This is a genomic window from Klebsiella sp. SYXHC3 (assembly GCF_057196925.1).
The window spans coordinates 57,472-158,952 of record NZ_JBXUNG010000009.1; the positions used below are offsets into that span (position 1 = coordinate 57,472).

The window sequence follows — 101,481 nt, forward strand, 5'->3', positions numbered from 1 at the left end:
AATGCCTGGTTTTTGCCCTTATACCGTGATTGAGGCGTATCGCATGGATAAAAAGCGGAAATGAGTCGTAGCGCGCCGCATAAGGCGTTCAAAATATTCTTCACCATACTGGTGGTTGTGCTGCCGGTGGTGTTGGCGTTGTGGTTCGCGCAAATTAGAGCCCGGGAAGAAATCTCCGATAGATTGCAGTCGTTTTCGCAGCTGGCGTTGCAAAAAACGGAAATGGTCATTCATGAATCCGAGCAGGCGCGCGAAAAGGCCATGCAGTTTACAGGGGAATTGTGTTCCCCGCAGCATCAGCATTACATGTTGAATATTGTCCGCGGATTGCTGTATGTCGATGACTTGATTTACGCGAACGGTAACAAATTCATCTGTTCTACTGCAGTTCATCCCGAAGAGGGGTGGAGAATAGCCGCGGCGAATTACACCCGCCAGCCCGACGTCTCTATTTACTACTACCGCGATACGCCGTTTTATCCGGGCTATGATATGAATTATATGCAGCGCGGCCATTATGCCGTGGTGGTTAATCCTCTCTCTTATAGCTCGGTTATTTCCAGTGATAGAGACTTAGCCTACGGCGTCTTCGATACCAAAACGAACATGTTTTTCTCGGTGAGTAAAAACGTTGATGCCAGGGAACTACACCGCCTTATCCGCCACGAAGACGCTTTTTTTAATCAGGATGGCCGGGTTTATACCGTCGCTCATTCCTCGATTCGGCCGATTGCGGTCATCATGTCCACCTCGCGCGCCAGCTATTATGCCAGCCTGTACGATCAGGTCACCTTGACCCTGCCGTTAGGGATCATCTGCAGCATATTGATTCTGATGGTATGGTCGCGCAGCCGTCAGCAGTATCATTCACCGCGTAATAAGCTCTTGCGGGCGTTAAGCCACCGCCAGCTATGTCTGCATTATCAACCCATTATCGACATTAAGAATAATCGCTGCGTCGGCGCCGAGGCGCTGCTACGCTGGCCGGGATTTGATGGTCCGGTCATGAGTCCGGCGGAGTTTATTCCATTGGCGGAAAACTCAGGCATGATTGCTCAGGTCACAGATTACGTAGTTGACGAGTTGTTCAACGATCTTGGCGAATATTTGTCCCGACACCCGCAGCTCTATATCGCGATTAATCTTTCGGCCTCGGATTTCCACTCCGCGAGGTTGATTGCACAGATCACTGAGAAAGCGCGCAGCTATGCAGTTTGCGTGAAGCAAATCAAAATTGAAGTCACCGAAAGGGGGTTTATCGATGTGCCGAAAACCACGCCGGTGATCCAGGCTTTCCGCGAAGCGGGCTATGAGATAGCTATTGATGATTTCGGTACCGGTTATTCCAACCTGCACAATCTCTATTCGCTCAACGTCGATATTCTGAAGATTGATAAATCTTTTATCGATACGCTGACGACTAATAGCACCAGCCACCTGATTGCCGAGCATATCATCGACATGGCGCGTAGCCTGCGTTTAAAAACCATCGCTGAAGGGGTAGAAACGCTGGATCAGGTGGATTGGTTGCTTAAGCGCGGCGTGCAGTTTTGTCAGGGTTGGCATTTTGCCAGGGCAATGCCGCCACAGGAGTTTATCCAGTGGCTGGCGAAATCCCCGATCTTACTGCGTCCGCCGCACGACGGTCGTCAGGCGGAAATCTGATGACGGTAGTCGCTGGGAGTGCGATCGAACTCCCGGCGGAACACCCGTGAGAACGTCTGTTGCGAGACGTATCCCAAATCCATCGCAATATCAAAAATAGGGCGTTGCGTGGTCCTTAGCGCCTCAGCGGCGAGCAGTAGCCGGCGCTGGCGAATGTAATCACCCAGCGTTTGGTGGGTGACGGTACGGAACATCCGCTGTAGATACCATTTCGAGTATCCCGATTTTTTAGCGACTACATCAATGTTAAGTGGTTGATCGATATGTTCATCAATCCATTCAATAAGCGTTTGGATAATATCCTGATGGGACATAAAGCGGCCTCTCTCAATTCTCGATTCGTCGTTTTGTCTGCTGGCGAGTATAATTCCTCAAGTTAACTTGAGGTAAAGCGCTTTTATGGAAAAGAAACCAACCCGTATCAAAATGCTGCTCTCCCCTGGGGAAGTGGCGAAACGAACCGGCGTCGCCGTCTCGGCGCTGCACTTTTATGAAAGCAAAGGGCTTATCCGCAGCCAGCGCAACGCGGGCAATCAGCGGCGATATCGCCGCGATGTGCTGCGTGCGGTCGCTATCATCAAGATTGCGCAACGTATTGGTATTCCGCTGGCGACCATCGGCGAGGCATTCGGCGTCCTGCCGGAAGGGCATAATCTGAGCGCCAAAGAGTGGAAACAGCTGTCGTCGCAATGGCGGGAGGAGCTGGACCGGCGTATTCACACCCTGACCGCGTTGCGCGACCAGCTCGACGGCTGCATCGGTTGCGGCTGTTTATCGCGCCGCGATTGTCCGTTACGCAACCCTGGAGATAAGTTGGGTGAAGAGGGGACCGGCGCACGCCTGCTGGAAGAGGATTAATGGTGATACCTGCAAAAAACTAAAGCGCCACAACAGGGCGCTTTAGTTGTTTTCCGGTCTTTGTCTTTCGCATTATCCCGCTGGCTCACGGGAGGGTTTCCCCCGACGTCGACTCCCCTCAGGTATTGCGCAATGTGTTGAAGGAGGTTCCGGATTGCGTCGACAATGTAATTGTGGCACAGCCTGCTGATTTTGCCTGTTGACGTTGCCGAAATTTTTCCGTCATTGGCCGCCTGTTTCTATAGTTAATTTGAACGAACAACAGGAGAGCGCCATGTTGACGGTCCATCACCTCAACCAATCCCGCTCGCAGCGCGTGCTGTGGGCGTTGGAAGAACTGCAATTGTCCTATCAGGTAGTCTGCTACCAGCGTGAAAAAAACATGCAGGCGCCAGCGGAACTGAAAAAAATTCACCCGTTGGGTAAATCGCCGGTGCTTGAGGATCAGGGCGTGGTGCTGGCGGAGTCCGGCGCGATTCTGGAATATCTGCAGGAGACCTACGATAGCGCTCAGCAGCTCAGACCGCTGGGGCGGGAAGAGAAACTGCAATATCGCTTCTGGCTCCATTATGCCGAGGGATCGTTAATGCCTTTGTTGTTGATGAAGCTTATCTTCGCCAGCCTCGGCAAGCCGCCGGTGCCGCTTGGCATGCGCACGTTGGGCGGGGCGTTGGGCAAAGGGGTGCAAAAAGCGTGGCTGGACAGACAGCTGGCGACCCACGCGGCGTATATAGAACAGCATCTGGCCCGTCAGCCGTGGTTTGCCGGCAGTGCGTTGAGTATGGCGGATATCCAGATGAGCTTCCCGGTGATGGCGTTACTGGCGCGCGGCGGTGTTGGAGACTTGCCGCATACCCGGCGCTGGCAGCAGCAGGTTGAGTCACGTCCGGCATGGATTAGCGCTATTGAGCGCGGCGGGCCGTTTACCCTACCTGGCGGTTAATGCGCCTGAAAGCGGATTAAAACATATAAAAATGTTAATGCTTTGCGCATTGACGATAACGTTTGCGCATCGTTTGACTATTTCCTGAGCTTTGGCGGCGAAATTTGGCAAAATACGACAAACTTCAGTTGAAAAGGGCCAGCTAAAGACAGGATAATCGTTTGCCTTTTTACTTTGCTCGTTTTTTCCCCTGCCGACAGGGGGAGCAAAGACATTCCATATACCGCATTGTATGCGCGGAGTTAAACGTTTGCTTTTTCTCAGCCTCCCTCCTGGCGCCGGGAAACAGCACAAGGAGATGGCGTTTAACTGGCAGTGGACGGTCCATCACGCATGCAAGCGAACGATCAAAATTTTCAGGGGAAGTTTTCTATGTCTACGCCTTCAGCGCGTACCGGCGGTTCTTTAGACGCCTGGTTTAAAATTTCAGCTCGCGGCAGTTCCGTACGTCAGGAAATTGTTGCCGGGTTAACGACCTTCCTGGCGATGGTGTACTCGGTCATTGTGGTGCCGGGAATGCTGGGGAAAGCGGGTTTTCCGCCGGCAGCGGTGTTCGTATCGACCTGCCTGGTAGCGGGCGTCGGTTCATTAGTCATGGGTCTGTGGGCCAACCTGCCGCTGGCTATTGGTTGCGCGATTTCGCTGACCGCGTTTACCGCTTTTAGCCTGGTGCTGGGGCAGCACATCAGCATTCCAGTAGCATTAGGCGCCGTTTTCCTGATGGGGGTATTGTTCACCATTATCTCCGCTACCGGTATTCGTAGCTGGATCCTGCGCAACCTGCCGCAGGGTGTGGCGCACGGCACCGGCATTGGTATCGGCCTGTTCCTGCTGCTGATCGCCGCCAACGGCGTCGGTCTGGTAATTAAAAACCCGCTGGACGGCCTGCCGGTTGCGCTGGGCAATTTCGATAGCTTCCCGGTGATGATGTCGCTGATTGGCCTGGCGGTCATTATCGGTCTGGAAAAACTGAAAGTGCCGGGCGGCATTCTGCTGACCATCATCGGTATTTCCATTATCGGCCTGATTTTCGATCCGAACGTCCATTTCTCCGGGATTTTCGCCATGCCGTCGCTGAGCGATGACAAAGGCAATTCGCTTATTGGCAGCCTTGATATCATCGGCGCGCTGAACCCGGTGGTGTTACCAAGCGTGCTGGCGCTGGTCATGACTGCAGTATTCGATGCCACCGGCACCATTCGCGCGGTTGCCGGCCAGGCTAATCTGCTGGATAAAGACGGGCAGATCATCAACGGCGGTAAAGCGCTGACTACCGACTCCCTGAGCAGCGTGTTCTCCGGCGTGGTGGGCGCGGCTCCTGCGGCGGTGTATATCGAATCGGCAGCTGGTACGGCGGCGGGCGGTAAAACCGGCCTGACGGCCGTCACCGTTGGCGTGCTGTTCCTGCTGATCCTGTTCCTTTCTCCGCTCTCCTATCTGGTACCGGCCTACGCGACCGCGCCAGCGCTAATGTACGTTGGCTTGCTGATGTTGAGCAACGTAGCGAAAATCGACTTCAATGATTTCGTTGATGCGATGGCGGGGCTGATTACCGCGGTGTTCATCGTGCTGACCTGCAACATCGTGACCGGCATCATGATCGGTTTCGCATCGTTGGTGATTGGCCGCGTGGTATCCGGCGAGTGGCGTAAACTCAATGCGGGCACCGTGATCATCGCGGCGGCGCTGGTTATCTTCTATGCCGGCGGCTGGGCGATTTAACTTTTCCTGCTAACGACGGGCGGCTTTGGCCGCCCGTTTAATTTTTAAGCCACATCCTGTTTCCTTTTGCGTTAATCTGAGTAGCGTATCATTTCGAGACATGACGCCTCAGATGTAAAAAAAGAAAACGCAGCAAACAGGGAACACATGGAAATATTCTTCACCATACTCATTATGACCCTTGTGGTCTCACTCTCCGGGGTGGTTACACGCGTACTGCCCTTTCAGGTTCCACTACCGTTAATGCAAATCGCCATCGGCGCGCTGTTAGCCTGGCCGACCTTTGGTTTGCACGTCGAGTTCGACCCTGAACTCTTCCTCGTTCTGTTTATTCCGCCGCTGCTATTTGCCGATGGCTGGAAAACGCCGACCCGCGAATTTATCGAGCACGGGCGGGAAATCTTCGGCCTGGCGCTGGCGCTGGTGGTGGTTACCGTGGTTGGTATCGGCTTCCTGATTTACTGGATTGTGCCGGGGATCCCGCTGGTTCCGGCGTTCGCCCTGGCGGCGGTGCTGTCGCCGACCGATGCCGTGGCGCTGTCCGGTATTGTTGGCGAAGGGCGGATACCGAAGAAAATCATGGGCATCCTGCAGGGCGAAGCGCTGATGAACGACGCCTCTGGCCTGGTGTCGTTAAAATTTGCCGTTGCCGTGGCGATGGGGACGATGGTGTTCACCATTGGCGGCGCAACCGTTGAGTTCCTGAAGGTGGCGATTGGCGGCATCCTGGCCGGTTTTGTGGTCAGCTGGTTGTATGGCCGCTCAATGCGTTTCCTCAGCCGCTGGGGCGGCGATGAACCGGCAACGCAAATTGTGCTGCTGTTCCTGCTGCCGTTCGCTTCCTACCTGATTGCCGAACATATCGGTTTCTCCGGAATCCTGGCGGCGGTGGCCGCGGGTATGACCATCACCCGTTCCGGGGTGATGCGTACCGCGCCGCTGGCTATGCGCCTGCGCGCCAACAGTACCTGGGCCATGCTGGAGTTCGTGTTTAACGGCATGGTGTTCCTGCTGTTGGGCCTGCAGCTGCCGGATATCCTGTCGAGCTCGCTGGTGGCGGCGGAAGCCGATCCGAACGTTGAAACCTGGATGCTGTTCACCGATATCGTGCTGATTTACGCCGCGCTGATGCTGGTGCGTTTCGGCTGGCTGTGGACGATGCGTAAGCTTAGCCAGCGCTTCCTGAAGAAGAAACCGATGGAGTTTGGCTCCTGGACCACCCGCGAGCTGCTGATCTCCTCCGTCGCCGGGGTGCGCGGGGCGATTACCCTCGCCGGTGTGCTATCGATTCCGCTACTGTTGCCGGACGGCAACGTCTTCCCGGCGCGTTACGAGCTTATTTTCCTTGCCGCCGGGGTGATTCTTTTCTCCCTGTTTGTCGGGGTGATCGCGTTGCCGATTCTGCTGCGGCGTATTGAGTCCACCGACCACGTACAGCAGCGCAAAGAAGAGCGTCTGGCGCGCGCCGCGACGGCGGATGTGGCGATTGTCGCGATTCAGAAAATGGAAGAACGCCTGGCGGCGGATACCAAAGAGAATATCGACAATCAGCTGCTGACCGAGGTGAGTTCGCGTGTCATCGGTAATTTGCGTCGCCGCGTAGATGGGCGTAACGATGTCGAAACCTCGATGCTGGAAGAGAGCCTTGAGCGCCGTTTCCGTCTGGCGGCGCTGCGTTCGGAACGTGGCGAGCTGTACCACCTGCGCGCGACGCGGCAAATCAGCAACGAGACGTTGCAGAAACTGCTGCACGATCTCGACCTGTTAGAAGCGCTGTTAATCGAAGATCAGTAACCTTAGCCCGGATAGCGTTACGCTTATCCGGGCTACTCGCGGTGCCGTTTTTGTCGGGTGGCGGCTAACGCCTTACCCGACCTTCGGTCCTACGGTCCGTGCGGCCTGCCTTTAATTTATTCACTATGCTGGCTGAAACTGCCGGTACCAATGGCCTCAAAATCCCCCGGTGGCGCTGCCGCTTACCGGGGCTACAGCACGATGCGATTTGGTAGCCCGGAGAAGGCGCGACGCGCCGCCTCCGGGAAAACTCCTTAAAAAGTTGCCAACCGATAACAGTATCGACAGTCTATATATAGCCCCGGTAAGCGTTAGCGCAACCGGGGAATTACTCCAGCCAGAACGTTTTACTGCACTCCAGCCACGCCTGGGCGCTGCGCGACATATACACCCCTTCCCGCCAGATCATCCCTAATTCCCAACGTAATTCGCTCTCCAGCGGGATCCAGTAAAAATCCTCGGCATCCAGCCGCTGGCAAATCGGCTCCGGCAAAATCGCCACGCCAATGCCTGCCTGCACCATCGCCGCCAGAAAATCCCACTGGCCGCTGCGCACGGCGATACGCGGCTTCACGTCATGCTCGGCAAACAGTCGCATCAGTTGCTGGCTGAGGGCGAAATCTTCGTTGTAGATAACCAACGGATGCTGCGCCAGCTTTTGCGGCGAGATCGAGGTGATACCCTGCCACGGCGCCGTCTTCGGAACGAGAACGCAGAGCGGATGGCTAAAGAGCGACAGCGTGGTCAGACCGCTGGCCTCATCGACCGGTAGCGCGGTCATCGCCAGATCGAGTTCGCCGTTGCTAACCGCCTGCTGCACCGTCAACCCGCCGAACTCGGAAATTTTCAGCTCCACGCCGGGATAACGCAGGCGAAAGCGGCTGATGGGCTCGGCCATCAACATGCCGACCATCGGCGGGATCCCCAGGCGCAGCACGCCTTTATTCAGATGGTTGATGTCGCTGAGCTCGGCTTTTAACTGGCTGAATTCGCCGAGGATAGCCTGGCCGCGTTCGAACACTACCCGGCCGGTATCGGTTAATAACAGCTTACGGCCATCACGGATAAGCAGGGTGCAATTGAGCTCATCTTCCAGATTTTTGAGCATCTTGCTGATGGTGGGCTGCGTGACGAAGAGCTTCTCCGCCGCGCGGGTAAAGCTTTGCTGGCGGACGACTTCGACAAAATACCGCAACGTACGTATATCCATGATTATTCCCTGAGACTATACCTGTGATGATTTTAATTCATTTCTGTCCGCAAGGGCGGCTCTCTATACTGCACCCCTGACTTATTTTTAGGGAATTCCGCTCATGGCCTTCGCGCCAGTACGTGTTGCGCCTTTCGTGATGCAACGTCTTCAGGTACCGGTTCAGGTACTGCTCTATGCCGGGTTGTTTGTCTGCGCTGAATATCTGGTTAATTGGCTACATCTCCCGCTTCCAGCCAATCTTGTCGGCATGTTGATGCTGCTGATGCTTATCGTCTGCCGGGTGATACCGCTAAACTGGGTGCGTGCAGGCGCGCGCTGGCTACTGGCGGAGATGCTGCTGTTTTTCGTCCCGGCGGTGGTTGCCGTCGTTAACTATGCGCAACTGCTGATGATAGACGGCTGGCGCATCTTCCTCGTCATCGGGCTAAGTACCACCATGGTACTGGGCGCCACGGCCTGGGTAGTGGATAAGGTCTATCGCTACGAAGTGAGCAGGTTGAAAGATGAGTGATTTTACCCTGAGCGTGTTGTGCCTGGCGGTCACCCTCGGGCTCTATTTCGCCAATAAACGCCTCTATCGCCGCTTCCACAAACTGCCGTTGATGCCGCTGGTGCTCACACCGGTACTGTTGGTGCTGATCCTCGTCTTTGGTCATATTTCCTACCAGAGCTATATGGGCGAGTCGCACTGGCTATTGTGGTTATTGGGGCCGGCCACCATCGCCTTCGCCGTACCGGTCTATGACAACATGGCGATTATTAAGCGTCACTGGATGTCGTTGACCGCCGGTGTCGTGACGGCTTCGGTGGTGGCGGTGACCACTTCCGTCTGGCTGGCGCGTCTGTTCACCCTGTCTGATGAAATTCAGCGTAGCCTGGCGGTACGCTCGGTGACCACGCCGTTTGCGCTGGCGGCAGCAAAACCGCTCGGCGGCCAGCCGGATCTGGTGGCGTTGTTTGTGGTGGTTACCGGAGTCTTTGGCATGGCGATTGGCGACGTGCTGTTCTTACGCCTGTCGATCAGCGCCGGAATGGCGAAAGGGGCAGGGTTCGGCGCGGCGTCGCACGGCGCCGGGACTGCCCGCTCCTACGAACTCGGCCAGCAGGAGGGTGTGGTCGCCAGCCTGGTAATGATGCTCTCCGGCGTGGTAATGGTTCTGGCGGCGCCGCTAGTACGCTGGGCAATATTTTAATATTCAGCAGTTTTACCTCAAAGTGCAGCAGGTAAGGCTGCTGATATTAGAATGATTTAAGAAACTACGTATATATAATACGTTTGGCTTAATTGATATTTAAAGTGTTTAGGCTTTATTCCGAATCCATCAAAATACATTAACTTTCTTTATGGCTGAAGGTGTATCTAATTGGTTGATGTTTATGGTTTTATATTGTGTGATGACAGATGATGAATCTCAGCTAATAAGTGATGTTAGCTCTTCTTATTGAAAAATATTTTCTGCACGATATTCTTTTTACGTGGGCTATTATTATTGAATGGATTCAATGAGTGACCACGTGATCAAATAAATTGCTCTTATCATTATTGGCATAGCAAATTTGTAATGCGAATATTGAATTCCATTCTCTAATAAACCTGCATGAAGCAATTGACGGATTGATTGTCATTTACAATGGATATGGGAATTCATATGAAAATTAGTAAGAAATATGCGTTAAGCGCGCTGGTAATTTCTGCCTCCTGCATGCTGTCGACTTTTACACAAGCTGCATCGAATACTATCACTTTCAACGGTACCGTTTCTGATACCACCTGTACCGCAACAATTGATGGTGGAGTGACATCTATCGAAATGGGTACCACTTCAGTGGCGGACTTGAAAGCGAATACCTTTGGTGCGGCGAAGAATTTTTCATTTTCACTCGCTAACTGTCCTGCTACTGAAGAAGGGGGCAACGCTGTCGCCCGCATCACCTTCGGTGGCGAGGCAGATGCTGCGAACAGTGATTACTTCAAAAACCAGGCCACGAGTTCTGCTGCTTCCGGCGTTGCGGTCGCCATTTTTGATAACGCGGGTAATCTGCTGAAAAATAACGAAGAAGGTGCCGATGTCGATATTTCATCCGGGGCAGCAACTATTCCCTTTACTGTGAAAATGGTCAAGTCAGGCGCTTCTGATCCTACGAAAGGTACGGTAAATACGACAGTGACCTATAACGTGACTTACTATTAATTTATTTTATACGGAGAAAGGGGAGCTGGGTGTAGATTCCCCTTTATTAGGGGTATATGAGAAATTGTTTATTCTTTATTAGCTTATTGCTAACTTTTTCGAATGCACAAGCGAGCGTGGTGGTGGGTGCGACTCGTGTGATATTTGATGGCGCCAAAGAGAGTACGGTGGTTGGTGTTGATAATAAAGATAATACTACTAATATTGTTCAGTCCTGGCTTTCTGTCGTTGATACGTCATCGCCAGTAAAAGACGCTTTTATTATTACACCACCGCTATTTCGATTAAATTCGGGAGAGAAAGGATTTGTCCGGATCGTGCGCTCAGGGAAACCATTGCCAACAGATCGCGAGTCTATGCTCTGGTTAAATGTTAAAGGCATACCCGCGATGGACAATGTGCCAGATAAAAATACGGTGCAGTTTGCCATTAACTCTAAAATTAAACTTATTTATCGTCCAAAAGAACTACAGGGCCAAATACCAGAAAACTATGCGGATAAATTACAATGGCGCCGCGATAGCAATTTTTATAGTGTTATAAATTATTCACCATTGTATATGAACTTCTCACAAATAAAGATTAGCGGTCAGAATATATCTGGAATATGGTTCGTTGCACCATTTTCTACGTTAAAGATACCGGCAAAAGCTGTTTTATCCTCTGCGGGAAGTAAAGAAATCACATGGAGCGTGATTAATGATTATGGCATGGCAGGGAAAAAATATTCCGCAATCATACAGTAGCATTGCTCTGTTTCAGACTCCAGGGTATATCGGAGTAGCATTTCTGCTATACGTTACTACCCTAAGTTCTGGCGCGCAAGCCGGAGAATACTTCAACCCTCATTTACTGGAAGTGACTGAAAGTAGTGCTACCGCTGTGGATTTATCCTGGTTATCTCAGGATGCGATTCCTCCCGGTAGTTATAATATGGATATTTATATTAATGATAAATATATATCTTCCGAGGTTGTTGAATTTAAAAAAAACACGGATAACCAGCAGATAAAGGTTCAACCCTGCATTGGCGTTGAGCTGTTAAGATCATGGTTGATTAATACCGAGCGTTATCCGCAGTTAGCGGATATGGCAACGCATTGTGCCCGTCTGTCTGTTATTCCTGGTCTTGAATACTCCGTATCGTTATCGCAGCAGCGCCTCGCACTTTCCGTGCCGCAGGCGGCTTTGCTTAATCGCCCTGGAGACTATGTTCCGGAAGAACAGTGGCAGCAAGGAATAAACGCGGGTTTGCTTAACTACAGTTTGTCGGGGCAATGGAATACACCGCGGCACGGCGGTAGCGCCACCGAAAGTCAGTTTGCGAGTTTGCAGCCTGGCATAAATCTGGGGCCGTGGCGTCTTCGCAACTATAGCACGTTTGATCATGGCGATGGCGGCAGCCACTGGCAATCGGTGTATAGCTATCTTGCTCGCGATATTCATACCTTGAGAAGCCAATTCGTTCTGGGTAATACGTATACCTCATCAGGTATATATGACAGTATGAATTTTACTGGTCTGCAACTAAGCTCTGATAAGGAAATGCTGCCGGACAGTCTGCATGGTTTCGCGCCAACGATTAAAGGTATCGCGCGTACTACCGCTGAGGTCACCGTTTATCAGAATGGTTACAGTATCTATAAAACAACGGTTGCCCCCGGGGCCTTCGAGATTAAGGATCTTTATTCAACGGGGAGCGCAGGCGATCTCAACGTTAATATTAAAGAGTCCGATGGTAGTGAGCAAAATTTTATCGTGCCTTATGCGTCGCTTGCCATTTTGCAGCGAGAGGGGCAGTTGGACTATGTCTTTAGTAGCGGAAAAACGCGCGCGACCAGTTCTGGCGATAAAGAATATAATTTTATCCAGTCGACAGCGGCATACGGCGTTTCAAGCAATATTACGTTATATGCTGGATTGCAACAGGCTGAAGATAAATATACTAATATATTAATGGGTTCTGGTTTTAACTTAGGCAGTATTGGCGCGTTGTCGTTTGACGCTTCTCAGTCATTGGCAGATATTAAACAAAACGAAACCCGTTCTACGTTATCGCAAAAAAAAGGACAATCCTTACGTCTGCGCTTTAGTAAGAGCTTTATACGGACGGGAACTAATTTTTCGGTTGCGGGTTATCGCTATTCTACTGCGGGATATTACTCCTTTCAGGATTTTATCGATAATGCCTCAAATGACCGCGATTGTTGTACCTTAAATGGTCGGAAAAAAGGGCGCTTTGATGCCTCAATATCGCAATCACTATTTGGACACGGTTCTCTGTCGCTGTCTTTAGTCAATGAAACCTACTGGGATAGTTCGCGAATGGAGTCTCTGGGTATTGGCTATAGCGGGTCTGTGGGAAAAGTCTCGTATTTTATTAATTACTCATATAACCGAAACGTGCAAAGTAGCGAAAATAGTACCGAGACTAAACCTGACAGCGATACCCTTGTGTCTTTAACGCTGTCTCTGCCGCTCGGCGAGAGTCTCTCATCTAACTACAGCATGAGCTCTGGCCGTACCAGCGACACTACCCACAGCGTAGGACTGAACGGTATGATGCTGGCGGATCGATCGCTTAACTGGAATATTCAGCAAGGTTATAACGCCAGTAATAAAAGCACTTCCGGAAATATTGGCGTGGATTATCAGAGTTCCAGAGGGGATATTTCCGGCGGTTACGGCTATGACCATTATAGCAACCATTATAACTATTCATTACGCGGGGGCATGATCGCCCACGCCGGTGGACTCACGCTTTCCCGATTCCTCGGCGAGAGTTCCGCCCTGATTGCCACGCCCGGTGTGGGTGATGTGGCGGTACGCGGACAAACCAATGTCACTACCGATTCCACAGGTTACGCAATCGTGCCATATATTCGGCCGTACCATATTAATAACCTGTCATTGGATGAACAGCAGATTGCAGGTGCGGAGATCGATAATGTGGTGAAAAACGTGGTACCGACGCGCAACGCGATAGTGAGAGTGCAATACGATACTTATATTGGAGCGAAAGCGATAGTCACTTTAAAGACGCGGACCGGCGTCGCGCCGTTCGGCGCCATTGTGACTTTAGAAAAACAGCCGCAACGGCGCCAGGATATTCGCAGCAATATTGTTGGTGATGACGGGCAGGTTTATATGACAGGGCTTCAGCAAAAAGGAACCATGCTGGTGAAATGGGGTGAGGGAGACAATGAACAATGCCGCGCAAACTATGATTTGACGGGTAGAGAAAAAAGCCAGGAGATTATTTTTTATCAAACACTGTGTCATTAATTTATGCAATTGCTCAAAGCAATGGGGTTTTATAATGGGTGATGTTAAAAATATTGGCGGTATCTTGATCTGTTTATTAGGTTATTTAATTTGTGGGTTGTTTGTTATTTCGCCACCAGTTTTCGCCTATGAGGATTCAAGTACGCTCAATTTTAATGTTTCCGGAAACATTGAGGAGCCATCCTGTAACGTTGAAATAAAACCCTCTACCACCATTGATCTAGGCACGGTGTCGTATCAAACGCTTACCGGTAAAGCGGGTTCTAGTGGGGAAAGCACGCCGGTTAAGCTTGAGTTTAGTAACTGCTCCGCGGGAATCTCTACGGTCACCTTATCCTTCAGTGGCTCCTATTTTGATGATGCCCATGCTTCAATTTATAAAAACTATCAAACCGGTAGTGATGGGGCCAGCGGTGTCGGAATGCAACTGCTAAGCCAGGCGGATAACCAGCCATTAGGGCCGAACGATCGGTATGTTTATACGTTTGATGATAGTGCTGGCGCTCATACATTTAACATGATCGCCAGAATGTATTCACCCTACGGAAAAATTAGTGCTGGCATTGTGGGATTTACCGCGACCTTTGATGTCACCTATAAATAACTATTACATGCAGGAGGATGCATGAAAAAATTTATCTGGCTAGCTCTGTTCCTGTTTACTGAGTTTAGCTGGGGGTGTGGCGGGGAAAATTACGGTGATATATCCATGACTAATTTACCTGAGAAGATTTTAGTTAGTGCCGGGAATTACTCAGCCGGAACAGTATTATATGACTCAGGAAAAATAACTCATTCGTCAACCGCTCTAACTAATTGTAAAGGAGATATCTACGCTCTCTTTCAGTGGGCCTCAAATAATGCAGGTAGTTTACTCGGTGATAATATCTATACCACCTCGTTACAAGGCGTTGGATTGAGAGTCAAAGTCTGGCTAAACATTACCGGGGAATATGACGGCGATAGTGGTGATTTCAGTAGTGACTATCAGACGCATTTTATTGGTGATGCTAATTACTATCTTGGTAAACCTTCCGGGGTACTGGATTATTATGCTTCAACCAGTTATTCACCCGCTTATCAGCTGCAGTTAGTGGCGACAGGCGGTCCAATAGCGACAAATAGTAAACTGTCTTTGACCGATCCGATCGCTACGGTTTCTGCGAAAGATAGCACAGGCACTATCGTGATTTCGCAACTGCATATTAGCGGCACCACCACGATTCAACTGACCCCGATGGGCTGTGTAACCAATAGCTCGGGGCTGAACTTCGAGATGGGTACGGTCAGCGCCTCGGCGTTTAATACCGCGACGAAAGTGGGCTCAGCTCGGCAGTCGGTCACGCTCTCCTGCGAACCCGGGACTAACGTATCGATGCGGGTGACGGCGGCACAAGCGGGCGGTGATAATCCGGATAACACGGTGATGGCGCTGACGGCAGATAGCAATGTCGCCACCGGCGTTGGCGTCCAGCTCAATCTGAATGACGAGGCGCTACCGTTGAATACGGATATCAGTTTGTATTCTTCAAGCCGCACGACGGTGACCAATAGCGACGCGGATGCCGGTTATACCGTCTTTACTCATCCTGATAGCCCCGGCGGTGCTACCGCTATGCAGACATTATCGTTTTCCGCCAACTATTATAAGACGGGGGCTGAGGTGACGGCGGGGCCGGCAAATGCGAGCGGGGTGATAACCTTTACCTATAACTAAAACACAGCCCCTTCCTCAAGGCGAGGAAGAGGCTGATATGCTTAGTGCGCCTGTCCGCGTTCGATACCGATACCGGTTTGCGAACGGATGAACTGAGCGCGGAACTGCTCGCGCTCGCGCATCCCTTCGGCGGAGTTATCGGTAATCGAGAACAGCCAGATGCCGATGAACGCGATGGCGATGGAGAACAGCGCCGGGTATTCATACGGGAAGACCGCTTTCTCGTGTCCGAGGATCTGCACCCAAATGGTTGGGCCGAGGATCATTAAAATCACCGCGGTCAGCAGGCCGAGCCAGCCACCGATCATCGCGCCGCGGGTGGTCAGCTTCGACCAGTACATCGACAGCAGGATAATCGGGAAGTTACAGCTGGCGGCGATAGAGAACGCCAGGCCGACCATGAAGGCGATATTCTGGTTTTCGAACAAAATACCCAGCAGAATCGCCACCACGCCCAGGATCAGCACGGTAATTTTCGACACTTTCAGTTCTTCACGTTCGGTTGCCCCTTTCTTAAAGACGTTGGCATACAGGTCATGAGAGACCGCCGATGCTCCCGCCAGCGTCAGCCCGGCGACCACTGCCAGTATCGTGGCGAAAGCCACCGCCGAGATAAAACCAAGGAACAGATTACCGCCGACGGCATCCGCCAGATGCACCGCCGCCATATTATTGCCGCCGATAAGCTGTCCAGCGGCGTCTTTAAACGCCGGATTCGCTCCCACCAGCATGATGGCGCCAAAGCCGATGATAAAGGTAAGAATATAAAAGTAGCCCATGAAACCGGTGGCGTAGAACACGCTCTTACGCGCTTCTTTGGCGTCGCTCACGGTGAAGAAACGCATCAGAATATGCGGCAGACCCGCGGTACCGAACATCAAGCCAAGACCCAGCGACAGCGCCGATATCGGGTCTTTCACCAGCCCGCCGGGGCTCATGATTGCCGCCCCTTTCGGGTGCACCGCCATCGCTTCGGCGAACAGATTATTGAAGCTGAAGCCGACGTGCTTCATCACCATAAAGGCCATAAAGCTGGCGCCGAACAGCAGCAGGACCGCTTTGATAATCTGTACCCAGGTGGTGGCGAGCATGCCGCCGAACAGCACGTACAACACCATCAGCACGCCGACCAGCACCACCGCCACGTGATAGTTGAGGCCGAACAGCAACTGGATGAGCTTACCGGCGCCAACCATCTGCGCAATCAGATACAGCGCCACCACCACCAGCGAACCGCAGGCGGAGAGGGTGCGGATCGGCCCCTGCTTCAGGCGGTAAGACGCTACGTCGGCAAAGGTGTAACGGCCGAGGTTACGCAGGCGTTCGGCGATCAGAAACAGAATAATCGGCCAGCCGACAAGGAAGCCGAGCGAATAGATCAGTCCATCGTAGCCGGAGGTGTAGACCAGCGCCGAAATGCCGAGGAACGAGGCCGCGGACATAAAGTCGCCGGAAATCGCCAGCCCGTTCTGGAAGCCGGTAATATTGCCGCCAGCGGTGTAGTAATCGCTGCGCGAACGGACGCGTTTTGACGCCCAGTAAGTGATGTACAGCGTCAGGGCGACGAAAATCACGAACATGATAATCGCCTGCCAGTTGGTCGGCTGACGCTGCACCGCGCCGGTAATGGCATCGGCGGCGTTAGCGGCGAAAGGGAGCGTGGCGGCAAGCGCCGTCAGGACTTTTTTCATGATGCTTGCACCTCGCTGATCACGCTTTTGGTCAACTTGTCGTATTCGCCGTTTGCCCGCCAGACGTAAATCCCGGTCAGGACGAAGGACACAATAATGACGCCGATACCAATAGGGATGCCGCGGGTCACGCTGGTGCCTTCATGCAGAGGCGTCCCCAGCCAGCCGGGCGCGAAGGCGATAAGCAAAATAAAGCCTACGTAAATGACCAACATAATAACTGACAGAATGGCGGCAAACCGTTGCCGTGATGCAACTAACTCCCTGAAATGCGCACTATTTTCTATCCGCTGACAAATTTGTTCATTCATCTTCGCGTCTCCAGAGGTAACCCTTATGTCATCCATCGGCTATCCGTCGGCAACAGTGACTCGCCCGACGCTATTGCGTCGAGTCGTCGCTGATTTACCGCTTTCCTGCTGAATAGAATCCTTGGGGGGAGTTTATGTTTTTAACCTCTCCCTCCTAAGAGGGAGAGGGGGTAGGGAATAGGTTAAGGTTATGACGGCATCGCAATGGCCTGCTTCTCTTCGAGCAGTTTGTCCACTACGCCCGGATCGGCCAGCGTCGAGGTATCCCCGAGATTACTGGTATCGCCAGCGGCAATCTTACGCAGAATACGGCGCATGATTTTGCCGGAGCGGGTTTTCGGCAACGAGTCAGTCCAGTGCAGTACATCCGGCGTCGCCAGCGGGCCAATCTCTTTGCGTACCCAGTTACGTACTTCGGCATACAGCTCCGGCGTCGGCTCTTCGCCGTGATTCAGCGTCACGTAAGCGTAGATGGCCTGGCCTTTGATGTTATGCGGAATACCGACCACCGCCGCTTCGGCGATTTTCGGATGCGAGACCAGCGCGGATTCAATTTCCGCGGTGCCCAGACGGTGGCCGGAGACGTTCAGTACGTCATCGACGCGACCGGTGATCCAGTAGTAACCATCTTCGTCGCGACGTGCGCCGTCGCCGCTAAAGTACATATTTTTAAAGGTTGAGAAGTAAGTCTGCTCGAAGCGTTCATGATCGCCAAACAGGGTACGCGCCTGGCCAGGCCAGGAGTCGGCGATCGCCAGGTTGCCCTCGGTCGCGCCTTCCAGCGGCGTCCCTTCGTTGTCCACCAGTACCGGCTGGACGCCGAAGAATGGACGCGTGGCGGAACCGGCCTTCAGTTCGGTGGCGCCCGGCAGCGGGGTGATCATGAAGCCGCCGGTTTCAGTCTGCCACCAGGTGTCCATCACCGGGCATTTTTCGTTGCCGATCTTCTTCCAGTACCACTCCCAGGCTTCCGGGTTAATCGGCTCGCCGACCGAGCCGAGGATGCGCAGTGAGGAACGATCGGTACCTTCGATAGCTTTGTCGCCCTCCGCCATCAGCGCGCGGATCGCCGTCGGCGCGGTGTACAGAATATTGACCTGATGTTTATCCACTACCTGGCACATGCGCGCCGGGGTCGGCCAGTTTGGCACGCCTTCAAACATCAGCGTGGTGGCGCCGCAGGCCAGCGGGCCGTACAGCAGGTAGCTGTGACCGGTGACCCAGCCCACATCGGCGGTGCACCAGTAGATATCGCCCGGATGATAATCAAAGACGTATTTGAAGGTAGTCGCCGCATACACCAGGTAGCCGCCGGTAGTGTGCAGCACGCCTTTCGGCTTGCCGGTCGAGCCGGAGGTATAGAGGATGAACAGCGGGTCTTCGGCGTTCATTTCCACCGCTTCATGTTGGTCATCCGCTTTTTCAATCAGATCGCTCCACCACAGGTCGCGACCTTCCTGCCAGTCGATTTTGCCGCCGGTGCGTTTGAGGACCACCACATGCTCGATGCTGGTGACGTGCGGATTTTTCAGCGCATCGTCGACGTTTTTCTTCAGCGGGATGGCGCGACCGGCGCGTAACCCCTCGTCAGAGGTGATCACCAGGCGAGCGCTGGAGTCGATAATGCGTCCGGCAACCGCTTCCGGCGAAAAGCCGCCGAAGATAACCGAATGGATAGCGCCGATGCGCGCGCAGGCCAGCATGGCCACGGCGGCTTCCGGCACCATCGGCATATAGATTGCAACGACATCGCCTTTTTTAATGCCCAGATCGAGCAATACGTTGGCAAAACGGCAAACATCGCGATGAAGCTGGCGATAAGTGATATTTTTGCTCTGGCTGGCGTCGTCGCCTTCCCAGATGATAGCGGTCTGGTCGCCGCGCTCGTGCAGATGACGGTCGAGACAGTTGGCCGCGAGGTTCAGGGTGCCATCTTCATACCATTTGATGGAGATGTTTCCCGGCGCGAAAGAGGTATTTTTCACCTGTGTGTAAGGTTTGATCCAATCGAGGATTTTACCCTGCTCGCCCCAGAAGGCATCGGGGTTGGTGATGGATTGTTGGTAGTTCACCTGGTACTGTTGCGGATTCATCAGGCAATGTTCCGCAATCTCTGCGGGAATAGGGTGTTTATGTATTTGGCTCATGGCTTTTTTTCTCCTTTAACTTGTTAAATATATGTCAAATAACCGTTAAGAATAGGGGCTTTATGAGCTTTGTTTACTATTTGGGGGGCAGATCACGCATTGATTAAACTGAATGAAATTCAACCAAATGAAACTTTGAAGTGAAATAATTCATTTGCTGTATTTATAGAAACTGAATGTGTTAAATATTTTTTATAACAAATACTTATGCAATGTAATGCGCTGAAATGAGCGGATTTATGCAGAAAACCAGAGGAAAGCGCTGTTCTTAAAGGCTTGCGCAGCATGCCGTGCAAATGATACTGATATTGCGCGTTAAATAACCCCATAAAGCAACGCAACACAATTCATACCCCTTTCAGTGGGTGCCATTACCTCCCGGAATGGCGCCTTTCATTGAGGAAGTCAGTAGTGATGAAAAAAACAAAAGTCAGCCTGGCCTGGCAGATTTTGCTAGCCCTGGTGCTTGGCATACTTCTGGGCAGCTACCTGCATTACCACGCCGAAAGCCGTGATTGGTTAATCTCTAACCTCCTGACCCCGGCAGGCGATATCTTTATCCACCTGATCAAAATGATTGTCGTCCCGATTGTCATCTCGACGCTGGTGGTGGGCATTGCGGGTGTAGGCGACGCCAAGCAACTGGGCCGCATCGGCGCTAAGACCATCATCTATTTTGAAGTGATCACCACGGTGGCGATTGTGCTGGGGATCACCCTGGCGAACGTCTTCCAACCGGGCAGCGGCATTGATATGTCGCAGCTGGCGGCGGTCGATATCTCGAAATATCAGAACACCACCGCAGAGGTGCAGAGCCACGCTCATGGCCTGATGGGGACTATCCTGTCGCTGGTGCCGACCAATATCGTCGCCTCGATGGCGAAAGGCGATATGCTGCCGATTATCTTCTTCTCGGTGCTGTTCGGTCTGGGCCTCTCTTCATTGCCGGCGACCCATCGCGAACCGCTGGTCACCGTTTTCCGTTCTATCTCTGAAACCATGTTCAAAGTGACGCACATGGTAATGCGCTATGCGCCGGTCGGGGTCTTTGCCCTGATCTCGGTGACCGTCGCCACCTTCGGCTTCGCTTCGCTGTGGCCGCTGGCTAAGCTGGTTATCCTGGTTTACTTCGCGATTCTGTTCTTCGCGCTGGTGGTGCTGGGTATCGTGGCGCGGGTATGTGGGCTGAGCATCTGGATCCTGATTCGTATCCTTAAAGATGAGCTGATTCTGGCTTATTCCACGGCGAGCTCCGAGAGCGTGCTGCCGCGTATCATTGAGAAAATGGAAGCCTACGGCGCGCCGGCCTCAATCACCAGCTTCGTGGTGCCGACCGGCTACTCCTTTAACCTCGATGGTTCGACGCTATATCAGAGCATCGCGGCGATCTTCATCGCCCAACTGTACGGTATCGACCTCTCCCTGTGGCAGGAAATCACTCTCGTGCTGACGCTGATGGTGACCTCGAAAGGCATCGCGGGTGTACCGGGCGTCTCCTTCGTGGTGCTGCTGGCGACCCTGGGTAGCGTGGGGATCCCGCTGGAAGGGCTGGCGTTTATTGCCGGCGTCGACCGTATCCTCGATATGGCGCGTACCGCGCTGAACGTGGTCGGCAACGCGCTGGCGGTGCTGGTTATCGCCAAGTGGGAACATAAGTTTGATCGCAAGAAAGCGCTGGCGTATGAACGCGAAGTGCTGGGCAAGTTTGATAAAACCGCCCAATAAGATGTCAGAGCCCGGCCATTCGCGCCGGGCTTTTTTTAGCCTTTGGTTATCCTGTCGAACTCTTCACATCCGGTATCAAACCCCTCCTGACAGCTGACGTTAAGCCAGTGCAGCGCTTTTTGCGGGTTTGGTTCGATAAAACCTTTCTCTCCCTGCTGGAACATCATCCCTGCCCAGTATTCGGCATAGCCGGTGCGTGAAAGCGCCGAGCTGCCTTTGAAGTATTGCGCGGCCTTGAGGTCATCTTCCGGCGGCAGCACGCCGCTGGCGTAGATAAGCCCCAGCAGCATCTGCGCATCGACGGCTGAGTCGCTCTCTTCATCTTTGGCCGCATCCTGCAGCAGCCTGATGGCGTGCGCATAATCGGTTGGGCCAGCCTGCTGATTGACCAGCACGCGGGCGAGGATAATCTCGCCAGCCTTGCTGCCGGCCTGCACGGATTTTTCCGCTAGCTGTCGGGCCTGTTGATAGTCGGCCTGCTGCGGGTTACGGATTTTAAGCTGAGCCAGCAGCGCCATCGCGTCGCCATCGCCCTGCGCCGCCGCTTTCTGCGCCCAGTATTCAGCCTGTTGATAGTTGCCGGAGCTAACCCAGGTGTCCGCCAGATAAAACTGCGCGCGTGGGTCGCCAGCTTCGGCCTGCTGTTGGTATTGGCTGCCCGGATCCGCAGCGTCTGCGGCGAAGCTTGCCAGCGCCAGCAGTAAATAGAGGTATTTCATTTTTTTATTATCAGTAAGGGAGACCCCCGCAGTATAAAGGGCGGCGGAAAAGAAGAAAATGGCGGGAATTAGCGGGGTGAATACCCGGATAGCGGCGCATAGCGCCTTATCCGGGCTACGGTTCGGTATTCGGTTGGTAGCCTCGGTAAGCGTAAGCGCCACCGGGGAAGGGTTCCCGGATAGCGGCGCATAGCGCCTTATCCGGGCTACGGTTCGGTATTCGGTTGGTAGCCCCGGTAAGCGTAAGCGCCACCGGGGAGGTTCCCGGATAGCGGAGCATAGCTCCTTATCCGGGCTACGGTTCGGTAGTCGGTTGGTAGCCCCGGTAAGCGTAAGCGCCACCGGGGAGGGTTCCCGGATGGCGGCGCATGGCGCCTTATCCGGGCTACGGTTCGGTAGTCGGTTGGTAGCCCCGGTAAGCGTAAGCGCCACCGGGGGAGGATTCCCGGATAGCGGCGCATAGCGCCTTATCCGGGCTACGATTCGGTATTCGGTTGGTAGCCCCGGTAAGCGTAAGCGCCACCGGGGAAGGATCCCGGATATCGGATAAGGCCGCCGAACCTTAACCCATCGCGCTTTCGCGCAGGCGGGCTTTCAGCTTGTTGTACTCCTCGATCACGTACTGTTCCGCCGCGCGCTGATCGGCAATCCGCTCAACGTTAACTGCGCAGTACTTGTACTCCGGCGTTTTGGTTATCGGGCTCAGGTTCTCCGACACCAGCTCGTTACAGGCGCCGATCCACCACTGGTAGGTCATGTACACCGCGCCTTTATTCGGTCGATCGCTGACCTGCGCGCGGGTGATGATGCGGCCCTTACGCGAATTGACCCACACCAGCGCTTCATCTTCGATGCCTAACCGTTCGGCGTCGGCGGTGTTGATTTGCGCATAGCCTGGTTCATCCGCCAGCGCTGCCAGCGCTGCGCAGTTGCCGGTCATCGAACGGCAGGAGTAGTGGCCGACCTCGCGCACCGTTGAGAGCACCATCGGATACTCGTCGGTGAGCTTATCGATCGGCGCGACCCAGTCGCAGGTGAAGAACTGCGCCAGCCCGTTCGGAGTATCGAACTTCTCTTTAAACAGATACGACGTCCCCTGGTCGGCGTCGGACTCATCGCGGCATGGCCACATGACATAGCCGAACTCGCCCATTTTCTCATAGGTGGCGCCGTAGAAGTCCGGGCACAGATGCCGCAACTCATCCCAGATCTCCTGGGTGTTGTTGTAGTGCATCGGATAGCCCATCCGGGTGGCGATTTCGCTGATAATCTGCCAGTCGGTTTTCAGGTCCCACTTCGGCTCCACCGCTTTAAAGAAACGCTGGAAGCCGCGGTCCGCTGCGGTATACACGCCTTCGTGCTCGCCCCACGAGGTGGACGGCAGGATGACGTCGGCCGCGGCGGCGGTTTTGGTCATGAAAATATCCTGGACGATAACCAGTTCCAGCTGTTCAAACGCCTTGCGCACCGCGGAAAGCTCGGCATCGGTCTGCAGCGGATCCTCGCCCATAATGTAGGCGGCGCGGACTTCACCGTGTTCGGTGCGGTGCGGCAGCTCGCTGATGCGATAACCGGTATGTTCCGGCAGGCTGTCGACGCCCCAGGCTCTGGCAAACTTCTCGCGGTTTTCCGGGAACTTAACGTACTGGTAGCCCGGATAGGTATCCGGCAGTGCGCCCATGTCGCAGGCGCCCTGGACGTTGTTCTGCCCGCGCACCGGGTTGACGCCGACGCTCGGCTTGCCGAGGTTGCCGGTAAGGATCGCGAGGCTGGTCAGCGAGCGCACGGTCTCCACGCCCTGGTAGAACTGGGTGACGCCCATGCCCCACAGGATGGCGGCGGATTTGGCGCTGGCGTACATCCGGGCGCAGGCGCGGATCTCCTGAGCGCTGACGCCGGTTATCTCTTCCACCGACTCCGGCGTATAACCTTCGACGATTTTGCGATACTCCTCGAAGCCTTCGGAACGGCTGGCGACGAAGGATTTATCGTACAGATCCTCTTCAATAATGACGTGGCCAATGGCGTTGAGCAGCGCGATATTCGAGCCGTTCTTCAGTGCAATGTGCATGTCGGCGATGCGCGCGGTCTCAATTTTGCGCGGGTCGCAGACGATGATTTTCGCCCCGTTGCGTTTGGCGTTAATGACGTGATTCGCCACGATAGGGTGGGAATCCGCCGGGTTGTAACCGAAGATAAACACCAGGTCGGTGTTATCAATCTCCGTGATGGCGTTACTCATGGCGCCGTTACCGACCGACTGGTGCAGACCTGCAACCGAAGGGCCGTGTCAGACGCGAGCGCAGCAGTCGACGTTATTGGTGCCAATAACGGCGCGCGCGAATTTTTGCATCACGTAGTTGGTTTCATTACCGGTCCCGCGGGAGGAGCCGGTGGTCTGGATCGCGTCCGGGCCATATTTTTCTTTAATGGCGCCAAGGCGGGTGGCGACGTAATCGAGCGCCTCATCCCAGGAGACGGCTTCCAGTTTGCCGCCACGCTGGCGACGGATCATGGGGGTTTTGAGACGCGGGGTCAGGATCTGGGTATCGTTAATGAAGTCCCAGCCATAATAGCCTTTCAGACACAGGGTTCCCTGATTGGTTTTCCCCTGCGCCGCCTCAGCCCGGACGATTTTGCCGTTATCGACCACCAGGTTGATTTTGCAACCTGATGCGCAATACGGGCAAACCGTGACGACTTTTTTCATCGGTTTTGCTCCAGTTAATCAATTAGCGCTGACGCGCAATCGACCGTCACTATGCATCTTCTATGCCATGTTTTCATTGTGGGTATTAACGGATAGTACGCGGCTTTTTTGGGCGAAATGCTGACGAAAAACAGGTCATCGTCAGTTTTGACGTGACGAAAAGCCCGGAGATGTGACGCCGATTATAAAAACGGCAGCGAAAAATGGATTTGTCGTCGCCCGCTTGCACAATCGACCAGACTGACACTATTCCCGCCAGGCAGAGGTAAACCATGAAACCGGTCATTTTAGTGATTGATGATGACGTCGCGATCTGCGAGCTGCTGAGCGACGTGCTCGGCGCCCACGCGTTTGAGGTGGTGGCCTGCCAGAACGGCGGCGAAGCGCTGGCGACGGTCGCCCGGCGCGCAGATATCGCGCTGGTGCTGCTGGATATGATCTTGCCGGATACCAATGGATTGCTGGTGTTACAACAGCTGCAGCGCACGCGGCCTGAGCTACCGGTGATAATGCTTTCCGGGCTGGGAAGCGAATCGGATGTGGTGGTCGGGCTGGAAATGGGCGCCGACGATTACATCGCCAAACCGTTTAATGCCCGGGTAGTGGTGGCGCGCGTAAAGGCGGTGCTGCGGCGCAGCGGGGCGATCGGCGCGGAAAGCCTCGTGCCGGGCGGGGAGCATGGGCTGTTGTTTAACGGCTGGCGGCTGGATACCCGCCGCTGTGAGCTGTTTAATCCCCAACAGCAGAGCGTGGCGTTAACCCAGGGGGAGTATGGATTGTTGCTGGCGCTGGCGCAAAACGCCCGCCGGGTTCTGAACCGTGAACAGCTGCTGGCGCTGACCCATAATGAGAGCATGGAGGTATTCGACCGCACGATCGATGTGCTGATCATGCGCCTGCGGCGTAAAGTTGAGGTCAATCCGCATCAGCCCACCTTGATTAAAACCCTGCGCGGGCTGGGCTACGTTTTCGCCGCTGACGTTATCCATAACGACAAAGCGGCGTAGGGCGAAAAGAGACCCGGCGCCGCTTTGCCGCGTTATTTCACCGTCCAGCCCTTGTAGCTGCTGACGTTATTTTTATCGATCATTTTCACCGGGATCAGCACCGGCGCGGCTGGCGCGGGCTTGCCCTGCAGAATGTCATAACCAATTTCTACCGCCTTCGCCGCCATGACCTGCGGGTCCTGCGCTGGCGTGGCGACGAACAGGGAATTCTTACGCTTCAGCGCCTCTTCGCCGTCCGGGCTGCCATCGACGCCCACGATAAAGAACTCATTACGTTGCGCCTGTTTCGCCGCCAGATCGGCGCCAATCGCCGTCGGATCGTTAATCGCGAACACGCCGTCAATCTTCGGATTCGCCGCCAGCAGCGACGTCATCACCTCCAGCCCGCCTTCGCGGCTGCCTTTCGCGTTCTGGTTGGCAGAGAGGATTTTGATATCCGGATGTTTTTTGAATTCGGTTTCGCAGCCTTCGACGCGGTTCTGCACCGCGGAAACCGGCGGCCCGTTGATAATCACCACGTTGCCTTTGTTGTTCAGGCGATCGCTAATGTATTTACAGGCCATCGCGCCGGCCTGGGTATTATCGGAGGTGATGGTGGCATCGGCGCCTTCGGCGGCGACGTCAACCGCCACAACCACGATCCCGGCCTCTTTCGCCCGCTTCACCGCCGGGCCGATACCTTTTGAATCAGCGGCGTTGAGGATGATCATATCGACTTTGGCGGCGATAAAGTTATCGATCTGCGCCACCTGCTGCCCCAGGTCGTAGCCGCTCGACACCAGCGTGACCTTCACTTTATCCCCCGCCAGCTTGCGCGCTTCCAGCTCGGCCCCCTTGGTGATTTGCACGAAGAACGGGTTGGCGAGGTCGCCCACCGTCACGCCTATCGCTTGTAGATCTTTGGCCGACGCAAAAGGGGAGGCGGCCAGCAGCGCGCCGGCACACAGCGCGGTCACTATCGGTTTTAAACGCATTCGCTTTTCCTCGCAGGTAAGATGTTGTTGTTATGCACTTTGATGGTGTCGGGTACGGTATTTGTCGATCAGCACCGCTATGATGATCACCGCCCCTTTGATCACCAATTGCCAGAAGTAGGAGACGCCCATCAGCGTCATGCCGTTGTTGAGGGTGGCGATAATCAGCGCCCCCACCAGCGTACCGGTGATGGTGCCTATACCGCCGACGAAACTGGTGCCGCCGAGGATCACCGCGGCAATGGCGTCCAGCTCATAGCCGACGCCGAGGTTGCCGTTGGCGCTGTACAGCCGCGAGGCGCTCATCACCCCGCCGAGCCCGGAAAGCAGCCCGCTCATGCCGTAGACGAACAGCAGCACCAGCCAGACTTTAATCCCCGTCAGCCGCGCCGCCTGCATGTTGCCGCCAACGGCGTAAATATGAATACCGAGGGTGGTGCGGCGCAGGATAAACCAGCACACCGCCACGACCGCCAGCGCTATCACCACCAGCCACGGCACCGGGCCGAGATAGTTATTGCCGATCCATTCAAAACTAATATCGGAGTTAATCACCGTGGTGCCGTCGGCCAGCAGATAGGCGGCGCCGCGCAGCGCGGTGTAGGTGCCAAGGGTGACAATAAACGGCGGTAGTCCGGCGAAGGCCACCAGCGCGCCGTTGAACAGCCCGAGCAGCAGGCCGAGCATCAGCGCCGCCGGAATCGACAGCATCGCGAATGGCGGGATGAGCGATACCACCATCGCCGCAACCGCGGTGGTGCCGAGTATTGACCCCACCGACAGATCGATACCGCCGGTAAGAATAATAAAGGTCATCCCCGCCGCCAGCACGATGTTGATGGAGGACTGGCGGGTAATATTCAGCAGGTTGCTTTCGGTAAAGAAGTTCGGCGCGACGAAGCCGAACACCGCGACGATCAGGATTAAAATCGGCAGGATGCCGACGGTTTGCATCAGGTCGCCCATCAGCATTTTTTTTGCCGAGGCGGATTTCGCCGCCGGCGCGGAGGTCTCTTTCGGTATGCTCATGCTTGTCCTGCCTTTAGGTGAGAATCGTTCACGCCGGTCGCCAGCGTCATAATGCTTTCCTGACTGATCTCGCCAACCTGCAACTCGCCGGCGATAGCGCCTTCGCGCATCACGTATACCCGGTCGCTCATGCCTACGATTTCCGGCAATTCGCTGGAGATCATTAAAATGGCGACGCCCTGGCGGGCCATCTGATTCATGATGCGGTAAATCTCGCTTTTGGCGCCGACGTCAACGCCGCGGGTCGGTTCATCCAGGATGAGAATGCGCGGGCCGATCGCCACCCAGCGTGAAATCAGCAGCTTTTGCTGATTGCCGCCGGAAAGCCCGCCGGCGCGTACCTGAGCATGCGGGACGCGGATGTTCAGCAGCTGGATGGCGTCATCGGAGATGGCTTGCGCCTTCTTCCGGTCGAGCATTCCCCAGTTGGCGTCGCGCTCAAGCGTCGCCATGGTGATGTTCTCCTGCGCCGCCAGTTCGAGAAACAGCCCCTGTTCTTTACGGTTTTCGGTCAGAAAGCCGATCCCGAGGTCAATCGCTTCGCGCGGCGAGTGAATAACCACCGGTTCGCCGTCGATTTCAATGACGCCGCCCGTCGCTTTGCGGACGCCGAAAATCAGTTGCGCCAGCTCGGAACGCCCGGCGCCGACCAGCCCGGCGAGGCCAACGATTTCCCCGGCGTGCACCACCAGGCTGCTGGGATGCACTTTGCCGCCGTCGCTGAGATCCTGCACCCACAGGCGCGGCTGGCCGCGCGGGATATCGCGCTCTTTATTGAACAGATCGCTAAGCGGACGGCCAACCATCATGCGCACTAATTCGGGGGCGCTAAGGTGGTCGCGGGTGAGGCTGCCGACATACTGGCCATCGCGCAGCACGCTGACCCGGTCGGAGAGTTCATACACTTCGGCCATGCGGTGGCTGATATAGATGATTGCCATCCCTTCATCGCGCAGGCGTAAAATCAGCTCAAACAGGCGCTGCGTTTCTCGCGAGGAGAGGGCGGCGGTAGGTTCATCCATCACCAGAATGCGGCTGTTGCGATGCAGCGCGCGGGCGATTTCCACCTGCTGCTGTTCGGCGATAGTCAGCTTCATCACTCGGTCGCTGGCTTTGAACTGCGCGCCGAGCCGGTCGATAACCGCCTGCGCCTGGGACTCCATCTCTTTACGCTGTACCAGACCGCCGCGGGAAAGCTCGCTGCCGAGGAAAATGTTTTCCGCGACGGTGAGATTCGGCGCCAGCTGCATCTCCTGATAGATAAGCGTAATCCCTGCCGCCAGCGCATCCTTCGGGCCTCTGATCGTCTGTGGTTGTCCGTCGATCAGGATCTCGCCGCTGGAGGCGGTATAGGCGCCGGCGAGGATCTTCATCAACGTACTTTTTCCCGCGCCGTTTTCGCCCATCAGCGCGTGGATCTCGCCGGGCCAGACCGTCAGATCCACCCCTTTCAGCGCATAAAATTTGCCGAAAACTTTGGCGATGTTGCGCATGGATAGCACCGGTGTTCCCTGCATGCCTGCTCTCCTGGCTGCGTTGTCGATGTCGGCACTTCATCACCGCAACGTAAATGAGTGATGTCATCGGCCATTCATAATTGTCATATTTTTGAATAGTTAATGCAGATCACAATTACGCCAAGAAATTTTCTTCACCTTCGGCGACAGTCCGGGAATGATGGGAGAAAACGCCTGACCGGAGTCGCCATGCCTTCTCGCCATCCGTACTTTTTCGTTAGCGCCCGCGGTCGCCTGCTGTCATTTAACTTGTTGATGGTGGCGGTGACATTAATGGTCGCCGGAGTGGCGATTTTCGGTTTTCGCCATGCCAGTCAGTTGCAGGAGCAGGTGCAGCTGCAAACGCTTAGCGACATGAACGGCAGTATGAATCTGGCGCGTGATACCGCTAACGTCGCCACCGCGGCGGTGCGGTTGTCGCAGGTGGTTGGCGCGCTGGAGTATAAAAGCGAAGCGCAACGGCTGCTGGAAACCCAACAGGCGCTGAAGCATTCGTTGGGCCAGTTGGCCTCGGCGCCGTTAGCCCGGCAGGAACTGGCGCTGGTAGCGAGCATTATTCGCCGTAGCAACGAGCTGCAGCAGAGCGTCGCCGGCATGCTGGAACGCGGGCAACGCCGCCATCTGCAGCGCAATGAACTGCTGAGCGCGCTGTATCAAAACCAGAGCTATTTGCGCCATTTGCAGGATCTCAACGATCGCGATGGTAAACCGGCGATCGATCCTCAGCGTTTAAACGAGATGGACCGGTTGATCGTCGCCGCGATACACACTGCGACGCCGCGCTCGATCGTCCTGCAGCTCGATGACATCAGACGCTTTTTACCGCGCAACGATAGCGATTCTGCGCTGGCGTTTATCCTGCCGGATTTCAACGCCGAACTGGCGCGGCTGGCGCCGCTATCGGCGCAGCTTGAAGAGAGCGATCTGGCGATCGGTTGGTATATGTTTCATATCAAAGCGCTGGTTGCGCTGCTTAATGGCGATATTAATCAATATGTTGCCAGAGTCGCTCAAGCTTCGGAGGCGCGAGCGGCGCAAAGCCACCAGCAGTTGCGCTCCATCAGCACGTTTATCCTGCTGGCCGCGCTGCTGGCGCTGGCGATCACCGGGTGCGCTGGCTGGTATATCTATCGTAATCTTGGCCTCAATCTGAACGCGATATCCGGCGCGATGTCGCGGCTGGCGCACGGCGAGCAGAACGTGACGGTTCCGGCCCTGCAACGGCGTGATGAGCTTGGCGAACTGGCGCGCGCCTTTAACGTTTTCGCCCGTAATACCGCTTCCCTTGAACACACCACCCGCCTGCTGCGGGAGAAAACCACCCAGATGGAGATCGACCGCCTTGAGCGACAGGGGCTGGAGGAGGCGCTGCTGCATAGCCAAAAAATGAAAGCCGTCGGCCAGCTTACCGGCGGCCTGGCCCACGATTTTAACAACCTGCTGGCGGTGATTATCGGCAGCCTCGAACTGGTACAGCCGGATGAGCGCGATGCGCCGCGGATATCGCGGGCGCTGAAGGCTGCCGAACGCGGCGCCTTGCTTACTCAGCGGTTGCTGGCCTTTTCGCGTAAACAGGCGCTGAACCCGCAGGCGGTGGCGCTGCAGCCGTTGCTGGAGAATGTCTGCGAACTGATGCGTCATTCGCTCCCCGCATCGTTGCGTCTCGAAATAGAAGCGCAGTCGCCTGCCTGGCCGGCGTGGATCGATGTCGGGCAACTGGAAAACGCGATTATCAACCTGGTGATGAACGCCCGCGACGCTATGGAGGGGCTGTCAGGCGTTATCGCGCTACGAACCTGGAACCAGCGGGTCACCCGTAGCGATGGACGGCGTCAGGATATGGTGGCGCTGGAGGTGATTGACCACGGCTGCGGCATGTCGCAGGAGATAAAAGCGCAGGTTTTCGAGCCCTTCTTTACCACCAAACAGACCGGTAGCGGCAGCGGTCTTGGGCTGTCGATGGTGTACGGTTTTGTGCGCCAGTCGGGCGGGCGTGTGGCAATTGAAAGCGCGCCGGGGCAGGGCACCACCGTTCGTTTGCAGCTACCGCGAGCCACGGCAGCGGCGGAGGATGAACGAACGCCGTTGGTTAGTGAACCGATGGTGAGCGGCGAGCAGCTGGCGCTGGTGCTGGAGGATGAAGCCGATGTGCGCCAGACGCTATGCGAGCAGCTGCATCAGCTGGGTTGGCTGACGTTGGAGGCGCAAAGCGGCGAGCAGGCGCTGCAGATGCTGGCGGCCTCCGGGGATATCGCGTTGTTGATTAGCGATTTAATGCTCCCTGGGGGGCTGAGCGGCGCCGAGGTCATTCACGAAGCGCAACGCCGCTTCCTGGCGGTGGCACTGCTATTGATTAGCGGCCAGGATTTGCGCCCGGCGCATAATCCGGCGTTGCCTGAGGTTGAACGACTGCGCAAGCCTTTCACCCGCACGCAGCTGGCGCAGGCGTTGCGTGCGGCGATGGCGCGGATTTGAGATTCCTCCGCTACACGTGGCAAATAGGGTTGATTAAGGTACCACCAGTACCCTGATGAGACTGGCCACGATGAAACGTTACGCAACCGCTCTGTTTTTTTGCACGCTGGCGCTGAGCAGCCAACTGGCCCATGCCGATATTATTGACGACGCTATTGGTAATATTCAGCAAGCCATCAACGATGCCTACAATCCGGGCAGCAGCCGTTCCGACGACGACGACGGGCGCTATGACGACGGACGCTACGATGACGGCAGCTATCAGGGCAGCCGCCAGCAGCGTAGGGATAACCAGCAGCAATATAACGATCGCCAGCGCCAGCTTGACGACCGCCGTCGCCAGCTGGATGAACGCCAGCGCCAGCTTGATAGCGATCGTCGCCAGCTGGAGAGCGACCAGCGCCGTCTCGACGACGATTACTGATTTTCCATTGCCATGACGCCGGTTATTCCAGCACGATCTCCATGCCGTCGTATCCCGCCTCGAAACCTTTTGGCAGCGGGTTATCCATCATCCAGCGGTCGAACTGATGGCTGATATGGGTGAGGATCACCCGCGGGCAGCCAAGTACCTGGTTCAGCGCGCGCACGGTATTCAAGTCGCTGTGGTTGCGCGGCGTCTCTGTTCTGGGCTCGTGGCTGCAATCGATGACAATCACCTGCGGCTGATTATTAAGTAAAAACTTCAGCGTCTTCTCCGGTAGCCCGGCGGTATCCGCAAGCCAGGCCACCCGGCTGTGCGCCGACTCCAGCAGATAGCCGTAGGTCAGCTTCGAGTGGATTAACGGCAGCGGCGTGACCTGTAGACCCTGTAATTCAAATATCGTGAAGGGGATAACGGTGTGGCTAAAATCGAGGATGCCGGGGTGTTTAAACAGATCGTCGCAGCCGATGTCATCCGGCGGGCCGTACACCGCAATCGGATCGCCCACCCCCCAGCGCAGGGGGAACAGCCCCTGCACGTGATCCATATGGTAATGCGTCAATAAAATCTGCTGGAAGCTGCCAGCGGGCTGGCGTTCCGCCAGATCCGCCAGCCCGGCGTCGAGCAGCGTGACCGCATGGTTAAAGCGCACCACCGCGCTGCAGGGGCGGCGGCGATAGCGTGCATCGACGCGGGCGCGCTGGCAGGCGGCGCAGTCGCAGCCGAAGACCGGCACCTGCTGGGCGCCGCCGGTGCCGGTCAGGCGGATCGTCAGGCTCATCGTATTACCTTACCCTCAGGCATGCTGATTCTCTTCACGTCCGGCGTGCTGGCGCAACAGCTGGAAGAAACGCTCTACCGATTGCCCAAGGCTGCCGTCGTTATTCAACGTCAGGCAATCGGCCGGTTTATAGCGCGCGGCGCGTTGCAGGCGTTGGGTGATTTCCACGGCATTTTCCCGGCCGCGCTGTTCAAGCCGCTGGCGCAACACCGATGGCGAGACTTCGAGACAAATCGGTACCAGCACGTCATCGTAACGTTCCCGCGCCTGCGCCAGATGCGCGCGCGAGCCGTTGGCGACCACATCAAAACCGGCATGCAGCCAGAGGTCGATCTCTATGCCGACGCCATAGTAATTATTGTTGGCATGCCAGCTTAGCGCGAAAAGATTACGCTCGGCGCGGGTGAAAAACTCATGCTCGCTCAGCGCAATATGGTTCTCGCAGCCCGCCTGGTGCGGGCGGGTGATGTAGCGATGCGCGACCAGCAGTTGCGGATGCTCACGCTGGCGCAGCGCGGCCAGCAGACTATCTTTTCCCGACCCGGAAGGGCCGACCAGCCAAATCAGTTTTCCAGGCATTAAAAGACCCTCTTTCCCTGACGCCAGACGTGATCGATATGGACGTGCTCGCCGCGGCGGTGCGCCAGTACCAGATCGGCGCGTTTGCCTTCGGCGATGACGCCGCGGTCATGCAGACCCAGCGCCTGCGCCGGATGTTTGCTGACCAGACGGATAGCCTGCGCCAGCGTGAAAGCGTTGTCGTCGCTATCGGCGATACGGAAAGCGGCATCAAGCAGGCTGGCGGGGTAGTAGTCGGAAGAGAGAATATCTAACAGGCCGCTGGCGGCTAGTTGATGCGCGGCGACATTGCCGGAATGCGAGCCGCCGCGCACGATATTCGGCGCCCCCATCAACACATTCATTCCATGCTGGCGCGAAGCCTGCGCGGCGGCCAACGTGGTAGGAAATTCGGCGATCACGCTGCCAAGCTGGTGGGATTCGGCGACATGTTCATGAGTGGCGTCGTCGTGGCTGGCGAGAGCGATTTGGCGTTCCCGGCACATCGCGGCGATAGCCTGGCGATTAGGCTGCGACCAGGCCGCCGCCAGCGCCATTTGCTCCTCTTCGAAGCGTTGCATCTGCTCGCCGCTGAGCTGATATTTGCCCTGATAATATTCGCGATATTTTTCGCGGTTGGCGAACTGGCGTTGACCCGGCGAATGGTCCATCAGCGACACCAGAGTGACCGGCTCGCGGTCGACCAGCTTTTCAAACAGCGGCAGAGTGGTGTGGTGCGGCAGTTCACAGCGCAGATGCAGGCGGTGCTCGGCGCGGTTAAGCCCGCGTTTTTGCGTTTCTTCCACCGCGTTGATCATCTTTTCCAGATTCTCAAGGCGGTCGCCGCCGTCGCGCACGTCGCCAATCGCCACGGCGTCGAGTACGGTGGTGATGCCGCTGGCGACCATTAAAGCATCGTGGCTGCTCATCGCCGAGTGTGCTGGCCAATCAACCTTTGGCCGCGGGGTGAAGAATTTATCCAGGTTATCGGTATGGAGTTCGATAAGCCCCGGCAGCAGCCAGCCGCCTTCGCCATCGAGGGCGCCGGGCTGCCGGCTCTGGCTTTCGGCAAAGGCGTAAATCCGCCCCTCCTGCACTTCCAGCGAACCGTCGATGGTTTCGTCTTCCAGTACCAGCTTTACGTTATTGATTATCATACTGTGATACCCATTGGGTGCAGGCGGTCGGCGACCTGACCGCGTACCGTTTCATCATGGAAAATACCGACGATGGCCGCGCCGCGGGCTTTAGCCTGCTGGATCAGCGCCACCACCGCGGCGCTGTTGTTGGCATCCAGCGAGGCGGTGGGTTCATCAAGGAGTAAAATCGGATAGTCGACCGCAAAACCGCGGGCGATGTTGACCCGCTGCTGTTCGCCGCCGGAAAAGGTGGATGGCGCCAGATGCCACAAACGCTCCGGCACGTTGAGATGGCTCAGCAGACGGGCGGCTTTAGCGGCGCTCTCTTCGCGCGGCGTCCCGAGCTCAAGCAGCGGCTGCATGACGACTTCCAGCGCGGATATCCGCGGGATCACCCGCAGAAACTGGCTGACCCAACCGATGGTGGTTTTACGCACTTCCAGCACCTTGCGCGGCGTGGCGGTCACCAGATCCACCCATTCGTCGCCGTGGCGGATATGAATATGACCGCTGTCCGGCAGATAGTTAGCGTACAGCGAACGCAGCAGCGTCGATTTGCCGCTGCCGGAATGGCCGTGCAGCACCACGCACTCCCCGGCGTTAACGGAGAGCGAAGCGTCGGCGAGCACCGGCAGACGCACGCCGTGCTGTTGGTGCAGAACAAAGGTTTTATGGATGTTTTCAACGCGGATCATTTTAGCCCTCTCGGGGTTGGAGTGCCGGGTGGCGCTTCGCTTACCCGGCCTACGAATAACGCACCTGTAGGCCGGATTAAGGCGCAGCCGCCATCCGGCAAGACAGCATCAATTCTGCAACACCGACGACACCAGCAGTTGGGTGTAAGGATGGTGCGGATCGTCGAGCACCCGGTCGGTTAAGCCACTTTCCACCACCTGTCCTTGTTTCATCACCAGCAGACGGTTCGCCAGCAGGCGAGCGACGCCGAGATCGTGGGTGACGATCACCACCGCCAGACCCAGCTCCACCACCAGCCCGCGCAGGAGATCGAGCAGGCGCGCCTGTACCGAGACGTCCAGCCCGCCGGTGGGTTCATCCATAAACACCAGTTTCGGCTGCGTCACGAGATTGCGGGCGATTTGCAAGCGCTGCTGCATACCGCCGGAAAAGGTGGTCGGCAGGTCGTCGATGCGGGAAGGCGGGATCTCCACCTCCTGCAGCCAGCGTTCGGCGGTGGCGCGAATGTCGCCGTAGTGGCGGGCGCCGGTCGCCATCAGCCGTTCGCCGATGTTGCCGCCCGCCGAGACCTGGCGACGCAGGCCGTCCATCGGGTGCTGATGCACAACGCCCCATTCGGTGCGTAGCAGGCGGCGGCGTTCGGCTTCGCTCATGGCGTACAGCGAGCGCTGTTGATACCGCACTTCACCCTGTTGCGGCACCAGACGAGCGGAAATCGCTTTCAGCAGCGTGGTTTTACCGGAGCCGGATTCGCCGACGATACCGAGCACTTCGCCCGGCCACAGCTCGAAAGAGACATCGCTAAAACCTTTGCCCGGCGCATAGAGATGGGTCAGGTGATTGACTGCAAGTAACGGCTGGCTCATTTTTTCTGCGCCTCGCTCTGTTGGCGGCAATAATCGGTATCGGAGCAGACAAATATCCGCTGGCCGCTGTCATCCAGCACCACTTCGTCAAGATAGCTGTGATGCGAACCGCAAATGGCGCAGGGTTCATCCCACTCCTGCACGCTAAACGGATGATCGTCGAAATCGAGGCTTTCGACTGCGGTATAGGGCGGCACCGCGTAGATACGCTTTTCGCGCCCGGCGCCGAACAGCTGCAGCGCCGGCATCATGTGCATTTTGGGGTTATCGAATTTCGGGATCGGCGAAGGGTCCATCACGTAGCGGCCGTTCACCTTCACCGGATAGGCGTAGGTGGTGGCGATGTGGCCGAAGCGGGCGATATCCTCATACAGCTTCACCTGCATTACGCCGTACTCTTCCAGCGCGTGCATGGTGCGGGTTTCGGTTTCACGCGGTTCGATAAAACGCAGCGGCTCCGGGATCGGCACCTGATAGATCAGGATCTGATCTTCCACCAGCGGCGTTTCCGGGATCCGATGGCGGGTCTGGATCAGGGTGGCGTCTTCGGTGCGTTCGGTGGTGGCGACACCGGTTACGCGTTTAAAGAACTGGCGGATCGACACCGCGTTGGTGGTGTCATCGGCGCCCTGATCGATGACCTTCAGTACGTCGTTCTCGCCGATAACGCTGGCGGTCAGTTGGATCCCGCCGGTACCCCAACCGTAGGGCATCGGCATTTCGCGGCCGCCGAAGGGCACCTGATAGCCGGGAATGGCCACCGCTTTCAGTATCGCCCGGCGGATCATGCGCTTGGTTTGCTCATCAAGATAAGCAAAGTTATAGCCAGTCAGTGGGTTAGCCACGTTCGTTCTCCCGTTGCAGGCGTTTCAACAGCGCCAGTTCGGCCTGGAAATCGACATAGTGCGGCAGTTTCAGATGCGAGACGAAACCGGCGGCTTCAACGTTATCGGCGTGCGCCAGCACGAACTCTTCGTCCTGGGCCGGTCCGCTTATCTCTTCGCCGTATTCCGGCGCCTGAAGGGCACGGTCGACCAGCGCCATGGCCATCGCTTTACGCTCGCTCATGCCAAACGTCAGGCCGTAGCCGCGGGTGAAGTGCGGCGGCTCATCCTCTGGATCGACAAAGCCGTTGACCATTTCGCATTCGGTCAGCAGCAGCTCGCCAATATTGACGCTAAAACCCAACTCTTCCGGCACGATTTCCACCTGCACGTAGCCGCTGCGGATCTCGCCGGCAAACGGGTGATTGCGGCCATAGCCGCGCTGGGTCGAGTAGGCCAGCGCCAGCAGATAGCCTTCATCGCCGCGTACCAGCTGCTGCAGCCGCGAGGAGCGCGAGCAGGGATAGACCGGCGGGGTGCGGGTGATATCGTCAGGCGGCGCGCCGCAGTCCGCTTCCGCTTTGGCCAGCCCCTGCTGCGCCAGCAGGTTGAAGACGTGCGGCGTCGGCGGCGTTTCGCTACCGGCTTTCTGCACCGACGGCGGTTCGCCGTTGGCCAGCAGGGTAAAATCGAGCAGGCGGTGGGTATAGTCGTAAGTGGGGCCCAGCAGCTGGCCGCCTGGGATATCTTTGTACACCGCGGAGATGCGGCGCTCGAGGCGCATTCCAGCGGTATCAACCGGTTCGCTGACCGCCAGCCGCGGCAGGGTGGTGCGGTAGGCGCGCAGCAGGAAAATGGCTTCGACGTTATCGCCGCTGGCCTGCTTCAGCGCCAGCGCCGCCAGTTCGCGGTCGGCAATACCGCCTTCGGTCATCACCCGGTCCACCGCCAGGCTGAGCTGTTCGCTTATCTGGTCAACGCTCAGTTCGGGAAGCCGTCCATCGCCCCGTCGTTTCTGCTCTTGCAAGGCGTGAGCGGCGCTAATCGCCTTCTCGCCGCCTTTGACGGCAACATACATTTAGCACACCTCCACGTGGGTGGTACGCGGGATAGCCAGCAGGCGCTCGCCGCAGGTCAGGATCAGGTCAATGCCCAGCGGGAACGGGTGCGGGCGTTCGGTTAATTCGTCGATGATGCAGTCCGGCAGCTGTGGGGCGATCATTCGCTCCTCGGCAATGCCCGCGCCGGTCAGGCGCAGCATGCGTCCGCCGCTCAGGCTGGCTAGTTGAACAATCAGCGTGACGCCGGTTTCCGGCGCCGCCACGGTACCGGCGGAAAGTACATTAAGCTGTTCGGCGCTGATGGTGTCGCAGGCGACGGCAAATACCGCCTGCTGCGGCTGTTCCACCAGCGTCGCGCCGGTATGGAAGCGCAGATTTTGGCTGACCAGATCGTTATGCAGCGCGGCGGCCATCCATACCGGGGTGTCGTGATCGGCCAGGGTCAGCAGCAAGCTGGTGGAGGCGATATTCAATGGCTGCCAGCCGTGCTGAAGCTGCTGCAGAGAGACAATCACTCCCGGCTCGCTCATTGCTTTCAGCAGGCGGCGGAAACTGTGTTGGGCATCCTGCACCGGTAGGGTAAAGGCGGTTTGTAATGTCATGCGTTATCTCCGCGAACCAGAGTAAAGAAGTCGACCCGGCTGGCGTTGACTTCGGCACGGCGGGCGTCGAGGCGCGTGCTGCGTTGTGCTTCCAGCGGGGTAATGAGGGTTTCCATTAAGGTGTGAAAATAGTGAGGCGATTGCAGCAGGCCATCGATCGCCGCGCAGCGTTCGGCGTGGGGGCGGTCGCGGCCCAGAATCCAGCTGTAGCCGAGGGTGCCATCGGCCAGGCGTACGGCGGCGCGGGTCAGAGTGGCGTCACCGGCAAAGAAACGATCGCCGATGCCGCCCATACGCGCCTGGAGCTGTACCAGCCCGGTTTCCGGGGCACGAATTAATTCATACTCCGGCGCCAGCCGCAGCGATTGCATGCGCGCCAGAAGGTCCTGCGGTTCACTGTGGGCCAGCACGGACATCCAACGCTGGCGGGTGGCGGTATCGAAGTGCATTCAGTGCTCCATGGTGAATTCAATCATGTCGGCGCGGGTCAGGCTGACGGAGTACTCCGTCGTGACTGTCTCGCCCTCGCGGCTATTGAGCGTGCGTACGCACAGCAGTGGCGCCATATTGGGGATTTCCAGCAGCTTGCTCTCTTTCGCCTGCGCGCGGCGGGCGCTGATTTTGGTGCGTACACGGGTCAGTTCGATGGCGAGTTGGTCGTGCAGCAGGTCGTGTAGCGAGCCATGGGTGAAGGTTTGCAGCACCGGCCAGAAGCGCAGGTCGGCGAAGTAGTGGTCAATCAAACACAGCGCCACGCCGTTAACCCGGCGCAGGGTGCGCAGATGAATGACGGTTTCGCCTTCGGCGATGCCAAAGGCTTCGGCAACGTGGCTGCTGGCCGGGCGCAGCACCGACAGCAGTTTCTCGCTGGTCGGGTGGCTGCCTTGTTCCAGCAGATTCTGGCTAAAACGCGCCTGGGCGTTGAGCGGGTAGTCGATGGGGCGCATCAATACCAGTACGCCGACGCCCTGGCGGCGCTGGACCCATCCGCGTTCCACCAGCTGATCGATGGCGCGGCGTAGGGTGTGGCGGTTAACTTCAAAGCGCGCCGCCAGCTGTTGTTCCGCAGGCAAATAGTCGCCGCAGCGATAGTGATGGCGCAGCTCCTGTTCAAGCCTGGCGGCAATTTCCTGATACCGGGTGGGGTAACTGGTCGGATGTCTGGATAAGTACATGGTTATCGAGCCTCACTAAGTACCTTGGGGTTCCCCGTTGAGCGTGGGCCGATACTGACGCGTTTTTGTTACATTCCTGTTAAGTCACGATGACCGCAGGATGAAGAGTTAATGCCGGTGAGATGACAGGGCGGAGAAGCCGCCCTGGAGAGAAGATTAGGGTTGTTTGACGACGTTAACCATCCACGGCACGCCGAAACGATCGACCACTTTGCCGAAACCGTGGGCCCAGAAGGTCTCCTGCCATGCCATTTCGATGCGCCCGCCATCGGCCAGCGCCTCAAACCAGTGTTTGCCTTCAGCAATATCTTTCGGCTCCAGCACGAGGACGAATCCCGCGTAATGTTCCATGTCGCTACTGGGGCTATCGCTCAACATCAAAATACTGTCGGCGACCTGCAGGCTGGCGTGGGCGATGCAGTCGGCGGCAAGATGTTGCCCGGAGGCGCAACCATCTTCGGCATCTTGGGCGCTCTGCGGCATTTCGCCGTAGGTGATTTGGTGGATAAGCTGCGCCGCCAGCGCCTGCTGATAGAAGGCGATGGCGGCAGCGCAGTTGCCGCTAAAAGCAATGTAAGGACTCAGGGACATAACCATGACCTCAGATAACCAATGACCCCTAAAGCGTAGTTGGTGACGGGCAAAAGAAGCCAGGCGGCAAAACGGGGTGAATTTTTCTGAAAATGCGTCGCCGCGTGGCGGGAAGGCAGAGACGAAATGAGAATTGATCGCGCGGTTCGGCCTGGAGATTTCGGGAATAATTTTCGCGAAATTAGCAAAATAATTTCGCCGCGATCCGCCGCTGATATTCGGACGTGCCGGCGAGGTTGCCGCCAGCGCCGGAAAAATAATGACGCTGGCGCAAAAAAAATTAATTAGTTCTTTTTGACGAATTCAGATTTCAGCTTCATCGGGCCAAAACCGTCAATTTTGCAGTCGATGTTGTGATCGCCTTCGACCAGACGGATATTCTTCACTTTGGTGCCGATTTTCAGCATGGAAGAGCTGCCTTTTACCTTCAGATCTTTCACCACGGTCACGCTGTCGCCATCGGCAAGTAAGTTGCCGTTAGCGTCTTTTACGATCAGCGCGTCGGCGTCATCGGCCGGCTCGGCATTGTTCCACTCGTGGGCGCATTCCGGGCAGATGTACATGCCGTTATCTTCATATGTGTATTCAGAATGGCATTTTGGGCAGTGTGGAAGTTGCATGGCGTTCCTCGTGATTACTGGGAAAAACAGGACGTTGGTCCGTTAAATAGCGGCTGTGAGCCGAAAGTGCGGCTGATTATAGCGCAATCCCGCACTTTTGTCGGGTATTTTTTCCAGGAAATAACGCAGGGTAATTATTTTGGCTTTACGGAGAATATGCTGAAAAACAGGCGTTAATAAAGTCCATAAATAAACATCGGCGGCGAAACAGAGATTGAACTTATTCATTTTATTTGGCTCTGTAATTAAGCTGGGCGAATTTTTCGTGAAGTTGATCCCAAATTTAAACGCTGGTAGGGTAAAAAGGGATGTAAGTAAATTCGTCACTGCTTATTTGGTAAGTGAATTATTAATTTAAGGCCAGAGCAGGCGTCAACAGGTTCGGTTGTACACTCTGTCAGAAAGACAGTGCAGGCAAACCTGCTACGCTTGAAATGTGGAGCACAGCACTTCGCCGCTCCCAACGTACGTCGCGAATGACCTCGTCATTTGGCGAGGAGTCGTGCGCTCAAGGCGATAGCACAGAGGAAAAGTATGCTTAAAAGGAAAAAAATAAAGCCGATTACGCTTAGGGATGTCACCATCATCGATGATGGTAAGTTGCGAAAAGCCATCACCGCGGCCTCGCTCGGTAATGCGATGGAGTGGTTCGATTTCGGTGTGTATGGTTTTGTGGCTTATGCCCTTGGTAAAGTCTTCTTCCCCGATGCCGATCCCAGCGTGCAGATGATTGCCGCGCTCGGTACTTTCTCGGTTCCTTTCTTGATTCGTCCGCTCGGCGGCCTGTTCTTCGGGATGCTCGGCGATAAATACGGTCGACAAAAAATCTTAGCGATCACCATCGTTATCATGTCGATAAGTACATTCTGTATCGGTCTTATTCCGTCGTATGCCACCATTGGTATCTGGGCGCCGATTCTGCTGCTGCTGTGTAAAATGGCGCAGGGCTTCTCGGTGGGCGGCGAATATACCGGGGCGTCGATCTTCGTAGCCGAATACTCGCCTGACCGTAAACGCGGGTTTATGGGCAGCTGGCTGGACTTCGGTTCGATTGCCGGCTTCGTAATGGGCGCAGGTGTGGTGGTACTGATTTCCAGCGTCGTGGGTGAAGAGAACTTCCTCGACTGGGGCTGGCGTATCCCGTTCTTCCTGGCGCTGCCGCTAGGGATTATCGGCTTGTACCTGCGTCACGCGCTGGAAGAGACGCCGGCGTTCCAGCAGCACGTGGATACCCTTGAACAGGGCGACCGCGAAGGTCTGCAGGAAGGTCCGAAGGTCTCCTTTAAAGAGATTGCCACCAAGCACTGGCGCAGCCTGCTGACCTGTATTGGTCTGGTGATTTCCACCAACGTGACCTATTACATGCTGTTGACCTACATGCCGAGCTACCTGTCGCATAACCTGCACTACTCGGAAGATCACGGCGTACTGATTATTATCGCCATCATGGTCGGCATGCTGTTTGTCCAGCCGGTTATCGGCATGCTGAGCGACCGTTTTGGCCGCCGTCCGTTTATCCTGGTGGGTAGCGTCGCGCTGTTCACGCTGTCTATCCCGGCCTTTATCATGATTAACAGTAACGTGATTGGCCTGATCTTCGCCGGTCTGCTGCTGCTGGCGGTGGTGCTGAACTGCTTTATCGGCGTGATGGCCTCATCGCTGCCGGCGATGTTCCCGACCCACATCCGCTTCAGCGCCCTGGCCAGCGCCTTTAACATCTCGGTGCTGATCGCCGGTCTGACGCCGACGCTGGCGGCATGGCTGGTGGAAACCACCCAGAACCTGATGATGCCGGCTTACTATCTGATGGTGATTGCGGTGATTGGCCTGATTACCGGCCTGTCGATGAAAGAGACCGCTAACCGTCCGCTGAAAGGGGCGACACCGGCGGCGTCCGATATCCAGGAAGCGAAAGAAATTCTGGGCGAGCACTACGATAACATCGAACATAAAATCGAAGATATCGATCAGGAAATCGCCGACCTGCAGGAAAAACGCGCCCGTCTGGTACAGCAGCATCCACGTATCAACGACTAACCGTTTTAAGCTGTGAAAAATGCCGCCGTGGGAGACCCCGGCGGCATTTTTTATGGCTGCGGCGACGCGAGGCTGTGGCGGCGCTGCTGGCTCAATTTACGGTACTGCTGCGGCGGCATGCCGACATAGCGGGTAAAGGTACTGTAGAAGCGGCTGCTGGAGCGGAACCCGGCGGTGAGGGCGATATCAAGAATGGTCTTATCGGTATCGCTCAGCAGCGCGCGCACGTGATTGATGCGCATGGCGGTAATGTACTGCTTCATGGTCTGCTGCATCACCCGCTGAAAAACGCCCATCGCGTAGTTCGGGTTGAGTTTAACGTGCTCGGCGACGGCATCGACGGTCAGCGCCTGGTCATAATGGGCGGCGATAAATTCCAGCATCTGGCTAACGTAAAATTGTGCGTGGCGCGAGACGCTGTTCTTGTGCGTGCGCGAGGTCTTATTGACCAGAATCGGCTGCCAGCCGGCGAGGCTCAGCCGCTTGAGCATCAGGGCGATTTCATCGATCGCCAACTGGCGAATCTGTTCATTCTCGTGATTCAACTCCTGCTGCCAACGGCGCACTTCAAAAGCGCTTAACTGCTGGGCGGCGAGAGATTTAATCACCATCCCGTGGGTGACGTGGTTTATCAGTTCGCGATCCAGCGGCCACGACAGAAACAGATGCATCGGCAGGTTGAATATCGCCATCTGCTGGCAGTCGCCGGGGCGGGTCAACTGATGCGGCGTACAGGCCCAAAACAGGGTGATATAGCCTTTCTCAATGCGCACCACTTCATTGTTAATCAAATACTCCACGTCGCCGTCGAACGGCACGTTGACCTCTACCTGGCCGTGCCAGTGGCTGGTGGCCATGGCGTGCGGGGGGCGCAGTTCGATATCCATGCGCTGATACTCGGAATAGAGCGCCAGCGGGCTGCGGCTCTGCTTTTCATCGCTGCTGCACATGTGCGGGTCGGGGGGCAGGGAAGTGAAGCGGTGTTCCATCATGGGCGGATTCCTGGATCGTCAGAGTGGCTGCGTTTTTAGCCTGAACTGATTACAGCTTAGCGGAATCATCGGCCCGTTTTCTCTCCTTTTAAGCCGATCTATTCCCAAAAACTCAGATTTTGTGGCGTTCAATGGCCGATCTGAGTTTCCGGGAATGCTCCGGTGGGAACGGGGCAGCGCAGCGACGAGCGGCATGCCACTCTGAAAGTGTTCAATGACCTGATGGAGAGAGCGCGATGTCCGCCCCAAAAATTACCTTTATCGGCGCCGGTTCGACGGTGTTTGTTAAAAATATTCTCGGTGATGTTTTCCAGCGCCCGGCGTTGAAATCGGCGCATATCGCGCTGATGGATATCGACGAAACCCGGCTGGAAGAGTCGCATACCGTGGTGCGAAAGCTGATGGATTCCGTCGGTGCGAATGGCGAAATTAGCTGCCATCGCGATCGTAAAACCGCCTTGCGCGACGCCGATTTTGTCGTCGTCGCCTTCCAGATTGGCGGCTATGAACCCTGTACTGTCACCGATTTCGAAGTCTGTAAACGCCACGGCCTTGAGCAGACCATTGCCGATACGCTGGGACCGGGAGGCATTATGCGCGCGCTGCGCACTATCCCGCACCTGTGGGCTATCTGCGACGACATGACCGAGGTTTGCCCAAACGCCACCATGCTTAACTACGTTAATCCGATGGCGATGAACACCTGGGCGATGTACGCCCGCTATCCGCATATCAAGCAGGTGGGTCTGTGCCACTCGGTGCAAGGCACAGCAGAAGAGCTGGCGCGCGATCTTAACCTCGACCCGGCGGATTTACGCTACCGCTGCGCGGGGATTAACCATATGGCGTTCTATCTGTCGCTGGAGAAAAAGCTCGCGGACGGCAGCTACGTCAGTATCTATCCCGACCTGCTGCAGGCCTACGCCGAAGGGCGGGCGCCGAAACCGAACCTGCATGGCAATCCGCGCTGCGAAAACATCGTCCGCTATGAGATGTTCAAAAAGCTGGGCTACTTTGTCACCGAATCGTCGGAGCATTTCGCCGAATACACGCCATGGTTTATCAAGCCGGGACGCGACGATCTTATCGCCCGCTATAAAGTACCGCTGGATGAGTACCCTAAACGCTGCGTCGAGCAGCTGGCCAACTGGCATAAAGAGCTGGAGAGCTATAAAAGCGGCGAGCGGATCGAGGTTAAACCTTCGCGCGAGTATGCCAGCACCATCATGAACGCTATCTGGACCGGCGAGCCAAGCGTGGTGTACGGCAACGTGCGCAACGATAATCTTATCGACAACCTGCCTCAAGGCTGCTGCGTGGAAGTTGCCTGCCTGGTGGATGCCAACGGCATCCAGCCGACGAAAGTGGGCGCGCTGCCGGCGCATCTGGCGGCGCTGATGCAGACCAACATCAACGTGCAGACGCTGCTGACGCAGGCGATCCTCAACGAAGACCGGGATTACGTTTATTACGCCACGATGATGGATCCGCACACCGCTGCGGTGCTGGGGATCGAAGAGATCTACGCGCTGGTGGATGATCTGATCGCCAGCCACGGCGACTGGCTGCCGGCCTGGCTGCACCGCTAATCTTCTCATGCCGCCGGGGGATCTGGCCCGGCGGCGCCTGCCATGCTCTATCAAACGCTAAAGGAGGCGCTGGCGACAGCGACCTGTACCCTATGAGTATTTCAATGACAACAAAGCTCAGCTACGGATTTGGTGCTTTTGGTAAAGATTTCGCTATCGGTATCGTTTACATGTATCTGATGTATTACTACACCGATATTGTTGGCCTATCGGTTGGGGTGGTTGGCACCTTGTTTCTGGTGGCGAGGATCCTTGATGCGATAGCCGATCCGATCATGGGATGGATCGTCAACTGCACGCGATCGCGATGGGGGAAATTCAAGCCGTGGATCCTGATCGGAACTATCACCAACTCGGTGGTGTTGTATATGCTGTTCAGCGCCCATCACTTCAGCGGCGGAGCGCTACTGGCGTGGGTGTGGCTGACCTATCTGCTGTGGGGCTTCACCTATACCATCATGGATGTGCCGTTCTGGTCGCTGGTGCCGACCATTACCCTTGATAAACGCGAACGTGAACAGCTGGTGCCTTACCCGCGCTTTTTCGCCAGCCTTGCCGGGTTTGTGACGGCCGGGGTCACACTGCCGTTTGTCAGCGCCGTCGGCGGCGCCGATCGCGGCTTCGGTTTCCAGATGTTTACCCTGGTGCTGATTGCCTTTTTCGTAATTTCCACCCTCGTTACCTTGCGCAACGTCCATGAGGTTTACTCGTCGGATAGCGGCATGAGCGAGGATTCCAGCCATCTTTCACTGCGTCAGATGGTGGCGCTCATCTATAAAAACGATCAGCTGGCCTGCCTGTTGGGCATGGCGCTGGCCTATAACACGGCGGCGAATATCATTGCCGGCTTCGCGATTTATTACTTTACCTACGTCATTGGCAGCGCGGAGATGTTCCCGTATTACATGTCCTACGCGGGGGCGGCGAATTTACTGACGCTGATCTTGTTCCCTCGACTGGTAAAAGGGCTGTCGCGGCGCATTCTGTGGGCGGGGGCATCGATCATGCCGGTGCTAGGCTGTGGCGTGCTGTTGATGATGGCGCTGAGCGGCGTTTACAACATCGCACTGATTTCGCTGGCCGGGGTGCTGTTGAATATCGGCACTGCGCTGTTCTGGGTGCTGCAGGTCATTATGGTGGCCGATACCGTCGACTACGGCGAATATACGATGAATATCCGCTGCGAAAGCATCGCCTACTCGGTGCAGACGCTGGTGGTCAAAGCTGGTTCGGCGTTTGCGGCCTGGTTTATCGCCATCGTGCTGGGTATCATTGGCTACGTGCCGAATGTTGTGCAGTCGTCCCACACGCTGCTGGGGATGCAGGCGATTATGATTGCGCTGCCGACGCTCTTTTTTGCCCTGACGCTGTTTCTCTATTTCCGTTATTACAAGCTGAATGGCGATATGTTGCGACGTATTCAGATTCACCTGCTGGATAAATATCGTCGGGTACCGGAAAATGTCGTCGAGCCGGAACGGCCGATTGTGGTACCCAATCAGGTGTAAAAAGCGTGCGCAAACCGCTGGCGAAAGAGGGGAGGGATGCTCTCTTTTTGCACAAAAATAGCGTTTAAAATAGACAGAAATGAAAATTTTTAGTTCTCTGTTTTGTCTCTATAAATTCTCTATTTGAACTCAATGGGTTAATCGAAATCTCCATTGTTTCTCAAATAAAACTCGGAATTGTCTCTTTTTCGTGCTCTTGCGCTGCTTTTTAACTCTTGCTACTCTTTTTGGGTCTTACATTTTCTCTTCTTTGTCTCAGTGATGGAGCAATGCGATGCGCATTTTTATCGATGATGGTTCAACCAATATCAAAATGCTGTGGGAGCAAGATGGCGAAACTTTCACCCATATCAGCCCCAATAGTTTTAAACGAGGCTGGTCTGCCACTTTCGGCGCCGGGAAGCCATTTAACTACACCGTGGATGATGAAAAGTACTCTTTCGACCTGATCACCCCCGATGCGTTACCCACCAACAATATTGATTGGCAATACAGCCCATTGAACTCCATCGCTGTCCACCATGCGCTGCTGACCAGCGGTCTGGAACCGCAGGATGTCGAGATTGTGGTCACCCTGCCGCTGACCGAATTTTATGATGAAGATGCGCAATATCGTCTTGATAACATTGAGCGTAAGAAAAAGAGCCTGCTTCGCGAAGTTAAACTGAATAAAGGCGTGGTGTTCAATATCACCAAAGTCACCGTGCGTCCGGAATCCATTCCGGCGGGTATCAGCCTGTGTGATGAGCTGAAACCGTCGCATTCGGTGCTGATTGTCGACCTCGGCGGCACCACGCTGGATATTTCGATGGTGGCCGGGCAAATGACCTCGGTTTCGCGCATTTACGGCGACCCGAAGCTGGGCGTGTCGCTGGTGACCGACGCCGTTAAGCTGGCGCTGGCGCGGGCGAATACCGATACCTCCAGTTATAACGTTGATCAGATAATCATCAACCGCCACGACGAAGAGTATTTGACCGATAACATCAACGATCCGGATGCGGTATCTGAGGTGAAAAAGGTTATCTCCAATAGCATCGAACGGCTGACGACTCGCGTTCTGACGGCGATTGATAGTTTTAAAGGCTATTCGCACGCCATCGTGATTGGCGGCGGCGCGCCGCTGGTTGCCGATGCGATTCGCGAACGTATGGGTCTGCGCGAAGATCGCTTTGTGGTGGCCGACGAGCCGCAGTTCGCCCTCGTGCGTGGTCTGAAAATTATTGGTTAAGGAGCGTCTATGACTCTGGATCGCAGAAAGGTTCTGATATACCTGCGCCCGGATATCAGCGCCAGCGAGCGCTTTGCGGACGCGAAAATTGAGGCCCATCATCGCGGCGATCGCGGGGATATGTCGCGTACGGCGCTGTTGGCGGGGTTAGCGTTGGGTGAAGTTGATAGCCGGCTGCCGTCAATGCTGGCGGCGCTGCTGGCGGAAGATACGCCACCGGAGACGCTGCGCAGAATGCTGGCCTCGTTTCTTGAGATTCAGCCAGCCTCTTCCGCTCCGGCATCCGCGCCAGCGGCCGCGCCGGTTAAGGCACCCGAGCCGCCTGCACCGGTGAGCGAGAGCGTCTCCGCGCGTAATCTCGCCGGCTCGCTGCCGGATTAAGCGCTTATCCCGGCTTTCGCTACGCTCAGCCGGGCTACGGTTTGCGCTGTGAGCGACCTGTAGGCCGGGTAAGGCGGAACGCCGCGACCCGGGAATTCCGCTTAGCTATGGGTCAAAAAGCGGGCCAGACGCTGCTGCAGTAGTCGATTTTCGCGGGTGAGTCGCGCATTTTCATCCAGCAGCGTCAACGCCACCGCAATCCCCGGCCAGTCCAGCTCCAGCTCGTTACGCAGGCGCACAGCGCGATGCACAATCGTCACCGCGCTGTCGTCAAACAGCCAGGTTTCAGCCTGCGGCTGGTGCGGCTCAATCATCCCTAAGCCGACGATTTCCGTCAGCTCCTCTTCCGACACCCCGGTGCGCAGGCACAACTCGGTGATGGTAAACGTCACTGTTACTTTAGCCATCAGGCTTTCCCCCATGTCTTACGCGGATCGAAGCTGGCTTCGCTTTCGGCGAGCTGCTGCCAGAGCTCACGCGCTTTTTCATCTGGTTTTGGCGGCATAACGATTTTGATGACGGCGAACAAATCGCCGGTGTGGGTTTTGCTCACCAACCCTTTGCCCTTGATACGCAGCCGTTGTCCCGCCTGACTACCCGCTGGAATTGTCAGCAGAATGCTCTCTTTTAACGTCGGTACGGTGACTTTCGCCCCCAGCGCGGCTTCCCACGGCGCCAGCGGCAGTACGATCTCCAGGTTATGACCGTTGATGTCGAACAGCGGATGCGGCGCGATATGAATCACCAGCCACAGATCGCCATTCGGGCCGCCGTTTTCGCCCGGTGTCCCCTGGCCTTTCAGGCGAATACGCTGGCCATCGCTGACCCCCGCCGGAATTTTCACATTCAGGGTTTTCGGTGTTTCACTCTCAACCATGCCGAAGACGTTATAGACCGGCAGCTTGTAGCTGATGGTACGAGTCTGTTCGGTGAGGGTTTCTTCGAGGAACACCGCCACTTCGATTTCGACATCGTGGCCGCGCTCGGCGCGCTGGCGGCGGGCGTGATGCGCCTGCTGGCCGAACATCGAGGAGAAGATATCGTCGAAGTCCTGCTGGCTGTAGCTTTGTTCGTGGGCGTGCTGCTGGCGGTTGAACTGCGGATCGTTGCGGTGCTGCCAAAGTTGATCATATTCGGCGCGACGCTGATCGTCTTTGAGAACTTCCCATGCTTCGGCGAGATCTTTGAATTTTGCTTCGGCATCGGGTTCTTTGCTGACGTCGGGGTGATATTTACGAGCCAAACGGCGATAGGCGGTCTTGATGGTTTTCAGATCGTCCGTTGGCTTAACCCCCAGAATGGTATAATAATCCTTTAATTCCATGGTGTTATCTCATTTATGCTCAAAAATCTGGTCACAGAATCCCTGGATCAGGCGGCTCTATTAAGCGTAGGGCAAATGAGAAAGGGTGGCGGAGAAAAGTGGCGAAAACTTGACGCCGTCGGGGGTGACGGCGTTCAGTGATTATTCTGGGGTACCGGAGCGGTAGTTGCGCCGCCATCCTTCCAGCAGCACCAACGCCGCGCCAATGGCCCCGGCAACAAAATGTAGATAATTCGGGGAATGGGGGAACAACTGAACAAAGGTCGGGTCGGTTACCATCATTGAACCGGCAATCCAGCCAATCAGCGCGCCGCCCAGTAATACGACCGAGGGAAAGCGAGTCAGGATTGCCAACACCAGCTTACTACCGGCGACAATAATCGGAATGCTGATTAATACCCCTAGCGCCACCAGTAACAGATGGCCTTTACCGGCGGCGGCCACGGCCAGTACGTTATCCAGCGACATGATGACATCGGCGACGGTGATGGTGACGGCGGTGCGCCATAGGCTGCTTGAGCTGCTGATATCGTTCTCTTCTTCCTCGTTGGCGACCAGCTTAATGCCAATCCACAGTAGCAGTAGCGCGCCGACGATTTTAAGCCACGGCAACGACAGTAAATAGAGTGCCACCGCCAGCAGCGCGACCCTGGCGATAATCGCGCCGAGAGTACCGATAACAATGGCTTTGGTGCGCAGATGCGCCGGCAGCTTGCGGCAGGCCATGGCGATGACCACCGCGTTATCGCCGCCTAATAACAAATCGATGGCGATGATTTGTAGCAAAATGACGGCGAAGTCCCACTGACTCAATATTTCGTTCATGCCTGGCTCGTATTGCAAATAATGTCGATCAAAAAAGATGGGCGCAGGGTACTCCCGTTCTTCGCCCCTGACCACCCTTCAAGCCGTAGGGGGAATCGGGGCGTCTGACAAATAAAGTTACGAATCAATGCATAGACTGACAATGATTCGCCGCCAAAGGATGATATTTTGTCCGATTAGGCTCACCTGCCGTCTACTTTTTCGTAAGGACTTTTCAATATGTCTGGCATCAAGAATCTACTTATTCTCGCCCTGGCGGGCGCTTCCCTGCTGCCGGCGCTGGCCAGCGCCGCTGACGCGCCGGCCGCGACTTTCACCGCGGAGCAGGAAGCGCGTATTGGCAAAATCGCCGCTGACTACCTGGTCGCTCATCCGGAAGTGCTATTGCAGGCCAGCCAAAAGCTGCAGCAAATTCAGGCGGAACAGCAGGCCAGCGCCGCTACCCAGGCGGTAATCAAGAATGCCGACAAGCTGACGCAGGATAAGGCCACGCCAACCTACGGCCCGGCTAACGGTAAAGTTACCGTTATCGAGTTCTTCGATTATCAATGCATCTACTGTAGCCGCCTCGCGCCGGTTATGGAGCAGGTAATTAAAGACCATCCGCAAACCCGCTTTGCTTTCAAAGAGTGGCCGATTTTCGGCAGCCGCTGGGCAACCTCGCTGGACGCGGCGAAAACCGGCCTGCAGATTTATCAGCAGAAAGGGGCCGAGGCCTACCTGACTTACCACAACGGCGTTTACGCCACCGGGCATAACGAAGGTAAACTGACGGCGGCGGACATCCAGCAGCAGGCGAAGAAGGAGAACTTTGACGCCAAAAAAGCGGCGGACGTCGAACCGGCGCTGGAAAACATTAACCAGCTGGCGCAGGAGATTGGCTTAAGCGGTACGCCTGGCGTGATTGTCATGCCGACAACCGGCGCGACCGAAGCGACCATTACCGTCTTCCCGGGACTGGCTGACAAAGCCTCGCTGGATGCGGCGATTAAGAAAGCCGGCGGTCAGTAATCTCACCGGGCTGAAAGAGGAAAGGCCGCACGTGATGCGGCCTTTTTGGTGGTTCCGTTAGCGTTCGTCTTCCTCGTTCTGATTGATTTTTAAATCAATGATTCTGCCAATCTGGTCGTGGTATACCGTCAGCAGATTATATTGGCTCATCTCGGAAATGATCTGCGGCGCGATATTAAAGCTCTCTGCCAGCTCTTCATGGCGCAGCGAGGCCATGCTGCCGTGCCGCCGGGCGTTATAACGGCGTAGATTGTACTGATACCACAAAATCAGCAGCCAGCCGTTAATTGCCGCCACCAGTAAATAGACCAGCACGGTATTAAACGACGCCATAATCGCGTCCCAGCTGTCGTTACCGCGCTCGGTAAACTGCATCAGCAGGTTGGCATACAGAAAAAAGGCGAAGCCGGCCCACGCGATAGCGGTTAACACGCCGTCAAAGATCCGCGGCAGCATACGATGCTCGGTTAATATCAGGGTTTGTTCGTTCATGACATTCTTCCTTTACCTCTATCGGGGCTGACCCAGCGAGCCCTGGCGCGTTTACGTTTCAACATGACTTTGGGGAAGGCGACGATGGTGGTTAACAGGCCGATCATCCAGTACACCATCGGAAACCAGATCACCCAGAACAGCGAGCCGGCGACGCCGCGTTCATAGCGCCGTTCGATGTACAGGCTGGCGATAAACTGCAGCAGACACATCACCCCCAGCAGTAGCCCGGTAAATTCCGGCGGAAAAAGGCTGCGGACGGTCAGATTCTCCGGCAGCGGGGCAAAATGGCTGGCGATGAACAGCAAAATGGTGACCGCATAGGCGAAGGCCCACAGCGTGGAGAGGGCATATTCGAGGAACAGCGGCCACATCCGGTGATGCTCCCAGCGAAACAGGCGGCGAAGATTGACCAGGAAAACCTCGGCGCCGCCCTGCGCCCAGCGTAACCGCTGTTTCCACAGCCCCTTCAGCGTCTCCGGCATCAGGATCCAGCACAGCGCCCGCGGCTCGAAGAAAATCGCCCAATGGCGTAGCTGCAGCTTCCAGCTGATATCGATATCTTCGGTGATCATATCCGGGCTCCAGTAACCGACGTCCGCCAGCGCCTGGCGACGAAAAGCGGCAATCACCCCGGAGACGGTAAACACCCGGCCGTAAATACGCTGGGTACGCTTAATCAGCCCGATTATCGAAGAGAACTCGCCGACCTGAATGCGGCCAATCAGCGTCGATCGGGTACGAATACGCGGGTTGCCGGTCACCGCGCCGACGTGGGGATACTGAATCAGCGGCGCCACAAGGTAGGCGGCGGTATCGCGATCGAGCAGGGCATCGCCGTCGATGCACACCAGCAAGTCCCCGCGCGCGGCGGCGGCGCCGGCTTTCAGCGCTACCGCTTTCCCCTGATTTTCGGCCAGATGAATCACCCGCAGCAGAGCGTACTCTTCCGCCAGTTGATTCAGCACCCTGGCGGTATCGTCGGAGGATCCGTCGTTGATGGCGATTACCTCAATGTTGCGATAGCGCTGCGCCAGCGCGGCTTCGATGGTCTCGCGGGCATTTTTCTCCTCGTTAAAGCAGGGAATCAAAATGGAGATCAACGGATTACCCGCCAGCTCCGGCGGCGGGGTATCTTTACCCCACGGCCAGTGGCGCTCCAGTTGAAACCAAAAGTAGAGCCCGCCGGTTATCCACAGCACCGACATAAACAGCGGCCAAAAAAAGACGAAATCCAGTATCAACTCGCCGGTGAAAACGGCGGCCACGCCCAGAGGCAGCCCGAAAACCAGGCATAAAATCGAAAATGCGATAATGCGATCAGTCATTGTTGGGATACCAGTACGATGAAAACAGGGGCCTGATTTTCGAGATATCAGGCTGATTATTAAGGAAATCGTCGGGGTAGTAGCCGTAATTGTTGACGCCGTTGAGCTGTAACGTCCGCATCCAGTCGACCAGCTGTTGGTCAGGGATGGCGTTCTGCTGAGGGAGATTCCAGTCTTTAGCCTGCAGCTCAAAAATGGTTTTCTTCAATGCGCCCGGCCTGGCGCTGACGGCGCGCACCAGGCGAGCCAGCCACGCATCGCTTTCCGCGACCGGAACGGATTCCATCAGCGGCATCGCCATCGGCACCGTCCAGTCGTAGGCCGCCAGAAAATCATCCAGATTCTGCGCGAACCAGGCCTCGCTTTCCGGCTGCAGGATCGGCAGGGCGAAGATATTGCGCGCGGTTCTCACCTGTGGGCCGCGAATCGCTTTCACGCTCTGGCTGAGCGTGCGGGTGAAGTCGATAAGCGTCTGGCTTTTAAACCGCGTCCAGGCGTGCAGCGCGGCGGGGTTTTGGCGGATCTGCGCGATATCCTCCCGATGGCCCGCCGCCCGCCAGGCGGCCATCGCCCCGGCGCCGGCATCCTCATAATCCGTTAGCACCGCGTCGTCGTGGAACAGCACGCCGTCAAAGGTCGCGTAGCGGGCAAGGTCCTGATAAATATCGCGGATCTCATCGCGCACCTGGCTGTTCCATGGCGACAGACGTACATAGGGGCGAGTGGCCTGGCGCAGCGTGTTGCTCTGCTCATCCCAGCGCTGTACGCGCGGCAGCGCACTGTCCAGATCGAACGCCAGCACCGGCATCCACGCATACACTTTGGCGCCGCCGCGCGTCTGCAATTGCCAGGCGACGAAATTAAACAGATCGGCGCGCATCGGCAGGCGGCGGTTGGGGAAGTAGAGCGCTTTCACCGTGCCGTCGCCGAGCGGATCGGAAAAGGCCTGCAGGAAAACGTGAGTGATTTTCATGTCGTAGACGCGCTGGATCAGCTTATCGATATTTTTGCGCTGCTGAGCCGGGTCTTTATCGTAGACATAATCAAGATCGACGTGCATCACCCGAACTGGTTCACGCTCCTGGATTTGCGTCACCTGGCTGGCGAAAGCCTTGATCGACGGATTACCGGAGATAAGCAGACGGGGAATATTATCCAGATCGCGCACATCGCCCAGACCATCGCCGAGGGTAAATGCCAGTTGATAGCCGCGATTTTTGGCGATAGCCAGCGATGTGCCGTTGGCGGCGCCGTAGGGCCATACCCAGGCGCGCGGCGCTTTGCCGGTGACATCGGCGATTTTGTCGCTCACTTTGCGCACGTCGGTATCGATGCGTTGGTGAAACTGCTGGTCGCTTTCGTAGCGTCCGCTGGCTTTATCATAAAAGCGGTTGGCAACCGCCGGTTCGCGGCTGCCCTGTGGATTGGCCTGAATACCGTAGTGTGAAGCCCAGGTATGCGCACCGATTTCAACCAGCGGCGATTGCGCGAGCTCGCGCACCATCTCCCAGGTGGCGAAACGCTCGCGCGGAGTCATCAGACCGCCGAAATCGACTTTTTTCTGTCCCGGCGTATCGACCCAGCTGCCTACCGGCGCCCATAGAGCCGGTACATTCCAGGCTTTTAACAGCGGCCAGACCCGGGTGTAAAAACTGCTGTAGCCATCATCGAAACTCAGCAGAAATGCCTTCGGCGGCAGGGTGATTAACCCCGCGTTGGCGTCGAGAATATTTTGCACGCTGACGGCCTTATAACCATTGTGCAGCAGCCAGCCGATTTGATCGTTGAGCGCGCTGGTACGCACCGCCAGATAGCGCTGATCGGCGGCATCGTCTTCCACATCGTGATAGGCCAGTACCAGAAACTTATTCTGCGGCCAGGGCTTATTCGCCTCCGGCTGCGGCCGCGCGTCCGGCGGCAGAAAAGGAATCGTCTCTGCGCGAAGCGCGCAGGTCATCAGGAGCCAGCCGATAACCATCAGGCTGATGCGGATACTTTTGTTGACCATGTTTATCCTTAAAACCGTAAATTCGCATCAAGGGCAATGGAGAGATTACTTTCGCGTTTGCCGTCGTAAGGGCGCTTGTCCCAGTTCAGCATCACGCCGGTGTCGATCACGTTGTTCCAGCGAATACGCTGGCCGTAGCCAAGCATGGCGATAGCCCCGGCCGAATATGCTTTTTGCCAGTAGGCGCCGCCGCCTGCCGCAAGCTGCTGGCTCCAGACGGTATCGTAGTGCTGATACATGACGTGATCGGCGACCAGCGCCGAGGTGGCGGCGAAGTCGCGTTTCGGGTTGTAGTAGAGGGTATCCGTCCGGCTGTTGGCGCTGGCGGAGAGCCCAGGTTCCAGATCGAGCGTGATGGTTGGCGATTGCCAGAGCCGCTCTTTGCCGGAGAAGGTGTATTCCTGACGACGGTTGTGGTCGGAGAAGCGGCTGGCGGCGGCGCTGAAGCGATATTCGCGTCGTTCGTTTTGATACCAGCGAACCCAGCCCTCGCCGCGGTTGGCGCTGATACCATTGCGCAGCGCGCGCAGCGGCGTCTGCCGTGACAGACGTTCGACCTCGCCGCCAATCTGCCATTGGTCGTTGAAACTTTGCCAGGCGGAAAGCCGGGCGCCGGGTTTGTTGTCGCCGGCGAAATTGTTGTTGGAGATTTCCAGTTCAGCCCAGGCATCACGCGGGCGCCATTCGATACCGCCAAAGAGCTGGCGGCTGGAGCCTTTTCCTTCATCAAAATTTCCTTTGGCGAAGCGATTACCGGCGAAAAGCCGCCAGTTATCAGCGATTGGCGGGCCGTAAATCGCCGCATCCCAGCTAAAATCGTGGCTACCGCTGACCGGGTTATCCGAGTGGATCCCCTGAGTACTGTTGAGACGCAATTCCGACATATGGTGCACCTCACGAGCGCGGACTAATTTTTGCGTGCTCAGGTCTTCAGGGCTGCGCGCCAGCAAGTCATCGGTTAATAGCTCCATCTGCCGCCACTCCTGAAGATCCATCGCTACGTAGGCCTGCTGGCGTTCGAGGGGGATATTCGAAGGCTCCAACGCTTCCGCCGCTTTCAGTTCCCGTTCGGCGGCGCGGGGTAGACCGCGCGCCTGCAGTATCGCCGCGTAGTCAATGCGCAGCCCCTGATTACCGGGCGCGGTGGCGGCCAGCCGGCGGGAGAGACGCTCGGCTTCCGGCAGCGCATTAGTACTCAGTAGATACTGTACCTTCAGCGATTGGGCGTTCAGCCACGGATCGTTTGGCTGCGGCGTCGGCGAGCCGTAGAGGCGGCGGGTGTAGGGGACACCGTTAGTCACTATGGCGAGATAGTCGCGGGCGGCCTGATACTGGCCGCTGTCCAGCAGCGCGTAAAATAACTCATGCCGATCATCTTGCGGATCGGGGCGATAAAGGGGATATTGGCGGGCGATCGCCAGCGCGGCCTCGACGTTCTGTTGCGCAAGGTAAGAGGAGATGACCCAGCCGATGGCCCAGTCAGGAACGGGCTGCTGAGCGGCGGTCAGCGACTGATATTCTTTGATGACCTGGGGGTAATCGCCGCGGGTGTATAGCGCACCGAGGCGGTCAATACGCGCGCGGGCAAGATCCTCTGCGGCCTGCGGATCCTGACGCCAACGGGCGAACAGCGCGTCGTAGCGGTTGAGCGCCGCTTGCGCCAGGCGAAAGCGCTCCTGTTCACCGCGGGTAGGGGTGTCCGCCAGCCGTACCCACTCCGCCGCCGCGTCCATTTCCAGCTTTCGCTGCTGCGCAGGCGTTAAGGTGGTTTTGGTTGACCATTGCAGCGCGGGAGTACTGATGCGATTGCTGCTCAGGCTCTCAAGCAAGCTATTGAGCGTTTCTCTGTTTTGCGGCGCAAGCTCCTGCGCGCGCATATCGGTGAGCAGCTGGTCCCAGCTTTTTCCCTGACGTAAATAGACGTAGGAGAGCGTCTGCAGGTGAGCGGTGCTGGGTGTGGTGGCGGCTAAGCGCCGGGCTTCACTTAGCGCCTGCCCGTCATGACGCGCATCGGCAAGCGTTTTAATCCGGCCAATAAGATAATCGTCGTTCATCGGCTGTTGGCTGAGCGCTTGATCCCAAAGCGCCAGCGCCGAAGACCACCGTTTTTGATTACGGTAAGCCTGCGCCGCTGCTGCCGTACCACGTGCCGGTAGCGCCATATAAACCTGATAGCGCTGCCAGACCTGGATAACTTCTTCATCACGTCCAGCCCAGGAGGCAACTTGTAGCCAGTCGGCGACTTGCTCGGGCGTCAAGGCATGTTGTTGTTGATACTGCTGAAGATAATCGAGAAAAGGGGAGTAATTACCTTCACGCGCCTGTAGCACATGCTGATCATATATCGACTCAGCCCCCTGAGCCAGAATAGGCGTTAACAACAATAAACTAATTGAAAACGAGAATGTCGTGCGGCGATAAAAGAATAACTTATTGAAACGCGTTGATCTTCCCATAACTATTTACCATATGTCCATCAAGAATCCATTGCACAACACGTCGGCCTTTTAGCTGAATGCAAAAGGATGGGTAATGAGTTTTTACCTGACGGTACGCGACTGCGATTACTTATTTAAGGTAATAAAATATCTCCTCGCGATAACGGGGTGGCGATTAATGTACACCTGATATGTTTGCCTGAAAATATGTCAAATAATAGACCTGTGGTTTTAAGATAAATCTGGAAATTGTCTTTTTATAGAATAATTAATTTTCTGATGTTACGCATAACTAACTGAATTGGAAAAAGTTAAGGTCTGTCCGAAATTCTGTTTTAATGTTTTTGGTTCGCTTTTCCACGCATAATGTTAGGCTGTTGTTGTAGATATTTAAGACGATTTTTGACAAAAAATCTCAATAGTAGAAAAGCTTCTTTTTTGTGCGAGTTTTTTATTTATAATTAGCCGAAGGGCAGATAATTAGGAAATGACGTAAGAGTCGTGGAGTGGAGCGTTCACTATAGATGGAGAGGTTGGAGGTTTACTAAAACGACAAACACATGCTTTATTTTGCTCGCCATAGTCAGCACGCCACCAGGCGCTGTGCATATTCTCCCTGGAGGGGTTTTGTTGCTTTATTGTTAAAGGGATGATTTGTGGCAACGACAATGTTTTTAGTTACTCAGGATCACTATCTCTTTGAAGGGGTAAGGATTTTCTTTCCAGATATCATCCAGTTACATTCGATTGAGCATAAGCTTTTTGAGAGTGATGCCGAGGAGTTTTCGGTGCTGGTGGATAGTCGGGCGCCGCTTTGTTTTTATGATTATCTTATTCCTGGCGCAGCGGAGGCGGGTAAACGTATCTGCTGTATTATGCTTGATATGCGCCATCGGGAAGAGCATTTGCTGAGCTTAAAGTGGTTTCTCAACATGTCTTTGACGCCGACGGATATGGCTAATTTATTTAGCCTGTTTCTTGATGTGAAGAGTAAGCGGCTGACCCGAGAATGGCTCAAGAATTTCAGTCTGAAACCACAGGAACATATGACGTTGACTTTGCTCAGGGCCGGAATGACCATGGATCAAATTGCTGGGGTGCTTAATACTTCAGTGAAAAGCCTGTATCGTAAACGCATTGAGCTTTATGAACGTCTGGGGCTGGCCAACTTTAATGAGGCCTGTTTGTTTATCTTTAAAAATAGACTGCTGGAGTGTCCCGCACAGAAGCGATAAAAAGGGAAATGAATACAGAGTAAGGTATCTACGACAAGCTACTCAACAACGGTATTATGTTAATTTAATCAATCATTGATAGGTATAACCGTAGTTCAGGAATAACTCAGATGATAATCCGCGGTATATGATAAAAATGCTCTTTGGAAGTACTTACTGCTTCGGCAGTTTTAATGCACACAGCAATTAATATTATAAATGCCCTCAATATTGAGCTGGCATAGATTTATCGTGGATCAAATTATCGGGGTTTTCTTTCATTATTTCTTCGGATGGCGTGGTTATATTTATATACGCAAATTAGCTAGCATATGTGAGAGAAATTATCGAATGATCAAGGACAGTATCGCCGAGTCTCTGGAAGCCCGTGGATTGTACCGTCGGGCCGCTTCGCGCTGGGTGGATGTGATGCAGACGTGCGTCGATGATAACGACCGTGAATGGATTAGGATGCACCGCAATAAATGCCTGAAAAAAGCGAAGCTGCCGCCGGCGCGTAAAGAAGAGTTTGCTGACATCCACAAGGCTGCCAGAGAGACGCAGTACCGTATGGGAATTGCTAAGCCGAATGGCGAAGTGTTCCGCCTTCCCGCTAAAAAGAAAACGACGCGGCGCTAGCGTTTTCAGCGACATCTTGCTGAATCAGATCAAACCGATAGTGTGGTAAGGAAGCCGCGGGTTACTGACGGCCTGTCGGCTCCGCCTCATTCAGGGAATGACTAATTCTATCTCTTACCCGTTTCAGGAAGCTAAGGGCATCTGTTTCCCACAGGTGAGGATCAAAGTCTGAACCATAGCGCATCCTGAATTCCTCTTCCGAGTTATCTGCTTCCTTCAGCAGAAGGTCAATGTCTGTGATAAGACCATGCTTCATGGCGAGATGACTATCGGCGATAAATGCGTCAATTTTGGGGTCGATCTCATCACTATCATCGATAAGGTCATAATCCTGCCCGAAGTAAACCGTGATAAAGCTGTTAAGTTCATTCAGGTTCATTTTTGTCATGTACAAACCGTGTTCAGGGTAGAGGAAAGGCTGTCAATATCGTCGGATGAAGTGAGATAATTGGAGAATACCATAAGCGATGGACATTGAATGCCTGATGGCGCTGCGCTTATCAGGCCTACGGTATGCAGTCGACGTTGAACAGCGCGCTTGTCGCGCTGGCCCCGAAGGGGTGAGCCGCGTTGCGGCGAATAATCGAACGCAGTTCGATGAAGAGTCCGGCCGCAGAAAAGCAAAAACCCGCCTTTTGGGCGGGTTCTTTAAATAGTGGTGCCCGGACTCGGACTAACGCCGCAGGCGTTGAACAGCGCGCTTGTCGCGCTGGCCCCGAAGGGGTGAGCCGCATTGCGGCGAATAATCGAACGCAGTTCGATGGAGAGTCCGGTCGCAGAAAAGCAAAAACCCGCCTTTTGGGCGGGTTCTTTAAATAGTGGTGCCCGGACTCGGAATCGAACCAAGGACACGGGGATTTTCAATCCCCTGCTCTACCGACTGAGCTATCCGGGCAACGGGGCGCATTAAACCGTAATCCGCCCACTGCGTCAATGAAATTTCTCTATTTATTGTTTGATTGCTTATCTTTGCGGCAATTTCGCGCCAAAAGGGGCGTTTTGCTTAAAATCACATCACTCCGTTATCGCCTTCGCGAACTTTCCAGCCGCTGGTGATGGCGATGGCATGGCGTTTTCCGGAGATATCGTAATCGCCAACGAGCTCTTCGTCATCCCGTGGCGAACTGATGGTTAAGATCGCATCCACTCCATGGCGGTAAGCGCCATGATGGCTGAAAATCGTGCCGATAAAGCATTTATCGTTGAGCCATACCGGGATCCACGCCACCGTTTCGACAGTATAGTGTCCTGCAGCGCCGCCATAGTAGCTGTCCGCATCGTCTTTCGCAGTGCCAGGCGGGATCGGGCAAATCGGCTCATCGCTATCGTCAGAAGATTTATCCTTTAGCAGGCTACCTTGCATGACGTCCAATGACTTCAATAAGCCAGCTCTATCTTTATCGTTTAAGGCGGGGGTGGGGGTCTGCTCGTTTTCCGCAGCGCTAATGATATTGAGGTTATAACGGTAGCGGATGGTGATGGCCGGCGTCAGGTCGCTCTGGTTGAACGGACGCAGCAGATAGAGATTATCTTCCCCAAACACGCCGTTAAACCACAGGGCGTAAACCTGGCCGTTGATTCTGATCCAGCGGCCCCACTGGTTCGCTCCGCGATCGTTAATAGAGTAAAGGGCGCCGGGCACGCCGGCATCGAAGTTATCGTCGTCATTGCTGTCGGCATTGTTCACCGACTCAAAGGCGCTATCACCGCGTTTCAGCACACCGGTATAGCTGAACAGGCCGGTGCCGCCAACATAGCTATCGATGATGAGATCGCGTTTGCCGTCGCCGTCGAGGTCGATAAGCGTGAAGCTGACTTTGCCGTTTTCCGAATCGGCGCTGATATCGGAATTCAAAAACGCTTGCCATTCATCGTCGCTGATATCCGCCGATGGCTTGGTCGTCGAGACCGGCGCGTCGTCGGCATAGGTGAGGGTAAAGTGAGTGACGTGGCCTGTGAGCGGGAACTGTTCCGCAATGTTCTCTAGCGCGAGTTCCGGGTTGCGTTTTTGCTCTTTTAGTACCGCATCGTGCAACGTCTTCAGCGCGAGTATGTCGGCCTCTCGTTGCTGACGGGGGATAACTTTGCTAACAAAGGTGGGAAGCTGCCAGGTTCCGCCTGGGGTGATTTCCCGGCACATGCCGGTACTGTACTTGAGGCTTTGCACAAAGGTTTTGCCATCCCACACACGTTCTTCCCCGTTAACACAGTCGGCGACGCCGCGTCCTTTGTTGAAGAAGGTCATTACGCCATCGTTATAGCTGGAGGCATCAGAGGTTATCAGCTGTGGCCTGGCGGCCTGTGTGTTATCGACAACCCACATCGCGTAGCCGTCGTTATAGGCGGCGCGCCAGCATAGAGTCTGCAGCAGCGAGTGATTTTTATCCAGCGGGGCGACGGTGATCTGCCGTTCGTTGGCCGGAATATCGGCGTTTTGCCAGTCATCACACTGGCTGTTGAGCGTGCTTTCCAATTGCGGCAGCCATTTCTGCTGTTGTTTCGCATTGAGCGCAACGGGCTGGGCGTTGTGAATAAACGACGCGCTCAGGATCTCCGGTGCGGGAATGGCGCGCAGGACGGTGCTGCCGTCACCGCCGCCTTTACGTAATAGCGCATCGGCGGTACCGATCCGCTGCTGGAATTCATCGATCTTGAGGAACACCGCGCTGCTGCCCGCGTTAGACAGCCGTTTGCGCTGGCCATTGAGCGCCAGCTCGATTTTAGCGTTTTGCTCCAGGGCGGTAATAAGCGCGCTGGTTTGCGTACTGTCAAAATGAAAATGGCTGTCGTCGATAGCCTCAAGCGCTCCGCGATCGTTATCGTTGATAAACAGATTTACGCTGGCATCTGGCGGAATATCGTGCTCGGTCTGCGCAAACGTGACCTGCGCGGTTGCCTGCCGCCCGGGGCCGGCGCTACGGGTCAGCAGAACGCTGACTTCGCCCATTGTCGCGCCATAGCCCGCCGCCCGGCAGGTGCCGGTATTATCGCAGGCGACTTCCCAATCTTTGTAGGCGAAAGAGAAACCGCGAGGAGGGGCGGCCATCAGCGAGGTCGAACAGAGCCCCAGTATGGCGGCCCAGAGAAGTGGACGCATAGAAATCCCTACCACAGAAAGTGTCAGGGAATTATATGCGCCTTGAGGGGGTTCGGAAATCCGAATTACGTAAGCGCGCCGCCCATCCGGCAGCGGGCAAAGCGCAGGATATCTTCCGCCAGACGATGGGCGGTATCGACGTCGGCCTGGCTACGTTTGATCAGCATGCGGCTCAGGCAGCCTTCGACGATTAATTCCATCTGCTTGGCGACCATTTCCGGATCATCCACCTCAAGCTGAGTGAGCAGCTCGTGCGTGTAGGCCAGCGAAGCCTGCTTCTGCTGTTCCGCTAACTGGTGAATTGGGTGCTGGGCATCCGGGTAAAAGGTACAGGCAGCGATAAACAGGCAGCCGGGATAACGGTGGTTGCTGACGCATTTGGTCAGTGCGCTATAGCGCGCCAGCAGCTTTTGTTCTGCGCTCAGCGTCTCATCCAGCAATAGCTGGCGACGCCAGGCGTCTACCTGCTGGCTTAAATAACGCAGGGCGTCATAGAGCAACGCTTCGCGGTCAGGCCAAAAACGCTTGAGGTCATCAAGCGGATATGCGACGCGGTCGGCGACCATTTCCAGCGTGGTGTTGGCGATACCCTCGATTTCGAGAATTTGTATGGCTTCACCCAGGACATCTTCACGTTGCACGGTAGTCTCCTCCATTTATCCTCCTCAAGTGTCGTTCACGGTTGCCAATCGCGCAAATGGGCGATGAATGCCGCGGCATCCATAAACCCGGTGACGCGCTGCGCGGGCTGTTCTTCTCCCTGCGCGTTGAAGAACAGAATCGTCGGCAAGCCGAGCACCTGTAAATGCTTCAGCAGGGCCGCGTCTTGCGCGCTGTTCTTGGTGACATCCACTTGCAGCAGAACGGTCTCTTTTAGGGCCTGTCGCACTTCAGGAGCGCTAAAGGTATATTTTTCGAACTCTTTACAGGCCACGCACCAGTCGGCATACAGATCGAGCATGACCGGTTTCCCTTTGGCCTGCGCCAGCGCCTGGTTGAGTTCATCAACGGTGCTGACGCGGGTAAATTCCAGATGCGCCTGCTGCTGGACGGCCGGCGCGCCAAAGGCCCAATCCTGCAGCGGACGCGCGCAAACCAGCGCAGCGCCCAGCATGACGATTTGCACCAGCCGTAGCCACGGTTTGCTCGCGCCAAGCGAGGTAATAAACGCCCAGCTAAAGAAGGCGACGCCAAGCAGCGACCACAGGCGTAAACCCCAGGCTTCGCCAATAACGCGCTCCAGTAAAAAAACCGGCAGCGCGAGGATCACGAAGCCAAACGCGGTCTTGACGTGAGCCATCCACGGCCCGCTCTTCGGTAGCAGACGGTTACCGAACACGGTCACCAGGATCAGCGGCAGCCCCATTCCCAGCGCGTACAGATACAGCGTGCCGCCGCCGAGCCACAGGTTACCGCTTTGGGCGATATACAACAGAATGGCGCTAAGCGGGGCCGTAGTGCAAGGGGAACAGATAAGCCCGGCGATAGCGCCCATTGCAAACACGCCGCCCGGCGAGCCCCCCTGGCGCTTGTTGCTCATTAGCGTCAGTCGGGTTTGCAGCGATGAAGGCAGCTGTAGCGTAAACAGGCCGAACATCGACAGCGCCAGCGCGATAAATACCACTGACAGCCCAATTAATACGTAAGGGTGCTGCAGCGCGGCCTGGAATTGCAGACCGGCGGCGGCCACGACCAGACCCAGCGCGGTATAGGTTACCGCCATCCCCTGGACATAAATAAATGCCAGCAGCAGGGCGCGCGCCGTCGATAAGCGCTGTTTACCGCCGAGGACAATCCCGGAAATCAGCGGATACATCGGTAAAACACAAGGCGTAAAGGCGATGCCGATACCAATCAGCAGCGCCCATAGCGCCGAAAATGGCAGCGACGCGGGTTCCGCGCCGGTCTGGCTGCCGCTGGCGGGGAGCGTGGCTGAAGAAGGTTGGTCCGCTTGCGCCTTGTCGGAATCGGCGAGCACCGCGCTGAGCGGCACGACTTTGGTCTCCGGCGGATAGCAGAACCCGGCGTCGGCACAGCCCTGATAGGTGACGGTCAGCGTGGCTGCTTTGCCGGCTTGCGTGAGGGTAATCGGCAACATCAGGCGCTGACGATAAATTTCGCTTTTGCCATAAAACTCGTCTTCATGCCATTCGCCAGGCGGTAGAGAAGGGTCGACGATCGCCGCGTCCTTTGTCGTCAGCGTAATCTGCTTACGGTAGAGGTAGTAGCCATCCTTGATGTGCCAGCTCAGGTTGAGGTCGTGTTGATTCTGCTGAAAGTCAAAGGCGAAAGCCCGATCGGCAGGCACGAAGTTTGAGCGCCCGGGGGCGTCAAACAACCCGGCGCTGGCGGATGCGCTGCACAGTAGCAGGATCAGCGTAATGATGCGTTGAGCCATGAGAGGTAATCGTTGTCTCCGTGAGTAACCGGCAGGACCAGTAGTTCGGGGGTTTGATACGGGTGATGGGACTTCAGACAGTCCAGTAACGCCTGCTGATGGGCCAGGTTGGTTTTGAGCAGCATCTGGACTTCATACTCCTGCTCAAGCTTTCCTTCCCAGTAGTAGAGCGACGTCGCTCCCGGCAGGATGGTGGCGCAGGCGGCGAGTTTTTCCCCGAGCACTTTGGCCGCCAGATCCTGGGCGGTCGCTTCATCCGGCGCGGTACAGAGTACAACAACAGCATCAGGCGTAGTCATCGTGAACCTCGTATCAGCGAAAAGAGGCACTATAGCATGCATGATGCGGGGAGATTAACCAAAGGGGCCAGTTACTTTACTGGCCCCTTTTTAACGATCTTACAGCATGAGGCCGCCGAAGATGAATCCGAGGATCACGCAAAGCGTAATGGCGATGACGCCCGGGATCAGGAAGGCGTGGTTAAAGACATATTTGCCGATACGCGTGGAGCCGGTGTCGTCCATTTCAACCGCGGCCAGCAGGGTCGGATAGGTTGGCAGCACGAACAGCGCTGAGACCGCGGCGAATGAGGCAATTGCCGTCAGCGGGGTGACGCCGAGCAGCAGCGCGGCGGGCATCAACGCCTTGGTCGTGGCGGCCTGTGAATAGAGCAGCGTAGCGGCGAAGAACAGCACTACCGCCAGCAGCCACGGATAGTTGTGCAGCAGATCGCCCGCTACCGTCTGGATATCGGCAATGTGCGCTTTGACGAAGGTATCTCCAAGCCAGGCGACGCCGAGCACGCAGACGCAGGCGCTCATCCCGGACTTAAAGGTGCTGGCGTTCAGCACTTCGCCAGTGTCGATCTTACAGGTGATGCTAATCAGCGTGGCGATGGTCAGCATGAAGACTACGATCGCTTCGTTACGCGGCAGTACCGGGTTCTGGATCAGGCCGACGGTGTCGCTGATGGCAGTAGCGTAGAACATGACCGCGACGATGCCGACGAGGAACAGCAGGACGGAGCGTTTAGCATGCGGCTTCAGTTCGAAGACCTGACTGCCGCGCAGGCTCACTTCCCCTTTTGCCAGCCGTTCCTGGTAGACCGGGTCGTCTTTCAGCTCGCAGCCGAGGAAGTTACAGACCACGGCGGTCAGCATGACGGCAATCAGGGTAACCGGCAGGCAGATCGCCAGCAGCGTCAGGTAGCTGACGCCAAGCGGTTCGAGAATACCGGCAAAGAAGACCACTGCCGCGGAGATCGGCGAGGCGGTAATCGCAATCTGCGAAGCGACAACGGCGATGGAGAGCGGGCGGGAAGGGCGAATACCCTGTTCTTTCGCCACTTCGGTAATCACTGGCAGGGTAGAGAACGCGGTATGACCGGTGCCTGCCAGCACGGTCATAAACCAGGTGACCAGCGGCGCAAGGAAGGTAATGTACTTGGGATGGCGGCGTAGCATACGTTCGGCGAGGCTGACCAGATAATCCATCCCTCCGGCGACCTGCATCGCGGCGATTGCGGCGATAACCGCCATGATGATTTCAATGACGTCAAAGGGGATTGCGCCGGGTGGAATTTGAAAAATTAAGGTTAAGACGAGGACGCCGAGGCCACCGGCAAAGCCGATACCAATGCCCCCGAGTCGGGCCCCCAAATAGATTGCCAGCAGGACAACCACGAGCTCTGCACCAAACATATATGCCTTCCTTGTTTTTTAACAAGTTGATATTGAATTGTTGTCGTTTCGTAAACCCAAAAAAGCAAAAAGGCATGTCATCACTGACATGCCTTTGGTTAGTTTACCCTGAAAGCTTACTGTTCGCTTTCATCGGTATACCGTTTTGCTTTATAAGCCGGATGCATCAGGTTTTGCGGGGAGAAAATGTCATCCAGTTCGGCTTCGGTCAGCAGCCCGCGTTCCAGTACCACTTCACGTACGCTCTTACCGGTTTCGGCGCAAATCTTGCCGACGATATCGCCATTGTGGTGGCCGATGAACGGATTGAGGTAGGTCACGATACCGATGGAGTTGTAGACGTAGCTTTCGCATACCGCTTTGTTGGCGGTAATGCCGTTCACGCATTTTTCCAGCAGGTTGTAGCAGGCGTTAGTCAGGATATGGATAGATTCAAACATCGCCTGGCCAATCACCGGCTCCATAACGTTCAACTGCAGCTGACCGGCTTCAGAGGCCATGGTTACGGTAGTATCGTTGCCGATAACTTTGAAGCACACCTGGTTAACCACTTCCGGCACCACCGGGTTAACTTTTGCCGGCATGATAGAGGAACCGGCCTGCAGCTCTGGCAGGTTGATTTCGTTGAGGCCAGCGCGCGGCCCGGAAGAGAGCAGGCGCAGGTCGTTACAAATCTTGGACAGTTTGACCGCCAGGCGTTTCAGCGAACTGTGAACCATCACATACGCGCCGCAGTCAGAAGTCGCTTCAATCAGGTCTTCCGCCGGAACGACCGGCAGGTTGCTGACTTCCGCCAGTTTCTGTACCGCCAGCTGCTGGTAGCCGTCAGGGGTGTTCAGGCGAGTCCCGATAGCGGTCGCGCCGAGGTTCACTTCCAGCAGCAGTTCTGCGGTACGCAGAATGCTTTTGGTTTCTTCGTTCAGCAGAACGTTAAAAGCGTGGAATTCCTGGCCGAGGGTCATCGGCACCGCATCCTGTAACTGCGTGCGGCCCATTTTCAGGATGTCCTGGAACTCGACGGCTTTCGCCTGGAAACCTTCGCCCAACTGTTTGATGGCATCGATTAATTTGAGAATCGAAGCATAGACCGCGATGCGGAAACCGGTTGGGTAGGCGTCGTTGGTGGACTGGCATTTGTTGACGTGGTCATTAGGGTTGAGGAACTGGTATTCACCTTTCTGGTGGCCCATCAGTTCCAGACCGATATTCGCCAGCACTTCGTTGGTGTTCATATTGACGGAGGTGCCCGCGCCGCCCTGGAACACATCAACCGGGAACTGGTCCATGCATTTACCGTTGTTCAGCACCTCATCGCATGCGGCGACAATGGTGTTCGCTACGCTTTTAGGAATGGTTTGCAGTTCCTTGTTAGCCAGCGCGGCGGCCTTCTTCACCATCACCATGCCCCGAACAAACTCAGGGATGTCGCTAATCTTGTTGTTGCTGATGTAGAAGTTTTCAATCGCTCTCAGAGTATGAACGCCATAGTATGCGTCAGCTGGAACTTCCCTGGTGCCCAACAGATCTTCTTCGATACGAATGTTGTTTAACATGTGAACCTTCTTTTTCAAGCTGCCAATGAATTCACCAAATACACAGAATTTATAGGATTTAGCGTATTTTCAGACCGAAGATTATTTCCTTAACCGGCCCGGTGCCCACGATCATATGCTGATGATAGCGAAGTTCAGTAACCTTGATCACTTATTATATAGCGCGGCGGATAAGAATTATTAATCTGTGAAATGAGTCACCGCTTTACTATTTTTGAAAAAAATGCCGTTACCGTTGATTGAAAAATGGCGCGCCAACCCCACATTCCTATGACGCGAATAGCAAATTTATCACTACGGGCGTCTGCGACGACGGCCGAATGAAGGAGACGCCGGTGCGTTGGATCCCATTTATTGCCTTTTTCTTATACGTTTACGTCGAGATCTCGATCTTTATCCAGGTCGCACACGTGCTTGGCGTGTTGCTGACGCTGATTCTGGTTATCTTTAGCTCGGTGGTGGGGATGTCGCTGGTGCGCAACCAGGGCTTCAAAAACCTGATGCTGATGCAGCAGAAAATGGCGGCTGGCGAAAGCCCTGCCGCAGAAATGATCAAAAGCGTGTCGCTGATTATCGCCGGGCTGCTGCTGTTGATCCCGGGCTTCTTTACCGACTTCCTCGGCCTGCTGCTGCTGTTGCCGCCGGTGCAAAAGCTGATGACTTTAAAACTGATGCCGTATCTGCGCTTTAGCCGGATGCCGGGCGGCGGTTTTAGCGCTGGCGCCGGCAACGGAGACACCTTCGAAGGGGAGTTCCAGCGCAAAGACGACGAACGCGACCGTCTGGATCACAAAGACGACCGCTAAAACGACAAAACCGGCCTGCGCCGGTTTTTTGTTATCGGCTTGCTGAGGATGACCGTGCAGGTAAGGCGAACCACAGCACCGCCAGCATAATAATGGCGTACAAGCTCTTCCAGCCGACCATTGCCAATAGCAAAACGCAGAGCACGCTGCCCACAATGGCCAGCACGCGGTATTTACCGTGCAGGAGTCGGCATCCCGCCAGCATGCACAGCAGATAAATCATGATGAAAATGCCGTTGGCATAGACGATCAGCGCATCGAGATTAATGTTCAGCCCGTAAATGCACAGCGTACTGAGTACGCAGCAGCCTAAGACCGCATTCAGCGCATTGCGCGGTACCTGACGCGGCGACAGGCGGGCCAGATAACCTTCCGGCTTGAACTGCGCCTGCGACCAGACCAGGCGGGCAAAACTTTGGATATAGATATTGAGGCTGGCGAAGCAGGCGAGATAGCCGATCACGCAGGCGACCCACAGCGCCTGCACGCCGAACAGCCGTACCACGATGTTTGGCAGCGAGGCCGCTGCCGCCATTTCCGCACCGAAGGCGCGAAAATGCAGTACCACCACGGTACAGCCCCAATAAACGGTTCCTGCCAGCAATAAGCCAATCATCAGCGCCCGGGGGAAGTCGCGCTCCGGACGTTTAAACTCTGATGCCAGATGAGCAAAGGCTTCAAGGCCGACGAAGCACCAGAACATTACCGATAGCGCAGCAAACAGCTGCGATGTGTCGACGTCTTTAGGCTGCGGGAAAGGGATCTGCGCCGGGTTTATGCCGCCGCGCCACCAGATGGCGACGATCAGCGCGACAATCATTACCGCGACCAGCGTCTGTAGATTAGCGCTGGAACTGGCGCCGCGCGAGCCCACCCACCAGACGATCGCCAGCGTGCCGAGCTCGGCAAGCAACAGCTGAGTATCGTGCCAGCCGAACAGCGCCTGGCCAAAACCGGTGGCGATATGCAGGGCGGCGGGTAAGCCCACCGGGATCACCGACAAAAACAGCCAACCGGTTACCCGCGCCAGACGCGAGCCGAACGCCATATCTACAAAATGAGCCACGCCGCCAGCGCTGGGAAAGTGGCGCCCAAGCACGGCAAACACGATAGCGATGGGAAAGACCAGGAGAATCAGCGCCGGCCACGCCCACAGGCTATTATCGCCTGCGACCAGCGCCGCCAGCGCCGGTACGGCGAACACGCCGGTTCCCAGTAGTGATGTTGAAAGCAACCCGACTCCCTGACCTAACCCCAGCTCCTGTTTTAACCCACTCATGACTCAACCCTGCGCGCGGCAAAAAAACGATGTTATCACAACCCTTTGCGCCAGATAGCGCAGCCGCCGCGGGAATATTTTTGCGCGTCAGCGCACAGGCGGAAATTTTTTTTTAATTTTCCCCTTGAAGCCGTAAATGGCCATCCCCATCTCTCTCTGCACTAGTCGGAAACCGTTTACGGCCCGGCGCCATCCATAACTGATAATGACTTTCTCGAAGGAGAGCTATCAATGAGTATTCGTCCGTTACATGATCGTGTGATCGTCAAACGTAAAGAAGTTGAAACCAAATCTGCAGGCGGCATCGTTCTGACCGGTTCTGCGGCAGCTAAATCAACTCGTGGCGAAATCATCGCTGTCGGTAAAGGCCGCATCCTGGAAAACGGAACTGTGCAGCCGCTGGACGTTAAAGTTGGTGACATCGTGATTTTCAACGATGGTTACGGCGTGAAGTCTGAGAAGATCGACAACGAAGAAGTGCTGATCATGTCCGAAAGCGACATCCTGGCAATTGTTGAAGCGTAATTCGCACGACCCTGAACGAATTTGAGGAATAAAAGAAATGGCAGCAAAAGACGTAAAATTCGGTAACGACGCTCGTGTAAAAATGCTGCGCGGCGTAAACGTACTGGCAGATGCAGTTAAAGTCACCCTGGGCCCGAAAGGCCGTAACGTTGTTCTGGACAAATCCTTCGGCGCGCCGACCATCACTAAAGATGGCGTTTCCGTTGCTCGTGAAATCGAACTGGAAGACAAATTCGAAAACATGGGCGCGCAGATGGTGAAAGAAGTTGCCTCTAAAGCGAACGACGCTGCAGGCGACGGTACCACCACCGCAACCGTACTGGCTCAGGCTATCGTTAACGAAGGTCTGAAAGCCGTTGCTGCGGGCATGAACCCGATGGATCTGAAACGTGGTATCGACAAAGCTGTCGTTGCCGCTGTGGAAGAACTGAAAGCGCTGTCCGTACCGTGCTCTGACTCTAAAGCCATTGCTCAGGTTGGTACTATCTCCGCTAACTCCGACGAAACCGTAGGTAAACTGATCGCTGAAGCGATGGATAAAGTCGGTAAAGAAGGCGTTATCACCGTTGAAGACGGTACCGGTCTGGAAGACGAACTGGACGTGGTTGAAGGTATGCAGTTCGACCGCGGCTACCTGTCTCCTTACTTCATCAACAAGCCGGACACCGGCGCTGTTGAACTGGAAAGCCCGTTCATCCTGCTGGCTGACAAAAAAATCTCCAACATCCGCGAAATGCTGCCGGTTCTGGAAGCCGTAGCGAAAGCTGGCAAACCGCTGGTTATCATCGCTGAAGACGTTGAAGGCGAAGCGCTGGCGACCCTGGTTGTTAACACCATGCGCGGCATCGTGAAAGTTGCAGCGGTTAAAGCGCCGGGCTTCGGCGACCGTCGTAAAGCTATGCTGCAGGACATCGCGACCCTGACTGGCGGTACCGTTATCTCTGAAGAGATCGGTATGGAGCTGGAAAAAGCGACTCTGGAAGACCTGGGTCAGGCGAAACGCGTTGTTATCAATAAAGACACCACCACCATCATCGATGGCGTTGGCGAAGAAGCCGCAATTCAGGGCCGCGTTGCTCAGATCCGTAAGCAGATCGAAGAAGCGACCTCTGATTACGACCGTGAAAAACTGCAGGAGCGCGTGGCTAAACTGGCCGGCGGTGTTGCGGTAATCAAAGTCGGTGCTGCTACCGAAGTTGAAATGAAAGAGAAAAAAGCGCGCGTTGACGATGCCCTGCACGCGACCCGTGCTGCGGTTGAAGAAGGCGTGGTAGCTGGCGGCGGCGTAGCGCTGGTCCGCGTGGCGGCGAAAATCGCTGGCCTGACCGGTCAGAACGAAGATCAGAACGTCGGTATCAAAGTTGCGCTGCGCGCAATGGAAGCGCCGCTGCGTCAGATCGTTTCCAACGCCGGCGAAGAGCCGTCTGTTGTTGCCAACAACGTGAAAGCAGGCGACGGTAACTACGGTTACAACGCGGCTACCGAAGAGTACGGCAACATGATCGACTTCGGTATCCTGGATCCGACTAAAGTCACCCGTTCTGCGCTGCAGTACGCGGCATCCGTTGCTGGTCTGATGATCACCACCGAGTGCATGGTGACCGACCTGCCGAAAGGCGACGCGCCTGACTTAGGTGCTGCTGGCGGTATGGGCGGCATGGGCGGTATGGGCGGCATGATGTAATCGTGCGCTATACGGCATAAAAATGCAGAAACCCCCGGTCAGAAATGGCTGGGGGTTTTTCTTTTTGCTGGCTTTTTAGTATAAGGTTTACATCCGGGCCAGTGCGTCCAGCTCATTGGGGAATAACATGCAGGTAAAATATTTAGCAGGGATTGTCGGCGCAGCTTTATTGTTAGCGGGTTGCAGTTCCAGCAACGAATTAACCGCAGGCGGCCAGAGCGTGCGTTTTGTTGAAGATAAACCGGGAACGGAATGCCAGCTGTTAGGGACGGCAACCGGCACGCAAAGCAACTGGCTGTCCGGGCAGAATGGCGATGAAGGCGGCTCGATGCGCGGCGCGGCGAATGCGCTGCGTAACCAGGCGGCGGCCATGGGCGGTAACGTCATTTATGGCGTGAGCAGCCCGACGCAAAATCTGCTGTCGAGCTTTGTCCCGACCGATAGCCAGATGAACGGCCAGGTTTATAAGTGCCCGAACTGATGCGTTAAGCACTCTCTGCCTGCGCAGAGAGTGCTTAACAATTTATGCCTCAAGCGCTGCTTTGGTAGCCACGTAGAATTCGTGCAATGACTTTAAGCATTCATCCTTAGTCAGCATTTGTCCCGGTGCGGATGGAATCACCTTGCTGAAGATTTGATACGGTGTATGTTGGTTGTGAACTTGTTTTAGCTTCTGGCTCTTTTCAATCAGACGTAGCGCGATACTTTTTTCAAAATCTGACTGATGCGCGGCGCTGGTTTTAATCACCGCGCCAGAGAGTACTTTTTTACCCTCTTCCTGCTCGTAGCTATACAGCACGCCAAGATGATGGTTGAACAGATTTAACTTCCACTCTTCCTGAGCGTATTGCTGGTACTCGATATTAGGTTGGGTCGTTAAATCGACGGTATACAGCAGTACGAAGTCCAGAGCCAAAGCTAAATATTCATTCAGTTTCGTGTCCGCGGCCATGGTGAGAGATTGTTGGATCCCCAATATCAGCGCTTCGACCTGGCGGTCATCAATCCGTAGAGTTGCTATTTGCTCGTTCTGCAGCATTAATATCAGCGTCGATTCTGTTTCCCCTGGTTTCAGGGTGATCGACATGATTCGCAGCTCCGGGTTGGGGTTTTGTACCTCCAACATATCTATCTCTGGCGTGTTGGCTATTAGCGTTTCATTGTAGGCAAGAAGCTCCACTTTCTGAGACTCATTCTCGCCATCCTGCTGTAATCTCTGCAAGAAAATAGACATCCGGTTTGCCAGGACCATGAGCAGGTCAGCCAGCACCGGCGCCTGCAAATAGTACGTCTGAAACATGCCATTCTGATGTTTTACTTTCAGCAGCAGCGCCATGAAATGGTCTTCGTAGGTAATTCCGGCGGTGTTAAAACCAATAAACGTTCCTTGCATACTCTTCTCCTTACGCTGGCATTGGTATTCTTGACTGCGATAAGTCAATAACCCGATCGGCAGAGGCGATGGTTGACGGGCGGTGGGCGACGATGACGCGGGTAATACTGAGGCCTGAAATAGACTGGTTGATAACCGACTCATTTCTTAAATCAAGATGGCTGGTGGCCTCATCCATAAACAGAATGCTCGGTTTACGGTAAAGCGCGCGGGCAATCAAAATACGTTGCTTTTGGCCCCCGGAAATCCCCAGGCCCAACTCACCAACGATGGTTTCATAGCCCATCGGCATTTTCATAATTTCGTCGTGAATGTTGCAGTGTTTGGCGCATTCGACGACAAAATCCACATCGGCGTTATCTTCAAAACCGCTGATATTATCGATAAGCGACCCGGAAAAGAGGCGGTCCTCCTGCAGCACGCAGGCGGTTCCCTGGCGATAGTTATTTAGACCTATCTTCTGGATATCGAGATTATCGGCGAAGACGTCGCCGCTGGTGGGCGAGAGCAGCCCGCACATCACTTTCAATAGCGTGGTCTTACCGACGCCGGACGGGCCGACCAGCGCGACGGATTCCCCCGGCTCAACGGTGATGTTCAGATTTGAGAAAATCGGCTGCGAAAAGGGATCGTATTGATAGCTGAGATTTCTGACTTCAAGCCTGGCGCCGGCATCCTTCGAAAAGACTTCACGTGACGGTAGCTCTTGCTCTGGTTCGCTGAAGACGATCTCTGAAAGACGCTCGTTATGCAGCGAGAGCATGCGCAGCTGCATGGTAAGATCAACCAGGCTGGATGCGCGCTGGGAGAACTGGCCCCGGTAGGCGTTAAAAGCCATAAACATACCGAGGGTCATTTCATTATCAATAACCATAATGGCGCCCAGCCACAGTACCGCAACCTGATCGATGGCGGTAATAAAGGTATTGATACCGCTAAACATCATGTCGAAACGGGTCTGTTTGATCCCCGCATTACAGGCGTCGATGTTGATATTCAGCCAGTGCTGAGAGCGGCGTTCTTTCAGGTTCAGCGCTTTGATGGTCGAAATACCGTATAGCGACTCCATAAAGTGTGAACTGGAGCGCGCGCCTTTGATTACCTGTTCTTCAGCAACGCGGCGATAGAAGCGATAAGTTCCCAGACGCATAAGGGCGTAACATAAGGTAAAGCCAACGACGACCCATGTTAGCCAACCGCCGTACAGGGTGAGCATAATCAGCAGGCCGATTGTCATGATCGAGTCGATAATGCCGCTGACGATGCTATTAGTGAACGTGGAGCGAATGGTATCCAGCGAAGAGAAACGGGACTGAATATCCCCCAGATGACGCTTTTCGAAAAATGCCAGCGGCAGGCTAGCCAAATGATCGAATAGAGTGGTTTTCCACTGAATATTGGTTAGCGTGTTGAGCGTCAGTGAAGTCCATGCGCGCAGCATACTGATAAAGGTGCGGAAGAGGGTAAAGAAGACCAGACCAATACAGATAACCGAGAGCAGGCTTTGATCGTGGGCCATGATCACGTGGTCAGTGACCAACTGCGTGCCTATTGGCAACAGTAGTCCAATCGCTTCAACGACGACGGAAAAGGCGAAAATTTTCAGCAGCGCTGATTTTAAGCCAACAATATTACGCATCAGATCTAACAAACGCAGGCGAGATTTGGCTTTTTCCTGCTGGAAGTTCTGATCGGGCCATAACTCTAACGCGATGCCGGTAAAGTTGTTCGACATTTCCTGAATGCCGATAATGCGTTTACCCAGCGCCGGGTCGTGAACCACAAAGCTAGATTTGCGTACTTTGGTGAGCACGACGTAGTGGTTCATTCCCCAGTGGATAACGCAGGGCAGCTTTAATTGTCTGATTTCATCAAGATCGAGCGACAGCGCACGGCTTTTTAAGCCAGCATGTTCTGCCGTTTTGCTCAGTGACATCAACGTTACCCCCTGGGAGGGGCTGCCAAAGCGTTGACGGAAATTGAACAGATCGATATCGAGACCATAATGGCCGCAAACCATTGCCAGACAGGCAATGCCACACTCGGCGGCTTCAGATTGCAATATGACCGGCGTTTTTTTCAGTATTGAAAAATTAACTTTCGCCGTAATTTTTTCAAACAGTTCATTAGTCATGAATCGGGCCGCTCACGCTTTGAGTAATCTTATAAACCGGAGTAAACATCCACATGTAGAGAGGGCGTTCTTCAAGGAAGACAACAGCCTGTGCTTTAAGCCCATTGGAGAGGCTTAGCTTTTTCCCGTCATATTCGAACTGTTTATCTTTAATTTTGACAATCGCTTTATACAGCGCCAGTTCTTGTTGCTGATTGGTACCGTTACTGACGTTGGTGTATTCAGACATTTCTTGCCGTGACGCTGGCATTGATGATATGGATATAATTTTTCCTGGGAATTGACCAAATTTATCCGATGGGAAGGCATCATAGCGAATATTGATGGTATCTCCCGTTTTTAAATACGGAATGGTATTGTTGGGTAGCCACAGAATGAGATAATACTCAACGTTTCCGGTCGGTTTTATCTGGGCCAGGCTACTTCCATTATCAACGGTTTGCCCTTGGGTAGCCGACAGTGATTCAATCCTGCCATCGCTGGTCGATTTGATAATAATATTACCGTTAGCATTAGATTCCACTAACTGATTTTTATAATCATTGGCCTGGTTGTATTGACTGGAAATTTGGTTGTCAAAATCAGCAGCTTTAGTGATTATATCGCTATTAAGTTGTGTAATTTGCGATTCGAGTTGCATTTTTTGGCTAACTAAAGACTGGTAGGCACTCTGCTGCTGAAAGTATAAAGAGTGCTGATAGTTATACTGATCTTTTGTTATCAGGCCGTTGCTAAGGTATTTATCGTAGCTGGAAAGGTTATCATGCATTTTCTTCAGGCCTACCTGGGTGTTGACCAGCATACGGTTGGTCTCCTTCAGGGAGGCAGTGGTAGTTTTCAACTGCGCATTCAGCGCATTTAACGTCTGGTTTTTATTATCTTCCAGTTTTTTAATAATATCTTCAGAGTTGGCGATTTTTTCATTGATAACTTCTATCTGTGCCGCGCTAACATTGCCACTGGTGGTGCTGCGGGAAACATCAATCTCGTATAGCGGTTGGTTTTTTTTAACGACGTCACCAATTTTTACGAATTGCTTGACGATAAACCCCTGCTGTGGCGCAAAGACGTTAATTGAGTGAGGCAGGGTAATGACTTCGCCTTTAACATCTACACGCTGGGTAAACTTGCAAAATATCAATGCGCAGATAAGCGCAATGAGAAATAATGCCGACAATAAGGCGATTAACCAGGCGGGTAAGCCAGCGAGCAACAAGGCTTTCCCTTTCCAGTGATGCCTTTTGTATTCGATCGCTTCCTTGCGATAGAGATTTTTATTCATATTGATAAGTTATATTTACTTTGGCTTGGATTGGATATAAAACAAAGGCCTAAAGGCCTTTGTTTATTGTATGGAACTTTTTCCAACGCGCGAAATTATTATCAAGATCCCGGTGCAAAGGTACCATCAAGGGCACTATCTATAAATTCCTGGAAAATAGCCATTGACTTGTCCCAACCGAATGCGACGGCTCCAGCAGCTCCGGTAATAGCACCAAGAACAAAGCCAACAACAGCCCCTACAGCATTACCAAGTAGGCCAAGTCCCAAAATACCACCATTATGACCGCCTTGAACACCACCAATCCACGTGCCGACGGCTGACACAATAATGGCACCTAATGTTCCAATAGCAAGAGCCTCTACCGCATTGCTAGCTAGTGAAGTGATAGTGGAGGTAACTGATGAGAAATCCCAAGTGTAACCACCGGAGATCTCTTCCATTTCAAATACAGTTAATTCCTTCATATTTATTCCTTTAAATTAATATTATTACTAGTTGGCCTAATTATAGGACGGAAGAAAATGTAAATGAGGTTTGTAGTTTTAACAACTCAACAGACATGAATTCATGTAGAATTCATGTCTGTTTGAGGATTTTATTGTTCCTGAATAACTACTTCTAACATTGCTTTAACTCTACCATTTGTAATGTCGTCAACACTATTGCTTTTGCGATAGTAATCAGCGGTGAGATTGATCACCTGCGATGTTGCGGCACTATTAAAACTGTAGCTATCCATATCATAAAAGACTAACGGGGTGCCAGTTTGTTTGAAAATGATACCAACATTTTTGGCGCCAGAATCGTCGGTTATCATATTATCAATGATACCATCGCCAGATGTGCTCGCGGTGCCTATCGGATTAAACCAGTACATTAAAGTATTCCCGATGGAACCTGCAGGGCAGGTAATGGTTAATAAGAAATTCTTTTGCTCTGGCGTGACGCCGCCGCGGGAGACCGACATTAGCGTGCTTTTTTTAATCCGGCCGAGCGTTATTTGTGAACTGGATGGTGATATGTCACATGAGGTTGCCTGATATTTGGTGTTTTTTAGCTTGATATTGGTTGTATATAATAGTTTGTCATTACTTCCAGGGTTGGTGGTAGGATTGCCGACAGAGAAACTTATTGATGGATTTGAGTCCGAACCTGAAGTATCAATGACCTGCTTGGTTTTGATAAACCACACGGTAATGAATTTATAGTAATTATCTGACGTATTTTCAAATGGTACTAGTACTGAGCCCGCGACAGCAGGCACTAATGCGCCATTTTTGCTTTCCAGAAGATCGGATATCTGGAATCCAATACCGTCAATTCCGGTTTCATATACTGGCTTTCCCTGTATTCCTGTAACGCCAGCTACTTCTGGTGTACTGATGGTAGTTATATACTGATCGTTAGTTTTTTGGCTACATGAGAAGTTTTTATAGTTACCAGTGCCGTATTTAGCCGAATATAATATGCTTCCCACTGGAATTGAGTCGTCTGTTGGTATTTTTGCTCTAATAGTAAATGCTTGCCGCTGGATGCTGCCTGAGTAACTACATTTTGCAGTCGCCTCACCGCAGGTAACTAAAAGCATTAATAGAATAAACATTCTCTTCATCAATATTCGTCCTTAAATAATGGCTAGCGACACACCGCTTCGATCTGGTTTAAGCCAGCGGTTTTGCCTTCTCGCGGAGGTAACGTGAAGGGGGCTTTACATTGCTGGGAACTACTTTTTCCCCACTGTACGTTGAGCGTCCCGGTTTGCTGCAGACCTGACATATAGACCATCCCGGCGTCGCTGACGATACTCGCCTGGCTTTTCGCATCGTCGGCCAGTAAGACCATAGCGCCGTAAGGAACGTCTTGACCGCTAGCCGTTTTCAGGTGAATAAAGGCGCGTTGTCCGATCTTGCCGTCGTAGTTGGCCCGTACAATGGCGCCGCGGGTTGGCACCACGGTTTGCGTCGTTTCCGGCAGTTCCATATCATCACCAAGCGTGGTGCTATCAAGGGTAATATCAGTGCGGCGATAAGGGGTGACGTAAGGCACGATGGCATAGCCGCGGTAGTCGGTTGAGATAGTGCTATCGGTAGTCAGCTTGACGTTATCTAAGCCTGGAGCCTTAACCAGCACGGCGGCATCGGTGATGTCCTGTCCTAACGTAATACCGTCGGCGTGGGCGATAATGCTACCGCTGGCGCCATAATCCACGCGCTGACTGTCACGATCGTAGCTATAACCGGCATTGATGCTGCCCTGGGAACCGTTATAGGTAGCGCGCATGTCGCCGCTGTAATACTCACGGTTGCTATATCCCTGCTGGATACTCCAGTCCAGGCTATCGTTTTCCAGCCCCACGCCGCCGATAGCGACGGATTGATCCGTCGAGCCGGGGTTACTATTGGTGAGCTGATAGCTGGTGTAGGTGCCAGGGAGCCAGTTGCTGATTGGCAGCGTGACGGTCAACGTAATGCGCTGATCGTCCTGCGCGTCGCTGTCGGAGCTATTGTTGCTCCAGGTATAGCGGCTATAGCTATAGCCCAGATAGAAGTTCACATTTCTAAAGCCGCCGTTATAGCCAACGCTGATAGATTTGTTGGTGCGTTTATCATCCCAATAATCTTCAACCAGCCCGCTAATAGATACGCTGCCCAGGCCTTTACCCAGACTTTGGTTGAGGGTCAGGTTGGTGCGATTGCGTAATGAACGGGTGGTATAGCGACCGTCATTAGCATAACTATCCAGCACCTCGGATAAGGTGTTAAATCCCTTAGTAGAGTATCGATAGCCAGCGATGGTGATGTTGGTGCCGGTATCAAGGATGTTTTTACCATAACGGATTCGCCAGGACTGTCCCGAAGTCTTTTCCCGATCCTGCATTTTTGACCAGGCTTGGGTGACGTCAGCTGACGCGGCTCCGAAATCGCCGAGGTTATAGCCGAGACCGGATGACAACGCCTGATAATGCGAGGCCATCTGCATCCCGCCGTAGGCGGTCAGGCTACTGGACATCCCGTAGCTGGCCGTTGCCTGGGTAAATGGCGTTTCATGTACGCCGTCATCATATGGGCGATATTTACCTGAAGTGATTTCATACTGCAGCTGGCCTTCACGCACCATGACCGGTAGCGTGGCGAACGGTACGATGAATTCTTGCTTTGAGCCATCTGATTCTTCTACGGTTACATACAGGTCGCCGCTACCGCCGCTGGGATACATATCGGTGATTTCAAAGGCGCCGGGGGCAACGTAGGTCTGATAGACCTGATAGCCGTTTTGCTTAACGATCACCCTGGCGTTGGTTTTTGCAATCCCTCGGATAATTGGCGCATAGCCGCGCAGGCTCTCTGGCAGCATGGAGGTATCCGTCGCGAGTTGGACCCCAGTAAACGGAACGCTGTCAAAGATCCCGGAAAGCGAGGAGCTTTCGCCCATCACCAAATTACTGTTAATGGGGCGTATACTACGCTGCATGTACAGGTACGCCGACTCCCAGTCGCCTGCGTCGCCTTTTGTTTTATTCCAGGTGCTCAGATTCCTGATGCGCCAGGGGCCGAGGTTTAAGCCGGACTGGAGGTTAAGACTATAGTATTCGTCTTCGGATTCGAAATCATCCGAGCCGCTGAACTGGTAATTCACCAGTAGCGCGTTAATTCCGTCGTCAAATTGATCCTCAGGGATAAATCCTTGCACGACGGTAGATAATGCCGCCTGAGGGATGGAGATATTTAAACGCTGCGCGTTAAAATCAAAACCCGCTTTGGTATCTGGAATAACCGTCAGGTTAGTACAACCATTAGCATCTTCTTTCAATTTCGTGAATGCTTTAACTCTAACACCATATTGCGATAAGTCCTTGAGACTGAAGCAGGGCGCCAGTTTGATCTCATCGCTAGCGGTGCTGGCCCGGCTATTATCAATCACAAATTTTATAGTTTTGGTATCCAGGTATTGGCCATTAAAGACGATGTCCACCCGGTAGTTACCGGGAGCCTGCGCGTTCCTGGCTTCAAACACAGATAAGTCTGGGGCGTTTGAAGGATCGCTACCATTCAATGAGTTTATGAATGAGGGATCGAAAAAATCACGTGCTTGCGCTTTGTTATCCAAACCAGAAAAAAATGCGGCCAGTAATGCAATTCCTGGCGCTGATAGTTTGAATAGGTCTTTATTTTTATTTTGCATAGACACATCCCTATAAGGTTAAACAACTTCCAATTACAACGATGATGAATAGAGCGTTCCGGCTCCGCCATAATCGTTGACTATTTTCCATGTAATACCTGATGCGGTTACATTTTGTTTTAAAGTGACTTCCTTGGTCTCCATCGGCGGGACAGAACTCACTTCATTTTTAATTTCGGTATTACCGATTTTTATTGTATTGAAGTAATAGAAAAATGGCGTAGGGTTCTTAATTGATAATTTATTGCCTGATTTTCGCCATTCAAGTTTTGCCGCTTCGGTATTCGGGGTCATATCAAACAGCGATTTTGGCCGAAATACCAGACGCATACGATGGCGAACCGCCAGCTGGATGGTATTATTTTTAGCATTCGTATCATCCGCGGGGGGAATAGCCATAACGTTGAAATAAAATATCGATTCGCGATCGGTTGGCGCCGCGACATTACCTGTAGAAAACAGGCGAACGGTATTTTGTTGTTTTGCTTCGAGACGAAACAGTGGCGGCGTGGCCATGAATGACGGCGTTTGTCCTTTTGGGGTCTCAATCCAGGACTTGATTAAATAGGGGATACCGTCTTTGTTCTCTATTTGTGCCGTTACTTCACGGGAGCCTTCTTTGTAAAGATAGCGGGTAGACTCAATGACGATACCGGCATGCGCAATGCCGCTTATCAGTAAAAAACAGGGAAAGACAAGTTTAAATAAGGTCCTGAACATAGCATTTCTCTAAACGAAAAAAGGGCTCGCCAGACAGCGAGCCCTTCGGGGTAAAATTAAGCGCCAGTGGTATAGTCGATAGTAAAGGTTGCTACGCCTTTAACCGGACCTTCGGTTACGGTGGTAGCTTCGTTTACTTTCACATAACCCGCGTAGTAGTTCAGAGAAGTGACGGAACCGTCAGTGTAGGTTTCAGCCATGGTTTGGGAACCATCGAAGGCTACACGAGAACCATCGCTGGCTTTCGCGATGCCGATACCGATGCCGGCAGCGCCGTCGTCAGCGGTGTTGTCCAGAATTGTTGCGTTGGCGCTGGTGGTACCAGTAACTGCAACAGTCAGGCCGGTTGCTGGTTTTTCGCTGCCTTTGGCGCAATCAGAAACGTCAAAACCAAACTTCTGGCTTTTGAACAGGACGTTAGCAGTCTGTGCATTCGCTTCGCTGGTGGTAACAGAAGTCAGACGAACGATGCCGTTGTTCAGAGTACCAGTCGGGGTGACTACGCAAGAAGAAGAGGAGTCGTTGACTTCGCCAAGAACGGTCACTTCAGCAGTGTTAGCGGCCATTGCCTGTGCGCTCAGAACTGCAGATGCAGCAACCATTACAGCTACGATTGTTTTTTTCATTTATTTGTCCATGTATAAATACGTAATCCCTGAAATAGATGTTGCCTCAGTTTTAATTAACGGATCACTGAATAACCGTTAATTGACGCTGAGTCTTAACACTATCCCGTTCTTTACTCCTTTGGTGTCCTTTGTAATATGCAGGTACTTGCCCGCAATTAGCGTAAGACGGGAGCAGTGAGGAATTTAATTGGCAAGCAGGTAAAATGCATGTGAATTTTAATTGAATAACCTATTTTAATGATGGGAGGAACGTTTCACATTTTAATCTCCTTGAATAGTAGTTGCGTTAACGTGATGAATGTTCGACAATATACTTGGCTTCCTTTTCGTTAAAAGGTCACGTTGGCCTTGGCGCCGTTCGAAAATGGAGAGCCAATGATTGAGATGTGAAACTATCTAACGGCAGGGCTGTTTAGGGCTATTTGCTCAAGTTCAAAAATGGAATCTCATTAACTTCATGTTTAATTCACGTGACTAATGAATAAAAGGAAAAGCATTATGGCATTTAGCGAGTTCATTATTAATAATGAAGTCATATTCGATGTGAATATGAGTGAGTTACGACCTGTTAATGGAAATGGTGAAAGCATTAACTTGAATGGTCCAACTGCACGTTGTCTACAATTGTTAATTGAAAGTAATGGACGAATCATTTCTCGAGAAGAATTTCTGGAATCTGTCTGGAAAACAAGGGGGGTTGTCGTCGCGCAAAATACTTTTTATCAAAACATATCATTGCTCAGAAAATCACTGCTGAAGGCTGGATTATCACAGGATATCATTGTTACTGTCAGGCAGCGTGGGTTTATTCTTGCAACTGGTTCCTTGATCGTACCGGTTGTCAAAGCTGAGGAAGAAGTGTCTACCTGCCAGATAACCCCCTTAATAAAAAAAGTTGTAACAATAGAAGATAGTGTGCCAGAGATAAATAACAATGAGCGCCAAAATTATATTGAAAACAAAAGAGATAGAGCATTTAAATTACCCATGTGGTTTATTCTTATGTTCGTAATTATGGCTGTAACTAATATCCTTTCGTTATTTTATTAGAAGCATTATTACTACATCGTTTAAATTGTACTTAATATATAATTATAAAGCTCAAGAATGCACTGTATTCAGGCGAAGGCTGGAAAACTAGTGGTATATTTAACTGGAAAATATGCTTTTCAAGTATCTGCCGGACAGGGCCGGCAGAGAGGGGCCTAGGGCTGTTGTTTCAAACCTAAATCCAGCGGCGTTTTACTCGGTTCGCCGCCGATTTCACGTGCCAGTCTTGGCACCATATAACCAGATACCAGCGTTAATAGCTCACGCATGATCGCCCGTGCTTCCTCATCTTCTACCATGAAGTGGGCTGCGCCCTGGACTTTATCGAGCACGTGCAGGTAGTAGGGCATTACCCCGGCGTCGAACAATGCATTGCTGAGGTCCGCCAGGGTTTGCGCATTGTCGTTAACTCCGCGTAACAGAACACTTTGGTTGAGTAGTGTTACGCGCGCTTGCCGCAGCCGCGCCATCGCTGCCCGGAACTCCGGGCCGATCTCGTTGGCATGATTAATATGGTTGACCAACAGTATCTGCAGCGATGAGGTGTTAAAGCGAGCCGCCAGCCCTTCGGTGATCCGCGCCGGTATGACAATCGGCAAGCGGCTATGGATGCGTAGCCGTTTAATATGCGGGATCGCTTCCAGTTCCGTCAGCAACCAGTCAAGCTCATGGTCTTTGGCCATGAGCGGATCGCCGCCGGAAAAAATAATTTCATCAAGCTGCGGATTGGCGGCTATGTACTCGAGCGCCGCCTGCCAGTTGCGTTTATTGCCCTGGTTCTCGGCATAGGGGAAATGGCGGCGGAAGCAGTAGCGGCAGTTGACCGCACAACCGCCTTTCACCAGCAATAGCGCCCGGTTGCTATATTTATGCAACAGGCCAGGTACAACGCTGTGTTGTTCTTCCAGCGGATCGGTGGAGAAACCTGGGGCGGCAACAAACTCTTCTTGTGCGGTAAGTACCTGACGAAGAAGAGGATCGTTTGGGTTGCCTTTTTCCATACGCGCGATAAATGCGCGCGGTACGCGCAGCGCGAAGAGACGCTTCGCATCGCGTCCCGCCAATAGGTTTGCATCTGTTTCCAGATCTAAAAGATGCAATAGTTCATCGGGACTGGTCACAACATCGGCAAGTTGCGTGATCCAATCTTCTCTGGATGGGGTATTTAGGGTTACAATATGCGCCATTTTGTGGCTTAGCTACCAAGTTAAACAATTTCAGAGGGCCTTATGGCGACTTACTATAGCAACGATTTTCGTGCTGGTCTTAAAATCATGATGGATGGCGAACCGTATGCGGTTGAAGCCAGCGAATTCGTTAAACCAGGTAAAGGCCAGGCATTCGCACGCGTTAAGCTGCGCCGCCTGCTGACCGGCACCCGTGTAGAAAAAACCTTCAAGTCCACCGACTCTGCAGAAGGCGCGGACGTTGTCGATATGAACCTGACTTACCTGTACAACGACGGTGAGTTCTGGCACTTCATGAACAACGAAACCTTCGAACAGCTGTCTGCTGATGCTAAAGCTATCGGCGACAACGCGAAATGGCTGCTGGATCAGGCTGAGTGCATCGTTACCCTGTGGAACGGTCAGCCTATCGCTGTCACGCCGCCGAACTTCGTTGAACTGGAAATCGTTGAAACCGATCCAGGTCTGAAAGGCGATACCGCAGGTACTGGCGGCAAGCCGGCGACTCTGTCCACTGGCGCAGTGGTTAAAGTTCCGCTGTTCGTTCAGATCGGCGAAGTCATCAAAGTAGATACCCGCTCCGGCGAATACGTATCTCGCGTGAAGTAATTCATGCTTTGAGACGGTGGGCGCAGCCTGGTTGCTGCGCCTTCAGTTTCACGCCGGGACTAACATGAACCAGACGCTCAAACTTCTTGCCTTGCTGCTGCTCAGCGGCGCGTTGCTTACTGGATGCAATACCGCTCGCGGTTTTGGCGAAGATATCCAGGGGTTGGGGCATGCCATTTCTCACGCCGTTAGCTAATCTCATTTCATTAGATCATTCTCATTCTCTGAATTCATCTTGCTAAGTTCCGCCTGAACCTCTTTTTCTCTTAAAAAACGCGACTATCCCTTCATTCTGAATCAGTTTGGCTATGCTTATAGGGCAAGAAAACAAAAACTGTTTATAAGGATGATATTATGGTGAAAAAAACGATTGCGGCGTTCTTTACTGTTTTGGTCCTTTCTTCTGTGCTCACTGCATGTAACACCACGCGTGGTATCGGTGAAGACATTTCTGACGGCGGCAGCGCTATCTCTGGTGCGGCGACCAAAGCTCAGAATTAAACATTACCGGTGCGGCCTCGCGCCGTACCGGTCTTCACATTGCCGGCGCCGTTGTTTATAATCCCGACGTTTTCAACCACCTTGCGGGACGACCCGTGAGCGTATCTCATCCGGGGACGGCCCCATTACTGGAGCCTTATGTCCTGGATCATTCTCTTTATCGCCGGTTTGCTGGAAGTCGTGTGGGCCGTCGGCCTCAAATATACCCATGGATTTAGCCGCCTGCTGCCAAGTGTGATTACCATAGCCGCTATGGTCGTCAGTATGGCGCTGTTATCGTGGGCGATGAAATCACTGCCGGTGGGTACCGCCTATGCGGTGTGGACCGGGATCGGCGCCGTTGGCGCAGCGATAACCGGCATCGTGCTGCTGGGCGAATCCGCAAGCCCGATGCGTATCGCGAGCCTCGCCTGTATTGTGATCGGCATTATCGGGCTGAAACTCAGCGCGCATTAATAGCGCTGGTTAACCCAAATCAGTTTGCTTACGTCGAAGCCCTGCCGGGTGGCGATATCCAGCATCTGCTGTTTCACCTGTGGCGAAATCTTCGGCGTGCGCGCCAGTAGCCACAGGTAATCGCGATCCGGACCGCAAACCAGCGCATGGCGGTACTCTTTATCCAGCGCAATCACGTTGTAGCCGCCATAGAAGGGGCCGAAGAAAGAGATCTTCAGCGCCGCGCGGTTGGGAGCGCCGGTGAACCAGGCAACGCCGTCTGTTTTCTGCCAGATCCCACGCTCGGGGTTATAACCTTTATTAACCACATCAATGCCGCCATCGCCGCGCAGACTGTAAGTCGCGGTGACCTTTTCCAGCCCGCTTTCGAAATGATGATCGAAGCGGGCGATTTCATACCAGGTGCCGAGGAAGCGTTGGCTTTCAAATGGGCTGACGACGGTCACGCCAGCGGGAGGAACGGGATTGCTGCACGCAACGCTCAGCAATGACGCGATAACCACGGTTAACACTGGCAGCAGACGCATAGGTATCTTCCTTACCGCTTTTTCTCTAAGTGTAGATAGCGGCAGGAAAAAAGTAGGGCGATTTTGTCGATAAGCGAGCCCGGTAACAGATTGCTACCGGGCGAGATGTTGCATCAGATAAATAACACGCCGACCAGGGTGACGACGGTTAAAATCGCCGCCAGGCCATAGAAGACCCATTTGCCGTTCGGCACGTGGATTTTCAGGTCGTGCATCGCATGGTGGATACGGTGCAGGCCGCACCACAGCGGCAAAACAATCATCAGGAAGATAAAGAGGCGACCGATGAAGCTATGGGCGAAGGCGTAAACGCGTTCGTAGCTGAAAGCATCGCCAGGCGCGAGCCCCAGCGGCAGCAGTATGCCGACCAGCAGCACCATCACCGGCGCGATAATCGCCCCCCACATACCGCCTGCGCCAAACAGCCCCCAGAACACCGGTTCATCGGAACGTTTTGGATTGGGATTAATCATATCAGCCTCCTTACCAGAACTGCGCGACAAACAGGATCACGATGCTAACCAGCGCCGTAACAGCCCACAGCCCTTTAATCAGCGGCTCAGGCCCCATTTTCTCGCCTTTAATAATGATGTTGGCGGCTTTCGGCGCCAGCTCAAACCAGGTTTTGGTGTGCAGCAGCGCCGCTGCAAGGGTGATCAGGTTGAGGATCACCACAATCGGGTTTTGCAGGAAGGCCACATAACTCTCCCAGCTTTCGGCGCCGTGCTTAAGGGCGAACAAGCCGTAAATCAGCACGATGCTGAACCAGACCGTTGGTACCGCTGTCCCTTCACGCAGCATATAGAAGCGATAAAACGGCAGCTTCTTCCACCAGGTGGAGGTCATGGGCCGCACGTAGGGTTTGCGTTTAGTCGTCATAGTGCACTCCTTAGCGTGGTTTCAGGGTGGCGATCAGGAAGTCTTTCGAACTTTCTACCTTGCCCTGCTGAATGGCGGCCGCCGGGTCGACATGCTTCGGACAAACTTCGGAGCAGAAGCCGACGAAAGTACAGCTCCACACGCCGTTCTGGGCATTGAGCTGCGCCATACGTTCCTTTTTGCCGTGGTCGCGGCTGTCTTCGTTGTAGCGATGGGCGAGGGTGATCGCCGCCGGGCCAATGAACTCCGGGTTCAGACCAAACTGCGGACAGGCGGCATAGCACAGACCGCAGTTGATGCAGCCGGAGAACTGATGGTATTTCGCCATCTGCGCCGGGGTCTGTTTATTCGGCCCCTGATCCGGCGTGCGCGCATTACCGATGATGTACGGCTTAATCGCTTCCAGACTTTCGATAAAGTGGGTCATATCGACCACCAGATCGCGCTCAATCGGGAAATTAGCCAGCGCTTCAACCTTCAGACCCTTGCTGTAATCGCGCAGGAAGGTTTTACAGGCAAGTTTTGGCACCTTATTGACCATCATGCCGCAGGAGCCGCAGATCGCCATGCGGCACGACCAGCGGTAGCTTAAGTCCGGGGCGAGGTTATCTTTGATATAGCCCAGCGCGTCGAGCAGCGAGGTTTGTTCGTCGTAAGGGACTTCATAGAAGGCGCTGTGCGGCGCGGTGTCGACTTCCGGGTTGTAGCGCACCACTTCAATTTTCAGTTTTTTCATCTCAGCCATGGGTCGTCTCCTTCTTCTCAGCGGCTTCCGCTTCGGCGCCATACACGCGTTTAGCCGGCGGCAGAGTGGTGATCTTCACATCGCCATACTCCAGGCGCGTGCTGCCGTCAGCCTCACGGAAGGCGAGCGTATGCTTGAGGAAATTGACGTCGTCGCGTTCAGTGCAGCCTTCATCGAGACGCTGATGGGCGCCGCGAGACTCTTTACGCGCGATAGCGGAGTGCGCCATGCATTCGGCGACGTTGAGACCATGACCCAGCTCAATGGTGTAGAGCAGGTCAGTATTGAACACGCTGGAGGTGTCGGTGATACGCACGCGCTTAAAGCGCTCCTGCAGCTCGGCCAGCTTATCGATGGTTTTTTGCATCAGCTCCGGCGTGCGATAAATACCGCAGCCTTCTTCCATCGACATACCCATTTCATCGCGGATTTTGGCCCAGTTTTCATTGCCTTGTTGATTGACGAGGTCTTTCAGACGGTTTTCAACGTCGTTGACCTGCGCATCCAGCGCCGCGTTGTTGGCTTCGCCCGCGGCCATTGCGCGCTGCATAGCTTGCTCACCGGCAAGGCGGCCAAAGACCACCAGCTCGGCGAGCGAGTTGGATCCCAGACGGTTGGCGCCGTGCAGGCCGACGGAGGAACATTCGCCCACGGCGAACAGGCCCTTGATGCGGGTTTCGCACTGCTGGTCGGTCTCGATACCCCCCATGGTGTAGTGGGCGGTCGGGCGCACCGGAATGGGCTCTTTCACCGGATCGACGCCGACATAGGCTTTCGCCAGTTCGCAGATGAACGGTAGGCGTTCAAGCAGTTTCTTCTCGCCAAGATGGCGCAGGTCGAGATAAACCACATCGCCGCGCGGCGTCGGAATGGTGTTGCCTTTGCGCCACTCGTGCCAGAAGGCCTGAGAGACTTTATCGCGCGGGCCGAGTTCCATGTATTTGTTTTTCGGCTCGCCGAGCGGCGTTTCCGGCCCCATACCGTAATCCTGCAGGTAGCGATAGCCGTTTTTATTCACCAGAATACCGCCTTCGCCGCGGCAGCCTTCGGTCATCAGGATCCCCGATCCCGGCAGGCCGGTTGGGTGATACTGGACAAACTCCATGTCGCGCAGCGGGACGCCGTGGCCCAGCGCCATGCCCATGCCATCGCCGGTGACGATGCCGCCGTTGGTGTTATAGCGATAGACGCGGCCAGCGCCGCCGGTAGCCATGACGACCGCATTGGCGCGAATTTGCACCAGCGTGCCTTCCATCATATTCATTGCCACCAGGCCGCGGGCCTGGCCGTCATCGACGAGAATATCCAGCACGAAGTGCTCGTCGAAACGTTGAATTTGCGGGAACTGGAGGGAGGTCTGGAAGAGGGTATGCAGCATATGGAAGCCGGTTTTATCGGCGGCGAACCAAGTACGTTCGATTTTCATCCCGCCGAAGCGGCGAACGTTGACGCTGCCATCCGGGCGGCGGCTCCACGGGCAACCCCACAGCTCAAGCTGGGTCATTTCCGTGGGGCAGTGATGTACGAAATAGTCTACAACATCCTGTTCACAGAGCCAGTCGCCGCCGGCGACGGTGTCGTGAAAATGGTATTCAAAGCTATCGTGATCCTGCGCGACCGCCGCAGAACCGCCTTCGGCGGCGACGGTATGGCTACGCATTGGATAGACTTTTGAAATCAGTGCGATTTTGGCTTTTGGATTAGCCTGCGCAGCGGCGATGGCTGCGCGAAGACCTGCTCCGCCTGCGCCAATGACGACAAGATCGGCTTGAAAAGTTTGCACGACATTCCTCCAGTTTTTGTGTATTTCGCCGCCGGGCTGGCGAAAAAGTATCACTGCTCCTTTATAGGTAAATGAGTATAGCCATAGGGATGGTGGGGAAAATTGACGCGTTCGATTTTTTTATCAATCCGTGCGCTAATTTATCAATTTTATTTATGCAATTAAGTTAGCAATAAATTATCAGGATGTAATATCGCCGCCGGATTGCACAAAATTTGTTTCACTCGACGGTTGCGAGTAGACTTCGTGCCCTTGTATGAAATCGGAGAAAAGTACCATGAGCGAGACGGCAACCTGGCAGCCGAGCGCATCCATTCCAAATCTGTTAAAACGTGCGGCTGTAATGGCGGAAATTCGCCGTTTCTTTACCGACCGCGGCGTGCTGGAGGTGGAAACGCCTTGTATGAGTCAGGCAACGGTGACCGATATCCACATGTTCCCGTTTGAAACCCGTTTCGTCGGCCCCGGCCACTCTCAGGGTCTGAATCTGTATCTGATGACCAGCCCGGAATACCACATGAAGCGGCTGCTGGCCGCCGGGTGTGGGCCGGTATTTCAGCTGTGCCGAAGCTTCCGTAATGAAGAGATGGGTCGTCACCACAATCCAGAGTTCACCATGCTGGAGTGGTACCGTCCGTGCTACGACATGTATCGTCTGATTAACGAAGTTGACGATTTACTGCAGCAGGTGCTCGAGTGCCAACCCGCGGAAAGCCTCTCTTATCAACAGGCCTTCCAGCGCTATCTGGAGATCGATCCGCTCTCGGCAGATAAAACCCAGCTGCGCGAAGTGGCGGCAAAGCTCGATCTCAGTAATATCGCTGATACGGAAGAAGATCGCGATACGCTGCTGCAGTTGTTGTTCGCCATGGGCGTAGAGCCGCACATCGGTAAAGAACGTCCGACGTTCGTCTATCACTTCCCGGCAAGCCAGGCTTCGCTGGCGCAGATCAGCACCGAAGATCACCGCGTCGCCGAGCGCTTCGAGGTCTACTATAAGGGGATGGAGCTGGCGAACGGTTTCCATGAATTGACCGACGCGCGCGAACAGCAGCAGCGTTTTGAGCAGGACAACCGCAAACGTGCGGCCCGCGGCCTGCCGGAGCAGCCCATCGACTATAATCTGCTGGCTGCGCTGGAAGCCGGCCTGCCGGATTGTTCCGGCGTCGCGCTGGGCGTCGATCGCCTGGTGATGCTGGCGTTAGGTGTAGAGACCATCGGCGAAGTGATCTCATTCACCGTCGATCGCGCCTGATGAACTGCGCTTCCCTTTCATGAGGAGAGGGAAGCCGTTTCCCGCCGTTAGCGTTTTCCCCTTCATTCAAAGATTTTTACAGTTCTCCCCGCTGCATTAGCCCTAATAACCACAATTTCAAACTGGATTATTGCTAGGATCCGCGTTCAATTTCTGCTTACCTGGCGACGCCGTTCGGCGACGCTCACGTTTGGATCGATTTATGCCTCAACAAATCAAGAAGATGAGCCTGATTGGGCTGATATTAATGATCTTTACTTCGGTGTTTGGCTTTGCCAACAGCCCTTCGGCGTTTTATCTGATGGGTTATAGCGCGATGCCGTTTTATCTTTTCTCGGCGCTGTTTTTCTTTATTCCTTTCGCCTTAATGATGGCGGAGATGGGCTCGGCATATCGTAAGGAAGAGGGCGGGATCTATTCGTGGATGAACCGCAGCGTCGGGCCGCGCTTTGCGTTTATCGGCACCTTTATGTGGTTTTCCTCTTATGTGGTGTGGATGGTCAGCACCGCGGCGAAAATTTGGGTCCCTTTTTCGACCTTTCTCTTCGGCGCGGATAAAACCCAGAGCTGGGCTTTTGCCGGCTTAACCTCGACGCAAACCGTCGGCGTGCTGGCCGCCTGCTGGATGGTGCTGGTGACGCTGGTGGCGGCGAAAGGGATAAATAAGATTGCCAAAATTACCGCCGTCGGCGGCATCGCGGTGATGTGCCTGAACCTGGTGCTTCTGCTGGTGAGTGGGGCGATTCTGCTGCTGAACGGCGGCCATTTCGCACAATCGCTGGATTTCACGGCGTCGCCGAACCCAGGATATCAATCGGGGCTGGCGATGCTCTCTTTCGTGGTATTCGCCATTTTCGCCTATGGCGGAATTGAAGCGGTCGGCGGGCTGGTGGATAAAACCGAGAAGCCGGAAAAGAACTTTGCCAAAGGTATTATTATCGCCGCGCTGGTGATTTCGATCGGCTACTCGCTGGCCATCGTGCTGTGGGGCGTCAGCGCCAACTGGCAGCAGGTATTGAGCAACCACAGTACCAACCTCGGCAATATCACCTATGTGTTGATGACCAGCCTTGGCGCAACGCTTGGGCAAGCGCTGCATCTGTCGCCGCAGGCGGCGGCGCTGACCGGCGTATGGTTTGCACGCATTACCGGGCTGTCGATGTTCCTGGCCTATACCGGCGCATTCTTCACCCTGAGCTATTCGCCGCTGAAGGCGATTATTCAGGGGACGCCGAAAGCGCTGTGGCCGACGATGATGACCAAAGTCAACGGCAACGGCATGCCGGCTAACGCCATGTGGCTGCAGTGTCTGCTGGTGAGTCTGTTTATCCTGCTGGTCTCCTTCGGCGGCGATACCGCCTCGGCGTTTTATAACAAGCTAACGCTGATGGCGAACGTCTCGATGACCTTGCCGTATCTGTTCCTGGCGATCGCGTTCCCGTTCTTTAAGGCCCAAGCCGAGCTCGATCGTCCATTTGTGATGTTCAAAAGCCGCATAAGTACGCTGCTGGCGACGACGATAGTGGTACTGGTGGTAGCGTTCGCCAATATCTTCACCGTTATTCAGCCGGTGATGGATTCCGGCGACTGGAACAGTACGCTGTGGATGGTCGGCGGGCCGATTTTCTTCTCGCTACTGGCGTTAGGGATCTACGAGAACTATCGTCAGAGAACGGCGGTACAGGTAGCGCTGGCGGAGGGTTAAGAAAGAGAATGCCCGGTGAAGCGCTCACCGGGCTAGTTAGTGCTTACAAACTTCCTGGCGTACGGCTGCTTTTACCCGCTGAGTTCAGCGGCTGGCTGCTGCGTAGGCCATCCAGGCTTTCCAGACGCATCTGGAACGGCGGGAACGGCATGTCGATGCCATGCGCGCGGTAACCCGCCAGAATCAGCTGATGTAGCTCATGACGCAGCGGCATACGGTGTCCCATCTCGGCGGCGTAAATACGCAGCTCGAAAATCTGAATCCCCTGCTGCAGGTCAACGAGAAACGCTTCCGGCGCCGGGGTATCAATCACTAGCGAGCAGCGATGAGCGGCGGTCAACAGAATCTGCGTGACCTCTTCCGTATTGGCCTCCGCGGGCGCCGGGATAGTCAGTACCACACGAGTGACCGAATCCGACAGCGACCAGTTGATGAACTGTTCGGTGATGAACGCTTTGTTCGGCACAATGATCTCTTTGCGGTCCCAGTCGCTGATGGTGGTGGCGCGGGTATTTATTTTCGTCACGCTACCGGTCAGGCTGCGGATAGTGACCGTATCGCCGATACGGATCGGTTTCTCAAACAGGATGATCAGGCCGGAGATAAAGTTGGCGAAAATTTCCTGTAGACCAAAACCAAGACCGACGCTGAGCGCCGCCACCAGCCACTGCAGTTTCGACCACTCAATACCAATCATCGAGAAGCCGACCAGCCCGCCAATTAGCATCAACAGATATTTGGTGATGGTGGTGATGGCGTAGCCGGTACCCGGCGTCAAATCCAGATGTTGCAGAATCGCCAGCTCCAGCAGCGCCGGGAGATTGCGCACCAGCTGGGTGGTGATAATCAGCACCAGAATGGCAATCAGTACGGCCCCGAGGGTAATTGGCTCAAGACTTTCGACGCCCTGTACCGTGGAGGTCACATCCCATAGCGAGATATTTTCGAGGAAGCCGAATGCCGAGTGAATTTCCGACCACAGAATAATCACCGACAGCAGGGCTATCAGCATCAGCAGCGAGCGGACCAGGCGCAGGGACTGGGTACTGATGGCGTCGAGGTCGACTTCGCTGACTTCCGCTTCGACCGAGCCTTCGGTGCTGGTGGAGTGGGCGGTATCTTCTTCGCCGCGGGCGCGCTGGGCGAGGATTTCCGCACGGCGGTGTTTGGCGCGATCGAAGGCCAGACGCCGACGCTGAATCAACATCCAACGGCGAATAATATGGTAAACCACCAACAGCAGGAACCAGATGGCGACCGAGGTTTCCAGTCGCGCCAGTAGCGCCTGCGAGGTGGCAAGATAGCCCACCGCCGCCGCCAGCATCGCGATTAGCGGCGCGCCGAGCAGCAGGTTCCACAGCAGGCGGTTCACCATGTTCTCGCCGTCGCCCGCTTTATCAAGATACAGCGGGATCCCGGCGTGTTTCAGGCTCAGCGTAACCAGCGCCAGCGCGCCGCATATCAGCATGAAGCACAAGCGGCCCAGCGAGGCGGAGAATTCGCGGTCGTTGAGGTTATCAAACATGATCAGCGCCATTATCAGCGGCACAATCAGGCCAATGCTCATCAGGTAGTAGCGCATGGCTTTGGCGACGCGGTTACGCGGCCAACCGAAGTGGGCGATGAACAATCCATTCGGCCGGGCGAAGGTAGCGCAAATCATCACTACCCACAGCAGCGGCACGGTGGCGGTCACGCCGTCGCCAATGGCGACCGCTAGCGGGAAGGGCCAGGCCGCCTGCAATCCGTAGCCGAGCGTCATCCACAATACCGGCAGCGGCGAAGCCACCAGAATTGACCAGAACACGGTACGCAGCGTCAGCCAGAAATGATCCTGAGTCACCTTGCCAATCCGCGCGCTGGAGCGCTCAAGGAAGCGGGTAAAGTGGCGGCGCGAATAGATACTGAAGCCCACCAGCACCAGCGCGCCAAACAGCGGGAACAGCGTCTCTTTGCTGGTCAGCATCATGACGCTGGCCTTGCCGAGCTGGTTGATGGTATCAAGCGAGATCAGACGACGCAGATCCTGCACCACTTCCAGCGGCCAGGAGAAGCCAATTGGGCTGACGTCCGAGGTCCAGAACAGATAGCGGTGGGTTGCTTCGTTAATTTCTTTCAGCGCGTCTTCTAACTGGCCGTTGGCGACTTTCAGTTTCGTCAGTTCGAGCAGCAAGGTATCGCCGCCGCGCAGCAGCGAGTTAAGCAGCTCGCTCTGGGTGCGCAGTTGCGCCTGCAGGATGCGGTTTTGTTCCGCGGTGAGCGGTTCGCCGTCGGCCTGGCGAATCAGCCGTAGCTGCGCCTGCTTGCTGAGCAGGTCTTCGTAATGCAAGCGCTGCACGCGCAACTGGGCCGTTTCAGTATCTAACTGCTGTGGGCGCGGGCGCTCGGGCAGACGGGCGACCTGAGCGCGCAGCGCTTCGCCCAGTAGATTCGATGATCCCAGCCACTGCGACTGTTCGCGCAGGGTGTTCAGCGCCTGGCGCACCTGGAGCGTTTGATTAGTGGCTTGTCGCTGCTGCGAGGCTACCAGATCCAGGCGCTGGACCTGCTGATTGAGCGCCTGCGACAGCTCGCGGTTGATTTTGAACTGGTCGATGATCCCCGGCGGCAGGTTTTCGCTGTTTTCCGCCAGCAGCTCGGTGCTTTCCAGCGCCTTTTCCGCTTCGCGTTGGCGCTGGCTGTTTTGCTGATTACGCAGCGCCTGCAGGTAGGCGTCGAGTTGTTCGCTCTGTTTCTGCGCCAGCTCAGAGCGGATGCGCGACAGCTCCTGGCGGTTGTTGGCGGAGAGTTGGGCCAGATCCAGCTCGTCGACCAGCGCTTTCAGACGCGCGGATTCCGCCTGCAGACCGAGATTTTGCGCCTGCGCCAACGGCGTATTGCCGGGCTGCGCGCCGACGCGGCGTTCAATCTCATTAAGCTTGCGGCGGGCGTCGGTTTGCTGTTGAGGCAATTGGTTGAGAGAGTCGGCAATTTCCCGCGCCCGATCCTGTTCCTGCTGCGCCTGGCGGCTGGCTTCCAGCAGTTGGCTGCTGACCTGCAGGATCTCCTGATTCAGCGCGTCGGCGGTGAGGGCGGTAGGCACCTGGTGCGGCGTATCGCCGACATTCGCTAACTGGGCGCGGAGAGTTTGAAACAGTTTGGGGAAATTATCGATGACGTCCTGGTACTGGCGAGCGCGCTCAACGGAGGCATTGCGCTCCTCAAGCGCATTCAGCGCGGCTTGCAGGACTTCGACGGTTTCAGGCTGGGCGGGTTTCGCCGCCTTCGCCTGTTCCAGTTCCTGGGTAATTTGCTTGACGTCCGGAGCTGTCGCTGCGTACGCCCCGAAGCTGAGGCTCAAGGCCAACAGAAAAGTGTATATCAGGCGCACGGCGTAACCCTTTGTCGTCAGGAATTAACCTTCGTCTTGTTTATCGTCAACCAGCGGGCTGGCGCGGTGTTCGGCGCGGATCTCTTCTTCCGGCAACGGCGCAGGTTCCACGGAGATATCAGTTTCTACGGCCGTGGCCAGCGGTTCGCCGATTTTGGTGACTGACAGGCTTTGCAGTTGTTCAACCAGCTTCACCTGGCCCGGCGCAAACAGGTTAATCACCGTTGAGCCCAGTTTAAAGCGACCCATCTCCTGGCCCTTCAGCAGCGCAACGGAGCCTTCGCTTTCGCCTGCAGGCCAGGTCCAGCGCTTGATAATGCCTTCGCGCGGCGGCGTCACGGTGCCGGACCAGACGGTCTCGATGCTGCCAACAATCGTTGCGCCGACCAGAATCTGCGCCATCGGGCCGAATTCAGTATCGAACAGGCAGATGACGCGCTCGTTGCGGGCAAACAGGTTCGGTACGTTTTGCGCGGTCAGGTGGTTTACCGAGAACAGATCGCCCGGGACATAGATCATCTCACGCAGGATACCGTTGCACGGCATATGCACGCGGTGATAGTCGCGCGGCGACAGGTAAGTGGTGGCGAAGCTACCGTTACGGAACAGGTCAGCCATCTGGTAGTTACCCGCCAGCAGGGCTTCCAGGGTGTAATTGTGGCCTTTGGCCTGCAGAATTTTGTCATCTTCGATAGCGCCAAGCTGGCTGATAACGCCGTCAGCCGGCATCACCAGCACGTTAGGATCGGTGTTGAGCGGGCGAACATCGTCACGCAGCGGGCGAACGAAGAAGTCGTTAAAGGTGCGGTAAGCGGCGGTATCTGGCTTCTGCGCCTCTTTCATATCGACCTTGTAGTATTTGACGAACAGATCGATAACCAGTTTAGTCAGCCAGCCTGCTCGTTTACTTGCCCCCCAGCCTGCGAGGCGGGTGAGCCACAGTTTAGGCAGAATATATTGTAGCGAGAGTTTAAACGAGTTTAACAAGGTAGCCTCCAGGCCGTTAATTGTCGTTCCTGACCCCGCTTTGGCGCGGGGTACTGAAAAGGGGGACGATTCTATACGTAAACTTCAGCGAATTGTATCCGCGCCGTTGTGCTGGCAAAGCGAGTACGTATAGCGACGACAGCTTAAATGTCAGTCGTCGGTTGATGAAAAGCTTTTACGCGTTTTTACCTGCACCTGTTCCATACTTTCCAGGATGCGGTGATAGTTGGCGAAACGGCTTTCGGCGATGGCGCCTTTTTCTACCGCTTCGCGAATGGCGCAGCCCGGATCGGTGTCGTGCTTGCAGTCGCGATACTTGCAATGGCCTAAATAATCATGGAATTCGACAAAGCCGTTGGTGATTTGTTCCGCATCAAGATGCCACAGGCCAAACTCGCGGACGCCCGGGGAGTCGATCACATCGCCGCCGTGCGGGAAGTGATAAAGACGCGCGGCGGTGGTGGTGTGCTGGCCGAGCCCTGACACATCGGAGACGTCGTTCGTCAGGATTTGCTCATCCCGCAGTCCCAGCAGCGTGTTCAGCAGGCTGGATTTACCCACCCCGGACTGGCCGGCAAAAATACTGATGCGCCCGGTCAGCGCCTCTTCAAGCGGCTTCAGGCCGTCCTGAGTATGGCTGGACACCATCAATACCGGATAACCGATCTGGCGATAGATATCCATCTGCTCGTTGACGAAGGCCATGCCGTCATCGTCCAGCAGGTCTATCTTATTCAGTACCAACAGAGGTTCGATATTCTGCGCTTCGCAGGCCACCAGATAGCGGTCGATAATATTGAGCGACAGTTCGGGTAAAATGGCCGAAACCACCACGATTTGGTCGATATTTGCCGCGATAGGCTTTACGCCGTCGTAAAAATCCGGGCGCGTCAGCACCGAGGCGCGTTCATGTACCGCTTCGACGATACCTTTGACGTTGACCCCGTCGGCTGCGTCTTTACCTGGCCGCCAGACCACGCGGTCGCCGGTCACCAGGGAACGAATGGTCCGGCGAATGTTGCAGCGGTGGGTCGTGCCTTCCGCGGATTCGACATCGGCATGCATACCAAAACGGCTGATGACGATGCCTTCTGAAGGCTCGCCAAACAGGTTGTCATCGTAGTCGGCCTTCTCCGAAGTCGTTTTCAGGCGGCGCTGGTGGTTGGCCTTGACGCGGCGCTGCTGGCCTTTGGAGAGCTTATTTTTACTCAATCGAACTGGCTCCTGGTCGCCCTGATGGGGCAAAACCTCTATGATACACGCTATTTTAGATGAATATAGTCACGCAAGAAGGGTGGAAAATAGCATGAGTGCAGATGAAAACAACCTGATTTGGATCGATCTTGAGATGACGGGGCTGGATCCCGAGCGCGATCGCATTATCGAAATTGCCACCCTGGTCACCGACGCGAATCTGAATATTCTGGCAGAAGGCCCGACCATTGCCGTGCACCAGTCTGATGCTCAGCTGGCGCTAATGGACGAATGGAACGTGCGTACTCATACCGGCAGCGGGCTGGTCGATCGCGTGAAGGCCAGTACGGTGGGCGACCGCGAAGCGGAACTGGCCACTATTGAGTTTCTCAAGCAGTGGGTGCCGGCAGGGAAATCGCCAATTTGTGGCAACAGCATCGGTCAGGACCGCCGCTTCCTGTTCAAATATATGCCGGAACTGGAAGCTTACTTCCATTATCGCTATCTCGACGTCAGCACCCTAAAAGAGCTGGCGCGCCGCTGGAAGCCGGAAATCCTTGATGGGTTTAAAAAGCAGGGCACTCACCAGGCTATGGACGATATCCGCGAATCCGTCGCCGAGTTAGCCTATTATCGCGAGCATTTTATTAAGCTCTGAAGCGTAAACGGGGCCTTCATGGCCCCGTTCTTTTTGCTGCCTTACTTAAACCATTTCTGTTCCATCTGCTGGAACTCCGGCGACGCCTTCACGACCTCCAGCGCGTCATTAATCTGCTTAAGCAACTCCGGGTCGTCTTTGCGTACCGCGATGGCATATTGTTTGCCGTAGTAGGCCGGGTCGGTGGCGCGCTCTTTCATCTCTGCGTAATCAGGATTCTCCGCCAGCCACTGGTCCATCGTCGCTAAATCGCCGATCGCGCCGTCGACTTCGCCGCTTTTCAACGCCGCCAGCGCGTCGCTATCGCTGCCAAAGGCGACGGTTTGAATGCCTTTTTGTTTATCGCGTAGATAACGCTGGTGGACGCTACCTTTGACGACGGCGAGCTTTTTACCCTGCAGGTCGGCAAACCCGTGGGCGGCGTCTTTTGCCGTGACTACCACGCCGGAGAGCTCCTGGCGATAAGGTTGGCTGAAGGCGACCTGCTTTTCACGCATCGGCAACACTTCAATGCCGGCGATAATGGCGTCGAACTTTTTAAAGCGCAGCGCCGGAATGAGGGTATCAAAGCGCTGCGGCGTGAATTTGCATTCCGCTTGCATCTGCTTACACAGCGCATTGGCCAAATCAATGTCGAAACCCGTTGCCTGGCCTTTGCCTTTGACGGTCTCAAACGGCGGATTGGCGGTTGTGGTGCCAAAATGGAGCGTCTCGGCAGAAGCCGTTCCGATGAAGGATGTGGTCAGCAGCAGGACGGTAAGCGCTTTTTTCATTCTGAATCCCTGATTGTCGTCATGGTGGACCTTATCGCGGATAACCTCCGCGGTGTAATGCGGGCGATTTTGCGCCATTCGCGCGGGGGTAAAAAGATATTTTGCTAATTATGGCGGTTATTTATACAATTCAGTGGGCTGTGTGGCGAGAAAATGTCCATTCAAACAAAAAACGAAAAAAAGTGCTCGCCAGGGGGTTGCAGGTGAATCGAATTCTCGTATAATGCGCCTCCCGTAACGACGCAGAAATGCAAATTACGACGCCATCGAAATATGGCAAAAAAGCAGTAACGCGGGAATAGCTCAGTTGGTAGAGCACGACCTTGCCAAGGTCGGGGTCGCGAGTTCGAGTCTCGTTTCCCGCTCCAA

Annotated in this window: 92 protein-coding genes, 2 tRNA genes and 1 pseudogene; 38 read left to right on the plus strand and 57 right to left on the minus strand. The window is 54.8% G+C overall.

Features of this window, described 5'->3' with window-relative positions:
* Positions 1-60: 60 nt before the first annotated feature.
* Entirely contained in the window at positions 61-1,665 is a 1,605-nt protein-coding gene (locus AC2CGP_RS19490; protein ID WP_015368735.1) for an EAL domain-containing protein, read from the plus strand.
* On the opposite strand, the gene soxS is transcribed toward AC2CGP_RS19490, so the two are convergent.
* Positions 1,650-1,979, minus strand: coding sequence for a superoxide response transcriptional regulator SoxS (soxS, locus tag AC2CGP_RS19495; RefSeq protein ID WP_015368734.1), 330 nt, complete (start codon positions 1,977-1,979; stop codon positions 1,650-1,652). The genes AC2CGP_RS19490 and soxS overlap by 16 nt on opposite strands.
* Positions 1,980-2,064: 85 nt before the next feature.
* Here soxS and soxR point away from each other — a divergent pair, with 85 nt between their 5' ends.
* The 4 genes from soxR to AC2CGP_RS19515 all read left to right on the plus strand — a co-directional run bounded on the left by soxR (position 2,065) and on the right by AC2CGP_RS19515 (position 6,982).
* Positions 2,065-2,523 carry a redox-sensitive transcriptional activator SoxR gene (gene soxR, locus AC2CGP_RS19500; RefSeq protein ID WP_015368733.1) on the plus strand — a complete coding sequence of 153 codons (459 nt, stop codon included), beginning with the start codon at positions 2,065-2,067 and terminating at the stop codon, positions 2,521-2,523.
* A gap of 274 nt (positions 2,524-2,797) precedes the next feature.
* On the plus strand, positions 2,798-3,466 hold the full coding sequence (locus tag AC2CGP_RS19505; protein WP_045367765.1) for a glutathione S-transferase family protein: 669 nt from the start codon (positions 2,798-2,800) through the stop codon (positions 3,464-3,466).
* A 372-nt stretch (positions 3,467-3,838) separates the two neighbouring features.
* Positions 3,839-5,188, plus strand: a complete 1,350-nt coding sequence (locus AC2CGP_RS19510) for an NCS2 family permease (protein ID WP_015704058.1) — start codon at positions 3,839-3,841, stop codon at positions 5,186-5,188.
* A gap of 147 nt (positions 5,189-5,335) precedes the next feature.
* Positions 5,336-6,982, plus strand: coding sequence for a Na+/H+ antiporter (locus tag AC2CGP_RS19515; RefSeq protein WP_015368729.1), 1,647 nt, complete (start codon positions 5,336-5,338; stop codon positions 6,980-6,982).
* Positions 6,983-7,310: 328 nt separating this feature from the next.
* Here the strand turns inward: AC2CGP_RS19515 and AC2CGP_RS19520 are convergent, their stop codons facing one another.
* Complete coding sequence (locus AC2CGP_RS19520; protein ID WP_126034140.1) at positions 7,311-8,192, minus strand: LysR family transcriptional regulator; 882 nt, start codon at positions 8,190-8,192, stop codon at positions 7,311-7,313.
* 103 nt (positions 8,193-8,295) lie between these two features.
* Here AC2CGP_RS19520 and AC2CGP_RS19525 point away from each other — a divergent pair, with 103 nt between their 5' ends.
* The 7 genes from AC2CGP_RS19525 (at position 8,296) to AC2CGP_RS19555 (ending at position 15,389) form a co-directional block, all read left to right on the plus strand.
* On the plus strand, positions 8,296-8,706 hold the full coding sequence (locus tag AC2CGP_RS19525; protein ID WP_126034141.1) for a CidA/LrgA family protein: 411 nt from the start codon (positions 8,296-8,298) through the stop codon (positions 8,704-8,706).
* Positions 8,699-9,388, plus strand: a complete 690-nt coding sequence (locus AC2CGP_RS19530) for an LrgB family protein (protein ID WP_015704061.1) — start codon at positions 8,699-8,701, stop codon at positions 9,386-9,388. Before AC2CGP_RS19525 ends, AC2CGP_RS19530 begins: the two co-directional genes overlap by 8 nt.
* A 438-nt stretch (positions 9,389-9,826) precedes the next feature.
* Positions 9,827-10,387, plus strand: coding sequence for a fimbrial protein (locus AC2CGP_RS19535; RefSeq protein ID WP_162872049.1), 561 nt, complete (start codon positions 9,827-9,829; stop codon positions 10,385-10,387).
* A 56-nt stretch (positions 10,388-10,443) separates the two neighbouring features.
* On the plus strand, positions 10,444-11,133 hold the full coding sequence (locus AC2CGP_RS19540; protein ID WP_045412667.1) for a fimbrial assembly chaperone: 690 nt from the start codon (positions 10,444-10,446) through the stop codon (positions 11,131-11,133).
* On the plus strand, positions 11,087-13,672 hold the full coding sequence (locus tag AC2CGP_RS19545) for a fimbria/pilus outer membrane usher protein (RefSeq protein ID WP_427169345.1): 2,586 nt from the start codon (positions 11,087-11,089) through the stop codon (positions 13,670-13,672). The genes AC2CGP_RS19540 and AC2CGP_RS19545 overlap by 47 nt, the downstream gene beginning before the upstream one ends.
* Positions 13,673-13,706: 34 nt before the next feature.
* A complete protein-coding gene (locus AC2CGP_RS19550; RefSeq protein ID WP_015368722.1) occupies positions 13,707-14,276 on the plus strand; it encodes a fimbrial protein in 570 nt (189 codons plus the stop codon).
* Positions 14,277-14,297: 21 nt separating this feature from the next.
* Positions 14,298-15,389: a type 1 fimbrial protein gene (locus tag AC2CGP_RS19555; RefSeq protein ID WP_045367780.1), complete on the plus strand. Its 1,092-nt coding sequence runs from the start codon at positions 14,298-14,300 to the stop codon at positions 15,387-15,389.
* A gap of 41 nt (positions 15,390-15,430) precedes the next feature.
* Here the strand turns inward: AC2CGP_RS19555 and actP are convergent, their stop codons facing one another.
* The 3 genes from actP to acs form a co-directional block, all read right to left on the minus strand.
* On the minus strand, positions 15,431-17,080 hold the full coding sequence (gene actP, locus AC2CGP_RS19560; protein ID WP_015704067.1) for a cation/acetate symporter ActP: 1,650 nt from the start codon (positions 17,078-17,080) through the stop codon (positions 15,431-15,433).
* The gene (locus tag AC2CGP_RS19565) at positions 17,077-17,391 is read right to left on the minus strand and encodes a DUF485 domain-containing protein (protein ID WP_015704068.1); all 315 of its coding nucleotides are present in this window, start codon (positions 17,389-17,391) and stop codon (positions 17,077-17,079) included. Before AC2CGP_RS19565 ends, actP begins: the two co-directional genes overlap by 4 nt.
* A 188-nt stretch (positions 17,392-17,579) precedes the next feature.
* Positions 17,580-19,538 carry an acetate--CoA ligase gene (gene acs / locus AC2CGP_RS19570; RefSeq protein ID WP_015704069.1) on the minus strand — a complete coding sequence of 653 codons (1,959 nt, stop codon included), beginning with the start codon at positions 19,536-19,538 and terminating at the stop codon, positions 17,580-17,582.
* 414 nt (positions 19,539-19,952) lie between these two features.
* On the opposite strand from acs, the gene gltP reads away from it, so the two are divergent.
* Positions 19,953-21,263 (plus strand): glutamate/aspartate:proton symporter GltP, encoded by a 1,311-nt coding sequence (gltP, locus tag AC2CGP_RS19575; protein ID WP_015368716.1) that lies wholly within the window; start codon positions 19,953-19,955, stop codon positions 21,261-21,263.
* A gap of 35 nt (positions 21,264-21,298) precedes the next feature.
* Here the strand turns inward: gltP and AC2CGP_RS19580 are convergent, their stop codons facing one another.
* A complete protein-coding gene (locus AC2CGP_RS19580; protein ID WP_047080200.1) occupies positions 21,299-21,982 on the minus strand; it encodes a tetratricopeptide repeat protein in 684 nt (227 codons plus the stop codon).
* Positions 21,983-22,544: 562 nt separating this feature from the next.
* The gene (fdhF, locus tag AC2CGP_RS19585; RefSeq protein ID WP_125992629.1) at positions 22,545-24,692 is read right to left on the minus strand and encodes a formate dehydrogenase subunit alpha; all 2,148 of its coding nucleotides are present in this window, start codon (positions 24,690-24,692) and stop codon (positions 22,545-22,547) included.
* Between the two features lie 272 nt (positions 24,693-24,964).
* Here fdhF and AC2CGP_RS19590 point away from each other — a divergent pair, with 272 nt between their 5' ends.
* Entirely contained in the window at positions 24,965-25,699 is a 735-nt protein-coding gene (locus tag AC2CGP_RS19590) for a response regulator (protein ID WP_015704071.1), read from the plus strand.
* Positions 25,700-25,731: 32 nt separating this feature from the next.
* On the opposite strand, the gene AC2CGP_RS19595 is transcribed toward AC2CGP_RS19590, so the two are convergent.
* The 3 genes from AC2CGP_RS19595 to AC2CGP_RS19605 are packed head-to-tail and all read right to left on the minus strand — an operon-like array spanning position 25,732 to position 29,219.
* Positions 25,732-26,673 (minus strand): ABC transporter substrate-binding protein, encoded by a 942-nt coding sequence (locus AC2CGP_RS19595; protein ID WP_015368709.1) that lies wholly within the window; start codon positions 26,671-26,673, stop codon positions 25,732-25,734.
* A 30-nt stretch (positions 26,674-26,703) separates the two neighbouring features.
* Entirely contained in the window at positions 26,704-27,702 is a 999-nt protein-coding gene (locus AC2CGP_RS19600; protein ID WP_015368708.1) for an ABC transporter permease subunit, read from the minus strand.
* The gene (locus AC2CGP_RS19605) at positions 27,699-29,219 is read right to left on the minus strand and encodes a sugar ABC transporter ATP-binding protein (protein ID WP_032709626.1); all 1,521 of its coding nucleotides are present in this window, start codon (positions 29,217-29,219) and stop codon (positions 27,699-27,701) included. The genes AC2CGP_RS19600 and AC2CGP_RS19605 overlap by 4 nt, the downstream gene beginning before the upstream one ends.
* A gap of 189 nt (positions 29,220-29,408) precedes the next feature.
* On the opposite strand from AC2CGP_RS19605, the gene AC2CGP_RS19610 reads away from it, so the two are divergent.
* Positions 29,409-31,694: an ATP-binding protein gene (locus AC2CGP_RS19610; protein ID WP_484502444.1), complete on the plus strand. Its 2,286-nt coding sequence runs from the start codon at positions 29,409-29,411 to the stop codon at positions 31,692-31,694.
* 70 nt (positions 31,695-31,764) lie between these two features.
* Positions 31,765-32,118, plus strand: coding sequence for a DDRRRQL repeat protein YjdP (gene yjdP / locus AC2CGP_RS19615; RefSeq protein ID WP_015368705.1), 354 nt, complete (start codon positions 31,765-31,767; stop codon positions 32,116-32,118).
* A 22-nt stretch (positions 32,119-32,140) separates the two neighbouring features.
* Here yjdP and phnP read toward each other — a convergent pair whose 3' ends face one another.
* From phnP to AC2CGP_RS19675, 12 genes are all read right to left on the minus strand, one after another.
* Complete coding sequence (gene phnP, locus AC2CGP_RS19620) at positions 32,141-32,899, minus strand: phosphonate metabolism protein PhnP (protein ID WP_047053285.1); 759 nt, start codon at positions 32,897-32,899, stop codon at positions 32,141-32,143.
* 15 nt (positions 32,900-32,914) lie between these two features.
* Positions 32,915-33,478, minus strand: a complete 564-nt coding sequence (gene phnN / locus AC2CGP_RS19625; protein WP_047064255.1) for a ribose 1,5-bisphosphokinase — start codon at positions 33,476-33,478, stop codon at positions 32,915-32,917.
* Positions 33,478-34,614, minus strand: a complete 1,137-nt coding sequence (gene phnM / locus AC2CGP_RS19630; protein ID WP_414466242.1) for an alpha-D-ribose 1-methylphosphonate 5-triphosphate diphosphatase — start codon at positions 34,612-34,614, stop codon at positions 33,478-33,480. The genes phnN and phnM overlap by 1 nt, the downstream gene beginning before the upstream one ends.
* Positions 34,611-35,291, minus strand: a complete 681-nt coding sequence (gene phnL / locus AC2CGP_RS19635) for a phosphonate C-P lyase system protein PhnL (RefSeq protein WP_045396513.1) — start codon at positions 35,289-35,291, stop codon at positions 34,611-34,613. Before phnL ends, phnM begins: the two co-directional genes overlap by 4 nt.
* A 108-nt stretch (positions 35,292-35,399) precedes the next feature.
* Complete coding sequence (gene phnK / locus AC2CGP_RS19640) at positions 35,400-36,158, minus strand: phosphonate C-P lyase system protein PhnK (protein ID WP_475702416.1); 759 nt, start codon at positions 36,156-36,158, stop codon at positions 35,400-35,402.
* Complete coding sequence (locus AC2CGP_RS19645) at positions 36,155-37,003, minus strand: alpha-D-ribose 1-methylphosphonate 5-phosphate C-P-lyase PhnJ (RefSeq protein ID WP_475702415.1); 849 nt, start codon at positions 37,001-37,003, stop codon at positions 36,155-36,157. Before AC2CGP_RS19645 ends, phnK begins: the two co-directional genes overlap by 4 nt.
* Positions 36,996-38,060 carry a carbon-phosphorus lyase complex subunit gene (locus tag AC2CGP_RS19650; protein ID WP_315712196.1) on the minus strand — a complete coding sequence of 355 codons (1,065 nt, stop codon included), beginning with the start codon at positions 38,058-38,060 and terminating at the stop codon, positions 36,996-36,998. Before AC2CGP_RS19650 ends, AC2CGP_RS19645 begins: the two co-directional genes overlap by 8 nt.
* A complete protein-coding gene (gene phnH / locus AC2CGP_RS19655) occupies positions 38,061-38,645 on the minus strand; it encodes a phosphonate C-P lyase system protein PhnH (RefSeq protein WP_015368697.1) in 585 nt (194 codons plus the stop codon).
* A complete protein-coding gene (phnG, locus tag AC2CGP_RS19660; protein WP_047058432.1) occupies positions 38,642-39,094 on the minus strand; it encodes a phosphonate C-P lyase system protein PhnG in 453 nt (150 codons plus the stop codon). The genes phnH and phnG overlap by 4 nt, the downstream gene beginning before the upstream one ends.
* Positions 39,095-39,820: a phosphonate metabolism transcriptional regulator PhnF gene (gene phnF / locus AC2CGP_RS19665; RefSeq protein ID WP_117025830.1), complete on the minus strand. Its 726-nt coding sequence runs from the start codon at positions 39,818-39,820 to the stop codon at positions 39,095-39,097.
* A gap of 156 nt (positions 39,821-39,976) precedes the next feature.
* A complete protein-coding gene (gene yjdN / locus AC2CGP_RS19670) occupies positions 39,977-40,411 on the minus strand; it encodes a VOC family metalloprotein YjdN (RefSeq protein WP_015368694.1) in 435 nt (144 codons plus the stop codon).
* 284 nt (positions 40,412-40,695) lie between these two features.
* Entirely contained in the window at positions 40,696-41,031 is a 336-nt protein-coding gene (locus tag AC2CGP_RS19675) for a zinc ribbon domain-containing protein YjdM (RefSeq protein ID WP_015368693.1), read from the minus strand.
* A gap of 534 nt (positions 41,032-41,565) precedes the next feature.
* Here AC2CGP_RS19675 and proP point away from each other — a divergent pair.
* A complete protein-coding gene (gene proP / locus AC2CGP_RS19680; RefSeq protein WP_020079848.1) occupies positions 41,566-43,068 on the plus strand; it encodes a glycine betaine/L-proline transporter ProP in 1,503 nt (500 codons plus the stop codon).
* Positions 43,069-43,118: 50 nt separating this feature from the next.
* On the opposite strand, the gene melR is transcribed toward proP, so the two are convergent.
* Positions 43,119-44,057 (minus strand): transcriptional regulator MelR, encoded by a 939-nt coding sequence (gene melR, locus AC2CGP_RS19685; RefSeq protein WP_032715623.1) that lies wholly within the window; start codon positions 44,055-44,057, stop codon positions 43,119-43,121.
* Positions 44,058-44,296: 239 nt separating this feature from the next.
* Here melR and melA point away from each other — a divergent pair, with 239 nt between their 5' ends.
* From melA to AC2CGP_RS19710, 5 genes and pseudogenes are all read left to right on the plus strand, one after another.
* A complete protein-coding gene (gene melA, locus AC2CGP_RS19690) occupies positions 44,297-45,649 on the plus strand; it encodes an alpha-glucosidase/alpha-galactosidase (protein ID WP_032709635.1) in 1,353 nt (450 codons plus the stop codon).
* Between the two features lie 92 nt (positions 45,650-45,741).
* Entirely contained in the window at positions 45,742-47,157 is a 1,416-nt protein-coding gene (melB, locus tag AC2CGP_RS19695; protein WP_020079846.1) for a melibiose:sodium transporter MelB, read from the plus strand.
* A 5-nt stretch (positions 47,158-47,162) separates the two neighbouring features.
* Positions 47,163-47,227 (plus strand): annotated as a pseudogene (locus AC2CGP_RS19700) (hypothetical protein); the annotation flags it as partial.
* 204 nt (positions 47,228-47,431) lie between these two features.
* Entirely contained in the window at positions 47,432-48,388 is a 957-nt protein-coding gene (locus AC2CGP_RS19705) for a plasmid stability protein StbA (RefSeq protein ID WP_015368687.1), read from the plus strand.
* A 9-nt stretch (positions 48,389-48,397) separates the two neighbouring features.
* Positions 48,398-48,769: a plasmid partitioning/stability family protein gene (locus AC2CGP_RS19710; protein ID WP_015704087.1), complete on the plus strand. Its 372-nt coding sequence runs from the start codon at positions 48,398-48,400 to the stop codon at positions 48,767-48,769.
* A 101-nt stretch (positions 48,770-48,870) separates the two neighbouring features.
* On the opposite strand, the gene cbpM is transcribed toward AC2CGP_RS19710, so the two are convergent.
* From cbpM to AC2CGP_RS19725, 3 genes are all read right to left on the minus strand, one after another.
* Positions 48,871-49,176, minus strand: coding sequence for a chaperone modulator CbpM (gene cbpM, locus AC2CGP_RS19715; RefSeq protein WP_015368685.1), 306 nt, complete (start codon positions 49,174-49,176; stop codon positions 48,871-48,873).
* Positions 49,176-50,093, minus strand: a complete 918-nt coding sequence (gene cbpA, locus AC2CGP_RS19720) for a curved DNA-binding protein (RefSeq protein WP_015368684.1) — start codon at positions 50,091-50,093, stop codon at positions 49,176-49,178. Before cbpA ends, cbpM begins: the two co-directional genes overlap by 1 nt.
* Positions 50,094-50,234: 141 nt before the next feature.
* A complete protein-coding gene (locus AC2CGP_RS19725) occupies positions 50,235-50,918 on the minus strand; it encodes a TerC family protein (RefSeq protein WP_020079844.1) in 684 nt (227 codons plus the stop codon).
* A 219-nt stretch (positions 50,919-51,137) separates the two neighbouring features.
* Here AC2CGP_RS19725 and AC2CGP_RS19730 point away from each other — a divergent pair, with 219 nt between their 5' ends.
* Entirely contained in the window at positions 51,138-51,929 is a 792-nt protein-coding gene (locus tag AC2CGP_RS19730) for a DsbA family protein (RefSeq protein WP_484502445.1), read from the plus strand.
* Positions 51,930-51,986: 57 nt separating this feature from the next.
* On the opposite strand, the gene pgaD is transcribed toward AC2CGP_RS19730, so the two are convergent.
* Genes pgaD through pgaA form a run of 4 tightly spaced genes read right to left on the minus strand, consistent with a single transcriptional unit; the run spans position 51,987 to position 58,213 of the window.
* On the minus strand, positions 51,987-52,421 hold the full coding sequence (gene pgaD, locus AC2CGP_RS19735) for a poly-beta-1,6-N-acetyl-D-glucosamine biosynthesis protein PgaD (protein ID WP_015704090.1): 435 nt from the start codon (positions 52,419-52,421) through the stop codon (positions 51,987-51,989).
* Entirely contained in the window at positions 52,418-53,749 is a 1,332-nt protein-coding gene (gene pgaC / locus AC2CGP_RS19740; RefSeq protein WP_046883329.1) for a poly-beta-1,6-N-acetyl-D-glucosamine synthase, read from the minus strand. Before pgaC ends, pgaD begins: the two co-directional genes overlap by 4 nt.
* Entirely contained in the window at positions 53,742-55,727 is a 1,986-nt protein-coding gene (gene pgaB / locus AC2CGP_RS19745; RefSeq protein ID WP_370686585.1) for a poly-beta-1,6-N-acetyl-D-glucosamine N-deacetylase PgaB, read from the minus strand. The genes pgaC and pgaB overlap by 8 nt, the downstream gene beginning before the upstream one ends.
* Before the next feature lie 38 nt (positions 55,728-55,765).
* Complete coding sequence (pgaA, locus tag AC2CGP_RS19750; protein WP_026612425.1) at positions 55,766-58,213, minus strand: poly-beta-1,6 N-acetyl-D-glucosamine export porin PgaA; 2,448 nt, start codon at positions 58,211-58,213, stop codon at positions 55,766-55,768.
* A gap of 650 nt (positions 58,214-58,863) precedes the next feature.
* On the opposite strand from pgaA, the gene AC2CGP_RS19755 reads away from it, so the two are divergent.
* Positions 58,864-59,430, plus strand: a complete 567-nt coding sequence (locus AC2CGP_RS19755) for a helix-turn-helix transcriptional regulator (RefSeq protein ID WP_020079840.1) — start codon at positions 58,864-58,866, stop codon at positions 59,428-59,430.
* 330 nt (positions 59,431-59,760) lie between these two features.
* Positions 59,761-60,048, plus strand: a complete 288-nt coding sequence (locus tag AC2CGP_RS19760) for a PerC family transcriptional regulator (RefSeq protein WP_015704092.1) — start codon at positions 59,761-59,763, stop codon at positions 60,046-60,048.
* Positions 60,049-60,109: 61 nt separating this feature from the next.
* On the opposite strand, the gene AC2CGP_RS19765 is transcribed toward AC2CGP_RS19760, so the two are convergent.
* The 8 genes from AC2CGP_RS19765 to aspA all read right to left on the minus strand — a co-directional run bounded on the left by AC2CGP_RS19765 (position 60,110) and on the right by aspA (position 68,796).
* On the minus strand, positions 60,110-60,436 hold the full coding sequence (locus AC2CGP_RS19765; RefSeq protein ID WP_015704093.1) for a contact-dependent growth inhibition system immunity protein: 327 nt from the start codon (positions 60,434-60,436) through the stop codon (positions 60,110-60,112).
* A gap of 431 nt (positions 60,437-60,867) precedes the next feature.
* A tRNA-Phe gene (locus AC2CGP_RS19770) sits at positions 60,868-60,943 on the minus strand.
* 114 nt (positions 60,944-61,057) lie between these two features.
* Entirely contained in the window at positions 61,058-63,145 is a 2,088-nt protein-coding gene (locus tag AC2CGP_RS19775) for a DUF1176 domain-containing protein (RefSeq protein ID WP_213760150.1), read from the minus strand.
* Between the two features lie 65 nt (positions 63,146-63,210).
* The gene (locus AC2CGP_RS19780; protein WP_015704143.1) at positions 63,211-63,786 is read right to left on the minus strand and encodes a transcriptional regulator; all 576 of its coding nucleotides are present in this window, start codon (positions 63,784-63,786) and stop codon (positions 63,211-63,213) included.
* A gap of 35 nt (positions 63,787-63,821) precedes the next feature.
* A complete protein-coding gene (locus tag AC2CGP_RS19785) occupies positions 63,822-65,543 on the minus strand; it encodes a protein-disulfide reductase DsbD (protein WP_213760153.1) in 1,722 nt (573 codons plus the stop codon).
* The gene (cutA, locus tag AC2CGP_RS19790; RefSeq protein WP_015368670.1) at positions 65,519-65,842 is read right to left on the minus strand and encodes a divalent cation tolerance protein CutA; all 324 of its coding nucleotides are present in this window, start codon (positions 65,840-65,842) and stop codon (positions 65,519-65,521) included. Before cutA ends, AC2CGP_RS19785 begins: the two co-directional genes overlap by 25 nt.
* Before the next feature lie 99 nt (positions 65,843-65,941).
* On the minus strand, positions 65,942-67,243 hold the full coding sequence (locus AC2CGP_RS19795) for an anaerobic C4-dicarboxylate transporter (RefSeq protein ID WP_015368669.1): 1,302 nt from the start codon (positions 67,241-67,243) through the stop codon (positions 65,942-65,944).
* Positions 67,244-67,359: 116 nt separating this feature from the next.
* Entirely contained in the window at positions 67,360-68,796 is a 1,437-nt protein-coding gene (gene aspA / locus AC2CGP_RS19800; RefSeq protein WP_015368668.1) for an aspartate ammonia-lyase, read from the minus strand.
* Between the two features lie 335 nt (positions 68,797-69,131).
* On the opposite strand from aspA, the gene AC2CGP_RS19805 reads away from it, so the two are divergent.
* Positions 69,132-69,602, plus strand: coding sequence for an FxsA family protein (locus tag AC2CGP_RS19805; RefSeq protein WP_015368667.1), 471 nt, complete (start codon positions 69,132-69,134; stop codon positions 69,600-69,602).
* A gap of 31 nt (positions 69,603-69,633) precedes the next feature.
* On the opposite strand, the gene yjeH is transcribed toward AC2CGP_RS19805, so the two are convergent.
* Entirely contained in the window at positions 69,634-70,881 is a 1,248-nt protein-coding gene (gene yjeH / locus AC2CGP_RS19810) for an L-methionine/branched-chain amino acid transporter (RefSeq protein ID WP_213760156.1), read from the minus strand.
* A 231-nt stretch (positions 70,882-71,112) separates the two neighbouring features.
* On the opposite strand from yjeH, the gene AC2CGP_RS19815 reads away from it, so the two are divergent.
* From AC2CGP_RS19815 to AC2CGP_RS19825, 3 genes are all read left to right on the plus strand, one after another.
* The gene (locus AC2CGP_RS19815) at positions 71,113-71,406 is read left to right on the plus strand and encodes a co-chaperone GroES (RefSeq protein WP_003855929.1); all 294 of its coding nucleotides are present in this window, start codon (positions 71,113-71,115) and stop codon (positions 71,404-71,406) included.
* Between the two features lie 37 nt (positions 71,407-71,443).
* Positions 71,444-73,090 carry a chaperonin GroEL gene (gene groL / locus AC2CGP_RS19820; RefSeq protein WP_015368665.1) on the plus strand — a complete coding sequence of 549 codons (1,647 nt, stop codon included), beginning with the start codon at positions 71,444-71,446 and terminating at the stop codon, positions 73,088-73,090.
* Positions 73,091-73,217: 127 nt separating this feature from the next.
* Positions 73,218-73,571: a DUF4156 domain-containing protein gene (locus AC2CGP_RS19825; RefSeq protein ID WP_015368664.1), complete on the plus strand. Its 354-nt coding sequence runs from the start codon at positions 73,218-73,220 to the stop codon at positions 73,569-73,571.
* A gap of 42 nt (positions 73,572-73,613) precedes the next feature.
* On the opposite strand, the gene yjeJ is transcribed toward AC2CGP_RS19825, so the two are convergent.
* The 8 genes from yjeJ to AC2CGP_RS19865 form a co-directional block, all read right to left on the minus strand.
* On the minus strand, positions 73,614-74,483 hold the full coding sequence (gene yjeJ / locus AC2CGP_RS19830; protein ID WP_058675925.1) for a YjeJ family protein: 870 nt from the start codon (positions 74,481-74,483) through the stop codon (positions 73,614-73,616).
* Positions 74,484-74,493: 10 nt separating this feature from the next.
* Positions 74,494-76,617: a peptidase domain-containing ABC transporter gene (locus tag AC2CGP_RS19835; RefSeq protein WP_213760159.1), complete on the minus strand. Its 2,124-nt coding sequence runs from the start codon at positions 76,615-76,617 to the stop codon at positions 74,494-74,496.
* Positions 76,610-77,899, minus strand: coding sequence for an HlyD family secretion protein (locus AC2CGP_RS19840; protein ID WP_015368661.1), 1,290 nt, complete (start codon positions 77,897-77,899; stop codon positions 76,610-76,612). Before AC2CGP_RS19840 ends, AC2CGP_RS19835 begins: the two co-directional genes overlap by 8 nt.
* A gap of 101 nt (positions 77,900-78,000) precedes the next feature.
* On the minus strand, positions 78,001-78,366 hold the full coding sequence (locus tag AC2CGP_RS19845; RefSeq protein ID WP_015704148.1) for a hypothetical protein: 366 nt from the start codon (positions 78,364-78,366) through the stop codon (positions 78,001-78,003).
* A gap of 131 nt (positions 78,367-78,497) precedes the next feature.
* Positions 78,498-79,514: a fimbrial protein gene (locus AC2CGP_RS19850; protein ID WP_032709650.1), complete on the minus strand. Its 1,017-nt coding sequence runs from the start codon at positions 79,512-79,514 to the stop codon at positions 78,498-78,500.
* Between the two features lie 23 nt (positions 79,515-79,537).
* Positions 79,538-82,084 carry a fimbria/pilus outer membrane usher protein gene (locus AC2CGP_RS19855; RefSeq protein WP_020079831.1) on the minus strand — a complete coding sequence of 849 codons (2,547 nt, stop codon included), beginning with the start codon at positions 82,082-82,084 and terminating at the stop codon, positions 79,538-79,540.
* A 33-nt stretch (positions 82,085-82,117) separates the two neighbouring features.
* Complete coding sequence (locus tag AC2CGP_RS19860) at positions 82,118-82,804, minus strand: fimbrial biogenesis chaperone (RefSeq protein ID WP_015704151.1); 687 nt, start codon at positions 82,802-82,804, stop codon at positions 82,118-82,120.
* A gap of 56 nt (positions 82,805-82,860) precedes the next feature.
* A complete protein-coding gene (locus AC2CGP_RS19865; RefSeq protein WP_015368657.1) occupies positions 82,861-83,430 on the minus strand; it encodes a fimbrial protein in 570 nt (189 codons plus the stop codon).
* 501 nt (positions 83,431-83,931) lie between these two features.
* Here AC2CGP_RS19865 and AC2CGP_RS19870 point away from each other — a divergent pair.
* Positions 83,932-84,483, plus strand: coding sequence for a winged helix-turn-helix domain-containing protein (locus tag AC2CGP_RS19870; protein WP_015368656.1), 552 nt, complete (start codon positions 83,932-83,934; stop codon positions 84,481-84,483).
* A gap of 155 nt (positions 84,484-84,638) precedes the next feature.
* Here the strand turns inward: AC2CGP_RS19870 and epmB are convergent, their stop codons facing one another.
* Positions 84,639-85,670, minus strand: a complete 1,032-nt coding sequence (epmB, locus tag AC2CGP_RS19875) for an EF-P beta-lysylation protein EpmB (RefSeq protein WP_020079829.1) — start codon at positions 85,668-85,670, stop codon at positions 84,639-84,641.
* Positions 85,671-85,712: 42 nt separating this feature from the next.
* Here epmB and efp point away from each other — a divergent pair, with 42 nt between their 5' ends.
* The 4 genes from efp (at position 85,713) to sugE (ending at position 87,236) form a co-directional block, all read left to right on the plus strand.
* Complete coding sequence (efp, locus tag AC2CGP_RS19880) at positions 85,713-86,279, plus strand: elongation factor P (protein WP_003855940.1); 567 nt, start codon at positions 85,713-85,715, stop codon at positions 86,277-86,279.
* A 64-nt stretch (positions 86,280-86,343) separates the two neighbouring features.
* Entirely contained in the window at positions 86,344-86,475 is a 132-nt protein-coding gene (locus AC2CGP_RS19885) for an entericidin A/B family lipoprotein (RefSeq protein WP_015368654.1), read from the plus strand.
* A gap of 158 nt (positions 86,476-86,633) precedes the next feature.
* On the plus strand, positions 86,634-86,780 hold the full coding sequence (gene ecnB, locus AC2CGP_RS19890) for a lipoprotein toxin entericidin B (RefSeq protein ID WP_015368653.1): 147 nt from the start codon (positions 86,634-86,636) through the stop codon (positions 86,778-86,780).
* Between the two features lie 138 nt (positions 86,781-86,918).
* A complete protein-coding gene (gene sugE / locus AC2CGP_RS19895) occupies positions 86,919-87,236 on the plus strand; it encodes a quaternary ammonium compound efflux SMR transporter SugE (protein WP_015704154.1) in 318 nt (105 codons plus the stop codon).
* Here sugE and AC2CGP_RS19900 read toward each other — a convergent pair.
* From AC2CGP_RS19900 to frdA, 5 genes are all read right to left on the minus strand, one after another.
* Positions 87,233-87,763, minus strand: coding sequence for a lipocalin family protein (locus tag AC2CGP_RS19900; protein ID WP_110916295.1), 531 nt, complete (start codon positions 87,761-87,763; stop codon positions 87,233-87,235). The genes sugE and AC2CGP_RS19900 overlap by 4 nt on opposite strands.
* 113 nt (positions 87,764-87,876) lie before the next feature.
* Positions 87,877-88,236 (minus strand): fumarate reductase subunit FrdD, encoded by a 360-nt coding sequence (gene frdD, locus AC2CGP_RS19905; protein WP_015368650.1) that lies wholly within the window; start codon positions 88,234-88,236, stop codon positions 87,877-87,879.
* A 10-nt stretch (positions 88,237-88,246) separates the two neighbouring features.
* Positions 88,247-88,642 (minus strand): fumarate reductase subunit FrdC, encoded by a 396-nt coding sequence (gene frdC / locus AC2CGP_RS19910; protein ID WP_484502446.1) that lies wholly within the window; start codon positions 88,640-88,642, stop codon positions 88,247-88,249.
* Positions 88,643-88,652: 10 nt separating this feature from the next.
* Positions 88,653-89,387 (minus strand): fumarate reductase iron-sulfur protein, encoded by a 735-nt coding sequence (gene frdB / locus AC2CGP_RS19915; protein ID WP_015368648.1) that lies wholly within the window; start codon positions 89,385-89,387, stop codon positions 88,653-88,655.
* Positions 89,380-91,170: a fumarate reductase (quinol) flavoprotein subunit gene (gene frdA / locus AC2CGP_RS19920; protein ID WP_032713498.1), complete on the minus strand. Its 1,791-nt coding sequence runs from the start codon at positions 91,168-91,170 to the stop codon at positions 89,380-89,382. Before frdA ends, frdB begins: the two co-directional genes overlap by 8 nt.
* 277 nt (positions 91,171-91,447) lie before the next feature.
* Here frdA and epmA point away from each other — a divergent pair, with 277 nt between their 5' ends.
* Both epmA and yjeM read left to right on the plus strand, forming a co-directional pair.
* Positions 91,448-92,425 (plus strand): elongation factor P--(R)-beta-lysine ligase, encoded by a 978-nt coding sequence (epmA, locus tag AC2CGP_RS19925; RefSeq protein ID WP_015368646.1) that lies wholly within the window; start codon positions 91,448-91,450, stop codon positions 92,423-92,425.
* A gap of 202 nt (positions 92,426-92,627) precedes the next feature.
* The gene (gene yjeM / locus AC2CGP_RS19930; protein ID WP_045362543.1) at positions 92,628-94,130 is read left to right on the plus strand and encodes a glutamate/gamma-aminobutyrate family transporter YjeM; all 1,503 of its coding nucleotides are present in this window, start codon (positions 92,628-92,630) and stop codon (positions 94,128-94,130) included.
* A gap of 43 nt (positions 94,131-94,173) precedes the next feature.
* Here yjeM and mscM read toward each other — a convergent pair whose 3' ends face one another.
* The 3 genes from mscM to rsgA all read right to left on the minus strand — a co-directional run bounded on the left by mscM (position 94,174) and on the right by rsgA (position 99,699).
* A complete protein-coding gene (gene mscM / locus AC2CGP_RS19935; protein ID WP_032713503.1) occupies positions 94,174-97,500 on the minus strand; it encodes a miniconductance mechanosensitive channel MscM in 3,327 nt (1,108 codons plus the stop codon).
* A 24-nt stretch (positions 97,501-97,524) separates the two neighbouring features.
* Complete coding sequence (asd, locus tag AC2CGP_RS19940; RefSeq protein ID WP_015368643.1) at positions 97,525-98,487, minus strand: archaetidylserine decarboxylase; 963 nt, start codon at positions 98,485-98,487, stop codon at positions 97,525-97,527.
* A gap of 150 nt (positions 98,488-98,637) precedes the next feature.
* Positions 98,638-99,699, minus strand: coding sequence for a small ribosomal subunit biogenesis GTPase RsgA (gene rsgA / locus AC2CGP_RS19945; RefSeq protein WP_047042051.1), 1,062 nt, complete (start codon positions 99,697-99,699; stop codon positions 98,638-98,640).
* A gap of 94 nt (positions 99,700-99,793) precedes the next feature.
* Here rsgA and orn point away from each other — a divergent pair, with 94 nt between their 5' ends.
* Positions 99,794-100,339, plus strand: a complete 546-nt coding sequence (gene orn, locus AC2CGP_RS19950) for an oligoribonuclease (protein ID WP_015704162.1) — start codon at positions 99,794-99,796, stop codon at positions 100,337-100,339.
* 41 nt (positions 100,340-100,380) lie between these two features.
* Here the strand turns inward: orn and AC2CGP_RS19955 are convergent, their stop codons facing one another.
* On the minus strand, positions 100,381-101,112 hold the full coding sequence (locus AC2CGP_RS19955; protein ID WP_047740142.1) for an arginine ABC transporter substrate-binding protein: 732 nt from the start codon (positions 101,110-101,112) through the stop codon (positions 100,381-100,383).
* A gap of 292 nt (positions 101,113-101,404) precedes the next feature.
* On the opposite strand from AC2CGP_RS19955, the gene AC2CGP_RS19960 reads away from it, so the two are divergent.
* A tRNA-Gly gene (locus AC2CGP_RS19960) sits at positions 101,405-101,480 on the plus strand.
* Position 101,481 lies beyond the last annotated feature (1 nt).

What these genes read in the sequence shown, in the direction of transcription:
- soxR (WP_015368733.1), top strand. Translation starts at nt 2,065, where the DNA reads ATGGAAAAGAAACCAACCCGTATCAAAATGCTGCTCTCCCCTGGGGAA.
- phnM (WP_414466242.1), bottom strand. Translation starts at nt 34,614, where the DNA reads ATGATAATCAATAACGTAAAGCTGGTACTGGAAGACGAAACCATCGAC.
- AC2CGP_RS19795 (WP_015368669.1), bottom strand. Translation starts at nt 67,243, where the DNA reads ATGTTTGGTGCAGAGCTCGTGGTTGTCCTGCTGGCAATCTATTTGGGG.
- AC2CGP_RS19545 (WP_427169345.1), top strand. Translation starts at nt 11,087, where the DNA reads ATGATTATGGCATGGCAGGGAAAAAATATTCCGCAATCATACAGTAGC.
- gltP (WP_015368716.1), top strand. Translation starts at nt 19,953, where the DNA reads ATGAAAAAAACAAAAGTCAGCCTGGCCTGGCAGATTTTGCTAGCCCTG.
- AC2CGP_RS19705 (WP_015368687.1), top strand. Translation starts at nt 47,432, where the DNA reads ATGCGCATTTTTATCGATGATGGTTCAACCAATATCAAAATGCTGTGG.
- AC2CGP_RS19675 (WP_015368693.1), bottom strand. Translation starts at nt 41,031, where the DNA reads ATGCAACTTCCACACTGCCCAAAATGCCATTCTGAATACACATATGAA.
- AC2CGP_RS19845 (WP_015704148.1), bottom strand. Translation starts at nt 78,366, where the DNA reads ATGAAGGAATTAACTGTATTTGAAATGGAAGAGATCTCCGGTGGTTAC.
- yjeM (WP_045362543.1), top strand. Translation starts at nt 92,628, where the DNA reads ATGCCTCAACAAATCAAGAAGATGAGCCTGATTGGGCTGATATTAATG.
- frdB (WP_015368648.1), bottom strand. Translation starts at nt 89,387, where the DNA reads ATGGCTGAGATGAAAAAACTGAAAATTGAAGTGGTGCGCTACAACCCG.
- AC2CGP_RS19870 (WP_015368656.1), top strand. Translation starts at nt 83,932, where the DNA reads ATGGCATTTAGCGAGTTCATTATTAATAATGAAGTCATATTCGATGTG.
- AC2CGP_RS19540 (WP_045412667.1), top strand. Translation starts at nt 10,444, where the DNA reads ATGAGAAATTGTTTATTCTTTATTAGCTTATTGCTAACTTTTTCGAAT.
- melB (WP_020079846.1), top strand. Translation starts at nt 45,742, where the DNA reads ATGAGTATTTCAATGACAACAAAGCTCAGCTACGGATTTGGTGCTTTT.
- efp (WP_003855940.1), top strand. Translation starts at nt 85,713, where the DNA reads ATGGCGACTTACTATAGCAACGATTTTCGTGCTGGTCTTAAAATCATG.
- orn (WP_015704162.1), top strand. Translation starts at nt 99,794, where the DNA reads ATGAGTGCAGATGAAAACAACCTGATTTGGATCGATCTTGAGATGACG.
- AC2CGP_RS19550 (WP_015368722.1), top strand. Translation starts at nt 13,707, where the DNA reads ATGGGTGATGTTAAAAATATTGGCGGTATCTTGATCTGTTTATTAGGT.
- pgaD (WP_015704090.1), bottom strand. Translation starts at nt 52,421, where the DNA reads ATGAACGAACAAACCCTGATATTAACCGAGCATCGTATGCTGCCGCGG.
- soxS (WP_015368734.1), bottom strand. Translation starts at nt 1,979, where the DNA reads ATGTCCCATCAGGATATTATCCAAACGCTTATTGAATGGATTGATGAA.
- AC2CGP_RS19605 (WP_032709626.1), bottom strand. Translation starts at nt 29,219, where the DNA reads ATGCAGGGAACACCGGTGCTATCCATGCGCAACATCGCCAAAGTTTTC.
- pgaC (WP_046883329.1), bottom strand. Translation starts at nt 53,749, where the DNA reads ATGACTGATCGCATTATCGCATTTTCGATTTTATGCCTGGTTTTCGGG.
- ecnB (WP_015368653.1), top strand. Translation starts at nt 86,634, where the DNA reads ATGGTGAAAAAAACGATTGCGGCGTTCTTTACTGTTTTGGTCCTTTCT.
- AC2CGP_RS19865 (WP_015368657.1), bottom strand. Translation starts at nt 83,430, where the DNA reads ATGAAAAAAACAATCGTAGCTGTAATGGTTGCTGCATCTGCAGTTCTG.
- AC2CGP_RS19850 (WP_032709650.1), bottom strand. Translation starts at nt 79,514, where the DNA reads ATGAAGAGAATGTTTATTCTATTAATGCTTTTAGTTACCTGCGGTGAG.
- AC2CGP_RS19555 (WP_045367780.1), top strand. Translation starts at nt 14,298, where the DNA reads ATGAAAAAATTTATCTGGCTAGCTCTGTTCCTGTTTACTGAGTTTAGC.
- AC2CGP_RS19535 (WP_162872049.1), top strand. Translation starts at nt 9,827, where the DNA reads ATGGATATGGGAATTCATATGAAAATTAGTAAGAAATATGCGTTAAGC.
- AC2CGP_RS19730 (WP_484502445.1), top strand. Translation starts at nt 51,138, where the DNA reads ATGTCTGGCATCAAGAATCTACTTATTCTCGCCCTGGCGGGCGCTTCC.
- melR (WP_032715623.1), bottom strand. Translation starts at nt 44,057, where the DNA reads ATGGAACACCGCTTCACTTCCCTGCCCCCCGACCCGCACATGTGCAGC.
- AC2CGP_RS19860 (WP_015704151.1), bottom strand. Translation starts at nt 82,804, where the DNA reads ATGTTCAGGACCTTATTTAAACTTGTCTTTCCCTGTTTTTTACTGATA.
- AC2CGP_RS19815 (WP_003855929.1), top strand. Translation starts at nt 71,113, where the DNA reads ATGAGTATTCGTCCGTTACATGATCGTGTGATCGTCAAACGTAAAGAA.
- pgaB (WP_370686585.1), bottom strand. Translation starts at nt 55,727, where the DNA reads ATGGTTATCGGCTGGCTCCTGATGACCTGCGCGCTTCGCGCAGAGACG.
- AC2CGP_RS19725 (WP_020079844.1), bottom strand. Translation starts at nt 50,918, where the DNA reads ATGAACGAAATATTGAGTCAGTGGGACTTCGCCGTCATTTTGCTACAA.
- yjeJ (WP_058675925.1), bottom strand. Translation starts at nt 74,483, where the DNA reads ATGCAAGGAACGTTTATTGGTTTTAACACCGCCGGAATTACCTACGAA.
- AC2CGP_RS19900 (WP_110916295.1), bottom strand. Translation starts at nt 87,763, where the DNA reads ATGCGTCTGCTGCCAGTGTTAACCGTGGTTATCGCGTCATTGCTGAGC.
- AC2CGP_RS19565 (WP_015704068.1), bottom strand. Translation starts at nt 17,391, where the DNA reads ATGAATGAACAAATTTGTCAGCGGATAGAAAATAGTGCGCATTTCAGG.
- AC2CGP_RS19785 (WP_213760153.1), bottom strand. Translation starts at nt 65,543, where the DNA reads ATGGCTCAACGCATCATTACGCTGATCCTGCTACTGTGCAGCGCATCC.
- AC2CGP_RS19885 (WP_015368654.1), top strand. Translation starts at nt 86,344, where the DNA reads ATGAACCAGACGCTCAAACTTCTTGCCTTGCTGCTGCTCAGCGGCGCG.
- AC2CGP_RS19710 (WP_015704087.1), top strand. Translation starts at nt 48,398, where the DNA reads ATGACTCTGGATCGCAGAAAGGTTCTGATATACCTGCGCCCGGATATC.
- AC2CGP_RS19650 (WP_315712196.1), bottom strand. Translation starts at nt 38,060, where the DNA reads ATGTATGTTGCCGTCAAAGGCGGCGAGAAGGCGATTAGCGCCGCTCAC.
- acs (WP_015704069.1), bottom strand. Translation starts at nt 19,538, where the DNA reads ATGAGCCAAATACATAAACACCCTATTCCCGCAGAGATTGCGGAACAT.
- frdD (WP_015368650.1), bottom strand. Translation starts at nt 88,236, where the DNA reads ATGATTAATCCCAATCCAAAACGTTCCGATGAACCGGTGTTCTGGGGG.
- phnG (WP_047058432.1), bottom strand. Translation starts at nt 39,094, where the DNA reads ATGCACTTCGATACCGCCACCCGCCAGCGTTGGATGTCCGTGCTGGCC.
- phnK (WP_475702416.1), bottom strand. Translation starts at nt 36,158, where the DNA reads ATGAGCCAGCCGTTACTTGCAGTCAATCACCTGACCCATCTCTATGCG.
- groL (WP_015368665.1), top strand. Translation starts at nt 71,444, where the DNA reads ATGGCAGCAAAAGACGTAAAATTCGGTAACGACGCTCGTGTAAAAATG.
- AC2CGP_RS19835 (WP_213760159.1), bottom strand. Translation starts at nt 76,617, where the DNA reads ATGACTAATGAACTGTTTGAAAAAATTACGGCGAAAGTTAATTTTTCA.
- yjdP (WP_015368705.1), top strand. Translation starts at nt 31,765, where the DNA reads ATGAAACGTTACGCAACCGCTCTGTTTTTTTGCACGCTGGCGCTGAGC.
- actP (WP_015704067.1), bottom strand. Translation starts at nt 17,080, where the DNA reads ATGAAAAAAGTCCTGACGGCGCTTGCCGCCACGCTCCCTTTCGCCGCT.
- AC2CGP_RS19520 (WP_126034140.1), bottom strand. Translation starts at nt 8,192, where the DNA reads ATGGATATACGTACGTTGCGGTATTTTGTCGAAGTCGTCCGCCAGCAA.
- yjdN (WP_015368694.1), bottom strand. Translation starts at nt 40,411, where the DNA reads ATGTCCCTGAGTCCTTACATTGCTTTTAGCGGCAACTGCGCTGCCGCC.
- AC2CGP_RS19955 (WP_047740142.1), bottom strand. Translation starts at nt 101,112, where the DNA reads ATGAAAAAAGCGCTTACCGTCCTGCTGCTGACCACATCCTTCATCGGA.
- yjeH (WP_213760156.1), bottom strand. Translation starts at nt 70,881, where the DNA reads ATGAGTGGGTTAAAACAGGAGCTGGGGTTAGGTCAGGGAGTCGGGTTG.
- AC2CGP_RS19775 (WP_213760150.1), bottom strand. Translation starts at nt 63,145, where the DNA reads ATGCGTCCACTTCTCTGGGCCGCCATACTGGGGCTCTGTTCGACCTCG.
- AC2CGP_RS19515 (WP_015368729.1), top strand. Translation starts at nt 5,336, where the DNA reads ATGGAAATATTCTTCACCATACTCATTATGACCCTTGTGGTCTCACTC.
- AC2CGP_RS19490 (WP_015368735.1), top strand. Translation starts at nt 61, where the DNA reads ATGAGTCGTAGCGCGCCGCATAAGGCGTTCAAAATATTCTTCACCATA.
- AC2CGP_RS19765 (WP_015704093.1), bottom strand. Translation starts at nt 60,436, where the DNA reads ATGACAAAAATGAACCTGAATGAACTTAACAGCTTTATCACGGTTTAC.
- AC2CGP_RS19505 (WP_045367765.1), top strand. Translation starts at nt 2,798, where the DNA reads ATGTTGACGGTCCATCACCTCAACCAATCCCGCTCGCAGCGCGTGCTG.
- AC2CGP_RS19510 (WP_015704058.1), top strand. Translation starts at nt 3,839, where the DNA reads ATGTCTACGCCTTCAGCGCGTACCGGCGGTTCTTTAGACGCCTGGTTT.
- AC2CGP_RS19595 (WP_015368709.1), bottom strand. Translation starts at nt 26,673, where the DNA reads ATGCGTTTAAAACCGATAGTGACCGCGCTGTGTGCCGGCGCGCTGCTG.
- AC2CGP_RS19530 (WP_015704061.1), top strand. Translation starts at nt 8,699, where the DNA reads ATGAGTGATTTTACCCTGAGCGTGTTGTGCCTGGCGGTCACCCTCGGG.
- AC2CGP_RS19600 (WP_015368708.1), bottom strand. Translation starts at nt 27,702, where the DNA reads ATGAGCATACCGAAAGAGACCTCCGCGCCGGCGGCGAAATCCGCCTCG.
- AC2CGP_RS19580 (WP_047080200.1), bottom strand. Translation starts at nt 21,982, where the DNA reads ATGAAATACCTCTATTTACTGCTGGCGCTGGCAAGCTTCGCCGCAGAC.
- AC2CGP_RS19755 (WP_020079840.1), top strand. Translation starts at nt 58,864, where the DNA reads ATGTTTTTAGTTACTCAGGATCACTATCTCTTTGAAGGGGTAAGGATT.
- AC2CGP_RS19760 (WP_015704092.1), top strand. Translation starts at nt 59,761, where the DNA reads ATGATCAAGGACAGTATCGCCGAGTCTCTGGAAGCCCGTGGATTGTAC.
- cbpM (WP_015368685.1), bottom strand. Translation starts at nt 49,176, where the DNA reads ATGGCTAAAGTAACAGTGACGTTTACCATCACCGAGTTGTGCCTGCGC.
- epmB (WP_020079829.1), bottom strand. Translation starts at nt 85,670, where the DNA reads ATGGCGCATATTGTAACCCTAAATACCCCATCCAGAGAAGATTGGATC.
- phnH (WP_015368697.1), bottom strand. Translation starts at nt 38,645, where the DNA reads ATGACATTACAAACCGCCTTTACCCTACCGGTGCAGGATGCCCAACAC.
- frdC (WP_484502446.1), bottom strand. Translation starts at nt 88,642, where the DNA reads ATGACGACTAAACGCAAACCCTACGTGCGGCCCATGACCTCCACCTGG.
- proP (WP_020079848.1), top strand. Translation starts at nt 41,566, where the DNA reads ATGCTTAAAAGGAAAAAAATAAAGCCGATTACGCTTAGGGATGTCACC.
- cutA (WP_015368670.1), bottom strand. Translation starts at nt 65,842, where the DNA reads ATGACTACGCCTGATGCTGTTGTTGTACTCTGTACCGCGCCGGATGAA.
- sugE (WP_015704154.1), top strand. Translation starts at nt 86,919, where the DNA reads ATGTCCTGGATCATTCTCTTTATCGCCGGTTTGCTGGAAGTCGTGTGG.
- phnL (WP_045396513.1), bottom strand. Translation starts at nt 35,291, where the DNA reads ATGATCCGCGTTGAAAACATCCATAAAACCTTTGTTCTGCACCAACAG.
- AC2CGP_RS19525 (WP_126034141.1), top strand. Translation starts at nt 8,296, where the DNA reads ATGGCCTTCGCGCCAGTACGTGTTGCGCCTTTCGTGATGCAACGTCTT.
- pgaA (WP_026612425.1), bottom strand. Translation starts at nt 58,213, where the DNA reads ATGGGAAGATCAACGCGTTTCAATAAGTTATTCTTTTATCGCCGCACG.
- phnF (WP_117025830.1), bottom strand. Translation starts at nt 39,820, where the DNA reads ATGTACTTATCCAGACATCCGACCAGTTACCCCACCCGGTATCAGGAA.
- AC2CGP_RS19840 (WP_015368661.1), bottom strand. Translation starts at nt 77,899, where the DNA reads ATGAATAAAAATCTCTATCGCAAGGAAGCGATCGAATACAAAAGGCAT.
- phnP (WP_047053285.1), bottom strand. Translation starts at nt 32,899, where the DNA reads ATGAGCCTGACGATCCGCCTGACCGGCACCGGCGGCGCCCAGCAGGTG.
- melA (WP_032709635.1), top strand. Translation starts at nt 44,297, where the DNA reads ATGTCCGCCCCAAAAATTACCTTTATCGGCGCCGGTTCGACGGTGTTT.
- cbpA (WP_015368684.1), bottom strand. Translation starts at nt 50,093, where the DNA reads ATGGAATTAAAGGATTATTATACCATTCTGGGGGTTAAGCCAACGGAC.
- AC2CGP_RS19855 (WP_020079831.1), bottom strand. Translation starts at nt 82,084, where the DNA reads ATGCAAAATAAAAATAAAGACCTATTCAAACTATCAGCGCCAGGAATT.
- AC2CGP_RS19610 (WP_484502444.1), top strand. Translation starts at nt 29,409, where the DNA reads ATGCCTTCTCGCCATCCGTACTTTTTCGTTAGCGCCCGCGGTCGCCTG.
- epmA (WP_015368646.1), top strand. Translation starts at nt 91,448, where the DNA reads ATGAGCGAGACGGCAACCTGGCAGCCGAGCGCATCCATTCCAAATCTG.
- phnN (WP_047064255.1), bottom strand. Translation starts at nt 33,478, where the DNA reads ATGCCTGGAAAACTGATTTGGCTGGTCGGCCCTTCCGGGTCGGGAAAA.
- aspA (WP_015368668.1), bottom strand. Translation starts at nt 68,796, where the DNA reads ATGTTAAACAACATTCGTATCGAAGAAGATCTGTTGGGCACCAGGGAA.
- AC2CGP_RS19825 (WP_015368664.1), top strand. Translation starts at nt 73,218, where the DNA reads ATGCAGGTAAAATATTTAGCAGGGATTGTCGGCGCAGCTTTATTGTTA.
- AC2CGP_RS19590 (WP_015704071.1), top strand. Translation starts at nt 24,965, where the DNA reads ATGAAACCGGTCATTTTAGTGATTGATGATGACGTCGCGATCTGCGAG.